The organism is Halobacillus sp. ABA4_118, from assembly GCF_056160205.1.
On record NZ_JBSWWS010000001.1, the window covers coordinates 3,127,822 to 3,240,979 of the forward strand.

Genomic DNA, 113,158 nt, shown 5'->3' on the forward strand with positions numbered 1-113,158 from the left:
GCTGCCGGACTCCCTCTTTATCAATTTCTTGGAGGGTGGACGGACCAATTGGAAACGGATTATACCGTCAGTGTCCATACACCAGAGGAAATGGCGGAGGACGCTGACGCCTATATCCAGCGAGGATTCCGCGTCTTGAAAGTGAAAGTTGGTAAAGACAGTATCCACCATGACATTGAACGCATACAAGCCATTCATCAAAGAATAGGAAAAAAAGCTGCCATACGACTTGACGCTAATCAAGCGTGGACAGCAAAAGAAGCTGTCTACGCGATCCGTGAGATGGAAAACAGGAAGCTTCCGATCGAACTGGTGGAGCAGCCGGTCAAAGCGGGAGACATTGATGGACTTAAGATGGTGACCGATGCAGTAAGTACGGTAATTATGGCTGATGAGAGTGTGTTTTCTCCAGAAGATGCGATACGTATTTTGAAAACAGGAAGCGCAGATATGATTAATATTAAATTGATGAAAAGCGGAGGGATTCACCAGGCCTTGAAAATCAATGCGGCTGCTGAAAGTTTCGGCGTCCCGTGCATGGTGGGGAGTATGATTGAAACGAAACTCGGCATTACCGCAGCGGCCCATTTTGCTGCCAGTCAGAAGAACGTAACGAAAGTAGATTTCGATGCTCCTCTCATGCTTACCGCAGACCCTGTTGAAGGAGGCGTGCATTACAATCAGGCGGTTATGACTCTACCAAAAACTCCGGGTCTCGGCGTTTCCAGGCTCTCTTTAAAGAATACCGGGATTTCATAAAAGGAGGAAGACCATGACAAAGAAACCAGCAATCGAAACAGTCTGGGTGGTGGCCGTTCCAGTAGCCACGGTCTGGACGGCACCAGACTCCCCGAGAGACTGTGATGAAGCAGGCCTGTCAGCGGTCAGTTCGATGTCCGAATGGCTGAACCAGCTCGATCATAAACAGAAACTTGCACTCTGCGATGACAATCTCGTTCAATCCCAGCTTTTATACGGCGAAGAAGTGATCGTCGATGACATGAAGGACGGGTGGGCACGGATTATTATTCCGCATCAGGCTTCGAAAAAAGATGCCCGGGGATATCCCGGCTACATACCTGAAAGGCAGCTCAGTGCTCTGGCGGATTCCAAATGGCAGGGAAATGGCATGCTCGTTGTCCATGATAAACAGACGATGCTTCTGGATGAAAAACGCCAGCCGTTCCTGGAGCTCAGTTATCTGACCTCTCTTCCGGTCATTCAAGAGGAGGGCGTGCTGATCAAGGTCCGTACCCCTCATGGAGAAGGCTATGTATCTGCAGAGGCTGTATCGGTTTACCCTTCTGGTGAAGCGGTCCCGAAAGGCAGTGGAGCAGCCATTATAGAATCAGCAGAAACCTTCCTTGATCTGCCTTATTTCTGGGGAGGGATGAGTGCATATGGGTTTGACTGCTCAGGTTTCGCTTATGCACTGCACAAAGCTCATGGCTACATCATTCCGCGTGACGCCACTGATCAAGTGACCAAAGGAGTGGAAGTACCGATCGATCAAAAGCAGCCTGGCGATCTGTTGTTTTTTGCCTATGATCAAGGTCAGGGGCGTGTCCACCATGTCGGGTTCTATTATGGAGACGGAAAAATGCTTCACTCTCCGAACATAGGGAAGAGCATTGAAATCATTGAGCTGAACGACACGATTTATGAAAAAGAACTGTGTGCGGTACGAAGATACTGGGAAGAAGCGGAGGAGGCAGGATGACGATGGAAAAAGTATTGGAAGTCAAACAATTGAAAAAGCACTTTGACATCGGCAGAAACAAATCGTTGAAAGCTGTGGACGGCATCAGCTTTGATGTATATGAAGGGGAGACGTTCGGCCTTGTCGGGGAGTCCGGGTGCGGCAAATCGACCACAGGCCGGACGATGATGAACCTGTATTCCGCCACAGATGGAGAGGTTCTATATAAAGGGAAAAGTGTTCATGATCGTAGTGAACAAGAGCAGTTCCACTTGAAAAGAGAGATGCAGATGATCTTTCAGGATCCTTATGCTTCTTTAAACCCAAGATCCACGGTCGCGGAAATCATTGCGGAACCCATGGAAATTCACAAGCTCTTCCGAACAAAGCGGGAGCGGATGGAACGGGTGTATGAACTGCTTGAAGAAGTCGGGTTGAACCGTGATCATGCCAATCGATATCCACACGAGTTCAGCGGCGGACAGCGGCAGCGGATCGGGATTGCCCGCGCTCTTGCTCTTGATCCATCCGTCATTATTGCAGACGAACCTATTTCTGCGCTCGACGTTTCTGTCCAGGCTCAGGTGGTCAACCTGTTGGAGAGGCTGCAGGAGGAGAAGGGGCTCACGTATTTGTTTATTGCCCACGACTTGTCTATGGTGCAGCATATATCGGACCGCATCGGGGTGATGTATTTAGGTCACCTCGTCGAGCTGACAACCAGTGATCAGCTTTATAAAAAAACCCTCCATCCTTATACAAAAGCGCTGTTGTCTGCGATTCCAATTCCTGACCCGGATTTGGAAGATGAGCGCGAACAAATGATTATTGAAGGGGAAATTCCCAGTCCGATCGATCCTCCAAGCGGGTGTGTGTTCCGGACAAGGTGCCCCGCAGCGATGGACCGTTGCGCAGAGGAAGTTCCAAAATGGCAGGAGGTTGAAAGTGGACACTATGCAGCCTGTCATTTGTATAACGAAGACGATCCGTCAGGGAAGGATTTACGGAGCCGATCAATCTCCCTTTCCTGATGCATTTCCTATTTTTTTTGAAACGATTGGCTGCTTGTTTCGTATAGACAGAAGAAGGAGGCAGCCTGATGAAAAAGTATTTGATTTTTATAAGTAGTTTTATCGTTCTCTATTTTCTCTATCAATATCTCACTGGTATAATTTTGACGATCCAATATGACCCTGGGACAGGCGGAGCTGGGAGTGGTCCATCCCATCTGTTGATCCTGGTCGTGGTGGCCACCGTATCCTATTTCCTGTCTTGTCTTCCAAAAAGAAAACAAGCATAAACTTACATAATAAAAGAGGCTGCCGGATTTCCGGCAGCCTCTTTTTGCAGGTGTGGCATTCATTCGATATGGACAATTTTTCCGATGATTTGATTAGCTACGTTTTCTCCACTGAGAACGACCATCGGGGAACCACCACCAGGATGGGTGCTGCCGCCACAGAACCATAAGCCTTTCAAGTCCTGGGATTTGTTGAACGGCCTCATAAAGGCCTGACTCCTGCTGTTGGAGGAAGGGCCGTAAAGCGAACCACGATAGGCTCCGAATGTCACTTCAATTTCCTCCGGTCCGATGACCTTTTCATATACAAGATGATCACTGATGGGGATGCCGGCCTTTTTCAGCTTTTCATAGATCAGCGCTTTGTAATGGTCCTTATTCTGCGGATGCCCGCCAACGGCTGGAGCATTGACGAGAATAAAACAATTATCCCCTTTAGGAGAAACATCAGGATCTGATTTTGCTGACGTACAGATATAAATCGTCGGATCGTCGGCATACCTTCCACGGGACAGCTGCCGGAACTCTTTTTTGTAATCACCCGAAAAGAGCAGATGATGGTGGTGCAGCTGGGGAAGATAGGTATCCAGTCCTGCCATGATCACAAAAGCGGAAATGGAAGGATCATAGGAAGCGAGCTTCCCGTCACTCATTTTTTTCCTTTCCTTCTGATCGATGAGGTCCGGGACTGCCTGGAGCAGATCGCCGTTTACGATGACATGATCGGCTTCAAAGAAATCGCCATCCCCTGTTTCAACGCCTACGGCACTTCCTTGATACGTATGGATTTTTGATACGGGGGTGCCGCTGTAGAGATGGACGCCGGCAGCTTCTGCTGCTTGAACGAAGGCTTCCGCAATTTTCGTATTGCCGCCTTTCACATAATACACCCCCTCATTCCATTCAAGGTGGGCAATCATACTGAATGTGGCCGGAGCTTGATAAGGATTGGATCCGATATACGTCGAGTACCGGTTCAAAGCCTGAATGATATCAGGATTGGTAAAGTACTGTCTGAAAAAATGATCCATCGATTGGAGCGGGCGTACCTTCATCATGCTCTTCATAAGGGCGGGAGACAGATAATCCTTCCATCCGTTGAATGTTCTGTGCAGAAAATGCTTCCGGGACATATGGTAGAGCCGCTCGATCTCCTTCAGAAACGGTTCATAAGCCTGGTACCCTTCAGGATCAAGCTGCTTCAGCTGTTTTTTCATAACATCCTGATCGGTGGAAAAATCAAAGGTCGTGCCATTCGGAAAGACATTTCTCGTATGAGTGTCAATCTTTTCAAAGTCGAGAAGATGGGGGGAGAGTCCAGCTTTCGACAGCACTCTTGTGAATACATCCGGCATTGTCATAGTATTGGGGCCAAAGTCGAAGTGATAGCCTTCTTCGTCTACGGCCATCATTTTGCCTCCAAAATGGCTGTTCTTTTCAAACAATTTCACATCTACGCCTTCACTGGCCAGGTGGACCGCAGCGGAAAGACCGCCGAGCCCACCCCCGATAATGACTGCTTTCATTGATACGACCTGCCTTTCCATTGATAAGTACGTCCTCGTTTATGTACAAGCATGGATGCCCACATCATCGCAATCAGCAGCACTCCTGCTACTGGCATGAGAAACGACAGCCACAAGGGGTGTCCTGTCCGTGCATCCACATACATTTTGAACGTAATCAGCAATACATAGGGAAGCAGCAGGTGAAAGGATCCCGTAAAGACACCGAAAATGGCGAGGCCCCCTGGGAGTATAAAAAGGATGGCATACAACACGGTTAGGAAAACGACCATCCATGTGGAACGTCCGATGCCGGTGTATAGATTCTTCTTAAATCCTGCCCACGTTTCTTTGTTCGACTCGTACATATACGACAGAGCGGATGATGTAATATTGGCAAGGATCATGCGGTAACCGTTCTTTTTCACTTCACGAGCGAGATGAACATCTTCTACAAGCGAATCCTTTACCGATTCATGACCTCCGACCGCCTGATAAGCCGACCGTTCAATCATAATAAAGATGCCGCAGGCTGCTGTAAACATCGGCTTTGTCGTGCGGTTGGCCATAAAAAGTGGAAGGTGAAGCAGCACGACCATATGCTGAAGCGGCACAAGCATATGGCTGAGAAAATGATGATTCGGGTAATAGGGAAATCCGCTGAGCATAGAAGCTTTTCTTTTGTTCATTGTTCCCAATGTTTGCTGTATCACGGATGGGGCGACACGGGCATCTGCATCCAGGAAAAACAGGTAGTCGCCCCCTGCTTTTTCTGAAAGCTGGTGGCAGGCATGAACTTTCCCGTTCCATCCATCCGGCAGCTCTTTCCCCTGCAGAATCGTAAACCGGGCATCCTCCGCTGTGAGAGAGAGCAGCTTTTCATAGGTACCATCCTCGGAATGGTCATCAAGAAGAAGCATCTCAAGATTTGGATAGGTGAGTGATGATAGCGAGTGGATCAAGCCCTCCACGTTATCCACTTCATTCCGGAGGGGGACGAGCAGGGAAACTTTTTGATCCGCCTCTTCGTGTTTACCTGCCCGCAAAGGATATAGGAATAAACTGTTAACCATTGTCCATACGTTCATGACGACTAAAAGAAGGACAAAGATAAAAAACCATAGCAATGACGGCAGCCTCCTTTCTGTTTATATAGGGCGGAACAGCTGATGGTCTTCCTGTAGGATTCGTGTCCGGAGTTCATCCAGCTGCTTCGTGGCGGCTGTTTCAAAGTAACGGGTCATAGATTTCCGGTTCAAATCGAAGTACCCCTCCTGTGGAAGAGGGTCCCCGATTGTTATGTAAGCATTCGGTTTTCGTTCATGCTCCAGGGCATAATAGATGGAAACAGGCACCACGTTGACGTGTGGAGCTTTTTGCACGATATAACTGATGCCGGAAAAAAACTCAAGCGGACGTTTTTCCAAAGGCTGTTCCGCCCCCTGGGGGAAAATCCATACCGTTTTTCCTTTAGATAACAGATCCGCACTATAGGAAAGGGATTCTATAAGATGCTTGTGGCTGCTGCTGTTGATGGAAAAGGCGCCAATGCTCCTGAAAAAGGGGAATTTCTGCAGCCCATCCTCATGCATCATACCGTATCCGTCGGAATGGACGACCTGGTCATTGAGATAAAAGATGAACAAAGGGTCCCACCATGCTGAGTGGTTGATAAGAAATAAGGTATTCTTTTTTGGAACGGTCTCCGGGGCATCCAACAGGATCCGGTTGAAATGTTTGTTCAGGAACATCCGGTTGAAACGGGTAAACCCCCACTCGATGATCGGACGTTTATGAGACGGCTTGAACATGTTTTTTCCTCCAAAAATAAAGAGCGTACCAGCCAGCGGTTAAGAGAGCGACAAGCGTGATAGCCAAATACAGCCCCCCGGTAAAGGCCATACAGATAAATAAGAACACCATCAGCCCGAACACCAAAGCCATTCGTTTCGGCCATGTTCCCTCATTCACCAGGTTATCCGGATTCCATATCAGGAATACGAGATGGAAGAAGGCGGCGGTGACAAACCAGCCGGCAAAGTTGCTGAAAGGAATGTCATAATAAAAGCCGGGTTCCTGCCAGATCCAGTATTCTTTTACTTTATAGGATACAGGATCGAGAATAAGATCGATCGTTACCGCACACAACGCTCCCGTCAAAAGAAACGTAAGGAAGCGGGGGAGGGATGGAAGGCCGCTGGAAATAACACGAGCGATTTCGTGGGAGCACCCGATGATCAAGAGCCAGGCAAACCCAATGGTGACAGGGGTGTCGGCGATCTTTATCCCAAAGTCCTGCGTGTAGTCATAGGTTCCGAACAGGAAGTTGTAGGCCACTCCTAAATGTTCGATATAAATACTGGCAGCTATAATGAACAGGCTGTAGAGGATGCCTGTTCTTTTCCCATACATATGTATAAAGTACAGCCCGGCGACAATACCGGCAGCGATTAAAAATACACTGTTGGCCCATTCGAGCCAGGGGGGCAGCCAGTCAAAGGTAACCAGGAATACGCCGCATATGTACCAGAAAATAAAAAAGCGGAAAATATAAGTGGACATGAACGCACCTCAATTTCTACGAAGAATATCAAATGTATAACAGGGTCGAGACCTCCTTTCATGATACCTCATCCATATAGAAAATAAACAATATTTTGTATTCAAATGGAATCCGGATACAGGGGTTCCTTTCATGCACAAAGAGCAGGCATGGGCCTGCTCTTTGTGTTTGTCTATTCTGTTACGTATGAGCCAGCTGCCCTTTTCGGATGTGCGGCCGGCGTTTCTGCATGAATGGAACGATCCAGTGATCCAGGCCGTAACGTCCGGCGTTGATACCGGCAGCAAGGATGAAAATCGTCAGGATGACCATCTGTGGATTGGTGTTGACTGTACCACTGAACAAGAAAGCAAAATTCATCAGGATGCCTCCAAAGGCTGCAGCTGTTGTAAATAATCCAAGGATAAGAGCGATGCCCGCAAGAATTTCCCCCCACATGACGAGCTGTGCGAATAATGGATGATTCGGAAGCGCGAACCCTTCAAGGAAAGCCGCCCACCATCCTTGTACGGCCGGGTGATCGCCTGCCGCCTGACTGATGGCTCCCTGGAGAAATCCCTGGACTTCAAAACCACCGGTCAGCTTACCAATACCAGCTTTCAGCCACGTCACACCGATATAAACCCGGATGACCGCTAACACAGCAGCCGCTATTTTATTGGTTCTCAGGAAATGATTCAACATGTTCCTCACTCCTTCGTTTATTATGTTCATTGTTTCACATGATTGCCGGCATCTTTGTTACAACTCCATTATATAATGAATCATGAGGATGGATGGTGTATTGCTCACTATTTCACAATATAGCCATAAACATAAGAACGAATGGTGAACAGTGAGGGGCAAAGGAAGGTTATCGGGAAAGAATCCCGAATAAAGAAGAGAGAATGTCTAAAAATAAACGAAGCATATGAAAGCGTTTTTTGTTAAAATGGGAGCAGAGAGAGGAGTGGGAAGATCATGGAAATGGTCATGAATGTAGTAAGTATTGTCGTTATGCTGGGATTGATCGGCCTCACGATTTTTGATCACGGTTAATACGTAGAAAAAAAAGCCCGGGAACCTGTCATACAGGTTCCCGGGCTTTTTTATTGTTAACGCACGCGTACGCAGATGAGCTGTTTATCTAGTTGAATTAAGCTAGGACGCGCTTGTATAGCGTGATGCAGTAGGTACCGCTGTCACCAAGCGCAGAGGTAATCGTAAATGAAGTCGGGCTGTTGACGCTGACAGAGTCAGTAACACCTGGAGCTGCCGCAAGAACCCCAGGTGGTACACCTACGACTGCCCCTGCTACAGGAGCGAGACTGGAAGCGGAGTTGAAGATCTGGAAGGTTCCGGAGACGTAGCTTCCTGCAGGAGCGCTCCACACTTCTTCAGCTGCAAGCAGGCCGTTGAAATTCCCACAAATTTTTTCCTGAACAATCTGCGCCTGCGGACAGCAGGCCGAATGTGATTGACACATAGTAATATTCTCCTTTGTTTTATTAAGCTAAAACACGTTTATATAACGTAATACAATACGTGCCGGTTACCCCGGCGAGGGTGGTTACCGTAAATAATGTCGGGTTGTTAACACTTTCGGAAACGGTGTTCCCCGGCAGGGCTGTCAAAACGACATCTCCGGCTGTGACAATGTTCCCTGTACTTGATGCTGAATTAAATACTTGGAACGTTGCAGAAACATAGCTGCCGGCTGGAGCCTCCCATAAAGTATCAGCGACCAGCAGTTCATTGATATTCCCACAGATTTCCTCCTGGACGATCTGTGCCTGGGGACAGCACGCGGACCCGGAATCCGAATAGACACCACACATATTCATTCCTCCTTGCAGTCTCAAATTTCACTTCTACACTATAGTAATAATCTATGTCATTTCGTAGAAACAGCTTGTGTATCCGTCTATGAAGACTTACCATATTGTAATTTGGGCCGCAGAAAAAATAGGCCGACACCTATTTGTCTTTCACTTCGATTATAAAAGTGAGAGGAGGTGAGAAATATGGCCGTAACCAACACACGCATGGATTCCCGGCTGCAGCTTGTATTAGCGGTTGGACAGGATGAAGAGGGAAACATGGTTTACAAGACGAAATCATTTAACAACATGAAAACCGAAGCAACGGATGAACAGCTTTACCAAACCGCAGCTGCGCTTGCACCGCTTCAACAGCACATCATGGAAGAAGTCGCCCGAGATAACCGCTCGATTCTTACTGAAGAATAATAACAAGGAGGTCAAACGATGAAAAAGCTCGAGCTTAAGTTTTTAAATGAAGAAAACAGGACAGTGACAATCAGTCTTGATGATCCAGTAGAACCAGTGGATCCGGCTTTGGTGAACGCTGCGATGGACGAAATCCTCGTGCAAGACTGTTTTACTTCAACTGGGGGAAGTTTTGTTTCCAAGAAAGAAGCCCGTATTGTGGAACGGAACGTATTTGATATTGCGTTGTAAATGAGGGAAGCCGCCCGGGAGATGCGGGCGGCTTTTTTATCAAAAGGAGGATGCTGCCCTTGGACACGTGGATATCCATCATGGCGGATGTCGGTTTTCCGGTTGCGGTGACCTTTTACCTGCTTCACCGGATCGAAGGAAAGCTGGATCAGTTGATTGAAACGATGCATCAGTGGCCGGAAAAGCTGATCGATCAAAAATAAAGAACATCCAGCCATGACAGGCTGGATGTTCTTTTTAATTGGTAAGCCCCCATTGATTGAAAGGATAGATGACCAGTTCTGTACGGCCGATGATCTCATCTTCTTCGATAAAGCCGAGACCGTTGCGGCTGTCTTTACTGATGGAGCGGTTATCTCCCATGACAAAGTATTTCCCGTCTGGAACATCCACAGGACCGTAGTCTCTCGTAGCGGAGGCCGCATCTTCACTCAAGTATTCCTGCGTCTGCTTTTCTCCATTAACATAAAGCTCGTGGTCCCGGATTTCGATGGTATCCCCCGGCTGACCGATGATTCGTTTCACATAACTTTTAACAGGACGTTCAATGATCACGATATCTCCACGCTCAGGTTCATCTATATAGTAGATAATTTTATTGAACATGACTCGTTCACCGTTTTGAAGAGTAGGATCCATACTGGCACCCTCTACGATAGACGTGGCGAAGAAGAACGTTCTTAGAATGAAGGCCAGTGTGATGGCGACGGCAATGGCTTTCAACCATTCCAGCCATTCATTTTTAGATTGTTCAGACAATCTCATCTTCCTTTCTCGATGAACAGAAATGATTTCGCTTTTATTTTACCATATTGGTTTAGAAATGAAAGGGAGATCGATTTCAATGTAATGGATATGTAACATAGGAAAGGGGGAATCTTCGTCAACCTATGTCGAATTGTAAATTGTTTTAGCATATATCTTTACAAATGGAATGAAAATTGAGATAATTTTTTTCGTGCAGGTTGGACAGGCGAACAAACATTCCTTTTGCTTACGTATTTGAAAGAGATAAAGACAAAAAGATAGGACTGGCAGGAGGTCGTCGCACGTGCAGGTCATGGATAAAGAGACGATGCTGGAAGAGATTGAGCACCTTCGAAAAAGAATGATGGAGGTCGCCAATGAAAAGGGATTCTCCAGTGTGGAATCGGTTCAAATCAGTCAACGGCTGGATACATTACTCAACGAGATTCAACAACAATCATAAAACTTACAGAGCTTACCGTTCTGTAAGTTTTTTTATGTAGCTGCCCTCAGCGATGATGTCATCTATACATAAAGAGCAGATCAGTTTTTTTCTGTTTGATTGGAACAGGAAAGAGGATCGATCAAAGGGCGGGGATCACATTCCTGAGCAGTCACAGCAATGGTGGCAGGGTGAATCACTTTGACCGACTGGCAGATATCAATCAGCAGTTCCAGGCAGAGGCAGTGTTTGATTTTCGTAATCATTTGTACCCTGCAGGTAAAATGGGTCACTTCACATTGGATACTCGTGCCTGGCGGGGCACAGAGGAGCAGTTTTTCAATTTGCGAAAAGGCACACACACAGACGCATCCATTAGGGAGTTTGACACCCAGACAGCCTTCTTTACATAAAGTAACTTCATGAAGGATGATTTTTTCACCAGACGGCAGAAGAACCGGGACTTCTTTTCTCTGTCCAATTTCCCTGCAGATAATGGAGTCAAGACCTGATTTCCTGCAGCACCCATCCGTTAAAAAGCAGGTGTAACATTCACAGTCGAGAGGCAGTTCTTCCTTTCCTTGGGGAAGGATGTAATTTAAATCCAGGCAGTATTTTCCTCTCAGTACCATATCCCCCGTACGGACAACTTCAAGGCTCTGAAGACCTTGAACAGTCCTGCTGAATGTTTTCCCTGTACCACTATTTACTTTTTCGCCATTAATAAAAATAAAAAGATCGCTTAAATCTCCCTGCTGAAGGGTGAGGACAATGGTTCCTGTAATCGGTTCAGTCAACAGCGACTGCCAAAGCAGTTGACGGGAATCATTCGTCAAGGTGAAGTTGCCGCAGACCTCATCCATAAGGATATCATCACGAAATGAAATGGTTAAACACTTCGTAAATTGAAGAGGTGCGGTCACCCAGTCATACACTTTTTCTGTTTGTATACAATGCTTATCCATAAGATCCCCCCTTTTAGAATAGTAGCCGGCACCTGTAAACATTCATGCTGGTCCCTCTTTTTTATCATTCGTAACAAACGCTCCTCCATCTTCTTCCTGCAGGGAACCATAACGGCTCATGGACAGATCGGTTTCACGGGTTCCGGATCTTCGCATCCGGTGATTCGCAGATTATCCAAAAAAGCAGCCGAGTTAAACACCCGGTCAATGACATCAGCCACTCTGATCTGAAGGGTGATCAGTTCACAGCTGTAGCAGGACAGGTCAAGCTCCGCGGTGTAGATGTCCGTAGTCACAGCGTTATACGTAACATCATTAGGTGTAGGGAAAGGTGGAAGAGGAGCCATGGAACTCCCATTCGGCATATTGGAAAAGGGCGCAGCATTCGTAACCGTTACAGGATTTCCATCCGGAAGCAGGGCAATATTTTCTGTACCGAGAGAAGTGAAGACATCCGCCCGGAAATAGTCGGCAAACTGTCCGACAAACTGTGGATTTTCCTCGGTACCGAATTTCCAGTCGAATGTCAGCTTGCCGGGGTCTTTCGGCAGAAGGAATTGAAGCCTGACGGTGACAACATCAAGAGACACCTGCCCGTCCGGGGAACCTAAAGGATCTCCGGCGGGCACGATGGGCCCGCCTGTGTTTTGGGAAACAAAAGTAGGAGCGGTTCCTGGAGACAGGCTGGCAAAACCACTGCTTAAAACGACAAATTCATTTCCATTCGTCGGAAAACCCTGGAGCGCCGTAGAGAAAATTTCACTTTGAACAGATGGACCCGTCACTGTAGCATTTACTAAACAGCACTTTGTCAAAGGAGTGACCAGTGCTTCAACAATTTCATCTATTGTGGCCATACCGGCACACTACCTTTCCTAAAAAGATTGAATTTTGGGGTAAATCGGAAAAGGCAGGAGTAAAAGGTATCCTGCCCCGCCATTCATAATCGATAATTCGCGCTGATGCAGTATTTTCCCCGGCATGCGTTTCCTGCTGCCGCTTCTGTATTACAAATGATCCGGACTTCATCAAAGGTCTGGACCGTCACTGATCGTGTGTTTCCGTTACTCCCAAGTGTTGCCAGGGGGATCGTAAAGGTATCCACCACCACTCCACCATTCGCTACATAAACAGTCAATGGATCGGCACACCCGGTATCATAAAAGACACTGATGGTACCGGCATCAATCGAAAAACTTGAGGTCCAGACCGTTTCTGCAAGGTCGAATGCCGGGTCTGCCGTATCAGTTAAACAATCGATCGTAAAGTTTCCGCAGAACTCATCCATAGCAAATTGACCACCGCGGTCGGGACAACAACAATTCGCCATTCGTTTTCCTCCTTGAATCGTTATAGTACAGCCTATGATAAAAAGAAGAAGCTGCATAGGTTTGTGTACTAGAGGAATGAAAGTTTTTAAAATCAGGCACTTCTAATAAAAAGACACATCCGTCATGGATGTGTCTTAAAACAATTTGGCCCAGGCCGTCGGTTTTCCTTCGTTTCTCTGATAAGGGGCTTGTTTCTGTAATCTTGTAAATAAAGGTTTGTTTTGAGAAACGTTGATCGCAATTAACCATGTGTAAAGGCTTTGATTCACAAAGACTTAGTGACGATGCAAACATCCAGCGTTAAGTCGCACGTGACCATCTACACATGATGCCTTTGCATCTGCAAGCTGTCACACGTGTTTTTGTTATTTCAAATATTTCTCAAGTCGATCGAGACCTTTTTTCAGTGTTTCCATGCTGTAAGCGTAGGAAAGTCGCATATATCCTTCTCCATAGCTGGAAAAAGCATCTCCCGGCACGAGGGCCAGGCCGGCTTCTTCCACCAGCTCGACGGCTTTATCTGTGGTCGATTTACCATCCAGGGGGAATTGGATAAACAAATAAAAGGCACCGTCCGGCTGAGCGAATGATAATCCCATTTGTTTGAGTCGATCTGCTGCATAATCGCGACGTTCCTTATAGGCATCACGCATGTTCTCCGCTTCCTGCTTCTGATTGGACAGTGCTTCCAGAGCAGCATATTGGCTGATCGAGGTGGCGCAGGACACGTTATATTGATGGACTTTCAATAGATGACGGGACAGCCATTCCGGTGCAAGCAGATAGCCGATCCGCCACCCCGTCATGCTGTGGGACTTGGATACTCCGTTCACGACGATGACGTTGTCGCGTACATCCGGAATAGAAGCAATGGATGTATGCGGCTGTTCGTAGACGAGCTCGCTGTAAATTTCATCAGCAATGAGGAAGATGTCGTTCTGCTTGATGACTTCAGCGATGTCCTCCAACTCTTCTTTTGTTAATGAAACACCGGTCGGGTTGGAAGGGTAGGGAAGAATGACCGCTTTAGTTTTTTCGGTGATATGTGACTGAATAATGCCGCCGGTGAGCTTGAATTCCTCAGCACTCGTATCTGCAAATACCGGTATACCGCCGGCGAGCCGGATCAATGGTTCATATCCCGGATATACAGGGCCGGGGAGGATAACTTCATCTCCAGGATGGAGGATGGTACGCAGGGAAAGATCCAGCGCTTCGGATGCTCCGACCGTTATAATGATTTCCTGTTCGGCGTCATAAGAAAGACCATAGGATGCGGCCGCATGATGCTGGACCGCCTGGCGGAGCTCAAGGAGACCGGCGTTATGTGTGTAGCTCGTCTGGTCTCTTTCAATCGCCTGGATACCCGCCCGCTTGACGGCATCAGGGGTAGGGAAGTCCGGCTGGCCGATGGTCAGGGAAACGACGTCCTCATAATGGCTGACCATATTAAAAAAGCGGCGGATGCCTGAAATTTCGATGTTTTTAACTGTTGGGTTGATCAAATGCTCCATTATAGCTCTCCTTTTTACATAAAGTTAACAAAATGTTCAAACAATTTAAGTGTATCATTTGTTGAATTTTGTTATAATTCAAACTAAGACAAGGAAAGGAAGTGTAGAATGAGGTCGATTCACCGTTTATCTTTTGAAGAACTTGTTGATCGTAACAAGCAGCAGCTGCTGCAAGACGAAGAAGCGATTGAAGAAATTGAAAGACAAATAGATGAAAAACATACAAATAAACTTCGTCCTGACCATGTTGTAAATTAATGACTGTACTAAAAAAAGCGGCCGCCTGCAAGGGGCTGCTTTTTACATTTTCATAGGAACGTGGGAGAATGTAAAGCATAAACCATAACTATTTTCAGGCAGGTGATCCATATGAACGATGTTGGTTTAGTGTTGGAAGGCGGGGGGATGCGGGGAGCATATACCGCAGGAGTCCTGGATTATTTTCTCGATCAGGGTCTGCATTTCCCCTATGTTGTCGGAGCTTCTGCCGGCGCGTGTAATGGCAGCTCCTATGTAGCGAGACAGCGGGGCAGGAATTACCGGGTCATTGTTGAATACGGGGATCATCCCGAATACATATCCTATAAGCGAATGCTGACGAAACGGCAGTTGTTTGGCATGGACTTTCTTTTCGACAAGCTTCCAAATGAACTGGTCCCTTTCGATTATGACTCATTTATGAAACAGACGACGAAGTTCGTCGTAGCGACAACAGACATGGATTCCGGCAGACCGGTCTTTTTTGATTCCTTCCATGACAGGGAAAGTCTTCTGAAAGTCATCCGGGCTTCCAGCTCGCTTCCGATGATTGCTCCCAGCATTGACTTCGGCGGATTTCAACTCATGGACGGCGGCATTGCCGATCCGATCCCATTGCAGCGTTCGATTGATGACGGTAATCAAAAGCATGTGATCGTCCTGACAAGAAATGACGGGTATACGAAAGAAAAATCCAAAGCGGGCTGGTACTTGAACCGGCGGTATAAAAAGTTTCCGAACTTCGCTAAAACGATGACAGACCGCCATTTAAACTACAATGCCCAGTTGGAACACGTAAGAAAATTGGAGGAGGAGGGCAGGGCTCTCGTCATCCGTCCCCGCCAGCCGCTGGTGGTCAGCCGGATTGAGAGGAACCGCGACCGGCTGCACAACCTCTATACGCAGGGCTATCAGGAAGCAGAGGATCTTGAAGGACAGCTGGCCGATTTTCTTCAGATGGATCACATAGAAATGAGCCGGACATGAGACCTGAGTATATAGCGTCTGAAATCAATGAAGCCTTGGCGGAACATAAGGATGACCGCCAACGGCAGCCGATGGAAAACTATATGAAAAACCACTTTCCATTCTATGGAATCCAAACGCCCGAAAGGAAAAAAATCCTGGCTCCTTTTGTGAGCGACAGTAAAACCTACCATGAGAAGGAACGATTCGGATTGGCGTTTCAACTTTTTCAGATGCCTGAGAGAGAATGTCACTATGCAGCCCTGGCTGTCTTGGAAAAAGGGAAAAAGGCGGTTTCTCCGGAGGCGCTGGAGTTTTACAGAGAGCTCCTTTTGATGAAACCGTGGTGGGATACTGTTGATATGATCGCTTCCCATTTGTGCGGCGAATATTTTAAGCTCTACCCGGAACAGCTGCGTCCATATACAGAACAATTCCGTGATTCGGACTTTATGTGGCTGCGTCGTGCCGCACTGCTTTTTCAACTGAAGTACAAAGGGGAGACAGACGAAGCCCTTTTATTTGAAACCATCCTCCGTTTAAGAGAGGAGAAGGAATTTTTCATCGAAAAAGCCATCGGATGGGCCCTCAGGGAATACAGCAAAACCGATCATGATGCTGTTATCGATTTTTTGTCGACGCACGAATGCCGTCCCCTCAGCCGCCGGGAGGGATTGAAGTGGCTGAAGAACAAGCAGCCTCACCTGCTGGACCGTCTCTAGGTTTATTCCTTAAAGCTTCTGTTCATAATGGAGAAGAGAACAAGGATAAAGGAGACGTACATGATGAATATGGGTGAATGGCTCGATCCTCACTTTTTGGAAGAACCGATCCAATGGCTGGATGAAGATATCCTTCAAATATTTGGTATGGAGCCGGAATACATCCAGTTTCTTCTGGTGTTTGCTTTTATGGGGGCTTTGATGTGGGTGGTAAAGCCGGTGGTCGAGTGGCTGATGCTGCGAAACTGGCTCATCTTTTTAAGTGGCGGGGCCTCTGTATTGATCGCTCTCGTTTTCCTGCAGATGGTGGACAGGTATGCCATGTCAGGAACAACATCCACCCTGCCGGAATACTACTGGTTCATCTGCCTTTCCGCTATCAGTGGATACGGTCTCACCCTCGCCGGGTGGCTGACGGTAAAACAGGCGTACCTCAGATTCACGAAGCGTAAAAGAAGGAAGGCTGCTTGAACTCTCTTTTAAAAAGAGAGTTTTTTTCTTCACCACTGGACGAGTCCTGCCGATACTATAGGAGGATGTTTAGAAGAAAGGGCGATGTTCATGAAACAGGACCAGGGAATTTTACTGGAGAGTGGTACCAATGAACTCGAAATCGTAGAGTTTGGAATTGGTGAAAACCGCTTCGGTATGAATGTGATAAAAGTGAAAGAGATTTTAAACCCGCAGCCAATGACAAAAGTGCCTCACTCCCACCCCTCTGTAGAGGGGATCATCGATATACGCGGTGAAGTCGTGCCCGTCGTCGATGTTGCGCATGCGCTGGGATTTCCAGCCTCTGATCGTCCGGAAAAGGATAAGTTTATTCTCTCGGAATTCAACCAGACGAAAATCGTTTTTCACGTCCATACGGTTACTCAGATTCACCGGATTTCATGGGAACAGATTGAAAAACCGAATCAAATGTATCAAAGCCTCGACACGCAGATCACCGGGGTCATCAAAAGAGAAGAGGATATGCTGCTTCTGCTTGATTTCGAAAAAGTGGTCGCTGATATCAACCCGGAAACGAGTATGAAAAAAGAACAGCTCCGGGAGCTGGGACAGCGGGAGCGTTCTTCGAAAAAGATTCTTATAGCTGAAGACTCTGCCATGCTCCGTGCGATGCTTCAGGAAACGTTGAGTGAAGCCGGGTATGATCAGACCGTCAGTTTTGAAAACGGCAGGGAGGCGTGGGATCATCTCGAAGGAATGATGGAAGAAGGAAAAACGATGACCGAGGAATACCAGCTGATCATTACAGATATCGAAATGCCTATGATGGACGGTCATCATTTTACGAAACTGTTGAAAGAGCATGAGCAGCTGCAGGTACTTCCTGTTGTCATATTTTCCTCCCTTATTACAGAAGATCTCCGACATAAAGGAGAACGAGTAGGGGCAGATGCCCAGGTTTCCAAACCGGAAATCGTGGAGCTGGTCAAAATCATCGATCAAAACATCTTGTAACATAAAGAAAAATCCGCTGGAATCAGCGGATTTTTCTTTATTTCTTCAGTCGTTCAAACAGTTCGTCATGCCAGGCATAGGCCTGTTTAGAAAGGGTTTCCGGTCCTTGTTTTGTAGGGGATGATTCTACAATCAGGCTTTTTTCATGATCGGATAGATGCTCATAAGAAGCTCTCATTTCTGTGGTATACTCCATATACTTTTTCAAGTGCCATAGAAAATCGTCCATTGGATTCATCGTCATAGTGATCCTCCTCCTCTGGTACTTTCATTCCTTCTTCCTGAAAGAACGAAACATCAAAAAGGAAGAGAATTACATTCATCTTCTTGGCCGCTGATTCCAAGGGGTTTCCGTCCTTTGGCCGAGCAGGGATGGCTGCGGAGTGGAATGAAAAGCGCGGGGAGAGCTCTTTTCCGGCTGCTTCCAGTTTAAATATTGGTATAAGGTCCGTTTCGCACGGGACAAAGACAGCTTCGGCTTAGGGTTGCGGTAGGACTGGTCGACCCGGCCAAGATGTTCCAGGTGCTGGAAGTCATCCTTTGCTGCTGGTACGTGAAAATAATACCCGCCAATTTCGATCAGAAGAGTGGAATGCTGCTGACTTAAACGAGGATGATCAGAATAATGAAGACCAACTTTCCTGGCCCGTTTCTCCTTCAGCAGGAGGTCGATGGTGTGCTTTTTTATGTCATATAAATGTTTCGGCTCAGGAGCCGTTTTTGCGTGGCGGTTTACGATGAATAATGATTCGGCAATTTCACGGTCGGATAGCTGCTTTCTGTTCATCTAAGATCTCCTTTCCATCCAAGTATAGCGTTCCCTCTATCGATTGACAACATTTTACATTGGTCACTTTTTATATTCTTTTAAATCTTTGATGATCTCGTTGATGCTGTCGGCACTTGTCCCACTGTAATTCTCTAATATGTCCCCGTCAGGACCGACAAGAAAAAAGCTCGTTCCGTGGGCCATCTGATCGGAATCTTCCATTTTCTTGACAGGGGATTGAAAGGATTTAATTGACCATTCTTTGACATCCTCATAGGAATAGCCCGTCAGGAAGTCCCAATTGTCGTAGTCTGGCTGATAGGCATCCGCAAAGCTTTTCAGCACATCCTTCGTATCATTCTCCGGATCCACACTCACAGATACGAGCCGGGCGTCCAGATTTTCCGATTCCAACTGCTGCTGGAGTCTGGACATATGTCCGGTCATTGGAGGGCAGACGGTTTCACAATTGGTGAAAATGAAATCAACGATCCAGTAGTCCCCTTCATAGGACTGGGGGAGGGTTCGTTCTTCTCCGTTCTGATTGACAGCGTGGAGGGGATTGACATCCTGCGATCCGCATCCTGTTATAAAGAGAACGGTACATAGTAGTCCAAACCAAAGTTTTGCATTCATGTTCCTGCCTCCATGTCTTTAGATGAGTCTAGTGTAACATTCAAGGGAGAAGAGAGGCGCCGGTTCTGTCATCTGTCACAAAACTGTACGAGTCAGGAACCCTTATGCTTGAGCTGGAAGACGGAATATTCCGGCCTGCAGAGAAAACGGTAAGGGAGTCTTGTCGTACCGATCCCGCGGCTTACATATAAGTCGAAGGTTTGTGTGATTGAATAATGTCCTTCCACATACTTATCGGCATAAGGCGGTGTAATCAGATGACCAATCAAAGGGAGCTGCACCTGACCGCCATGACTGTGACCAGAAAGCTGGATATCGACAGCTCTGTCTGTGAAGCGGTCGGCTACATCCGGCTCATGAACCATCAACAATGTGAAAAGCTCTTCATCCGCCCCGTATAAAGCTCTGGCAATGTCCGGTTTCCCGAGCATCACATCATCCAGTCCTGCCAGAGTGAAGGAAGCGTTCCCGTTTTTTATGGATCTATGCTCATTTTGGAGCAGTTGAAAACCGGAGGCATCCATCACCTGCTGAATTTTCTCGGTCCCATAACCGCCATGGTCATGGTTGCCGTAAATCCAATATTTCCCTTTGGAGGCGTGGAGTTTTTTGAGTACATCCACAAGCCTCGGTGAAAAAGGATACGTCTGCGGTTCATCCACCAGGTCACCCGTGAACAAAAGCAGATCAGGCTCTTCTTCATTGATTTTCCGGACAAGCTTCTCAAGTTGTTCCAAATCATAATGAAACCCGAGGTGGGTATCGGAAAACTGCAGTATTTTAAAGTTATGAAAGGCACGAGGTACCTTTGGATGCTCGATGACATACATTTGTCTGGAAAGCAGACGCGGCTCTATATACCAGGCATAAGAATAACCGAGCGCACCGATCCCCACAAATCCGGCTATTCCGGCGGTCATCCGCTTGATAAACTGGCGGCGTGTTAAGTTCATAGCGATTCTCCTCTGAAATTCTTTCGTCATTATATCACGAATTACTGTAAGAAGAAGTCGAATGATCGATTAAATTTCTAAAATGAACAGGAATTCATTTTCCTTTTGTGGAATGTAAGTTAAGAAGTCAAAAAGATGGAGGTACATGATGAAGGATCAAGTAATCATCGTTACTGGTGGGTCAAGCGGTATGGGGCTCCATATGGCGAAACGTTTCGTTTCCGAAGGAGCCCGTGTAGCTATTACTGGAAGGAACGAAGAACGTCTGGCGGCCGCTAAACAGGAAATAGCAGGCGGAGATGAGTCTGCTGTTCTGACCATTCAAATGGATGTCAGAGAAGTGGAGGATGTACAGCGGATGGTACAGGAAACCGTAGATGCATTCGGGACCATCGACCACCTCGTCAATAATGCGGCCGGTAACTTTATAGCTCCAGCTGAAGAACTTTCACCAAATGGCTGGAATTCGGTTATTAATATTGTCCTCAATGGTACATTCTACTGCAGTCAGGCCGTTGGCAAGTACTGGATTGAAAACCATATCAAAGGGTCGATCCTGAACATGGTGGCTACATATGCCTGGAATGCCGGGGCCGGCGTCATTCATTCTGCCTCAGCGAAAGCCGGCGTTCTCACGATGACCCGGACCCTTGCGGTGGAGTGGGGAAGTAAGTATGGAATCCGGGCCAACGCCATAGCTCCGGGACCGATTGAACGTACGGGAGGGGCCGATAAGTTATTTCAGTCCGAAAAGGCTGCGCAGCGTACGATTCAATCGGTGCCGCTCGGACGTGTCGGAACTCCAGAAGAAATTGCCGGACTGGCAAGGTTTATTCTTTCTGAGGAAGCGGCTTATATGAACGGAGAGTGTATCACCTTGGATGGTGGTCAGTGGTTGAATAAGTTTCCTTTTTAAACGTTTATCATCCCATTGTGTATAAATGCCGGGAGGAAACAGACCCAATCGGTTCTTCCATGAGCAGGCATGTCCTGTATGAATGAAGACAAACCTATAATCGGAAACTGCCGGGGGAAATTCCCGGCAGTTTTTTGTTTGTTTCAAAGGTTCTTATGCTTGATGGACTTGAACAGCAGGCCTTGTACTTAGACTCCCTCGCTTCTTTGATTCCTTGTTGACGAGGATCCAGCCGTTGATCGGCTATACAACATTCAAGACTTTCGTCATCTGAGGATGGTAAGCCATTCGATCAGTTTTTTATATAAGATGTCACTTTTGTATACCCCCGGTAAGTAATTATGAAAATATGAAACCTACATAGATTTTCAAACGTTTCTTTTGACTATCTATACCTATACCGGGTATATTAAGCTTATCAAAGGAGGCGGAGAACATGTGTGAGCACTCATTACCTGAGAACAGCGGGAAAGCCCCGGTGACGCCAAGAACCGACGATGAAAAGCAGGCCGTCGTAAACAGGCTGCGGAGAATTGAAGGTCAAGTCCGTGGTATCCAGAAAATGGTCGAGGATGACCGTTACTGCGTCGATATTCTCGTGCAGATTTCAGCGATCGATAAAGCCTTGAAACGTGTCGGCTATTCTCTTCTTGAGCGGCATACACACCACTGTGTGAAAGATGCTATTCAAAAGGGAGACGGAGACGAAGCCATTGATGAATTAATGAAAGTCGTCCAGCAATTCTCCAAATAAGGAGGGATCATGATATGTCAGATACAAAAGAAATACAATTTGGTGTAACAGGAATGACATGTTCCGCCTGTGCTTCCAGAATTGAAAACGTGTTAAATAAAATGGATGGCGTGGAACAGGCAGACGTCAATCTGGCCATGGAAAAAGCGTCTGTTTCCTACCGTAATGATGAAGTCGATGCCAATCAGATTAAAGAACGGGTGGAGAAACTCGGCTATGGTCTCCGCATGGAAAAGCTGGAACTTGATATTGAAGGGATGACATGCTCTGCCTGCTCCTCCCGCATCCAAAAAGTGCTGAGCCGGACGGATGGCGTCAATGAGGCAGCCATTAATCTGGCGACAGAAGCGGGAGTCGTGGAATATGACCCATCGGAAGTCACGGTCGATGATATCATTGCCCGCGTGAAAAAGCTCGGATACGGTGCCGTAGTGAAACGTGACCGGGAGGATCAGAAGGAAAAGAAAGAAGAGGAAATCCAACAGAAGAAACGCCGGTTATGGATTTCGGCTCTCCTTTCCCTTCCTCTGTTATATACGATGGCTGGTCATCTTCCTTTTGGTCTTGCTTTTTACGTGCCTGAACTGCTGATGAATCCGTGGTTTCAATTTCTTCTGGCAACTCCCGTCCAGTTTTACATCGGGGCGCCGTTTTACAAAGGGGCCTGGCGGGCGTTATCCAATAAGAGTGCCAACATGGATGTACTCGTTGCGCTGGGTACCTCGGCGGCTTATTTTTACAGTGTTGTAGAAATGATCCGCTGGATGAGCGCATCAGACGGGATGCCGGATCTTTATTTTGAAACGAGTGCCGTCCTCATTACGCTGATCCTCGTCGGGAAGTTGATTGAAGCCCTTGCTAAGGGAAGAACAACAGCCGCCCTTTCCCACCTGCTGAATCTGCAGGCGAAGGAAGCTGTCGTTTTTAGAGACGGAAAAGAAGAGAAAATTCCTGTTGAACAGGTTCAGGTGGGCGATGAGCTCATCGTTAAACCTGGAGAAAAAATACCCGTCGACGGGACGGTCCGCTCTGGGATGACTTCCATCGACGAATCGATGATTACCGGTGAATCGATTCCGGTCGAGAAAATGGAAGGAGAAGCGGTCATCGGATCCACCATCAATAAGCATGGTACAATCCGAATGACAGCGGAAAGGGTAGGGAAGGATACCGCTCTTTCCGGCATCGTGAAAATCGTCGAAGAGGCCCAGGGGTCCAAAGCTCCCATCCAGCGAACAGCGGATCGGATTTCCGGAATTTTCGTGCCGATTGTCGTCGGAATCGCCTTGATGACATTCTTAGTATGGATGATCTTTGTATCTCCAGGAGAATGGGGGCCTGCTCTGGAGGCTGCGATTGCTGTCCTTGTTATTGCCTGCCCTTGTGCCCTTGGTCTTGCTACGCCGACCTCGATCATGGTTGGGACCGGTAAGGGAGCAGAACACGGCATTTTATACAAAGGCGGAGAATATTTGGAGGGGACACATAACCTGACCACTATTCTGTTGGATAAAACGGGGACCATTACGAAAGGGAAACCGGAAGTCACGAACTTTGAATCGTTTGATGATCGTTTTGATCTGCTGCATCTCGCTGCTTCTGCGGAATCGGCATCTGAGCATCCGCTTGCGGAAGCGGTCGTTGACTATGCGGGAAAGCAGGAGACAGCGCTGGCAGAACCTGAGCGATTTGAAGCCGTTCCTGGCTATGGGGTCATTGCAGACATAGAGGGACACCACATTATGATCGGTACGAGAAAATTGATGGAACGGGAACAGCTGGATTATGAGGCATATGAATCGAAAATGGCAGATTTTGAGCAGGAAGGGAAAACAGCGATGTTCATTGCTGTCGACGCTGCACTTGCAGGTATTATGGCTGTGGCTGATACGGTGAAGGAATCCTCAAGGGAAGCTGTTGCCGATTTGAAGAAGCTTGGTCTGGATGTGTACATGGTCACAGGAGACAACCGCCGGACGGCTGAAGCGATTGCCAAGGAAGTAGGCATTCACGGCGTCTTTGCAGAAGTGCTTCCAGAAGAGAAAGCGGAAAAAGTGAAGGAACTGCAGCAGGAAGGTCATAAAGTAGCCATGGTCGGGGATGGAATCAACGATGCTCCTTCGCTTGCTGTGGCCGATATAGGGGTAGCGATCGGGACTGGGTCGGATGTTGCGATTGAAACCGCAGATATTACTCTAGTCGGAGGAGACCTTGCCCATCTCAGCCAGGCCGTTTCCCTCAGCAGGAAGACGATGCGCAACATCCGCCAGAATTTATTCTGGGCACTCGCCTACAACAGTGCAGGGATTCCGGTGGCGGCGCTCGGGCTGCTCGCGCCCTGGGTGGCTGGTGCGGCCATGGCCTTCAGCTCGGTCAGTGTTGTAACCAATGCTCTCAGACTGAAGCGGGTTAAATTGTAAAGGAGGAACGATAATGGAAACGATGCTCCAAGTAGAAGGAATGACATGTGACCACTGCAAGAAAGCGGTGGAAGGAGCTTTAGCCGGACTTTCCGGTGTGGAACAAGCCGATGTCAACCTGAAATCGGGAGAGGTCCGTGTTTCTCATAACGATACGGTCTCCAATGAAGCTTTGAAAGAAGCAGTCGAAGATCAAGGATACGATGTAGTCTAAATAAAAAACGCTGCGCATAAAGCGCAGCGTTCAGGCTTTAGAAAAAGCCGTGTTATCCAGTTAGAGTTGTCCGCCTGTCGTGTTGAGGGTGACACGTTCCGCTTATCGGTGGATGCTTGCCGCGGGCACGGCCTCAGCTAACTTGGTCAAGAAAACCCTTTTGACCAAGTGGATCTTCGGCTCGCGCTGTTCCCGCAGGCGTCACCACCGAACGCTCCTCGTGACGATGCCTGTGGGAAGACAGCTTTACCCTCGGATAAAAGAGAACGTTAAGCATCGCTCCTCCGCCGTTTCAAAAGAACAGGACAAGCTGCGTTACTGCGGCCTGCCTATCCATGACCAAGTATTGATGACCACTCCTTTGGAAAAAGCTTTCTCTAAAAGCTAAACGCTGCGCATAAAGCGCAGCGTTTTTTTATCCGATGATATAAAAGAAAATCGTGAAGAAGTGAAGGATCGATCCTCCGAGTACGAACAGGTGCCATACCATATGGTGGTAGGTGAAGCTTCTCCATACGTAAAAGATGGACCCGATGGAATAAAGGACGCCTCCTACGACGAGGTAGGTGATGCCGGCAGCTGGTAACTGGGCAGTCAAAGGCTCCCAGGCGAGAACGATGAGCCAGCCCATCAGCAGGTAGAAGACCGTGGACATAAAGACGTACTTTTTCACGAAAAATACTTTGAAAACGATCCCCAGAATGGCAATTCCCCACACGATTCCGAAAAGCGTCCAGCCGAGGGAACTTCTCAGTGGAACGAGGAGAATCGGTGTATACGTCCCGGCAATAAACAAATAGATGGCGGAATGGTCGAAAATCTCAAAGAGATCTTTGGCGCGGCCGGGAGGAAAACTATGGACGAGAGTCGAAGAAGTGTAGAGCAGGAGCATCGTTACTCCGTAAATCGTCACACTTGTAATGTGCCACGCATTGCCTCCGAGACTTGCGAAAACTATCAGCAGGACAAGCATAGCCACACTCAGGACGGCTCCAATTCCGTGAGTTACGGCATTTGCGATTTCTTCCTTTTTCGTAAATGTATGTGTCAGCATCGATTCAACCCCAATATTGTTCAGTTATATTCATTATAAGCGGTTAAGAAAAAATTATAAAGACCAAGTGTGTTTTACAGGTTTTGACAGCCTGTGAATCGGGGTATCAGATAATCGTCAACCTGGTCAGAGAGAGATTTGTCGGGAATTGCGGTTCGAGTTTTAGGATGATGTATGATAAACTGTTTATGGTCCAATGAACGTCTCTTTCTGCTCCTTCAATGTTTGTGAAAAAAAGAGGAGTGAAGTAGAACATGGTAAGTTTACAAAAAGAAACACTGCGTATTCCATTAGTATCTGAGCTGATGATTCCATCTGAGAAAGTGGCCCACGTACAAATCAGCAACCCGTTGGAGCATGCCCTGCTCGTATTAGTGAAATCCGGGTATTCCGCTGTTCCTGTACTGGACCCATCCTATACATTTCAAGGTGTGATCAGCAAAACGAGAATTTTAGAGGAAACGATTGGTATAGAAGAATTCGAGATGAACCGTCTTTCTGAAATTATGGTTAAGGAAGTCATGGATGATCAAGTCCCATGCCTCACCAAGGAGCAGACGATGATTGATGCGCTTCACAAACTGATCGATCATCCTTTTGTATGTGTAACAGACGACAAAGGCGAATTCGACGGTATTGTGACCCGTAGAACGATATTAAAACAATTCAGCAAACACTATCATGAAACGTTGAAGTATACCATGCTGGAGACAACATAATCTTCCATCTATGGTAAAATGGATGACATCCACCGGGTGTCATCTTTTTTTTATAACGAAAAAGGTGGAGATACATATGTCGAATACACAACAAAATAGAGGACTGGTCCTCGCTTCGATTATGCTGGCGATGTTTCTGGCGGCTATTGAAGCTACCATCGTTTCAACAGCCATGCCGAGTATCGCTGCAGACCTCGGCGGTTTCCGATGGTATTCATGGGTGTTCTCCGCTTATCTTTTGACGAATGCGGCCACCGTTCTGCTCTTCGGCCGTCTCTCTGATGTTTTTGGTCGGAAACCCGTGTTTATGACCGGCATCGGTCTGTTTCTAACCGGAGCGGTTTTATGTGCGCTTGCGCCTTCAATGGAAGTCCTGATTGGGGCAAGGCTGATACAGGGACTTGGTGCAGGGGCTTTGATGCCGATAGCAACCACCATCGTCGGAGATATCTATACAAAAGAAGAACGGGCCCGGATCCAAGGATGGCTGTCCAGTGTGTGGGGCATATCTGCAGTCGCAGGACCGCTGCTCGGCGGATTGTTCGTCGATGTGCTCAGCTGGCCTTATGTCTTCTGGATGAACCTGCCTCTCGGTATGCTGGCTCTGCTGGGCATTTTATTCTTCTTTAAGGAAGAGAAAACGAAAGAAAAACGGAGCGTAGACCTGCCCGGTTCCGTATGGGTGATGATTACGATCAGTTCCTTGATTGTCATTTTGGTTGAGGGCGGGACAAGCATCCCGTGGCTTTCGTGGGGGATGGCTGCACTGGGTGTGATTTCCACAGGAGGGGCCCTGGCTTTTATTATTCATGAAAGAAAGATGGAGGACCCGATGATGCCGCTCGACTTGTGGCAGATCCGGTCCATCCGTTACTCCAATGCCACGTCTCTGATTACAGGTATGATTTTGATCGGGGTGAGCAGTTACCTTCCGGCTTTTGTCCAGGGCGTGATGGAGCAGTCCGCTACAGTGGCAGGATTTACCCTTACAACAATGTCGATTGGCTGGCCGGCGGCATCAGCAGCTGCCGGACGGTTGTATTTGAAGATCGGTTTCAGACCTACAGCTCTCGCCGGCGGTGTTTCTCTTATAGTGGGAAGCATTCTCTTTTCCTTGCTTTCTCCTGAGAAAGGACCTTTATTCGCAGCAGCTGGTTCTTTGTTCATTGGAATCGGGATGGGATTGACGACCACTTCTTTTATTGTCTCCATTCAAAATAGTGTAACTTGGGAGAAAAGAGGGATCGCTACGGCTTCCAACATGTTTATGAGGACGATCGGAAGTGCGCTTGGAGCAGCCCTTCTCGGCGGTCTGCTGAACAGCCGCGTATCTGAGGCGATTGAGGAGGCCGGCATGGGCAGTAAATTGAGCATTAACGATACGAACGCCCTGCTCCGGGAAGAAACACGGCTGTCTTTAGGTGAAGAAGCTCTTGCCGTACTGCAGCATGGACTGACCTCGGGACTTCATATCGTATACATCAGTCTGGTCCTTTTAGCGGCCGTAAGTTTTCTACTGATTCTGCAAATTCCGAAAAAAGATTGATAACCCCGGACATCCTTTGATAAAGTAAAGGATGAAAGATACATAAAGGAGGAAGAAATGACTGATGAAACAAATGGATGCCAACGAGATTATTTCTTTTATCTCAAACAGTGAAAAATCTACACCTGTAAAGGTTTATCTTAAAGGTAACAATCTGGAAAGCCTTGAGTTTGGTGACCAGATCCAGGACTTCATTACTGGAAATACAGGTGTCATTTTCGGAGAATGGAAAGTCATTCAGCCACTTCTTGAACAGTATGAAAATGACATTGAGGATTATGTCCTTGAAAATGACCGCCGCAACTCTGCCATCCCGCTGCTTGACCTGAAGAAAGTCAATGCACGGATCGAGCCGGGTGCTGTGATCCGTGATCAAGTGGAAATCGGTGATGGAGCGGTGATCATGCTGGGAGCGATGATCAATATCGGATCCGTAGTCGGAGAAGGCACAATGATTGATATGAACGTCGTTCTCGGCGGCCGCGCGACGGTCGGTAAGAACTGCCACATCGGTGCAGGCGCCGTTCTCGCGGGAGTCATCGAGCCGCCTTCTGCCCAACCGGTTGTAGTAGAAGACGGCGTTGTCATTGGTGCCAATGCGGTCGTCCTTGAAGGTGTCACAGTTGGAGAAGGTGCCGTTGTAGCAGCTGGAGCGATTGTAACTGAAGATGTACCGGCAAACACACTCGTGGCGGGAACCCCGGCTAAAGTGATCAAGGAAATTGATGACCAGACAAAATCAAAAACAGAAATCAAACAGGAGCTGCGTAAGCTGGATAACTAATTCCACTTCATAAGCTTTATACAGGCGTAGTCCAAAGCGGGCTGCGCCTGTCTGATACCCTGCGGTCTGCAGGGTTTTTCTATAGAAGGAGTGAGTGTTTTGCAACTGGATCAACTGATAGACATCCGCAGGGAACTGCATCAAATCCCTGAATTGGGATTTGAAGAATTTAAAACACAGACCTATTTACTTTCCTATATTGATACACTGCCTCAGGAAAGGTTAACGGTAGAAACGTGGAGGACCGGTGTATTCGTCTATGTGAAAGGGACAGAAGGGAAGCGGACGATCGGGTACCGCGCAGATATCGACGGCCTGCCTTTGACAGAAACCACCGGTTATCCGTTTTCATCGATCCATGAAGGGCGTATGCATGCGTGTGGGCACGATTTTCATATGACCATTGCCCTCGGTGCATTGACCCGGCTGGCTGAACAGCCAGCAGAAGACGACATTGTATTTCTCTTCCAGCCGGCGGAAGAAGGCCCGGGCGGAGCCGAGCCGATGCTGGCCTCTGAGCCAATGAAACGAATGAAGCCGGATATTATTTTTGCGCTGCATGTAGCTCCTGACCTTCCTGTCGGGACAGTGACTTCGCGTCCGGGCCTGTTGTTTGCCAACACGAGTGAACTTTTCATCGATTTCAAGGGGGTAGGAGGGCATGCCGCCTTTCCTCACCTGACGCATGATATGGGTGTGGCGGCAAGTACGTTTGTTACACACATCCAGCAGATTGTGGCCCGCCGGATGGATCCGCTCGACAGTGCCGTCATTACCGTAGGGAAAATCGAGGCCGGCACTGTACAGAATATCATCGCAGAAACAGCAAGGCTTGAAGGAACGATCCGCACTCTTTCTCCAGCATCCATGAAGCTTGTGAAAGAAGAAATCGAAAAAATCGCGCGCGGGTTTGAAATTGCCCACGACTGCAGCATTTCCATAGATTACGGCTCCACTTATCATCAGGTGTATAACGACAAGGAGCAGGTGGAAGCTTTTCAAAAGGTGATGAATAATCTTTCCTATACGTTCAAAGAAGCCCCTATGGCCATGACAGGGGAAGATTTCGGATACATGTTGAAAGAGATTCCGGGTTTTATGTTCTGGCTTGGGGTGGACTCGGAGGCAGGTCTGCATCAATCTTCTTTAATGCCGAAAGAGGAAGCGCTGGTTGTAGGCGTTGACACTGTCGAACAAACGCTTCGTTCTTTGTAAGCAGGCGTATAGCTTCCCCGCTTATGTGAACACTAGAGAAAGGTGTTTAGAATACGTCAGTAATGGTAAAACATGTGTAGGAGAAGTTCACATAAGCAATGATCGAAAAAGAGGAGGGACGACTCCTCTTTTTCTATAGTGGAGGGGATCGGCTGAAATGGAATCGGTGTTGAAGTTATCTGCAGTAGCGGTTTTAATCATTTTGACAGCTTTCTTTGTAGCGAGTGAATTTGCAATCGTAAAAGTGAGAAAAACACGGATTGAGTCGGCTGCCTCCGATGGGGATAAACGGGCGGGCAACGCCTTGAAAGTGTTGAATGACCTGGATTACTATCTATCGGCGTGTCAGCTCGGAATCACGATCACAGCCCTCGGTTTAGGGTGGCTGGGCGAACCGACACTGGATGTCCTGCTCCGGCCTTTGTTTGATCGTTTTCCGCTTCCTGAAGGAGTTACCCACACGCTCTCCTTTGCGATTGCGTTTTTCGTCATCACATTTCTTCATGTCGTACTCGGGGAACTCGCTCCGAAGACAGTAGCCATCCAAAAAGCAGAAGCGCTCACGCTGGTCTTATCCAGGCCTTTAATGCTCTACAGCAAGGTCATGTACCCGCTGATCTGGCTGTTGAACGGCGCTGCCAATATCTTTGTACGGATGATGGGATTTCATACAGCGAATGAATCTGAAGAGGCTCATTCTGAAGAAGAACTGCGCCATATATTATCCCAAAGCTACCAAAAAGGCGAAATCAACCGTTCAGAATATACGTATGTCGACCGGATATTTGAATTTGATAACCGTACAGCCAAGGAGATTATGATCCCCCGGACAGAAATGGCTGTGATCAATGTCCATCAGCCGGTGTCCAACATCATACGTGAAGTGAAGCAGAATCGTTTTACCCGTTATCCTGTTATAGATGGGAATAAGGATGAAGTGATCGGAATCATCCATATGAAAGAGCTGCTGTTTGATGATGCAGAACATCATACATCCCTCCGGCCTTTCATGAGGCCTGTGATGAAAGTGTTCGAAAATGTGCCCATTCATGACCTGTTGGTGAAAATGCAGAAGGAGCACAACCATATGGCTGTTCTGATTGATGAGTATGGCGGGACGGCCGGTATCGTGACGGTCGAGGATATCCTGGAAGAGATCGTCGGGGAAATCAGGGATGAATTCGATGCAGAAGAGGAACGGGACATCAAACGCTTGAAAAACGGCCACTACCTCGTCGAGGGGAAAACAGCGGTTCAGGATATTAATGAGTACTTCCAGGTACATCTTCACCATGAGGACATTGATACAATATCCGGCTGGATTTATACGCAGGACTATGAGGCTGAAGAAGGGACAGTTGTCGTGAGCAGCGGCTATTCCTTTAAGGTTGTCGATATGGTGAAAGGGCAGATAAAAAAAGTGGAAATATGGAAAGTGGAAGAATGAGAAAACGCCCGGATCAAATCATCCGGGCGTTTTTCTGTTATTCTTCGTTTTTATGAACGTAGACTTGATGAGGGAACGGAATTTCAATGCCTGCAGCATCAAGCGCTTCTTTCATCGCTTTTCTCAAGTCGCGTTCCACGGCCCACTGTTCCATGTTTTCCGTCTTACCAAGAATACGGATGACGATATCGGAGGATCCGAGGCTTTGGACACCAAGAACGTCCGGACCTTCTTTGAAGCGTTCATCCTCTTGGAAGTCCTGAGCAACTTTCTGCAGGACAGCCATTGCTTCGTCAATGTTCTCATCATACCCGATGCCAATGTCCACAAGGGCACGCATGTTGCCGCGGGAGTGGTTGGCTACACCTGAAATGTTGCGGTTTGGAATGAAGTTCAACGTTCCATCAAAGCTCCGGATGCGGGTCGTGCGGATGCCTACTTCCTCGACAATTCCGTCATAACCGCCGGCGGTTACGTAATCATCCACTTCCACTTGACGTTCAAGCAGGATGAAAAAGCCGGTGACAATGTCTGACACAAGACCCTGGGCTCCGAAACCGATCGCAAGACCAACGATTCCTGCACCGGCAAGGAGAGGGCCGATTTCAATGCCGACAGCACTGAAGAGCATCATGACGAGGATGAAAATAAGAGCATAGGAAAAGAGGTTAACAGAAAGTTTCTGTAACGTTTTATTCCGTCCTTCGGAGAGTTTCCTCTGGGTACTTAAGCGGTTGATGGCCGATTCGATGGCTTTACGGCCAAGTGGTTTTGCAATAGCATAACCGATCAGGAGTACGAGCACTTTCAAGCCGACTTGAATGAGCAGTTCGACAAGCTCTGAGAGGTTAAATTGCATTCCTTCTTCAAATAAATTCATAGCTGCATGGAGCTCCTTTCTTTATGTCCTTGTACTGACCTCTCTAATAGAATAGCGGAACGTAAGGGATGATTTCAATGATTTGTCGAAAATACGCATAAAACTTCGCATATCCGCTTGCGTTTTTTACATTTCTTTCTATTTGCCAAGAGGCGTATAGGGACACCCTAATCTTGTGCATATAATGGAAAGACATAGGCAGGCGTGAGCTGTTCAGGCTGGACAAGATCCAAAAGCCGGGGAAGGGAACCCAGGAGCCATTTGCTGAGATCCTGCGGTAAAGCGGGAAAGGGCTTAACAGAAAATTTTAAAAATTATTTCAAATGGGTGGCAATTTATTTCGATACCCGATATATTTATAAATACGTTGACAGCGAAGGAGGTCATGATTTGGATACGTTCAAAAAGTTGAAACAGTTTTACTGGCCGTTTAAAAGTTATTTTTTATGGTCCATGTTCGCCCTGCTTTTTGTTACAGCTATTACCGTGGTTTATCCGATTGTCCTGCAGAAAACGATTGACGATGCCGTATCAGGGGAGCAGTACAGCTTAATTCCCTATTTATGTGCTGCTTTTATCGGACTTATGATTGTTAAAGGAATCGCTACATATTTCAACCAGTATTATGGAGATTATTTCGGCATACGTTCGGTTTACACACTCAGGGATGAAATTTACAAGAAACTGCAGCGTCTACCTTTCCGTTACTATGACAACGCGAAAACGGGGGATCTGATGTCCCGTTTGACAGCGGATGTGGAAGGCTTCCGGTTCTTTTTATCCTTTGGCTTTTCAGAACTGCTCCGGATTGTCCTGTTGATTGTGATCAGCTTGATTGTCATGTTTTACTATTCCGTTCCTCTGGCACTGGTCACGATGGCTGTAATGCCGTTTCTTGGGATAGTCGTCTACCGGTTCGACCGCCGTGTGCACCCGGCTTTTCGTAAAATCCGGAAATCATTCGGTAAATTGAATACAAGAGTACAGGAAAATATCAGTGGAATGAACACGGTAAAATCTCTTTCCAGAGAGGATTTTGAAATCGGTCGTTTCTCCAACCGCAGCAATGACTACAGGACGAAGTATATCGACACCTCCAACATATGGTCGCGTTATTTTCCGCTGATGGAGTTTATCGGAAACGTGTCGGTTGTGGCACTGCTGGCCTATGGCGGGTATCTTGTCATCAATGGCTCGCTCCAGCTTGGAGAGCTGGTGGCCTTTTTCAGCTTTGTATGGTATATCCTCGGTCCATTGATGAATCTGGGGTTTGTCATCAACCAGTTTTCACAGGCCAAAGCATCCGGCGAGCGGCTGCTTGAGATATTAGAAGCTCCGGAAGAGATTACCGAAAAGGAGGATGCCATCCATCAGGAACGACTGAAAGGCCATGTCACCTTCAAGGATGTCACACTGACGTATGTGGAGGATGATGACTCAGCACTAAAGGAGATCAGCTTTGATGCCCCACCTGGGAAAACGATCGGGTTAATCGGAGCTACAGGATCAGGAAAGACGAGTATCACCCAGCTGATCACCCGTTTTTATGAACCGGAAAAAGGGGAGGTGCTTGTCGACGGCCGGCCGGTTTCGGATTATGGATTGAGAACCCTCCGGAAGAATATAGGCTTCGTGCTCCAGGAATCGTTTTTATTCTCGACTTCGATCAAGGAAAATATCGCCTATGGTAATCCAGATGCGACTATGGATGATGTGATTGATGCAGCCAAAAGAGCCCAGGCCCACGAGTTTATCATGGAGTTATCCGATGGCTATGATACGCTCCTTGGAGAGAGGGGCATGGGATTATCCGGCGGACAGAAGCAGCGGATTGCGATTGCCCGCGCGATTCTTATTGACCCTGCTGTTCTCATTTTGGATGATGCGACCTCAGCTGTGGATATGGAAACCGAGTTCAACATCCAAAAAGCTCTACAGGAAGTCATGAAAGGCCGTACGACATTCATCATTGCCCACCGCATTTCCTCGTTGAAGCACGCCGATGAAATCATCGTTCTCGAAGATGGAAGCGTGAAAGAACGCGGGGTGCATGAAGAGCTGTTGAGCAATGGAGGACCGTATCAACGCATTTACGATATTCAATACCAGGACAAAGAAAAGATTCTAAATACAGCTTCCCATCGATGAAAGGAAGGAGGGACATTCTATGGCAGGAAAAAATAAACACTTAAACCGTTTCAAATATTCACAGGATCAGGCCATTGAGAAGCCTTTTAACTGGGCACAGATGTGGCGTCTGCTTACGTACATCAAGCCGTATACAAAAAAACTTCTGCCTGTATCCATTATTTCCATGCTGATTTCCACGCTCGTCCGGCTGATTGTACCGATTTTAATTGGTAAGGTGGCTATTGATACTGCGATTGCAGAAAGAGACAACGGTTTATTGATCCAGCTGGTGCTGGGAATTGCAGGCTTGTATGTTCTCAGCTACATCGCCAACGCCTTGAGGATTAAGTATGTCAACATTCTGGGGCAGAACGTGATTTATGATCTCCGACAGCATTTGTTTTCCCATGTCCAAAGGCTGTCGCACAAGTTTTTTGATTCAAGATCTGCCGGTTCCATTCTCGTGCGGATTATGAATGATATCAACTCGCTTCAGGAACTGTTTACAAACGGGATCATCAACCTTCTGATGGATATTGTTCTCTTAACTGGGATCATCGCTATTCTGCTGGCACTCGATCCGAAGCTTGCCCTGGCGATTCTCGTGATCATGCCGCTGATGTTCTATATTTCCACGAAGCTGCGCCGGAATATCCGACGCTCCTGGCAGCAGGTACGAATCCAGCAGTCCAGGCTGAATTCCCACTTGAATGAAAGTCTGCAGGGCATTCGGATTACCCAGTCCTTTACACAGGAGAAGGAAAATACCGAATACTTTGACGGGGTGAACACGGATAACTTTCTCGCATGGAAGGAAGCGACGAAAAAAAGCGCGATGTTTCGTCCGTTTGTCGAAATGAGCAATGCCATCGGTACAGTCATCCTCGTTTCATTTGGGGCCTGGTTGATTCTTCAGGGAGATATCCAGGTCGGAACGTTTGTATCGTTCGCCTTCTTCCTTGGGATGTTCTGGGAACCTATATCCAGACTGGGGATGATGTACAACCAGCTTCTTATGGCGATGGCAGCCTCTGAACGGATCTTTGAATTCCTGGATGAAGAACCAAATGTCGAGGAGAAGAAAAATGCCGTGGAACTGAAGGATATGAAAGGTCACATCGAATTCGACCACGTTCAGTTTGCCTACGATTCCAAGCGGATAGCTCTTCATGATATCAACCTTGAGATGAAACAAGGAGAAACGGTGGCCCTTGTTGGACATACGGGATCAGGGAAATCTACGATTGCCAACTTGATCAGCCGTTTTTACGACCCAACCAAAGGTGCCGTCAAAATCGATGGGGTGGATTTGAAGGATGCTTCCATTGATAGTATCAGACAGCAGATCAGTGTCGTTCTTCAGGACACGTTCATTTTTTCGGGAACGATTATGGAAAATATCCGCTTCGGGCGTCCGGGTGCTACGGATGAAGAGGTGAAAGAAGCGGCAGAAGTGGTAGGAGCGGATGGTTTTATCCAGCGCTTGAACAACGGCTACGAAACCGAAGTAGAGGAGCGGGGGAATATTCTTTCAGCCGGAGAACGGCAGCTTCTCTCCTTTGCCCGGGCCCTGCTTGCCAATCCGAGAATTCTCATTCTGGATGAAGCAACAGCGAGTATAGATACAGAAACCGAATTGAAGATTCAACAGGCTTTGAAGAAGCTCCTGAAAGGGAGAACAGCCATTATGATCGCCCACCGCTTATCAACGATACGTGAAGCCGACAACATTTTCGTGCTCGAGCATGGAAAGATTCTTGAGCAGGGATCTCATGATGAACTTATGGATCAGCACGGCGAATATTATGAACTTGTAAAAGCCCAGTTCCAAATGCTGGATGCCATATAATAAATCACCCTGTAGAAAAATTCTACAGGGTTTTTTCTTTTGAACAACGTTAGAAAAGAACGGAGGAGGGGAACAGGCAGATAGGTCGACAGGACGGATGGTGTGCGGTACGATAAGAATCGAAAAGACTTTGTGAAGTTTGTCACAAAACAGTCATCATCTTGAATACCACAACGGTGTTTTACGTTTTATACTAATCCCAGAACAGATTTTGAGATTATTCCTGGGTAGGAGGGAACGAATTAAGATGTTTGGATTCGAAACCGTCGAAGTGAGTCGTGCGCTCACTGCGATGACATTACTATTTCACGCCATTTTCGCAACACTGGGAGTCGGGGTCCCCGTCCTCGTGTCCATTGCGGAATTCATCGGAATCAAGCGGAAGGATCCGCATTACACTCTGCTCGCCAGGCGCTGGACGAGAGGGTATACCATTACGGTCGCTGTCGGAGTTGTGACAGGGACGGCGATCGGTCTGCAGCTGTCACTCATCTGGCCGAGCTTCATGAGGCTTGCGGGGAACGTGATTGCTCTGCCGTTATTCATGGAAACCTTCGCCTTCTTCTTTGAGGCGATTTTCCTAGGGATCTACTTATATACGTGGGACCGGTTCAAGAAGCCGATCTACCACTGGCTGTTATCCATTCCTGTGGTCATTGGAGGAACGATGTCCGCCTTCTTTATTACAACGGTGAATTCGTTTATGAACACGCCCCAGGGTTTTGAGCTGGAAGAGGGCCGTTTTACATCGGTGGATCCACTTGCTGCGATGTTCAATCCTGCGACACCGACGAAGGTCTTTCACGTCATATCTTCCTCTTATTTAACCGCTGCAGCGGTGCTTGCAGGGATTGCTGCTTTCATCATTTTGATAAAAAAAGGATCCCTCTATCACAAAAAAGCATTAAAACTTACAATGACTGCCACTTTTATCTTTGCTATGCTTACAGCGCTTGCCGGTGATTTATCGGCGAAGTTTCTGGCTGAGCATCAACCCGAGAAGCTCGCTGCCGGGGAATGGCACTTTGAATCCGAAGAAGGCGCTGACCTTGTTGTATTCGGTACGCTGAATGAGAACAATGAAGTCGAAAACGCGATCAGGATTCCCAATGCTTTAAGTTTCCTCGCTCACGGCGATTTTAATGCAGAAGTGGAAGGGCTCGAGGAAACACCTGAGAACGAGCGGCCTCCCTTATGGATCCACTATATGTTCGATCTGATGGTATCGATCGGCTTTTACACCCTGGGGATTTCCCTGCTCTTCCTTGTGCTCTGGAAATGGAAGAAAGGAAACCCGTTCCATCCTATTCTCTTGTGGGGAGTAGCAGCGGCTGGTCCTTTGACGATGCTCGCGATTGAGTTTGGCTGGATTTATGCCGAAGTCGGAAGACAGCCGTGGATTTTGAGAGGCTTTATGACTGTTGCGGAAGGTTCGACGACATCTCCGTACATCGGCTGGATGTTTGCGCTGTTTGCTGCCGTCTACCTTGTGCTCGGTGTTGGATGTCTGCTTACGTTACGCAAAATATTCAAAGGCAAGCCTGCCGAGCTTGAACTGGAGCACCGCTTTCCGAATACAGCCGCAGCCAGCAGGGAGGGACAGTCATGAGCTATGAAATCATCGGGATATCCGTCCTCTGGTTGTTCCTTTACGGATATTTGATCGTCGCATCTGTAGATTTTGGTGCTGGCTTTTTTGCCTATTATGCAAGAATGACGAAAAAGGATCACTTGATTAATCAGCTGATCTCCCGGTACCTCTCTCCGGTATGGGAAGTGACGAATGTTTTCTTCGTCTTTTTCTTCGTCGGTCTTGTCGGATTCTTCCCGGATATGGCGTATTATTTTGGGCAGTCCCTGTTGATTCCGGGAAGTATCGCGATTGTTCTCCTTGCTATACGGGGATCCTTTTATGCGTTTGAAAACTATGGATCCAAAGACAACTCCCTCTACATGTTCCTTTACGGAGCGACAGGGCTGCTCATTCCGGCCTCTTTATCCACCGCTCTGACGATTTCAGAGGGAGGCTTTATTGAAGAAACGGAAAATGGTGTGCAGCTTCTTTTCGGGGAACTGTTCTCAAGCCCTTATTCATGGAGTGTCGTTTTTCTCGCCATCGTTTCCGTTCTTTACATCAGCGCGATGTTTTTAACGTATTATGCCCATCGTGCAGGAGACCGCCCGGCACTTGAAATTGTCAGGAAGTATGCCCTGTTCTGGAGCTCTCCGACCATCATTGCCAGCCTCACGACATTTATTGCTTTGAGTCAGCAGAATCCAGAGCATTTTCAACGGGCGATTGACTTGTGGTGGGTGTTCGGAATTTCTGTAGGGTTCTTTATAACTGCATTGTTCCTCGTCTATACAGGAAGGTTTTACGGATGGGCCTTTATTGCCGTCATGCTTCAGTTCTTCGTAGCTTTCTTTGGGTATGGAGCGTCTCATCTACCGTATCTGCTTTATCCGTACGTGACGATTTCCAATGCGGTGACGAATGAATCGATGGCTGTGGCGCTTGTCATTGTCTTTATTGCAGGTCTTTTCCTGCTGATTCCATCGCTGATTCTCCTCATGCGCATGTTCTTGTTTGATGCAGATTATGTGAAGGGGAAAAAGTAGCAGAGCTCTTTCTCTACGCTTACGGAAGAAAAACACCTGCATCATGTAAGGTCACGGATCGCTTATTGGCGGATACCAGCCTGACCAAATAGATATCGATAAAAGGGAAGAACCTCTGTTTGACAGACGTTCTTCCCTTTTTGCTCTGCAAGACCATAGTGGTAAAGAACATGTCCCTTATGAATACCCCGCCTTTCCCCGGTCCCGTCTGAATGGTAGGAGCTTCTTTAGGCAGTGGAAGAACAAGTGGTTTCTACTTTTTTATGTGATGGACACAATTGTGTGATAGAATAAGCATAGATTTTTTACGTGATAGATGGGGGTCGGGAAAGATGAAGAAAGAATTTGCCGTCATTGGTCTTGGACGATTCGGGGGCAGTATATGCCGCGAATTAAGCCGTGAAGGAATGGAAGTGCTGGCGCTTGACCTTGATGAGGATAAAGTCAATGAATACAGGGATATCGCGTCTCATGCCGTCATTGCAGATTCGACGGATGAAAATGCCCTGAAAGAACTTGGATTCCGCAACATTGACCATGTCATTGTTGCCATAGGTGACAATATACAGGCCAGCATGCTGACTACTTTGATTCTAAAAGAAATGGGCATCAAAATGATTACGGTCAAAGCCCAGAATGATTACCACGAAAAGATCCTGAACAAAATCGGTGCCGATCAAGTCGTCCATCCGGAAAGAGATATGGGGAAAAGGATTGCTCATAATATCATTTCCAATAATATTCTGGATTACATCGAGCTTTCCGATGACCACAGCGTTGTCGAGGTGAAAGCCGGCAGTAAAATGGGCGGACAAACATTGGTGGACCTCGATATCCGTGCGGAATATGGGTGTAACGTCGTTGCCATTAAGCGGGAGAAGGATGTGATTGTCTCCCCGATGGCTACGGAGGAAATCAGGGAAAGTGATGTCCTGATCGTCATTGGTGCAGACAAAGATATCAGCCGCTTTGAAAAAAATCTTGTTGTTGAGGACTAAACCAGAAGCCCCGGTTCCTATATGGAATCCGGGGCCTTTATTATAAGTGTTTATAAATAATAATAAGGACATGCCGCTCATTGGTCTCATTCGGAGGCGAGATTCAATCAGCTTTTCCTTTTTAAACAGCAGCCCCCTCGTTTAACAGGACGCTCGACTTTATTTTTCGTCGTTTCAATAACGATTGGGGTTGGGGTTTGTTTCATGGTCCGGTTGACCTTAACCAGTCTTTTTCTTCTTTTTTCTTTCATAGCCACCTCTCCTTACACCTTGATACTGTAGTATAAGCACACTATGGAAAAAGGGAAGGGCGCTTAACGCTCCCCGATATGAAATGGGTGCTTTACATAGCGGCCGTCCCATATGGAGTAGCAGGCGGAGCGTGGAGAATGGAATTTGTAGGAGATGATCACCATTTTTACCGTGCTGTCCTGGTGACTTTGAAGATCATAAGAGGAGGGCACGGGTGCTGTTCCCGGATGGGTATGATAAACGGCCAGCACCTGCTGCCCTGATTGTTCAATGGCTTCAAGGGTGGAAGAAACGATGGTCTTACTGACAAAAAAACGGCGGGGGGAAGGGCGTTCGTTCACAAGCGGCCAGATTTGCTCAACCTTTTCACCGTGACCCGAGATCAGTCCGCAGGCTTCATTCGGCAGGCAGGTATACCCGTGATCGACCATTTGCTCATATAACCTCTGATCAATCCTCACCATTATCCGTTCCACTTCTGAAAGATGGAAAAGATCGAAGAAAATTCCCGTTTTTTAGCAGGGGTCTCCTTCTCCAATAATGGTTCTGACCGAGGAGAGACGATTTCCGGCTTATGCCTCTGCGTGATGTTAGCCTTTTCGATTGAGACAGGGGAGGTGCGTTTCATCCCCTTGGAGGCCTGTTGTTCAGGGAGAGTTGATTCCTCTGCTGGAATGGCCGCGATGGTATGAGCGATGGTTTGAACCAGTGCTTTTTTATTTTCAGGCTCTTTCTGAATTGTAGTTACCGCCGGCGGAGTGTGGGAACTCACGGTCTGGGCGGGTTCTTTATCGTTTTTTTTTGAAGTTGACTTTAAGATGGTATTTTTGACAGGTTCTATAAACGGGTGGCGGGACGACCGTTTCTGTCCTCTCCGGGTCGACTCTTGTGCGGCTGGATAGTTTTGCTGATACTGGCCCGGTTGTGGTGGATAGTAGGAGGCAGGGCTGGAATATGGATAAGGCTGCTGGGGAGGGTAATAGTCCTGTCTCTGGGCTGGATACATGGGCGAGGAATGCAGCATCGTCTTCAGTCTCCGATACTCTGAAACTTTAGGTCCTGCCTGCTCTTTCGCCGTCGTCTTCTGTTCGGTGTATTCCTGCATCTTCTGCGCTTTCATTTCCGCTTTTAACTGATCAATTTCACTTTTTAACCGGTCATTCTCAGATTGCTGCACTTGTTCCTGTTCACGATCGTCCTGCTGTTCAATAATCACATTCATTTTCTGAATTAAATCTTTCAATTGCAGGCGGTCAAGCTTTTCCTTGATGTCTTCCACATCATCTTTCAATAGATGAACATGCTCACTCAGTTGCTGAACTTGAGCTGTGAGCTGATTCGTTCGCAGCTCAAGCTGCTGGTTGAATTCTTCCATTTTGTTGATAACTCCTTCTAACAATAACTTATAATGAAGCGGATCTTTTCCCCTGTACCCATCCTCCACCGTCCAGTCACCATTTTCCAGAGATTGGACCATCTCCTTAAAAAGGTTGATGTTCCATTTTAGGAGCTCCACATGGTCCGGGCCTGTATGGCTGAACTGTCCCATCATTCATCACCCTTACCAGCACAGTATTATAGTATTGATTCGTTCCTGATCCGTGACACATCGCTGAGGTGTTTTTAAGACACCTGCCCACGGTTGTGAAACGGCTCTTTTTACATATCAGCCTATGCCCGCCTTTGGGATGTTATGTGTGGAACATTTCCTTTGGGCTGGACAGACACCATATGAGGTCTCCTGCATGTAATATAGGTGTTCGCACAAAATTGTAAAATCCCACCAAACATCAGCGAATGTACTAGACCCAAGCTTTTTTCCAGACATATGCTACGAATGAAAGAAAAATCTTATTCGGAGGTGTTTGCTAACCATGCAAGCAAAAAATCTTAATGGGGGCCAGGAGCTCCTATGTATCAACACAACAAAAGTTTATGACTGGGTAATCAATGAGGCTTCGTTTGATCTAACAATCGGAGACTTTGAGCTTCCCGTCGGTCCCTCAGGAGAACAGCTTGAGTGTGATGACATTGAAGAAGTCATCTGTACAGTAGAGCCGCGTGAAGACGATCCGATTGAAATCGTCGGACGCGTCGATCAGGAGCTTGTCGTTGACGGAACGCTGTTGACACTTCAGCTTGTGAACATTCGTAAATACTTTACGGTAACCATCGCTGTAGAATTGACAGCAGAAAATGGTGGAGCAGTTGTAGAAGTAGGAGAAGCTGACTTTGTCCGCTGTGAGCAGGTACTATTGTGTGCGCCGGAAGGAACAGACGTGGAGGTTACTTATACAGACCTTGACTGTTTTGTTTGTAACTTCACGTGTGAAGAAAATGGAACAGCTGGAGATTCCCTTGATGACATCACGGTATCCGTGCGTCTCTGCCAAAGCATCCAATCCACATATCCAGTAACGCTTGAGCTTATTGCTGAGTTCTGTGAGCCGCGTGATCTGCTTCCAATCCCACCTTGCCCGGCACCAACAATGCCGCCACAATGTCCGGTATTGTTCCCAACGGCTGACGATGGTGATAATGCGTAAACCAGCTGCATAAATACAAGAGAGGAATCCCTTCTTCTCTTGTATTTTTTTTGGAGGTGGCATGATATGGAACGGTTGTTGCAGTTGAAAAAACAGCAGGAGGCCCGCATCAAGGACATCCGTAAAAAAGTCACCGCATTGAAGGCAGGACAGCACAGGGCTGTTATCTGTTTTTTTACGTATTCCATCCACGTTTCCCATGATTCCGATCAGGAAAGTATGATGATCGCAAGTTTTCATATCCGTAACCTGGGTCACCAGGTGATGCATGACCCTTACATCTGCCTTAAGATGTCAGAGGATTCCCCATTTCAATTCTCAGGAAAATATATACATAAAGCTCAAGTCGCAAAAATGAAGGCAGCAGGTGCCTGGCTTCGGATGGATGAAGAACAGGCGAAGAACGAATTCTGGTTAAAACCCCTGGAGCAGAACATGATTGAACCTGGAGGGTCCCTGACCTTCGCAAATTTTCAGCTGAAATGGAAACCGGAGAAATCCTATGCTTCCATTATGCAGGGATTTGCGTATGGAAAAGGGTGGGAATCCGGTGTACCCTCCTTGAACCAGATGAGTGCAAGTGGTGTGAAAGGGGAGGGAGATTGATGGCGGAAGAAAATGTCCAGCAATTTATAAAGCATTGGCTTGTTGAAAAATTAAAACAGAAAAAGAGTGCCAAGCGGACAGATGACCATAGTTTTGTTTTTCTGGAGGAGGACTCCTTGAAGCTGCTTTTCCTATACCTGATGCAAAAACAGGAGCAGGGGGGAGAGCTGGAAAAGTCTCCTCTTGTCGATGAGGTGGAACAGTGGATGGGGGATGTACTGGTACAGCTCGAAGAGATTGAGGCCCTTTTAGATGAGGGGGAAGAATGAAAGAATCTTAAGAACGGGACGGAATCCCCGTTCTTTTTTTGTTTACTGAATGAGCGATAAGGAAATACAAAGGATAGACGAGAAATTCAGCAAGTTGAAAGGATGAAGCATATGTTTGAAAAACGTACAGGAGCATTACTGACACAGCAGTTGATCGACTGGGGTGTGGATCATGTATACGGCATGCCTGGTGATTCTATAAATGAATTGATTGATGATTTGAGAAAAAGGAAGGACGAGATCGAATTTCTTCAGGTCCGCCACGAAGAGACAGGTGCTCTGTCTGCAGCCGCATATGCGAAGCTTACCGGAAAACTTGGTGTGACGATGGGGATAGCCGGTCCGGGAGCCATCCATCTATTAAATGGACTTTATGATGCGAAGGCTGATGGTGCGCCTGTCCTTGCTATCGTGGGGCAGGTACACAGCGAGGAAATTGGAACCGGAGCATTTCAGGAAATTAATCTGGAGCGCATGTTTGATGATGTATCGGTTTTTAATCAACGTGCGGAAACGGAAGAACAGCTCCCGGATCTGCTGGACCAGGCAGTAAAGGAAGCTTATGCCAATAAAGGCGTGTCTGTATTGATTGTCCCGGATGATTTATTCGCTAAAAAGCAGAGCGATAACACGAGACGGACATCCGGTGAATTTTTCAAACCGGAAATTTTCCCTCGTCAGGAACATTTAAATGAGGCAAGGAAGTTGATTGAGAAGTCCGAAAAACCGTTGATTCTGGCAGGACAGGGGACGAAGTCTTCAGCCAGTGAACTGATTGCCTTCGCCGAAACCATTAAAGCGCCGATCATTATGAGCCTGCTCGGAAAAGGGATCATTCCCGATAATCATCCCTATTGTCTGGGCCAGCACGGTCAAATTGGTACCAAACCGGCGTACCATGCGATGAAGGAAACCGACCTTCTCATTTTAGTCGGCACCCAGTTTCCTTATCGTGACTTTCTCCCGGAACAAGTGAATGCGATTCAGATTGATCGGGAGCCCGCTCACCTTGGCAAGCATTATCCGATTACAACAGGTCTTGCCGGGGACAGCCGGGAAACACTGCAGGCGCTGACCGATGTGATGGAACCAGTGGAAGAACGCAGCTTTCTGTCTTACTACCAGGAAAAGATGAAGGATTGGCGTATTGCTGTACAGGAGGAAAAGAGAAGGGAAGAGGATCCTCTACATGCTCCACAAGTAATGTATGAATTGGAAAAACATTTGAAGCCGGGGGCAGTCGTTTCCGGAGATGTTGGGAACGTTACCGTATGGCTCACACGCTTCCTGCATCTCGTCAACCAGAAATTCCTCATTTCCGGCTGGCTTGGAACAATGGGGAGTGGACTCCCTGGTGCCATAGCAGCGCAGAAAGCTCATCCGGAGAAGCAGGTGGTCGGAGTATCCGGAGACGGAGGGTTCTCCATGGTCATGCATGATTTCGTCACCGCTGTTAAATACGACCTGCCGATTAAAATGGTTGTTCTGAATAACAGTAAAATCGGGATGATTAAGTATGAGCAGGAACAGATGGGACACTTGAATTATGCAACAAACCTTGGTGAAGTGGACTTTGCCAAATTTGCTGAAGCGTGCGGAGCAGAAGGCTACCGCATTGAATCCTATGAAGAACTTGGGACCAAAATGAAGCAGGCATTCCTCTCAGATAAACCGGTTCTGATTGATGTAGTCATTGAAGACCAGGCTCCGCTTCCAGGGAAAATCGATTACACATCGGCGGTGAATTATTCGAAGTATATCGTGAAGGAATTCTTTGAATCCGGAACGCTGGACCTTCCTGACCTCAAGAAATCCATTCAACGTTTATTATAATACCACATCAAAAAAGCCCGCTGTCGAGAGACAGCGGGCTTTTTCATTACACTTCCATAATGATTGGAAGAATCATCGGACGGCGTTTTGTTTTTTCAAACAGGAACGGCGCGATGGTATCTGTAATTTCATTTTTAATTTCAGACCATTGAGTCGTACGGCGCTCCATCACTTTTTCAACGTGGGAGCTGACGAGCTGCTGGGCTTCTTTTATCAAGTCCTCGGATTCTCTCATGTAGACAAATCCACGGGAAATGATGTCAGGACCGGAAGCAATCTTAAATTCCTTCATGTTGATACTGACTACAACGATGACAAGACCTTCTTCAGAAAGGATGCGTCGGTCCCGAAGAACGATATTACCAATATCACCGATTCCGCTTCCGTCTACATAAACAGACCCGGATGGGATCTTTCCTGCCACAGAGGCTTCTTCCTTGCCTAGGGCAAGCACATCACCGTTATCCATAACGAAGCAGTTCTCTTCCTGAACGTCGCAGTCCAGACTCAATTTCACATGTTCTTTCAGCATGCGGTATTCACCGTGAATCGGCATAAAGAACTTCGGCTGCATAAGGCGGAGCATGAGCTTCATTTCTTCCTGACTGCCGTGTCCGGATGTATGGATATCATTCAGTGGTCCGTGAATAACATCGGCACCTGCACGATACAGCTTGTTTATGGTACGGCTGACACTAATTGTGTTTCCAGGGATTGGGGAAGAAGAGAACACAACGGTGTCGCCTGGTTGAATTTGAATCTGACGGTGGGTGCCGTTGGCGATTCTTGACAGGGCGGCCATTGGTTCACCTTGGGATCCGGTACAAAGGATGACGACTTCGTTTGCCGGCAGACGATTGATCTGCTGGGCATCAATGAATGTATCCTTAGGGGCACGGATATATCCAAGTTCCTGACCGATACGGATGGAAGATTCCATACTGCGGCCGAATACGGCAACTTTACGGCCATGTTTAATAGCGGCTTCCACGACCTGTTGAAGGCGGTGGATGTTCGACGCGAAGGTCGCAAAAATTAAACGGCCGTCCATACGCGTGAAGATGTCATGGATGCTTTGTCCCACAACACGTTCTGATTTAGTGAAACCAGGAACCTCACTATTGGTACTGTCGGAAAGGAGGGCAAGAACGCCTTCTTTACCGATTTCAGCCATTTTAGCAAGGTTGGCCGGTTCACCTACAGGAGTGAAATCAAACTTGAAGTCACCCGTGTGAACGACGTTGCCTGGTGGTGTTTTTACAACAATTCCATAAGAATCAGGAATGCTGTGTGTCGTCCGGAAAAAGGATACGGACGTTTTGCGGAATTTAATCACGTCTTCTTCCTGAATCGTGTTTAATTTCGCACTGCGCAGCAGGCCGTGCTCATCCAGTTTATTACGGATTAAGCCGATGGCAAGCTTCCCTGCATAGATTGGAATATTGAGTTCACGCAGAAGGTAGGGAATACCACCGATGTGATCTTCGTGACCGTGCGTGATAAACAGACCTTTGATTTTATCTTGGTTCTGCACGAGATAAGTATAATCCGGAATGACATAGTCGATACCGAGCAGTTCGTCTTCCGGGAACTTAATCCCTGCATCAATGAGGATGATTTCGTCTTGGAATTGTACGCCGTATGTGTTTTTACCGATTTCACCGAGGCCTCCAAGGGCAAACACGGCGGTCTGGTCATTTTTCACAAATTTCATCGGTTAAAACTGCTCCAGCCTGAAATCTTCGGATTGCTGCTCATATGCCAGGTGATCCTCATCAAGCACCTGGATATATTCGATATTAAATCCTGCATTTTTTAATTTTTCACGTACTTGTCTTTCGGTTTCCGCTTCGAGGTACATGCTGTCTGTACGTTCGCGGACAGGAACTTCAGTATCAAGTCCCTGATACAATACTTTGAATATCATTACGTTATCGCTCCTAACTAGATATAATTTCCACATTCTTGTCCTCTCATCATCATAGCACGATTCCAGCGTGTATGGTAATGATTCTTGTATGCGCAGGTGGCCGTACACCTGAAACAATGATTTACGCGTATGTCTTCCGCTTCATAAAATTTTTCCAACGTTTTCTAAGCTTTCTTCTCAGACGCTTCATCATTTGCATCCATCCCCTTTATGTTGATGAAGAAAACGCCAAAAACGTTAAACCGCCCAATCCCTGTTATCTCTAGTATAATACGGTTTGTGAAAGAATGAAACATTTACATTTTATATTTTGTCATTATGGTGTGTTTTTCTTCTCAAACCTATCCACTCATGCTACAGTATAGCCAAAGAGCAGGACATGCTATGATAAGAGCGCAGAAATGAAAGAATTTGAATATGCAGGAGGAACGCTTATGGATAAGAAAATTGCCTTTTTTGATATTGATGGAACACTGCTTGACCACGATAAAAAGCTTCCGGAGAAGACGAAAAAAGCGGTTCAGGATCTGAAGGATCAAGGCGTTTACTGTGCCATTGCCACCGGACGTGCTCCTTTTATGTACAAAGAGCTGAGAGAAGAACTTGGAATCGATTCCTATATCAGCTTCAACGGTCAGTATGTTGTTTTTGAAGGGGAGGAAGTCTACACGAACCCCCTCTCAGGACCTGATCTTGAAAAGCTCCATGCTCATGCAGAATCGAATAATCATCCGATGGTGTTCATGAACCATGAGGAGATGAGGGCCTCCACTCCGGATCATGAAGATATTTCTTCCAGCCTCGGAACATTATACATTGATCATCCGGATGAAGATGCGTCTTTTTATAAAGGAAGAAACATTTATCAGTCCCTGATTTTTTGTGAAGGCGATGAAATTGAAGAGTACAGGGAAGCCTTTCCGGCCTTCGATTATATCCGCTGGCACCCGGTGTCCTGTGATGTGCTTCCCCGTGGAGGGTCAAAGGCAGAGGGGATCAAGAAACTCGTAGAAGCCGCCGGCCTTAAGATGGAGGACACTTTTGCCTTTGGTGATGGATTGAATGATATTGAAATGATCCGGGAGGTCGGCACCGGTGTAGCTATGGGGAATGCCGTGTCCGAAACGAAGGCTGTGAGCGATTTTGTTACGGTTGATGTTGGAGAGGATGGCCTGTCCCACGCGATATATGAACTTGGCTTATTAAAATAATGAAAAGAGCGCCGCTGAATGATCAGACGGCGCTCTTTTATTAACGATCGGCGGGTGTGGCGTTTTCCGGTTCTTTGAACGGCTGCTCCTGGTCGATGTGATCGTAGAACATCACTCCATGAAGGTGATCGATTTCGTGTTGGAAGACAATGGCTGCGTAATCCTTCAGCCGCAGTTTCACATCATTCCCTTCCAAATCTGTCGCTTTTACTGTGATTCTCCGGTACCTTGGGACATATCCGGGCACTTCACGGTCGACCGAAAGACAACCTTCTCCAGTGGATAGATACGTACGTTCCACTGAGTGGCTGACTATACGGGGATTGAACAGACCGTAACTGTATAGTTTATCTTTCATATCTGTAAAATGTACGGCCAGCATCCGTTTGTTCACATTGATCTGAGGTGCTGCAAGGCCGACACCGGGACGCAGGCCGTAGCGGCTGCACACCTGTTCATCCTGGCTGTTTTTTAAGTATTGAACCATTTCCTCCAATGTTTTCTTATCCTCTTCAGAAGGAGGGAGGGGTACTTCTTCCGTTACTGTCCTTAATGCGGGGTGACCCTCGCGGACAATATCGTCCATTGTGATCATGAAACAACATCCTTTCAAGCTTATATCTTCCTCTGTATTTCCATTGACAGGACAGGTGAATGAATTCGGTACTTTTCAATTCCTGCCAATTATTATACTATTGTAGATATGCTTAGTTTACAATAATGTGTCAGGGATTACGAGGGGGAAATGTTGTGCGATTACATACGATGATCGGAGCGCTTGCCGCAGCGGCCTTAGTTATGACAGGCTGTTCCAATCAAGCGCCGGAAGAACAAATTTACGAGCATTTGGAAGAAGCCGTTTCACAGGAAGAAACGTTCCGTGAACAGCAGGAGCCGATGGTTGAACTGGAAGAGCAGGAACAAAAGCTTTATGACGAGATCATTGCCTTGAATATGGATCAGTTTGATCAAATCAAAGAAAAATCAGAAGAAGCCGCCGGCATTGTGGAAGAGCGACGGAATAAGCTGGAGCTCGAAAAAGAAAGCATCGATGCAGCTAAAGCTGAATTTGATGAGATTAAATCTCCTGTAGAAGATCTAGGCGAGGAGAATCAGGAAGCTCAGGAAAAAGCGCAGGAGCTTATAGATGTTATGGAGAAACGGTACCGTACATATGAGGAGTTATACAGTGCCTATGATGAGGCACTCACGCTTGATGCGGAATTGTATGAAATGACGCAGAAGGAAGACCTGAAGGAAGAGGACTTGAAATCTCAAGTTGAGAAGATTAATGAAAGCTACAATACGGTTATAGAAAAGAACGAAGCGTTCAACCAGTATACAGATGAATACAATACATTGAAGAAAGAGCTTTATGAAATGATGGAACTCGATGTGACCTATGAAGAATCTGAAGAGGACACAACAGAGGAAGAAGCTTCTTAACAACAAAGGACCCGCTTACATACGCAAGCGGGTCTTTTGTTGTTTTTATGATGACGCTTCAACCCTCCCCGTTTTGACACCTGCCCATGGGCGAGGGGTGACCGGAGTCTTAAGTCCATCCATGCCGCGAAGAAGGGTGCTTTACGCACCGGATATGATTCACGCTGACTGGACTGCCCGGAAATGCCTGCCTATTAAAGCCTCCCATTTGATTATTAAGGAGAAAAAACATAAGATTAATACAGGCTTAAATTTTGGGTGATACAGTGTTAGTTTTTTTCACCGCAGGATCTGCCGGGTTTCGACTGCTGTGCAGCGGCTCTTTCCTCATCTGGATATTATCTGCATCGAAGTGATTGACGAATGATGACGAATTGAGCTAAACTACAAAGTGGATTGACATTGTACCATTGAATCTTAGTTAACAATTGTAACAGTTTTAGATATCTCCTCGTCATGATTAATCCATGGATGTGAGGGGTAAAACGTAAAGAGCAAATCGGTACAGTTTTTTTCATAATTGGGAAAGCTACTTACAGCATCCATTTTTAAAATACGAAAGGAAAGGGTGAATGACTTGAAACGAACTCTAGAGAACATTGAAAACCAGTTCGAAACGTTTCAAATCCTTAACGAAGAAGGCGAAATCGTAAATGACGATTTCATGCCTGACCTATCAGATGAAGATTTAAAAGAAATCATGCGCCGTATGGTATATACGCGTATTTTGGACCAGCGTTCTATTGCGCTTAACCGCCAGGGACGTCTAGGTTTCTACGCTCCAACAGCAGGGCAGGAAGCTTCACAGCTTGGAAGCCAGTTTGCATTGGAGAAAGAAGACTTTATCCTGCCGGGATACCGTGATGTACCACAGTTGATCTGGCACGGTCTTCCACTTCACCAGGCTTTCCTGTTCTCCCGTGGACATTTCAAAGGAAACCAAATGCCTGAGGGCGTGAACGCAGTAAGCCCGCAGATTATTATTGGTGCACAAATTACACAAACAGCCGGCGTTGGTCTTGGCTATAAAAAGCGCGGCCAAAACGCTGTAGCGATTACTTATACTGGTGACGGCGGTGCCTCCCAGGGTGACTTCTACGAAGGTATCAACTTTGCAGGTGCTTTCGGTGCCCAGGCGATCTTCGTTGTACAAAACAACCGTTTTGCGATCTCTGTACCTGTAGAGAAGCAGTCTGCGGCTCAGACCATTGCTCAAAAAGCAGTCGCTGCTGGTATCGAAGGAATCCAGGTTGATGGTATGGATGTTCTTGCTGTTTACGCGGCTACAAAAGAAGCTCGTGACCGCGCTGTAAACGGTGAAGGTCCTACATTGATCGAAACTCTTACTTACCGTTACGGCCCTCATACCATGGCTGGTGACGATCCTACACGCTACCGTACGGAAGATGAAGACAGCGAGTGGGAGAAGAAAGATCCAATCGTGCGTTTCCGTAAATTCCTCGAAGCTAAAGGTCTTTGGTCTGAAGAGGAAGAGAACGAACTGATCGAAAAAACAAAAGAAGAAATCAAAGCAGCGGTTAAAGAAGCTGACAACACTCCTAAGCAGTCGGTAGCCGATCTTATCGGTATCATGCACGAGGAACTTCCATCCAACCTACAGGAGCAGCTGGAAGAATATAAGGAAAAGGAGTCGAAGTAAATCATGGCACAAATGACAATGATTCAAGCCATCACAGACGCGATGCGCACAGAACTTAAAAATGATGAAAACGTGCTGATCTATGGTGAAGACGTTGGTCAAAACGGCGGAGTATTCCGTGCTACTGAAGGTCTTCAAAAAGAATTCGGCGAAGATCGTGTATTTGATACACCCCTGGCTGAATCCGGAATCGGCGGTATGTCCATCGGACTTGCACTAACCGGCTTCCGCCCGGTACCAGAAATTCAATTCTTCGGCTTCGTTTACGAAGTCATGGATGCGATCAGCGGCCAAATGGCTCGTTACCGCTACCGTTCCGGCGGTACACGTCCAATGCCGATCACGGTTCGTTCTCCGTTCGGCGGCGGTGTTCACACGCCTGAACTTCACGCGGACAGCCTTGAAGGTCTAATGGCACAGCAGCCTGGCCTGCGTGTAGTTATTCCATCCAACCCTTACGATGCCAAAGGTCTTTTGATCTCTTCCATCCGTAATAATGATCCAGTTATCTTCCTTGAGCATATGAAGCTCTACCGTTCTTTCCGTGAAGAAGTACCGGAAGAAGAGTACACGGTGGATCTGGATAAGGCAGCCGTTAAGCGCGAAGGTACAGATGTAACTCTTGTTGCTTATGGTGCAATGGTTCATTCTTCCCTTAAAGCGGCAGAAGAACTTGAGAAAAATGGAATCAGCGCTGAGGTTCTTGACCTTCGTACGGTTTCCCCTGTGGACTACGAAACAATCCTTGCATCTGTGAAGAAGACAAACCGTGCCGTTGTTGTGCAGGAAGCACAAAAGCAGGCCGGTATCGCTTCCAACATTGTAGCTGAAATCCAGGAAAAAGCGATTCTTCACCTTGAGGCCCCGGTTCTGCGTGTAGCTGCACCAGATACGGTATATGCATTTACTCAAGCGGAAGAAGTATGGCTTCCTAATCACAACACGATCGTTGAAAAAGTCAACGACGTTATGAACTTTTAATTATCTCTAATTACTAGGAGGGAATACCCGTGGCATTTGAATTTAAACTGCCTGATATCGGTGAAGGTATCCACGAAGGTGAAATTGCAAAGTGGTTCGTCAAACCAGGCGACGAAGTAAAAGAAGACGATGTACTCTGTGAAGTACAGAACGACAAAGCCGTTGTTGAAATTCCTTCCCAGGTGGATGGTACTGTAAAAGAGATCCATGTTGATGAAGGCGAAACAACAACCGTAGGTACTGTAATCATCACAATTGATGACGGTTCCGAGGACACTGGTTCTTCTGAAGCTCCTCAGGAAGAGAGCGCTGAGGAAGAAAAAGCAGAGGCTCCTAAAGAAGAAAGCAAAGAAGAAAAAACTGAACAGCCGGCTGCATCTTCTGCAGATGCAGATGTAGACGAAGACAAGCGCGTCATCGCTATGCCGTCTGTACGTAAGTTTGCCCGTGACAATGACGTTGAAATCCGTCAGGTCCAGGGTTCAGGCAAAAATGGCCGTGTTCTTAAGGAAGATATTGAAAGCTTCATGAACGGTGGACAAGCGGATACAGCTTCTTCTGAAGCTCCAGCTCAGGAAGAGAAGCAGGAAGAAGCCTCCAGCAAACCGGCAGCACCAGCTGCAGGCGAAGCTTATCCAGAAACCCGTGAGAAGATGAGTGGAATCCGTAAAGCGATCTCCAAAGCTATGGTGAACTCCAAGCATACAGCTCCTCACGTAACATTGATGGATGAAGTGGATGTTTCTGAACTTGTTGCACACCGTAAGAAGTTCAAGAGCGTTGCTGCAGAACAGGATATCAAGCTGACTTACCTTCCATATGTTGTGAAGTCCCTTGTTTCTACACTGAAGAAATTCCCTGTTCTAAATACGTCCATTGATGACAATACGGATGAAATTATTCAGAAACACTACTATAATATTGGTATTGCTGCAGATACAGAAAAAGGACTGATGGTTCCTGTCGTTAAAGATGCGGATCGTAAGTCTGTATTCTCTATCTCAAGTGAAATCAATGAACTGGCTGTTAAAGCCCGTGATGGTAAACTTTCTGGTGAAGAGATGAAAGGTGCTTCCACAACGATTACGAATATCGGCTCTGCCGGTGGTCAGTGGTTTACACCAGTTATCAACCACCCTGAAGTAGCTATTCTAGGAATCGGCCGTATCGCTGATAAGCCGATCGTACGCGATGGTGAAGTCGTAGTGGCTCCAGTTCTTGCTATTTCCCTAAGCTTTGACCACCGTATTATTGACGGTGCAACAGCTCAGCACGCAATGAACAACATCAAGCGTTTACTGAACGATCCACAACTAATTATGATGGAGGCGTAAAGTATGGTAGTAGGAGATTTCCCAATTGAACTAGACACATTAGTAGTAGGTGCGGGCCCAGGCGGTTATGTTGCTGCCATCCGCGCCGCCCAGACGGGTCAGAAAGTAACCATCGTTGATAAGGGCAACCTTGGCGGTGTCTGCTTGAACGTCGGCTGTGTACCTTCAAAAGCATTGATTCAGGCGGGTCACCGTTACGAGCATGCTAAAGGTGCCGACGACATGGGTATCCAATCTGAAAATACAACGGTTGACTTCTCCAAGGTCCAGGAATGGAAGAGCGGCGTTGTAAACAAACTTACCGGCGGTGTTGAAGGTCTTCTTAAAGGAAACAGTGTAGACATCGTAAAAGGTGAAGTATACTTTGTCGATAAAAACACGGTACGCGTTATGGATGAGAAAAACTCTCAAACCTATACGTTCAACAATGTGATTATCGCAACAGGATCCCGTCCAATTGAACTTCCAAACTTCAAGTTCTCTGACCGCGTGCTTGATTCTACAGGAGCTCTTTCCCTTCAGGAAAGTCCTAAGAAGCTTGTCGTAATCGGAGGAGGATACATCGGTACGGAGCTTGGTACAGCGTACGCAAACTTCGATACGGAAGTAACCATCCTTGAAGGTATGAAAGATATCCTTGGCGGATTCGAAAAACAAATGTCTTCCATTGTGAAGAAACGTCTGAAGAAAAAAGGCGTGGCCATTGAAACAAACGCGATGGCTCAAGGTGTGGAAGAAACAGAAAATGGCGTAACAGTTACGTATGAAGTGAAAGGCGAAACAAAAACCGTTGATGCTGATTACGTTCTTGTAACGGTTGGACGCCGTCCGAACACTGATGAAATCGGTCTTGAAGATCTTGGATTGAACATGACGGATAAAGGTCTGATTGAAATCGACAACCAGTGCCGCACAAACCTTGATAACGTGTATGCGATTGGTGATATCGTAGCTGGACCTCCGCTTGCTCACAAAGCTTCCTACGAAGCGAAAGTGGCTGCTGAAGCTATTGCAGGCGAGAAAACAGAAATTGATTACCACGGCATCCCTGCTGTAGTATTCTCTGATCCAGAACTTGCTTCTGTTGGTTATACTGAGCAGGAAGCTAAAGACGCAGGATATGAAGTGAAAGCTTCTAAATTCCCGTTTGCAGCTAATGGTCGTGCCCTTTCTCTTAACGACAGTGACGGTTTCCTTAAACTCGTTACGCGTAAAGATGATGATCTTGTTATCGGTGCTCAAATTGCCGGTCCAAATGCCAGTGACATGATTGCTGAGCTTGGTCTTGCCATTGAAGCGGGAATGACTGCTGAAGACTTGGCTCTTACCATCCACGCTCACCCTACACTTGGTGAGATTACGATGGAAGCTGCTGAAGTTGCTATCGGTCAGCCGATTCACATCACGAAGTAATGATAAAGTAAAAACTGCCGGACAAAAAGTCCGGCAGTTTTTTTATGTTTCCACATAAAACGGGGGATCAGCGCCCCTGAATTAAAAAGAAGCAGTCCGCCCGGGAGCGGGTGCTTCTTTTTGTTTGGAGGTATGTTGTTTATGTTCCTGAGAGCACGAGTGCTTCCTCCAGGGTGGATGAAATTCGATGTTCGGTTTCAATACCGGAAAGCCGGGTAATCGTACGGCCTTCCTTTTTGACAACGAGCATAGGGAGAGAAGCCCCTTCAATATCTTCGACTTTGTGGGAGTCTGTGGTCGTTTGTTTGAATTGCAGGCGGTTTTGGTCCTGATGCTCTAATTTCCAATTCAGAAGGGCGCTCATGTAGTTTTCAGCCTTTTCCTCCTGATCTGGATTCGTGTAGAGGTATAAATCATAATCATCAGGAGATGTAGAAAGGACCTGGACTTCTTCAGACTGACCGATACAGCCCATTAATAGGAGAAGGACGGTGAAGATCATAAGTTTGTTTGTTTGCATGCAGCTTCTCTCCCTTATCTGAGTTCATGTTCAGTTTAACAGATGAAGAAGATGGATCCCGGGTTGTTATGGATTTGTCACAGGAATGAAAGCCTGGTGTTTTATAATGAAAAGAGATGTTAAAGAGGGGAGGTTATCATGGAGAGTAGGATTGGATATAAAAATGCCCGGGTATTTTACCCGGGCGTTTTTATTGAGCTTATCGTTTTTTCTTAAGGTCGACTTTCTTCGCTTCTTCCTGGAACGTTTTCAACAGGGAGAAACAGATGAGAATTAAAATGAATGTGAACGGGAAGGCTGCGATAATGGCAGCTGTTTGAAGGGCTCCCAATCCACCCTGCCACAGCAGCACAGCAGCAGCTCCTGCCTGAATGATTCCCCAAGTGAATTTCACCTGGTTTTTAGGATTCAGGCTTCCATTTGTCGTCTGCATACCAAGAACGAAGGTTGCAGAGTCGGCAGATGTGATAAAGAATGTGCTGATTAACAGCAGTCCGATGACACTCATAACAGCTCCGAGCGGAATGTGCTCGAGCATGGAGAATAGAGCAACTTCTGTACCAAGTTCATTAACGTCAGAGATGATATCTATACCGTCAAAGTATTCAAGAGAAATTGCTGTTCCGCCGAATACGGAGAACCAAAGGGCACCGAAGATCGTTGGAACGAGCAGGACACCAAGAATGAACTCACGGATGGTACGGCCGCGGGATACACGGGCAATGAATGTACCTACGAATGGTGCCCATGAAATCCACCATGCCCAGTAGAAGATCGTCCAGCCCTGAACCCAGGAATTATCCTCAGCAAAAGGCGTCAGACGGAAACTCATATAAGGAAGGTCACGGACATAAGAACCGAATGTCGTCGTGAAGTAATCCATAATAAAGTTCGTAGGACCTGCAAACAGTAGGAAAACCATTAATGTAATCGCTAGTACGATGTTTGTATTACTCAGGTATTTAATCCCCTTGTTCAATCCTGTCATAGCAGAAACCATGAACAATACGGTAACAGCACAAATGATGATCAGCTGCAGTGTAAACGTATCCTCAAGTCCATCGATGACAAATGCAAGACCACTTGAAATCTGCAGGGCACCAAGTCCGAGTGATGTAGCGACACCAAAGATTGTGGCAAATACAGCGATAAAGTCCACGATTGTACCGATTGGACCTTTTACTCTCTTCTCGCCTAATACCGGTGTAAGAGCCGCACTGATAACACCAGGGGCATCTTTTCTGAACTTAAAGTAGGCAAGGGCAAGAGCAAGTACAGCATAAATGGCCCAAGGGTGGAGTCCCCAGTGGAAGAAGGAATATTTCATGGCAGCCTGGGCTGCTTCTTCACTCATAGCCTCCTGTCCTGGAAGTGGCGGCGTGTGGAAGTGGGAAAGTGGCTCCGCAGCTCCCCAGAATACAAGGCCGATCCCCATACCTGCACTAAACAGCATCGCAAACCATGTAATGTATGGATATTCCGGCTCGTCGTCAGGCTTACCAAGCTTCAGCTTTCCGAATTTAGAAAAGACGAGGAAGATGGCAAAGATTAAGAAGCCTGTAGCAGATAATAGATAAAACCATCCGAATTTATCGGTTAGAAATCCCTGAATTGTAGATGTAACGTTGCTTAAGTTCCACGTGGGAAGGGTGGATTCAGGAATAACACCCCATCCAATGAATAATAGTGCAGCGACAACAGAGATATAAAACACTTTCGTCACTTGATTCATGAAGAAAATCCCTCCTATTAAGTATTATGTTTGATTCCCCTCATAAAAATCAGGTCTAAAAGTAGCACCTTTTCACGACATGCATCTGTTTTTCTGACAAATTTTGCAATTCTTCCAGAATATCGTGAAAACAAAGCATTTCGTAGATTAAAATGGTTTGAGGGGGTAAGTGATGCCTGTACCCGGTCTGTTTCACGACATGTTCTTCTTTCCATTTCCAAAATGCTTCATCCAATTGATGCACCATATTGAATTGTTTCTCCCTGATCGAATGAGCCGGGTCAAGCAGTACATTGACATATTCATCCGTCAGTTCGAGAAGCAGATTTTTTTCGCTTTCCGTAAAATCAGAGGCTTTTGTCTGGACATACTGCAGGTTCCCCAAATGATAGGCAATCTGCTGAAAAGCGGCAAGCTTTCGCTGTGAAAGCTGAAAAGAAACCATCTCTTCGTCGGTATGACGATGGTACTTCCACTCCTCACGCTGATACCGTGACAGCTGGTTCGTTGTTTCCAGATGGGCAGTGAGTTGTCGGTATGACCGCTGAATCCCACGGGATTTCTCTTTAGAATCTGCCGTTACATTCTCGATTATACGCCTTAAGAGCAGACCAGCTTGATTATACAGACCATTGATGTTTTTGTAAATCGTGGGGGAATAGTTGGGTGGAAGCAGGAAAAAATTCACAAATGTCGATATGATGATCCCAATGGATGTAGTACCCAATCTTGTGAAAAACGAAACAAAATACTGGTCCTGAAAATCGGGAATCATAGCTGTAGCTGTGATCGTGGCCACCAAAATCCCATCATCAAGCTTTAATTTGTGGCAGACGGCAATCGTAGCCATGGCGACCAGTGCGAATGTCAGCGCACCTTTACCGAATAATCCATAAAAGGCAGTTGCAAGTAAAGCCCCGATTGCTGATGCAGGAAACCGGACCGCTGCCTTCTTAATGGAATCTGCTGCCGTATGCTCGATGGTCACTATAGCTGTAATAACAGCAAAGATGATCGGCAAATTAAAAAAACCGCATATTAATGCAGTCAAAAAGACAGAGATTCCCGTTTTCAACGTCCGGCTTCCTAAAATCTTAAATTTCTTCAATGTATGAAGCATAACCATCACCCATATGTCGTGTCTTCTGACCACGGTTCCTTATTATATAATAAATTACCCAAAAACGATAGAAAAAATGTCGGATAATCTATTATAATGATAAAAGTGGAAATACATAACAGTGGAGGGTCAAAAATGAAACGATGGTTTAGTGTGTTCCTGCTTATGCTTGTATTCCTGGCTGCCTGTGGCGGCAACGAGGGAACATCAGGGGCAGAAGAAGATCAGACAGCGTCAGATGAACCGGCTGCTGAGCAGCAGGAAAAGGACAGTACGGAGTCGTCAGAAAACCCTGAAGAAGGGGAAAAGGAAGAAGAAGAAACGCAGCAAGCGTCAGATGAGGAAGAGGCTGCGCAGGAAGCTTTCGTGCAGAAAGAGGCTCAATATGAAATGACAGACACCTGGTCTTTCCAGCCGATTGCAGATGCTGATCCGAAGGTGGCTTTATTAACGATTGATGATATACCTGATGAACATGCCATGGAGATGGCTGAAACTTTGAAAGAGAAAGGTGCCCCCGCCATTTTCTTTGTAAATGGACACTTTTTAGACACTCCGGATGAAGAACTGGCAGAAAAGAGAAAGCAGTGGGTGAAGGACATTCATGACATGGGCTTCCCAATCGGAAACCATACTTATTCCCATAAGGATCTTAAAACCATGTCCGAGGAGGAACAGCGGGAGGAAATCCTGACAGTAAGTGACCAGATTGAAGAAATTACCGGGGAACGGCCGGTGTTTTACCGTTCGCCGTTTGGCTCGAATACAGACTATGTCAAGCAGCTCGTAAAGGAAGAGGGCATGCTGCTGATGAACTGGACGTATGGCTATGATTGGGAACAGGAATACCAAAATGCGTCATCGCTCGCTGATATAATGGTTAATACACCATTGCTGGCCAACGGCGCAAACTTGCTGATGCACGACCGTGACTGGACGAATAAAGCTCTCGGGGATATCGTAGATGGATTGAGGGATAAAGGATATACCCTGCTTGATCCAGCGCTTATTCAAACCCCTTAAATAATGACCATCACTTAAAAAAAGGAAGCCGCCCGGCTTCCTTTTTCTTTTATTCTTTTTTGAAGAACAGGATCATATAATGGTAGGTGGGCGACTTATTAGTATGACATATATTTTAAAAAGTTATACTAAAAGGGTTGATTTTCACAATAAGCCATATTAAAATAAAACTACATTGAAAACGATTACAAAAATGAAGGGGTGGATATGAATGGGAACAATCGTATGTCAAGACTGTCAAAAGGTGATTGAGCATTACGAAAACGAGAAGGTTTCTACTTTATACAGCACATGCCCGACATGCACGGATACCGAAAAATAAACCTGAAAAAAGCCGGACGCTGTGATGCGTCCGGCTTTTTTCAGGTTTACTTGAAGGCTTTCTGCTCACGGATGACTCGGATTGTTTCTAAGGTATCATCAACGGGTCCCTGGACAGGGAGTCCTGCCTCCACGTTTTCATAAATGTAATCAATGTTATCGGCGGTAATGATTTCTCCAGGGATGAAAATAGGGATTCCCGGGGGATAGACCATCACAAACTCGGCACTGATTCTGCCTGCTGCCTTTTTCAAAGGAACCGTCTCGGTGGTGGAGTAGAACGCCTCTCTTGGAGAGAGCGCAAGAACAGGGATGTCAGGAACTTTTACAGAAACGGGTGTTACTTCGGCCTCGGTCCGGCACAGATCTGTTAAATGATGCAGCGCTTGTACAAGTTTTTCGACTTCCTGCAGGCTGTCGCCTGAAGTGATGATACAAAGAATATTGTAAAGGTCGGAAAGTTCCACCTCAATGCTGTAATTCTCCCTTAACCACACTTCAACATCGTAACCGGTCATGCCGAGATTTTTCACTGAAATAATCAGTTTGGTCGGGTCATAGTCGATCGTTGCGCTGGACGATAAAATATCAGCACCTGGACAGAAAATGGCTGGAATTTGATTGAGCTTTTCACGTGCGCGATCGGCCAGCAGAATAGCATTTTCCATCAGTTGATGTCCATGAATGGCAAGATGACGCCTTGCTGTATCCAGGGAGGCCAGCAGAATATAGGAGGTCGATGTCGTATGAAGCATCGACAATACAGCCTGTACACGCTCATGAGACACAAGCCCTTCTCTTACATTCAAAACAGAGCTCTGCGTTAAGGACCCGCCCAGCTTGTGGACGCTGGTGGAAGCCATATCCGCTCCGGCCTCCATAGCGGACATAGGCAGACGCTCATGGAAGTGTATATGCACACCGTGAGCCTCATCGACGAGGACGGGTATATCGAAGCTGTGGGCAATATCCACAATTCCTTTTAAATCAGCCGACACACCAAAATACGTCGGATTGATAACGAGCAGGCCCTTAGCATCCGGATGTGCCTCACAGGCCTTCTTCACGGCGTCTGTCGTAATGCCGTGGGAAATGCCAAATCGTTCATCCAGTTCCGGATGGATAAAAACAGGCTTGGCCCCGGAAAAAATGATGGCAGTGGTTACCGACTTGTGCACGTTTCTTGGAACAATGATTTTGTCGCCCGGCTGGCATACACTAAGTATCATCGTCATAATGGCTCCTGAGGTCCCTTGAACAGAAAAGAACGTGTAGTCGGCTCCAAAAGCCTCTGCTGCAAGCTCCTGTGCCTCTTTGATCATGCCTTGTGGATGATGGAGATCATCCAATGGCTGTATGTTAATTAAATCAATCGATAATGCATTTTCACCGATAAAGGAACGGAATTCCTCGTCCATTCCACGTCCGCCTTTATGACCGGGGATGTGAAATTGTACGGGATTGCGCTCCCGGTGTTTTTTCAACCCTGTAAACAGGGGGGTTTCATGTTGATTCATGTATGGGAACACCTCTTTATAATAGCAAAGCAAATGAATTATAGCAGAGTCCAGAACCTTGCGCCAGTCTTTTATGTCTCCTTTTTCCAATCGTGCTAAACTAGAAGTATGGAGGTGGAGCAAATGAAATGGAATACACGAGTGACGGAACTTTTGGACATTACATACCCGGTCATACAGGGAGGGCTGGCCTATCTGGCCTATTCGAACCTGGCCGCCGCTGTTTCGAATGCCGGCGGGCTTGGTCAGCTGACAGCTATGAGCATGGAGGGACCCGCACACTTGAAAAAAGAAATTAAGCTGGTCCGGGAAAAAACCAACCGGCCGTTCGGGGTCAATTTTGCGATCGGCCAGCACGGGCGCCCTTTTGAAAAAATGGTGCAGACAGCCGTGGATGAGCAGGTGCCCGTGGTTTCTGTTACTGGAGGGAATCCACAAGGTGTTTTGGAAGCGCTTAAAGGTACCGGCATTAAAACGCTCGTCCTTGTTGCTGCGCGGAGGCAGGCGGTAAAAGCTCAGGAGCTTGGGGCGGATGCTGTGATGGTGGTCGGTCATGAAGGGGGAGGCCACCTCGGGCGTGATGATGTGGGGACGCTCGTCCTTACTCCACAGGTCGTCGATGCCGTCGATATTCCGGTTATTGCTTCCGGGGGAATTGGAGACGGCCGGGGTTTAATGGCTGCGTTGTCCCTTGGTGCGGAAGGAGTGGAAATGGGAACACGTTTTATTGCTACAAAAGAGTGCACCCATGCGCACCCCGCCTACCAGGACGCCCTGATTAAAGCAGATGAAACGTCAACGACCGTCATTAAAAGAAGTTTAAAAGCTCCGGCCCGGGCCTTGAAAAATGACTGGACAACTCGTATTTTAGAATTGGAGCAGGAAAATGCCGGCTATGACGGTCTCCGCTCCTATATCAGCGGGGATGCGAATAAAACATTCATATACAAAGGACAGGCCGGTCAAGGCTTTGGATGGGCCGGACAGATTGCCTCCCGCATCCATGATGTCCCAACGGTCGAAGAACTCTTTGACCGGGTGATCAAGGAAGCGGAGGATATCCGCACCCGCTGGTCCTGATGAAGGAGGAAAAAAGATGAGTTATACTTATCCAATTGATGAAATCCACTGGTCAAAGGAAGAGATCATCGATGTTGTGAATTTCTACAGTATCGTTGAACAAGCGTATGAGCAGGGAGTGAAGCGGGACGACCTGCTGCTGGCTTATACACGGTTTAAACAGATTGTGCCATCGAAGAGTGAAGAAAAAACACTCTGCGGGCAGTTTGAAAAAGATTCCGGATATTCCTGTTACCGTACCGTGAAGCAGGCGCGCAGTCTCTCAGAGGGTGACCGATTGAAAATGTAAAGAAAAAAGAGACACACGTCAGACGTGTGTCTCTTACTTTTCTTCCAGTTGTTTCGTAAAACGATACAAAGGCTCCAGCGTCTGGAATGTCTCCCGGCAGAATTCAATGAATGCCTCAGGATCCTTCAATCGGTCATCTCCACGCTGAAGCTGACGTCCACAAAGGATCTCGGCTTTCTTGACGGTTTTCAACCGTTCCGTCATTTTGGAGAATGTCTCGTCGTCCACATCGCTGTGAGGGGCCGCTTCGGGCTTCGTATGATCGACAGACCACACAAAATCCTCTGGAATGTGCGAAAGGATATCCTCTTTATTTTCTTCCAGCTTGGAAGCGAAGTCTACTTTGATTGGACTTTCATAAATGACGGCAAACCATACAAATACGTGGGTTTCCCACAAGCCGATCTGGAAGTGGGGAAGTTTTTTATAGCCGCGTTTACTGGAGGCAAGAGCGGCCCACGTATCGTTTGGCGGATTGGTTTTGCGACGGGCATGCCTGGCGACGTGGACAAACATTTCATCGCCTGTCATAGCTGTAACATCCGCTGAAAGTTCCTGTGCTGCCGCTTCAAGTTTAGGGGAGATCCTTTCCCGCAGAGCTTCCATTCGATTTTCCAGTCCGGGAATGGAAAATACGTCAAAGTCTTCTTGTTTAAAACCTGTAAAAGTCGTCAAACTATCATCTCCTACCATTTCTTCCATAATAGTTTAACACAATTCGACAAAGTTACTAAGGGATGTGTTTGACTGGTTTGAAGGCGTGAAAAATGGGTTACATATAAGTAATCTAAATGAAACTTCTGTCGTTAAAGCCACATATATATAAGGTAAGGATTTAAAAGGGAGGGATTGCAATGAAACATGTAATGGAAGCGTTGCGTAAGAGAGAAGCTGAAGAGAAGCTCCCGGTAATCCGTATGGAGATTGATTATGAACTGGTCACCCTGCATGATGCCATGATTGCAGGAGACGCCGAGCAGATGTCAAAGACAAAAAGGCGTCTGACTGAACTTCGTAAACAATTGATTGAATGGTCGATCTAGAACCAGGCAGCGATAGAGTTGCCTGTTTTTTTTGTGTTCCTTCCCTGTAAAGGGGTGAATCCTGTACCGCGGGCCTCCCTCTACCAATGGCAGGAAGCGTGAAAGATTTGTGATGGAAGGGGATCAAGCATGCATTTGTTGCCTGCATTTGGTACGATTAAAGGTGAGACTGATAAAAGGGGTACGATGCTATGGATCAACAGACAAAGAATGAAGTGTTCGATCAAGCTAAAGCATGGATACTGGAAGCGGGCGAGCGGATCAAATCAAAGATTGATGCCCCCCGATCCATTGAAACAAAATCCAATCCGAATGACCTTGTAACAGAAATGGATCAGCAGACGGAACAATTTTTCGCAGAGAAAATTAAAAATGCCTACCCGGATCATTATCTGCTTGGAGAAGAAGGTTTTGGGGATGAACTGGAAGACATCGGAGGGACCGTCTGGATTGTGGACCCTATTGACGGCACGATGAACTTCGTCCACCAAAAACGCAATTTCGCTATATCCATCGGCATTTACGTAGATGGTATAGGGGAAATCGGCTTTATTTATAACGTCATGGAAGGGACTCTTTACACAGCGAAACGAGGGGAAGGGGCATGGAAAAACGATGTGCAGCTTCCACAGCTCAGCAAAGACCGTCCGTTAAAGCAGTCGATTCTCGCTTTGAATACAACCTGGCTCATTCCTGAAAACCCATTTATAGAACATAAAGGGGTGGAGGAGCTTGTGAAGACGCTTAGAAGCACGCGTTCTTACGGGTCTGCCGCTCTTGAACTTGCATTCGTGGCTGAAGGTATTCTCGATGGATATTTAACGATGACGCTGATGCCGTGGGATTATGCAGCAGGTAGTATCCTCGTCCGCGAAGTAGGTGGAATCGTTACCCGTGCAGACAAAGAAGAACTGGATTTATTAAATAAAACAACCGTGCTTGCCTGCCGGTCCAACATTCATGATGAAATCATCAATGATTATGTACAACTGAAAAGATAGAACAAAAGCGACCTTGGGAAAAGGTCGCTTGTTTTGTGTGCGGATGAATTAATCGGCATGAACTTCATCCCGTCTTCTTTTGCGGCGGAGACCGACGCTCATGAGAGCAAAGCCGGAGAAGAAGAGGAGTCCGGCCAGCCAGAACAAATTCTGGCCGATGGCGAATCCGACAAAAACGAAACTTAAAATGACAAGAACAGCAAGCATTGCATTGTTCACCATAATTTTTGAATCACCTCTATTCGATACCAGTATATCGGATTTGAACACGGATGAAAATGGTTTCACGGGTAGCAACCCAGTCTCTTTTCTAGTAATATAGAGAAAAGGACAGGATCTCTTGAGGAGGAACATCATGCAGGATACATCGACACTTCCAGTACCGACGGATTTATGGCCGGTGGCCGACTTTTTCTTCCGCGGGCTTGGAAGCGAAGTGAACTTAAATGATGAAAGCGAAGTAACGATGTTGTTTCGCTCATTTATGCTGTTATACTTAACGACTGTCATTTTAACGGTCATTACCTTCAAACTGGGATTTGCAAAGAAGCTCCCTTTGCTGAAGACCATTGTTGTTTATGCCGTCCTTATTATCGGTACATTCGTGTTGACGTTGATTCTGGGACTGAATCTGCCCGTACCAGAAAGTCTGCTTGCAGCCGCATTAATTCTTGGTATATACAGGGTGAGACTGCACAGGGAGCGTTCGGCCAGGCATCAGGGAGAATCGTAAAACGGGAAAAACCCGGCTTCATTCATAAGCCGGGTTTTTTATCGTTAACTTAAATGTTTTTCTCTTTTACGCTCGCGGTGGAATTTGAAATCACCGGTGGCCAGTCTTTTTTTCGTATTTTCAGCTATCCGCTCATGACATGGCTGACACATATACGTGTTGATCCTCCGGTTTCTTAACCGTTTCGCCTGAAGACAGTAGCTGTCTATTTCTTCAATATGATCACAAATTACGCATTGGACACGCATATACTCACCTCTATTTACTTAGTACGGTTGCCTCTAGTGTAACACATGTGAAAATTTAGAAATAGATGGAGTTTCCACGTTTTAACGGAACTGGGTTTGGGAACTGTTATTATAGAAGTCATGGAAAGGATGATAATAGTGAGAAAACGCTGGATGGTTACAGCAGCAGGCGCCGTGGCCGGCGGGGTGGTTGCCTATTTTCTTAAAGACGGTGACAACAGACAGAAAGTGAAGGACAAGGCAGGTTCCCTTCAAAGCCGCCTGAAAAAAGGTGACGATATGCCGATCGAAGAAGCGGGCAAACCGGAAACCGCTGACTTAGAAAACTCTAAAATGGTAAATGAGGGATCCCAGTTCGGAGTTCAGTACTATAATGAACTGACGGAAAAAGAAAGAGAAATTTTGGAAAAAAGTAACAGCTAAATCCTTTTTAGGATTTAGCTGTTTTTCTGTACTAATCCGAATGCGATTGTTCCTTCTCTATTTGATCCAGCTGCTTCTGTTCTTTTTCCGGAATGGAGTCCTGGCTGCCATTGGACTCCGGTTCTTCATTTATAGGACCTTCAGGCATGTACCGGGCAATAATCTGACTGAGTTCATCGGTCAAGGCCCCGATTGGGTGTCCTTGAGAGGCTTTGTCCCCGATCCCCCTGAGGCGTTCGACGACATCAGCATCCGCAAATACGGCGGCCTGCTTTCCGTAAGGATCATTTTTCAGCGCTTCAGCAACTGAATATTTAATAACACCAACTCTGGCCCGGTCGAGGTCTTTGTCTACATCAATGCCGACCGCTACATAATCACCGAGGACGACAGCAGTCGCATCATGGACATCCGGAACTTGTACAGCCAGCCCGGCTAAATGCTCGGCTGCTTCTTCACTTGTCAGTGTCTTTTTCTCAATGGGATCGGAATCAGATACGTATTTGTACTTTGGATCGCTCTGCTTTTCTTCCAGGAGGGATTGTTCATTATCACCCTGCTGACAGGCACTCAGAAGTAGGAAAACAGCTATCAATAGGAACTTGTTCAAAGGAAACCACCACTTTTTTTTACTTATAGTCTGTGTCTGAGGAGAGATAATATACAAAAAGGACAGCTGCAGGCAGCCGTCCTTCGTCTTTACTGAAAGATGATTTTCTTTATTCCTTTGACAGGAGTTTCGCGGTTGGATCCATCACCGAAGTATAGGTGAACAGGGCCCTCCGTCTGTAAAGGTTTTCCGTTTTCAGCAAATAAAAGCAGGGCATCTTTTAAATCATCGGCATGGATGATTTCTTCTCCCTGATCAGAAACGAGCGCCGCTTTTTTCGAATCCGCGGAAGGCTCACTGGTTTGCAGGAAAGGGAGAAGGGGCATTAGGAAAGTGCCGTTCATAATTCTCTGTTTTTCGTACCGGTTGATGCTTTTATTTACAGGTGGATTCAGTTTCTGCTGGTAAACTTCTCTGTCGAAGCGGAGGGATTTCCGTTTCATTTCATCTTCCTCCTCAGGGGAGGTTTCCGGGGATCCCCCTTCAAATGCTTCAGTAAATGTTAATTTGCGGTCATCAAAAATCCATACGGTGGGGTCTAAAGTAATCGGGAATTTTACTTTTCCAGTTAGTTGAACAATCATGGCTGAAGCCACCTTTCAAAATAGTAAGAATCATCCATCCAAAATCATAGCAGATAATGAATTCGATTTCATTAAAGGAGGCTCTTTTCTTTGATTAAAGATATTTCCGAACAAGTATTAAATGAGTGGCTTGAAAATGTCCGTCCCTACGCCTACGATGGCCAGGTGGCCGATTATATCCCTGCACTGGGAAGACAGAATCCTGAAGACCTGGCCGTTGCCATCCATTACCAGGACGGGGACACGGTAGAAGCGGGACGGACAGAAGTCCGGTTTACGCTTCAAAGCATATCAAAAGTCATCTCCCTGGCCCTGGCGCTAATGGACAATGGGGAGGAGTATGTGTTCGACAGAGTGGGAATGGAGCCGACTGGAGATCCGTTCCACTCCATTTACAGACTGGAGCAGATCCCCTCCAAGCCGTTGAATCCGATGATCAATGCCGGAGCGCTTGCTGTGACCAATATGATTCACGGGGCGACACCTGATGAAAAAGTAGGCCGTCTATTGAGCTTTGTTCATGATTTAACCGATGATCACAGCATCCGCTACAACGAAGAAGTGGCAAGTTCAGAATTCGAAACGGCCTTTTTGAACCGTTCTCTGTTGTTTTATATGAAACAGCACCAAATCGTGACCGGCAGTGTAGAGGAAACGCTCGATGCTTATACAAAACAATGTGCGATTGAAGTCAACGTCTGTCAGCTTGCACGGATCGGGGCTCTGCTTGCCAATGAAGGGCGGGACATTTCTTCGGGACGCCGGATCATTCCGAAACATCTTGCCCGTATCTGTAAAACTTTTATGGTCACATGCGGGATGTACGATGCTTCCGGGTCCTTTGCCATTAAAGTTGGAATTCCTGCCAAAAGCGGTGTCTCCGGATCGGTGCTGGCTTCTCTGAATAATTTCGGAGGAATAGCTGTCTATGGTCCAAGCCTGGATGAAAAAGGAAACAGCGTCATAGGTTTGAAGCTTCTGGAAACATTGTCCAATCGATATGACCTCTCCATCTTCTAGGCGGCGTCCATTCCAATGTTGCAATTTTCACGCCGAAACGATAATATAGTGAGAAGAAAGACTTGTGTAATGGAGGGGATTTCAATGTTGTCTGATGTGGCTGTGGATCATCGAGAAAAAGCCTATGCCCTTCTGAAAGCTGACGCTGATAAAATATTAAGACTGATTAAAGTCCAAATGGATAATCTCACAATGCCCCAGTGTCCACTATATGAAGAAGTTTTAGATACACAGATGTTTGGATTATCCCGTGAAATACATTTCGCAGTTCGCTTGAATTTAATCAGCGAAGTAGAAGGTAAAGATTTACTGGATAACTTGGAAAAGCAGCTGAACGTTCTGCACGAAGCTGCCCAGAAGTCATAACATAAAGCTCAAATTGCGACAGATCCTGTTGTAGTTTGGGCTTTTTTTATGTCTTCTCTTAAATGGAACGGAAGCTTCTAGTCAGGTTAAATGTAAAATTGTCAGATTTGAAGGAATTTTGCCACAGTATAGAGAATCTAGGTAAGCGGAGAAAAAGATTTTACGTACATAGAGGGAGTGGGAAAATGACAGAGACAAAGAAGATCAGTAAAGTACTTGTAGCGAACCGTGGAGAGATCGCCATCCGTGTATTCAGAGCGTGTACAGAGCTTAATATCCGTACAGTAGCGGTGTATTCCCAGGAAGACACCGGTTCCTATCACCGTTATAAAGCTGATGAGGCTTACCTTGTCGGGGCAGGAAAAAAGCCGATTGATGCGTACCTTGATATTGAAGGCATGATCGATATTGCCAAAAGTGTCGGCGTGGATGCCATTCATCCGGGCTATGGTTTTCTATCTGAAAATATTCAGTTTGCCAGACGTTGTGAAGAAGAAGGGATCGTTTTCATCGGTCCGACCAGTACCCATTTAAATATGTTCGGGGATAAGGTGAAAGCAAGGGATCAGGCTGTTCAGGCAGGCATACCGGTGATCCCGGGCAGTGATGGACCAGTGACTGGATTGAAGGAAATTCACGATTTCGGAGCCAGGCATGGTTTCCCCCTTATGATTAAAGCGGCTATGGGCGGTGGCGGCCGGGGAATGAGGGTGGTCCGAAGTGCTGAAACACTGGACGAGTCGTATGACCGTGCCCGTTCGGAAGCGAGAGCAGCTTTTGGAAGTGATGAAGTCTACGTTGAAAAGCTGATTGAGGAACCCAAGCATATCGAGGTGCAGATCATCGGAGACCGCGAAGGAAATATCGTTCATTTATATGAACGGGACTGCTCGGTGCAGAGACGTCATCAGAAAGTCGTAGAAATTGCTCCGAGTGTGAACTTGAGTGACCAGCTCAGGGAAGAGATTTGTCAGGCAGCTGTCAAGTTAATGGAAAACGTTTCTTATATCAACGCCGGAACAGTTGAGTTTTTAGTGACAGATGAAGAGTTCTTCTTTATTGAAGTGAATCCGCGTGTCCAGGTTGAGCATACCATTACGGAGATGATCACAGGAGTGGATATCGTCCAGACTCAGATCATGGTGGCGGAAGGCCGCAGTCTGCACAGCAGCCCTATAGGAATTCCGAAGCAGGAAGAGATCCGCACCCATGGTTTTGCTATCCAATCAAGGGTTACAACAGAAGACCCGCTCAATAATTTCATGCCCGATACCGGAAAAATTATGGCTTACCGTTCAGGTGGAGGTTTCGGTGTGCGTCTTGATGCGGGCAATGGATTTCAGGGAGCGGTTATTTCCCCGTATTATGACTCCCTGCTCGTGAAGCTGTCTACGTGGGCGCTGAGCTTTGATCAGGCGGCCCATAAAATGCTGCGGAACCTGAAGGAATTCAGAATCCGCGGGATTAAAACGAACATCCCTTTTCTGGAAAATGTTGTGCAGCACAAGCAGTTTCTATCAGGAGAGTATAATACGACGTTCATCGACAGGTCTCCGGAACTTTTTGTATTTCCTAAGCGGAAAGACCGTGGGACGAAGATGCTCACGTATATCGCGGACAGGACAATTAATGGATTTGAAGGGTATGGAAACAGGAAGAAGCCGGTGTTCCCTAAGCCGCGCATCCCTGTGATCAATCATTCTGAACGGATGCCCGGCGGGACGAAACAGATTCTTGATGAGCAGGGACCAGAAGGCCTCGCCGCATGGTTGAAAAGTCAAAAGCAAGTACTTCTGACCGACACCACCTTCCGTGACGCGCATCAATCTCTGCTGGCTACTCGTGTCCGTACAAAAGATCTGGAAAATATTGCGGAACCGACGGCACGTCTGCTGCCGGATTTGTTTTCGCTTGAGATGTGGGGAGGCGCAACTTTTGATGTATCCTACCGATTTTTGAATGAAGACCCGTGGGAAAGACTGTTGAAGCTGAGAGCCAAAGCCCCGAACGTGCTGTTCCAAATGCTTCTCCGCTCATCCAATGCAGTAGGTTATAAAAATTATCCGGATAACCTGATCCGTGAGTTCGTGGATAAGAGTGCATCCGCGGGGATTGATGTCTTCCGGATTTTCGATTCCCTGAACTGGGTGGAAGGGATGAAGCTGACAATCAATGCGGTTCGGGAATCCGGTAAAGTGGCAGAAGCGGCCATGTGCTATACCGGTGACATCCTTGATACAGGAAGACAAAAATATGACCTGGCCTATTATAAAAAGCTGGCGGAGGAACTGGAAGAGGCTGGTGCCCACATCCTCGGAATTAAGGACATGGCGGGGCTGTTAAAACCGGAAGCCGCCTATCAGCTGATTTCCACACTGAAGGAAACCGTAGATATTCCGATTCATCTTCATACACATGACACCAGCGGCAATGGACTGCTCACCTACAGTAAAGCTGTTGATGCAGGCGTGGATGTCGTTGATGTTGCTGCAGGTTCAATGGCCGGCCTTACTTCACAGCCGAGTGCCAACAGCCTCTACTACGCACTGGAGGGGCATGAGCGTAAGCCTGAGCTGAATATCGAATCTTACGAGAAGCTTGGCCATTACTGGGAAGACACTAGAAAATATTATCAGGATTTTGAGAGTGGCATGAATGCTCCACATACTGAGGTGTATGAACACGAAATGCCGGGAGGGCAGTACAGCAACCTTCAACAGCAGGCAAAAGCTGTCGGTCTTGGTGAGCGCTGGGACGAAGTGAAGAGCATGTACCGCCGGGTGAATGATATGTTCGGCGACATTGTTAAAGTCACACCATCCTCCAAAATCGTAGGAGACATGGCTCTTTATATGGTACAGAATGAATTGAATGAAGATGACACTTATGAAAAAGGGGAGTCCCTTGATTTTCCGGACAGCGTCATTGAATTTTTCCAAGGATACCTCGGTCAGCCTTATGGAGGGTTTCCGGCTGAATTACAGCGGATCATTTTGAAAGGAAGAGAACCTATCCAAGTACGTCCGGGCGAACTACTGGAGCCGGTCGACTTCAATAATTTAAAGGAAACACTCTTCCACTCTCTGGACAGACAGGTGACAAGCTTTGATATGATCAGCTATGCGTTGTATCCGAAGGTATTTATGGATCATCAAAAATTCAGAGACCAGTATGGAGATATGTCTATGCTCGATACGCCGTCCTTCCTTTATGGAATGAGACTCGGGGAGGAGATCGAAGTCGAAATCGAGCAGGGGAAAACCTTGATCGTAAAACTTGTTTCGGTAGGTGAACCTCAGGTCGACGGAACGAGGACGGTATACTTTGAGCTCAATGGCCAGCCCCGGGAGGTCGTCATCAAAGACGAAAATGTAAAAGCGGCTGTCCAGGAGCGTCCAAAAGCAGATAAAACAAATCAGAAGCATATCGGTGCGACAATGCCCGGCACGGTGATTAAAGTTTTATCCAGTAAAGGGGAAAAGGTGAACAAAGGCGACCATTTGATGATCACGGAAGCTATGAAAATGGAAACCACCGTTCAGGCTCCTTTTGATGGAGTGATCAAAGACATCTTCGTCAATAATCATGCAGCCCTTCATGTAGGCGACCTTTTGATTGAGTTTGAATAAGAAGGATTCAACGGATAACCGGCGGCTGGATAAGCAATAAATCCCGGTACCCTGCCTGTGTGTTCTTAAAGAGCACACAGGCAGGTTTTTTTATAGTGCAGGAATTTCCCTTTATATTTGAGCGGAAGCATGTAGGAACATTCAGTTATCAGGGCAGACTGATAGAAAAGGACATTTTTGTCATAGAACGTTCACTCCTGATGGTCCATGTTCCCGATACGGTCATGTAAAATAGACGGAGCGGAATTTACAACCGTATGACAGATTGAATGCAACTTCATGTACAACAGGCTGGCAGGCAGACGAAATTTCAGCTGAACATTTCAATGAACGTCGTCAACACTCCGGAAAGGGAGTGGAAATAAGCGGGCGTGGTAGATACTAAGAGGGAGGAGGACAGGTTTCACAAATTTGTCACAAATTCATAAAATTATCCGGTTTAAATAGATAGAAAAAACATTACATGATACAATTATTTTGATGTTTCTTGTCACTGGGATACGTGCAAGGACGGAAACATCTCCTGTTTCGTCATGAACTTGTTACAATGATGAATCAGGGGAAGTAGAAGGAGGAAGATAAACGATGGACAATCCAAGAACAGTCGAATCTGCTTCTACAGAAATGATCCAAACAAAAACCCAGGAAACTACTTTGTTAGCTGATATAAAAAGTTTAATCAAAGTTGGTATTATTAACTCTAATTTGATTACCGCGTTTACAGGGTTCTGGCTGGCCTTATATTTTACAGGCACTCCATTCACAGACCAGTGGGTCACTTTCCTGTTAACGATGCTTGGTACCGCTCTGGTGATAGCGGGTGGCTGTGTTATTAACAACTGGTATGATCGGGACATCGATCCGATCATGTCGAGAACTCAAACGCGTCCCACCGTTACAGGCTCCATATCACTGCCTGTAATTAAAAATATGGGAATCGCTCTCTCCATACTGGGGTTTGTTGTTCTGCTTTTCACTACATGGCAGGCAGCATTATGGGGGGCGTTCGGATGGTTTGTCTACGTCGTCCTTTATACGATGTGGTCAAAACGCCGATACACGATCAACACGGTGATCGGAAGTTTTTCCGGCGCTGTCCCGCCGCTGATCGGCTGGGCTGCGGTGGATCCGGGCCTTCAGCTTGAAGCCCTGATTCTATTTCTGATTATGTTCATCTGGCAGACGCCTCACTTCCTGGCGCTTGCCATGAAGAAAAAAGAAGAATATAAAGCTGCGGGTATTCCGATGCTGCCTGTTGTACACGGGTTTAAGATGACAAAGCGTCAGATCGTCGTCTACGTCGCATGTCTCCTGCCCCTGCCGGTATATCTGGCATCTCTGGGTCCTGTTTTTCTTGTCACAGCTTTCCTTTTATCCTTTGGCTGGCTGGCCCTGGGTATAGCCGGTTTCTTTATGAAGAATGATGATAAATGGGCCACATGGATGTTTGTTTATTCTTTGAATTATATGACCATCCTGTTTTTTATGATGGTAATCGTGACACTGCCTTTCCCATTTTAATGAACTGACCCCCGCTCCGGGGGTCGGTTATTAAATAAATCATGCATGACAAAAGAAAGAGAGGTATTTCAGATGAGAGGTTGGATGGGAAAATTCCGTTCGTTAATACTCTTTGGTGCACTGACACTGATTCTTACCGGTTGTGGTATTGAAAATGTTAGCGCTTTAAAACCAAAGGGCTACGGATCGGAATTATTATTTGATCTAATGATGATCAGCATTGCAATTATGATTTTTGTCTTTGTTATCGTCATGGCAATCTATGCTTTCGTTCTATTCCGATTCCGGGAGAAAAAAGGACAGGAAGACAGGATTCCAAAGCAGACGGAAGGAAACAAGGCGTTGGAAGTGATCTGGACAGTCATTCCAATTATTCTCCTGCTTGTACTTGCAATCCCTACGGTTCAGGCAACGTTTGATCTTGCGGATCAATCTTCCCAGGATGATGAAGGGACACTGACGATCGATGTAACAGGGAATCAGTATTGGTGGCAGTTTACATACGCCGACCAGGAAATTTCAACGAGCCAGGAACTCTATATACCTACAAATGAAAGGGTATACTTAAACATGAAATCCAGCGATGTGATCCATTCATTCTGGGTTCCTGCTATTTCTGGTAAGATGGACACCAACCCTGGTGAAAACACGAACACGATGTACTTAGAAGCTTATGAAGAAGGGGTTTATGAAGGGTTCTGTGCAGAATTGTGCGGTCCTTCCCATTCATTGATGTACTTTAAAGTCGTAGCGGTCAGTCCTGACCAATATGACCAGTGGGTGGAGGATATGAAAAATGTGGATCCTGAAGCCGAACCTGAAACCGCTTCAGCTCAGGAAGGGCAGGAATTGTTCAACAACAACTGTATGAGCTGCCATGCCATCGGCGGAGGTTCTGCGGGGGTAGGCCCCAACCTGGCCAACTTTGGAAACCGTTCCAAAATCGCCGGTATTCTTGAGCCTACAAAAGAAAACCTGAAAGACTGGATCGTGCACCCTGATGAAATTAAGCCGGGCAACCAAATGCCTGCAGAGCTCGTGACAGAGGAAGAGGCTGATAAGATCGCTGACTATCTGCTGGAGCTGCAGCATTCGGATGTCGGTCAGGACGTTCCTGTCATTGAAGCAAGCGAATAAGTTTTGAGAAAGAGGTTGAAAAGGGAGGTTAAAGCGTGAGTACTGCAACAGCACAAAAGCGTGGGCTCGGCGCTGCGATTTGGGATTACTTAACTACGGTTGACCACAAAAAAATAGCCCACTTATATTTGGTAGCCGGCGGATTGTTTTTCTTAATCGGCGGACTTGAAGCCATGTTAATTCGTATTCAGCTGATGAAACCGGATAACAATTTCATCTCAGCTGGACTCTATAATGAAATGATTACGATGCATGGAACAACAATGATCTTTCTGGCAGCTATGCCGCTTATATTTGCTCTAATGAATGCGGTCGTCCCTCTGCAGATAGGGGCAAGGGACGTTGCCTTTCCATTCCTGAACTCACTCGGCTTCTGGCTGTTTTTGTTCGGGGGTCTTCTGTTAAATGTTTCCTGGTTTACAGGAGGGGCGCCGGATGCGGGATGGACCAACTATGCACCGCTCTCAACATCCTCCCCGGGACACGGCGTGGACTACTATGTCATGGGGCTGCAGATCTCAGGGGCAGGGACGTTAATCGGGGGGATTAACTTCCTTGTAACCATCGTCAATATGAGAGCGCCCGGGATGACTTATATGCGTATGCCGCTGTTCACATGGTCTACGTTCGTAACCAGCACATTGATTTTATTTGCTTTCCCGGCTTTGACGGTCGGTTTGTTCCTCATGATGTTTGACCGGATGTTCGGATCTGCATTCTTTGATGTCGGTCTCGGTGGTAACGTTATTATCTGGGAACACCTTTTCTGGATTTTCGGACACCCGGAAGTATACATTTTAATTCTTCCGTTATTCGGAGCATTCAGTGATATTTTCTCCAACTTTTCCAAGAAACGCCTGTTCGGTTATTCCGCTATGGTATTTGCGACAGTCCTGATCGGGTTCCTTGGATTCATGGTATGGGCTCACCATATGTTTACGGTCGGGATGGGACCGATTGCCAACTCCATCTTTGCTGTAGCAACGATGGCCATTGCCGTACCTACAGGAATTAAAATCTTTAACTGGCTGTTTACGATGTGGGGCGGTCAGATTAAAATGACCTCCGCCATGCTCTGGTCCATCGCTTTTATCCCGTCATTTACAATTGGAGGAATGACAGGGGTTATGCTTGCGGCCGCAGCAGCGGACTATCAGTATCACGATACGTATTTCGTTGTTGGACACTTCCACTACGTTATCGTCGGAGGGGTCGTCTTCGGTATATTTGCATCCCTTCACTACTGGTGGCCGAAAATGTTTGGTAAAGTTCTGAACGAGAAACTTGGAAAATTGGCATTCTGGCCGTTCTTCATCGGTTTCCATCTGACGTTCTTTATCCAGCACTTCCTTGGTCTTATGGGAATGCCGCGTCGTTACTGGGTCTTCCTGGAGGGACAGGGTCTCGATGCAGGAAACTTAATCAGTACGATTGGTGCATTCCTGATGGCTATTGGTACAGTCATCTTCCTGATTAACGTTGTGTACACGTCTGTAAAAGAGAAAAAGGTCAGCGGTGATCCTTGGAACGGCCGTACGCTCGAATGGTCCATTCCGTCACCACCGCCGCACTACAACTTCGTTCAAACACCACTTGTACGTGGTCTTGATCCGCTATGGGTGGAAAAAATGGATGGAAAAGAAGGCATGACACCGGCAGAACCGCTGGGGGATATTCATATGCCTAACGCTTCAATTCTTCCATTTACGATTTCTCTCGGGCTGTTCATCGCAGGATTTGGATTCATCTACCAGGTTGATGATCCAGCATGGCTTATCGCCGTCTTTGCAGGTATGGGAATCACGCTTGGTTCTATGCTGATCCGCTCACTGAAAGACGATCTCGGCCATCATATTCATAAAGAAGAACTGGAAGAAGATATTAAGAAAGGGGTGGGCAGATAATGAGTCATGAAGACGTTCTAAATCCGAAGCATATGCCCCATGATCCAGAAAAGGCCACCCTTGAAGGAAAAAATAAATTTCTGGGCTTTTGGTTCTTTCTTGGAGGAGAAACGGTGCTTTTCGCGAGTCTTTTCGGTACCTATCTCGCTCTGAATGGATCCACACAGGGGGAGAATACACCTGACCACCTGTTCGGCCTGGAACTTGTGTTCATCATGACGATGCTTCTCCTTACAAGCTCATTGACCAGCGTTTATGCGATGTACCATATGAAAAACCATAATTTCAGCAAGATGCAGACGTGGCTTGCCATTACGGTCTTTCTCGGTCTCGCGTTTCTTGGATGTGAGATTTATGAGTTCTACCATTACATCCATGAGTATGGATTCACGTTCCGTTCTTCAGCGTTTGGATCCGCATTCTATACGCTTGTTGGTTTCCACGGCGGACACGTATTGTTCGGACTCAGCTGGATTACGGCTCTTCTTCTCCGGAACCGGAAGAGAGGACTGAACCTGTACAACGCTCCGAAGTATTATATCGCCAGCCTATACTGGCACTTCATTGACGTCGTATGGGTGTTCATCTTCACCGTTGTATACCTTATGGGAAAGGTGGGTTAACGGATGGCTGATCAAACACAATCCAAACCGATGCACAAAGTGGAATATGAGAAGCAGCAGCATAAAGAGGAAATGAAGCACCAGGTCCTGACCTTTGCTTTAATGATCCTGTTTACGCTGATTGCCTTTGGTATGGTCGTCATGGAAGTGAATTCCTATTTCATTATTCCTACGCTGATCATCCTTGCTATCGTGCAGGTCGCTTTCCAGCTTTACTATTTCATGCATATGAAAAACAAAGGGCATGATATGGTTGCATTAATGATGTACGGGGGAGCAGCTGTCGCTCTTCTGACGATTATCACCTTTACTTCGATCATCTGGTGGTAATCACTAAAAATCAGATAGGTGAAAAGCAAAAAGACCGGATATCCGGTCTTTTTGCGTCTATCAACAGTTATGGCTAAATTATGAACAATCGTAAAATTCTGCCTGGAAGGCTCGTTTTTTATAGTTAAATTAGGTAAAATGAAAACGTATAAGTCTACAATCTGAGGTGAGACACCAATGTGGTTGGAACTACAAATATTCGGGTTTCGGGCGTTATGGAGTCCTTTTTACTTTCTGTTTGTCCTCGGACTGGCTCTGGTCTATTTCTACATCACAGGCCCCGGCAGGAAAAAGGGGGAGGAGAGGCCCAATCCAGCCCGGCAGTTTATGTTTTATACAGGCCTTGTGCTCTTGTATATCGTAAAAGGATCTCCTGTTGATTTACTGGGGCACATCATGTTTACGGCCCATATGACGCAGATGGCTTTGTATTACCTTTTGTTTCCGATCCTTATCATCCGTGGGATTCCCGCGTGGATATGGGAATGGCTGTTCAAACAGAACGTTGTACGTCCAGTGATGAAGCTGTTAACGAAGCCGCTCCTATCTTTGATTTTGTTTAATGGGTTGTTTTCGCTTTACCATATGCCGGTTATTTTTGACTACGCCAAATCCAGTGAAACCGCCCATGCGGTGATTACTACGGTCATTTTGATTACTGCCTTTTGTATGTGGATTTCCATATTTCCACCTCTCGAAAGTATGGATGCTCTTAGTCCCATTATGAAAATCGGGTTCATATTTGCGAATGGGGTACTGATTACACCTGCGTGTGGATTGATTATTTTTGCAGGGTCCCCGCTGTATGCGACCTATTCAGAAGCAGGCGCCTGGCTGCAGGCCATGAGTCTGTGCGTACCCGTTAACGTGCTGTCGGACTTATCTGCAAGCTTAAGCGGTCCGGCTTATTTCACTCCGATGCCGCTTATTGAAGATCAGCAGCTGGGTGGCATCATTATGAAGGTGACACAGGAAATCATATTCGGTTCCGTCATCGCCTATATTTTCTTCAGCTGGTTCAACCGTGAGCGTGATACCATTGATCCGCTTCCTGGTGAGCTGTCGTCGGAAACATAGAGAGATTTGATTGAGGAGAGGTGAAGGTATGCCTTTGCTGCCGACGTTGAGTACATTTTTCATCGTTTTGAGCGCTGTTTTAGTTGCAGTCGGCTGGGTGTTGATCGTAAAGGAAAGAAGGGAGCCGCACAGGAAAGTGATGATAGCGGCCGCTGTCAGTGCCCTGACATTTTTCATTATTTACGTAAGCCGGACCATTGTTGTAGGAAACACAAGCTTTGGCGGTCCGGACGACATTAAAATTTTTTATACCATCTTTTTAATTTTCCACATCTTCCTGGCAACGGTGGGGGCGGTTTTTGGAATTGTTACACTCGTCCTTGCTTTTAAACGGAAGATCAGCAGGCACCGGCGTGTGGGGCCCGTGACAAGCGTGATCTGGTTCTGTACAGCGGTTACCGGAGTAGCCGTCTACCTGCTCTTATATATCATCTATGATGGTGGAACGACCACAAGTATGATCAAGGCTATACTTGGAGGGTGAGGAAACAACGGACCGTACGTACGGTCCGTTGTTTTTATTTTGAAAGAAGTGTTTTTATTGTTTAAACCACGGGGATAAAAGGAATAGGAGAACCGATGGACATAATCTGCCTACATAATGAAAGGGATGGATAAAAGTGGAAATCAATACAGGAAGGCTGCGGATTTTTCCGATCACCCTTGATCTGGCTCAAACCTTAATGAAGAATTCATTGGCTTTTTATTATCAATACCAGCTCCCCTGGAACAAAAACTGGCCTCATGACGGCTTGAAAGCTATGCTGCCTATTTATACGGAACGATTGGAGGAGCGTGCAGAAGAAATGGGGTTTGGTCCCTGGGTGATGATGGATGCCGCAGGGGAACATGTCGTTGGAGATATCGGCTTTAAAGGGAGCCCTGATGAGGATGGGAACATCGAAATCGGCTATCATGTCGTTGCCTCGGAGAGGAATGCAGGCTATGCTTCCGAAGCCGTCGGCGAGTTGTGCCGTTGGGCATTCACCCAGCCGGGGGTGGAAGGCATTGAGGCTCAGTGTGATAAAGGAAATATTCCGTCACAAAAAGTTTTGATCAATAATGGTTTTTCTCATACAGGAAGAAGCCAGGACATTCTGGTCTTCAAGAAGGAAAAAGCGAGAAATGACCATAAACAGAATTCATATAAGGCTAAATAAAGCAGCAAAAAACCTGAAGCACAGCTTCAGGTTTTTTGTTTGTATAAAAAGTACCCCCGTAAGGAAGTGTTCTGTTTGGTTTCTCGCGGCTGCCTTTGGAGAGGGTGTGATCTACATACAGATGTCATTGATGTTAAAGTTTATAGTTCCATTTGATAATGCCGGCTTCTTTGGCTGAGTTAAAGGCAATAACCACGAGCGGTCCAAGGATGAATCCAAGCAGACCGATCAGCTGCAGCCCAAGATACATAGCAATCAATGTAGCCAGCGGAGATAACCCGATGTGTCGTCCCATCACCTTTGGCTCTACAGTCCTTCGTATGGCAAGCAGGATTACAGCCAGGACACCCAGCTGTGTTCCCATGGCAATATCCCCGACAATGAACATGTACACGGACCATGGACCGAGAATAACTATGGAACCAATTATCGGGACAAAATCAATCGCCCATATAATCAGCGACATGATGACGGCCACCTCCGGCGTAATCCAGAGCAGTCCAATAAGGGAGACGACAAAAATAATGATACTTACAAGAAACTGTGCCTTTAAAAAGCCAAAAACGACATACCCGAGACGGGCGTTCATGAACTTCACTTTTTCAGATGTGGCTTCAGTAAAAGAGTCATGCATCTTTTCACGCAGACGCGGAAGTTCAAGCATGAACAGAAACAACGCAATCAAGTAAACGAGGAAGCTGACAAGCAGTTCCGGGATTTTTGCTGCTGCAGCTGCAATGTTGCCCAGCTGCAGCCTTTCTGAAATGGCCGTAGTGGTCCGGTCGACGGTGTTGTATATTTCATTGGTCACTTTATCGACGAATTCCTTCGGCATATTTTGAGTGAAGCTGGCCATGTGTTTTTCCCAGTCTAACAGCACATTGTTTATTTGATTAATGTATAACGGTGCGTTATCTGCCAGCTGGACCACCTGCGTGACAGCTCTTGTGACAGCAAAAGCTCCAAGCAGTCCGAGTAGAATGAGAAACAGCAGAAAGACAATCGTCACCGACATTTTTCTGTTGATCCGGAACCGGAACTGCATCAGACGTACGGCTGGGTTTAAAAACAGGGCCGTCACAAACGCAAGGATCAAGGGAATGGACACAGGCAGGATGAAGTAACCTGCCACGATGAGCAGGATGGAAAGTATAAGTAGAATCCATTGTTTTTTTGAAAGATAGCGTAACAATTTATGTAATTTTCTCCTTTCCCCATTAAAATCAAGTGATTTTCTTATCCGGGGGATTCCGGTTTTAAAAAAAGCCGCTCACCATACAATGATGTGCGACTAAAGAAATCACTTATTGGGTGAACCTCAGCGGCGGTCCGGGTCGTTTGAAAGCTCTTCCACTTTTTGCAGGACTTCGTCGTTTTCGTTTTCCTGTGCCCATTTTTTCAGCTTGTCCAGGACAACGTGCTCCGGTACCTGGCTGTGGTATTTTTTCGCAGGTTCAGCTACTTTGGCAATCAGTGCTTTGGCTTTTTGGATCATGTCATCTGAGAAACCTTCCTGATGCCCGTATTCTACACCGTGAGGGTAGTAATGACGGCCGAGCAGCGGCTTCATCAGACGGATCACCGCATCTCCTTTATCAACGTCTCCTTCAAGGGCAAACCCTTGAATCCGGACGTAGTGGGTAATGTTTTTCTCAGGAGCCATTAGTTTGTAATCATATGTAACACGTTCATAATCCCAGGAACCGCCCAGGATAAATCCGTTTTTCTCCATGATTTCAGTCAATGGTTTGTAATCGACCACAAGACCTTCAAGACCAGTGCCTTCTAATTTCATTACTTTCCACCTCACCTATTTGGTATGTATCTTCCTTCATTTTAGTATGAAATGACCCAGGTTGCAATTCCTGGCAGAAACACCAGGGCGTGTCAGCAGTTTCCTCATCATTATACTATAAATAGACAGAGGCTGCATGTAATAAATTCGGTCGATCGGGGACACTAAACAGTGATCATGATCAATGAGGAGGATCTTTGTATGAAAACTGTAAAAGATATCATGACGAAGGATGTTTCCGTTTGTCAGACGAGTGACCAACTAAGTGATGCAGCCAAGCTGATGAAAGACAAAAACGTCGGGGCTGTTCCTGTCTGCGACGATCAAGGCAATGTGATGGGTATGGTCACAGACCGTGACTTGGTTATCCGCGGCTATGCGGATAAAAAACCGGATTCAACACCAATTCAGCAGGTGATGAGTGACCGGATGTACAACTGCGCACCGGATTGTTCCCTGGAAGAAGCGAGCCGTATCATGGCTCAACACCAGGTCCGCCGCCTGCCTGTTGTTGAAAACGGACGTCTGGCCGGAATCATCTCCCTTGGTGACCTGTCCACAGATGAGATGTCTGATCATGCAGCAGGTGTGGCGCTGCAGGATATTTCAGAACGGCCTGAACTTCATTAATAATGGAAAGCCTGCCTGCCGCAGGCTTTTTTTATTTCATCCATGAAGGGGATTTTCCGTTTAGATGAACGCCTGCCTCCATGATGCATAGGCTATACTGTTAGTTTTTAAGTGTGAGGTGGGATGAGGATGAGTACAGGGGAACTGCATCCATCTGTCCAGCAGTTCAAAGCATTTGTCGATCAACACCCCGGCGTCAAAAATCAATTGAGAAAAGATCATAAGCTTATTCAAAGCTATTATGAAAAGTTTATGATCCTCGGTGAGGATGACCCTTTTTGGGAAAGTCTGCCTGAGGCGGAGAAGAAAATTGATACGACAAAGAAGATGGATTGGCTGAAACAACTGGGTGTCCTTATGGAAGATTTGAACTGGGAAGAGGTCTCGAAGCAGATAGAGGAATTGAATGGAGCGATCGGGCAGTTTCAGCAGTTTATGACGGATGTAAGAAAAACACGCCAAAAAGATGAGCAGGAATTTGAATATCCGTATTATTAATTTCTTGCAGGTGGAAAGTTTCTCTCATTTCCATCTGCTTTTCTATTTGATAAGATAGAGAGGGAGGTGGACATACAGTATGTTAGCAACAATGGAAATTGTCGATCTTTTGGACCGTTCAGAAACGATTGGCCAGATGGTTCTACATTCTGAAACGATGCAGCAATATCAGGAGGCAAAATTTGCTCTTGAACAAGATAAAGAGGCGCAGAGACTCATTAAAAGCTTTGCAGATATGAAAGATCATTATGAGGATGTGCAGCGATTTGGACGCTACCACCCTGATTATAACTCCATCATGAAGCAGGTCCGCACCGTAAAACGCGAGATGGACATGCATGAAACGGTGGCCCGGTTCAAGCGGGCAGAACGGAATATCCAAAAACTGCTCGATGAAATCAGTGAGAGTGTTGCCTTCAGTGTGAGTCAGCAGATCAAAGTGCCTAAGAACGGCATGGCCCTGACAGACACAGGCTGCAGCGGCGGCTGTGGCAGTGGGGGAAGCTGCGGGTGTGCTTCCTGATTACGGGTTCGTAAAACGGATGCAGTCGTCACAGAAATTGCCGCAGCAGAACATTTTTCTCTGCGGGACGAGAAACCGCACACGGTAAACATAAAACGTCTGAGTCCTGCGTACATAATTCATCGCAAGGCTCAGGCGTTTTCCTTTCATCGCTTTCGCCGCACACCATTTTAATTGTTCTTCCATCTCCTTTTGTGAGGTGTTCTCTTTTGGATACACATAGACAAAAGGAAGACCTGTAAACGATTTGAACTCTGCTTTTAATAGGAGATCGGATTCATTCAGCAGCTTTTCAAACAGCTGCACGGCTCTTTCGTGGTCAGTCCACATCCAGGACACTCCTTTCTGAAATTGTCTGATTTCATTGCCCCCGTCCTGAGGATTTGGTACACTTACGTTAGAAATCAACGTTCCACAGGGAGTCGAGGGATGGTATGAACAAAACAAACCGGCAAGGTCTTATCGTATATTTTCAGCATATGAAAAATATTAGACAGATAAAAAAACACGGTCACTTGATCTACGCCTCCAAAAAGATGAAGTATGCGTTACTTTATGTGAATCAAGAGGATGTTGAATTCAAGATGGAAAAACTGGAGCGGTTACCTTTCGTTTCCCGTGTTGTCCCTTCGCATAAACCGGAAGTGCGCACGGATTATGAAAATTCCAAGCCTGATAAAGCGAAGCAGTATGATTATAAAATGGGAATATGATTCCACAAAAAAAGCGCCCTCCGGGGCGCTTTTTTCAGCTTAATGGAGCAATGTACCGGTTCATCCGTAAAATCCCGATCAAATGCTGATAATATAATTCCGTTTCCGGAAACAGGGAGGAAGGTTTGATGGTAAACTCATGAACTTCCTTATCCGCCTGCTTCACCATCTTTTGAAAGAGCTCGAACCGCTGATTCGGAATCTCATGCGGATTAGGGATTCCTTCACGACATATGTAAATCGGCTGGAATTTCCCGTTTGCCGTCGGGTTCATGACCAATGCGAGGGAAGCGGAAGGTCTTCCTTCTTTCTCGCAGTAAAAGGCGATGGCATGCTGAATGCGATCAGGCATCCGCTCCCCCATTTCAATCAGTTCATAAATATCGGCGTAGCCTTCGCCGAGTTCAATAAATTTTTGTATCATGAGCATGTACGTCCTTTCTCGTATCCATTAAACTAAACGTAGCATGTTTTTTTCTAAATGTGAACGATAAATATACTAGAAGCAGCAGGTGGGTTGCCCTATGAAGTTCTTTGTTAGGATGGCCTCCATCATTTTGATCGGCGGCATGTTGGTCTTATTATACCCATGGAGCGGGTTAGAGAAGAAGGGGGAAGAGCCAGAGGAGTCAGGAGAGGTGGGCGTCCATGTGGAAAGGAGCACGCTCCACATTTCTTATACGTTTCACAACCTGGCGCCGGGCATTTACAAAGTTGAATTACCGGTGAAGGCCGGGGAGCTGTCCTGTTCTTATGAAAACGGCCGTTCCTGCTGGATGGACCATCAGCAGTTGAACTACGAGGGCGGGGCCCCTGTGACTGTTCACTATCAACAGCCTTTTGAAGAGGGTTTTGTCGATCAGTCATGGCTTTTGAAACTCCACAAGGATGGTGAATACCAGGATATTCCTTTCACCTTGACTGTAAAGGACTTCTCAAAGGAAGCTTTGATATGGACGGCTCCTGTGAAGCTGGAGAGCAGCATCGCTATGGAACATGTCCATTATTACCGCTTCCAGGTGGCGGAAGAGCCCTTTCCTTTATTCGCTGCTGATCAAACACAGCAGGATGTATGGGACGTTGAACATAATACGGTCATCTATGAAAAGGATGAGCCCCTTACCTATGAACAAAAAGCAGACCTCCGTCGGGCGCTGGAAGGGCAGATCGGGAGGATTGTTGAGCTGGACCGCAGCCATTCAAGTATTGCGGAATCTCTCGTGACACGGAAAGACAGAGAGGTGGAGAAGCTTGAAGGAGAAATTCTCACTGCCCACCTTCAATCATTGGCTGACGGATTATCTGATTTTCACAAACAGGTTATCCAGGACGTGTATCGTTCTGACCCTCCATTGACAAAAGCTGGAGAACAGATAAAGTCAGGCTTGTCGACGCAGGAGCTCCAGTCCTGGAAAGAAGTGCTCCTATCTGAAGATCAGGTGGAGAATGTTCCGGTTTTCCTTGACGACACGCTTTCGGAAATAACAGAAGGGACGACTCATTACTTCCAAAGAGCAGGAGTCAATAAGGATGTTCCCTTCTTTTTCACCGTGGATCAGGCTCTCCAATTCCAACGAGCCCGTCTGGAGGGCAGGGCGGTCCGGTACAAGCAGGCCTGGTACTATCCACTGGCTTCCATTTTAAAAGCATCCGGTTTTTCATGGAGCACCCTTGAAAACGGAAAGGGGTATCGAATACAGACAGATGATAACCATTTTCGTTTTTTCGTGGATCAGGATTCCTTTATCGTGAATGAAGAGGGCTTCGGCACGGGAGAGGAAGTAGTCAAGTCCCTGGGAGGGGTTGTGTACATGAAAGAGGAAGAGCTGGAGAACCTCCTCGATATCCAGGTGGTAAAGGATGAAGGCATGATTACTTTCCAAAAAAAATAGGGCTGTCCATAAAGGACAGCCCCGCTTTTTTGTATCATGCGAAATGAAACAAAAAAGTAAAGGGAGAGGAGAAACCGGAGGAAGAGCTTATGGGGATGTAAGCCTTCTCCGTTTTCAGAAGCAGTATCATCCGCTTCAAAAACTAGTATGGACGGAGGTCTTTTCTTTTATTCACGATGGGTGAAATTTTTTCTTGCTCCGTCATCACAGGGTTGGACTTCCCTGGTTGTTCGGATTTGTGGTAGGATTATGGGGAATGCTGACAAGTGAGGTGTACTGGATGCGAGTGATTGCAGGCGATTTTAAGGGAAGACCGTTGAAGTCTGTCCCTACACATAAAACACGTCCAACGACAGATAAAGTGAAAGAAGCTGTGTTCCACGGGATCGGCCCTTTTTTTGATGGAGGCAGGGCTCTCGATCTTTTTGCTGGAAGCGGAGGTCTCGGAATCGAAGCACTCAGCCGGGGTGTAGGTTCCTGTGTATTTGTTGACCAGCAGCATCAGGCGGTCAAAACCGTATATGAAAACATTGAACTGCTGAAGCTGGAGGACCGCACCGAGGTTTTCCGTACGGATGCGTACCGGGCCATGAAAGCAGCGGGGAAACGCGGGCTTCAGTTTGACTACATCTTCCTGGATCCTCCTTATAAGAAGTTTTCCTATGAGGAGCTGATGGAAGCGCTTTTAGAACATGATCTTGCTGCTGAAGGAGCGAGAATTATCTGCGAGCATGATGCTTCGGAAAAAATCCCCGAGCAGGTGGGTCCGTTTAAACGGGTGAAAACCGATCATTATGGCAGTAATATCGGTGTATCTATTTTTGAATGAGGAGTGAAACGTATGACACGGCTGGCAATCTGCCCGGGAAGTTTTGATCCCGTTACATATGGACATCTGGATATCATCCGCAGGGGAGCGAAAGTATTTGACCACGTCATTGTGGCGGTGTTTAATAACCAGAGTAAATCCCCGCTGTTTGATGTGCATGAAAGAACAGCCCTTTTAAAAGAAGTGACTAAAGATCTTGATAACGTTTCTGTGGATGCATGCAATGGTCTTTTAATGGATTACGCAGAAGAAAAGGGCGCCCAGGCTATTATCCGTGGATTAAGAGCGGTTAGTGACTTTGAATATGAAATGCAGATTACGTCCATGAACAGAAAACTGAACGATGATATTGAGACGTTTTTTGTTATGACGAATAATCAGTATTCTTTCCTGAGTTCAAGCATTGTGAAGGAAGTAGCGAAATACCGGGCCAACATCGGTGATCTTGTGCCACCACCCGTGGAAAAAGCACTTTCTGAAAAATTTTAATCAAAAGGTATAATAAATATACGGATAAAGGCTGTCGAGCTGATGCTCGGCAGCCTTTCTATTTAATGATTTTTTACTGCCTGGGTCCGCCAGCGGATGATAATCATCAGCAGGATGGCACTCAATGTCAGCGGTGGTCCGTACTGTTGGAAAAATGCAAGGATGGAAAACGGATCAGAACGGGCAGGGTTCCAGCTTGGAATGGTCGATGTCTGAAAAGGCTGATACAAAACGTACATCAGGTACGTCAGACAGGCAGCAATGACGGCGTGCGCGCACCTGGCGAGAGCGTAGGGAAGGAAACGTATATCCGTCTCTGCCAGAATGCTTGCAATCTGGGCTTGTATAGAAAAGCCGTGAAATCCGAGGATGAAACTGACAGCCGCCAGCTGAGCCGGGAGTGATTCATGGGACTGAGTGACAGCACCGATCCCTGTCGTCAGTTCAAGCATCCCTGCAGTTAAAGGGACATGAAACCCTTCCGGGAGTGCGGTGAGGGCCAGGAAATGGGTGAACAGGTGGATGAGCCCCGTCTGCTTCAATAATTCGGTCAGTACGGAAAACAGCATGATGAAGCCGCCCACCATCAGCAGGGTATCCACAGATTTGGTCACTGCATCCCCCAGCAGTTTTCCGAGCGTCCGGCCGTCCCTTAATCTGGAGTGGTGCATCGTCCAGAAGGCCTCTTTGAGAGAAGAGGAGGTGTGATCCCTCCTTTGTGTCCGGTCCTTTCTTTTATAAAACCTCATCAGGATACCAATGATAAAGTTGCCGCCGTAATGGGCTGCAGCAATTAAAATTCCGAGTCCTGCATCGTGGAAAAAGCCGACCGCTACGGCCCCGAAAATAAATAGAGGGCTGGAGGCGTTCGTGAAAGCTACGAGCCTTTCCGCCTCGGTTCTTGTGACCTGTCCGTTTTTGTAGAGGTCAGTTGTCCACCTGGCTCCTGCTGGATATCCGCTGGCCATTCCCATGACCCACACAAACCCTCCGCAGCCGGGGACATTGAACAGCGGACGCATGATCCGCTCACTGACAGCACCGAGGCCGTGGACGACACCGAACCCGATCAAAAGCTCAGCGGTGATGAAAAAAGGAAGAAGGGATGGGAAAACGACTTCCCACCAAAGATCAAGGCCTCTCAAGCTCGCGGTTAAAACGGGAGTAGGGAATAAAATTAAAGATGCAGCCAGTCCGACTGCAAATACAGCGAAAGTGATGGTTTTTATCACAGGTAAGGCCCCCTCCTTTCCGCCCGCAGTTTCCTGTACTTATGATTGTGGAAATAGTAAAATGGTGATAGATTTCGACAAAGTTACCACTTGTCCCTATATCATTTGTACGCTCATAAGGGAATGGTTTATTCCATAAAATAAACCACATGATGAAGGGGGAGTATCCGTGAATAGACCTGTTATCGGCCTTGCGCTTGGTTCAGGGGGAGCGCGTGGGTTCGCTCACCTGGGTGTTATTAAAGTCCTTCATGATCATGATATTCCTGTGGATATGGTGGCAGGCAGCAGTATGGGAGCTCTCGTCGGCTCTTTTTTTGCTGCCGGACAGAGCATTGATGATATGTATAAACTGGCCTTAACCTTTAAACGTAAATATTACCTTGATTTTACTGTGCCTAAGATGGGCTTTGTACAGGGGCGCAGGATTAAAGAATATATCCGGCTGTTTACGTTTGGTAACAATATCGAGGATTTTAAAATCCCTCTTTCGATTGTAGCTACAGATCTGTATGCCGGAGAAAAAAAGATATTCACGACAGGACCTGCTTGTGATGCTGTCCGGGCAAGTATCGCTATACCGGGAATCTTTGTGCCTGAGAAAATCAATAACCGACTGTATGTAGACGGTGGTGTGATTGACCGTGTTCCTGTTTCTGTTGCCAAACAGATGGGTGCTGATTTCATTATTGCCGTGGATTGTGCCCATTTTGATTCCGACCCCAACATTCATTCTATTTATGATGTGATCACCCAAAGTATCGATATTATGCAGGATGAACTCGTCAACGCCATCGGGGTGTCCTCTGATGCAGATGTGATGATCAAGCCTGATGTAGCGGCCTACAGTTCACGAGCGTTTACGAACCTTGAGGAAATCGTGAAGGCAGGTGAAAAGGCGGCGGAGGATCGGATAGAGGAAATCAAGAGAAAGCTTGCGGCGTGGAAGGAGTTAAATGATTATGAGAGCGAATAGAAAACTGGTTATTACAGGGATTATCGTTATTTTAGTGACGGTCCTGTTAACCTCATGGCGTCTGCCTTATTACATATACAAACCAGGGACTGCGGATGCACTGGACGACATTGTAGAAGTGGCGGGAGGCTACCCGAGTGAAGGGGACATGCACCTCGTAACGGTCCGGGGTGGACAAGCGACGCCGGTTCTCTGGCTGCTTGCCCAGTTTCAGCCATTTCATCAAATTTACCCGATCGAAGACATCCGTCCGGAAGGGGTAAGTGAAGAAGAGTATTACCATGCACAGCTGCAGATGATGGAATCCTCTCAAGAGGCATCTAAAGTGGTCGCTTACCAGGCGGCAGACAGGGATATTGAAATCAATTACGAAGGTGTTTTCGTGATGAGTGTAATTGAAGGGATGCCGGCGGAGGAAGTACTGGAGACCGGAGATCAAATTACAAAAGTGGATGGCAATGACATTCAGGAGACGAGTGACCTTATTGACTATGTGAATGGTAAAGAAGCTGGATCAAAGGTTACCTTGACGCTCATCCGTGAAGAAAAAACCTTGGAGCGTGACATCGAACTGGCTCCTTTTCCTGATACGCCGGAAAAAGTAGGAGTAGGGATTTCGCTTGTAACCGACAGGACGGTCAAAGTAGATCCTGAAGTAAATGTGAAAAGCGGGGAAATCGGCGGGCCGAGCGCTGGATTGATGTTCTCGCTTGAAATCTATGATCAATTGACAGAACAGGATATTACTCAAGGACTTGAGATCGCTGGAACAGGGGAAATCAATTACGAAGGAATCGTCGGACGCATCGGAGGCATTGATAAGAAAGTCGTGGCAGCCTCAGAACATGGAGCCGATGTTTTCTTTGCCCCTAATGAAGAAGGAAGAGAAGGATCGAACTATGAAACCGCCAAAGCGGCAGCAGAAGAAATCGATACAGAAATGGAAATCGTCCCTGTCGACACTTTCCAGGATGCTCTGGAATATTTAGAAAAACGGAATGCTGATCAAAGCTGACTGTCATAAAAAGCCGTGCCCTGGAAGGGGCACGGCTTTTTTTAAGGGTGAGATGGCAGAATGACAGGCGCCTCAAATTCTCTATTCAGCCGGTTTACCCGCACAGCGGCTGGGAAGAGGCTGTAATAGGCAGCGGCCGCACGTGCTTCAAGGTCAAGAAGCGGATGCTGCATCGCCTGTGGCTGGGTGATGAACGGAATGCGTGTTTCTTTTTTCGCCCATTTCAAATATTTTCTTCCGGACTCGTTCATACCAAGGATGCGGGCATAGGGAGGGGGCGTCTCTCTTAAGCCCCTTCGTGCGTCCTCTTTGTCTGTCCCGACGAGCACATGGGTCATTGTCCGCTGAAGTCTCGTCCACGTATAGCGTTTCGTTTTGACACGGTTCATGAAGTCCTCGAAGGTGACTGCTTTTTTCATCGCTCGTTTTAAGCGGTATTCAAGCCCCTCATCTACGCCGTGGAAACAGCGGAGTGTGTCTTCATCCATCGTCAGGATCTTATATTGGAGCAGGTGGAAATAAGCTTCCCACTCATGCCAGCAGCCGTACATCTGTTTATAATCATCCAGAAGGGACGGGACGGACGACGGCAGGGTCTCTTCCGTTTCCTTGGTCAAAGTTCCGGCCTTAAGCATCTGCCTCCGGATGCTTGTAGCGCTTGCAATCGGACCGGTGATGTTTTCATCATGATAATGGCTGTTCTTCCTGTGAATGGTTAAAGGAGTGACAGAAGGAGCATGGGACAGGATCTGTTTGACATAGCTGTAGCCCAGGATGTTATTGGGCTGGGAAAGATCGACCGCTCCTGAAGGGAACTGGATGGACTCATAGGCCAGGCGGGAGGATTCAGGGAAAGAATGTCCTTCGTTCAGGTGACTTTTCAAGGATGCGTTAAATTCATCCTGGTGGTCATTCATATGGCTGTATGCGTCCATGAAGGCACCGATATCCCCGCTTTCACTTCCGAAACATATCGCGTCGACCCCGGCTTCTGCGAGTGTCTGAACAGCTCCCTGGCTGAAATAGTCGCTGTGCTGGACGGCATAAAGGAACGGCAGTTCAAGAACAAGATCCGCCCCGTTTTTCAAGGCTGTTTCCGCCCGGTGCCATTTATCCATTATGGCTGGTTCTCCGCGCTGCAGAAAATGACCGCTCATAATGGCGATCATCACATCCGCCCCGGAGTGCTCCCTGGATTGCTCCAAATGATAGTAATGCCCGTTATGAAACGGGTTGTACTCGACAACAACCCCGCATGATCTCATAAAAAGCCTCCTTTAGCTGATTTCCGCTGTTGAACATGTGTTTGGTTTATTTTATCATGGAATAGGGGAAAATTCGCTTGTTTCCCTGTAAATATGTTATCTTTATTAAACAACACAGCTGAAAGGAAATGCTGTAAAGAAAAAATATTGACAAATCAGCGAAATCCTTTTACAATAACTCTTGTTGCCATGAGGTGATAACTATGAAATTTCCTCTACAAAAACTCAAACAGACGGGTGATGATCCGTTTTACTTTGAGGAACATGTAGATATTCGCGAATTAGAGCAGATGAACAATGACATTCGCAGGATTTCCCCTGTTCATGTCAAAGGTCAAGCAATCACACGAGGAAATGATATAACGGTAACTTTTTCGATTGATGGAGAAATGGTGTTGCCTTGTGCCCGGACGTTAGTAGATGTGACTTACCCATTTCACATTGATGCTCTGGAGGCATTCAATCTGTCACCTTACCATACAGAAGAAGATGACTCTGAAGTTCATCCCGTGAATGGAGAAGTGCTTGACTTAACGCCTTATATCAAGGAAAATGTACAACTGGAGATTCCGACACGCGTATTTTCCGAAGATGATGAGGCTCATGAAGCAGCCCCTGATGAAGGGAAAGGCTGGCAGGTGGTTACAGAGGAACCAGAGGAAAAGAAAGTGGATCCTCGAATGGCTAAACTGCAATCATTATTGAATGACAAAGAGAACGAATAAGACTATCTTCATGGTTCTCAGATTCTTACTTAAAGGAGGTGTACAACATGGCAGTACCTAAGCGCAGAACGTCTAAGAAAGTCAAGAACCAACGCCGTACGCACAAGAAACTTCACGCACCAGGAATGGTGAAATGTGATAACTGCGGCGAGTTCTCAAAACCACACCATGTTTGCAAATCTTGTGGACAATATAATGGAAAACAAGTGGTGAACAACTAATTCACCAGGAAAGCCTGACTTCGGTCAGGCTTTTTTTTATGGCCGTATAGGATTCGGTGTCATGATCTGGTACATTGAAGGAAGAAAGGGAAGGGAGAGGTGTGCATGAGCCACGTTATCGTCAAACGCCGGGAAGGAATGGCTGAAGTGATCCTGAACAGACCGGAAAAACTGAACGCCCTATCTTCAGAAATGGCCTCAGAACTGAAATGGCAGCTGGAAGAACTGAGGGAAAAAGAGGATGTAAGTTTTGTCGTTCTTACAGGAGCTGGAAACAAAGCGTTCTGTGCTGGTGGGGATTTGACGGAGTTCCACGGTCATTTATCGATGGGGGAGGCATATGAAAAGCTGAATCGGATCAAAGAGGTTGTCTATGATCTTCTGACGTTTCCCACCCCGGTCGCAGCTCTTTTGAACGGACAGGCAAGAGGGGGCGGTTGTGAGCTGGCGACGGCCTGTGATTTTCGTTATGGGTCGGAAACGGCGTCCTTTGGATTCGTCCAGGGCAATCTTGGACTTGTGCCTGGTTTCGGGGGTGGGGAGCTGCTTTATGAAAGGATCCACCCAACACGGGCCGCCCACTGGTTAATGGACGCAGAGATGTACACAGCAGAAGAGGCCCTCCGGATCGGATGGCTTCATAAAGTGTGGACGGAAAAAGAAGTGGAAGACCGTATGTTCCAGGGGTTTATGAACAAAACGCCCAGACAGATGAGGATTTTGAAAGGGCAGTATTTAAAGTGCATGGATACAGGGAATCTTCTGGACCGTATGGAGGCTGAAGTGCTGCAGTGTTCCAGACTCTGGGAATCTGCGGAGCATAAAAGAGCCGTAAAAAAATTCTTGCAGACAAGAAAAAGATGAAAGGTTACGATTCTATCAATCATCCCTCCTGCATAACTATAAGCAAACGATAGAGGAGGGATGTTTATGGATGCCCCTAGGCAGGACGCGTGGAAAGATGATGAGGACCTTCTGCTCGCGACAACGGTCTTAAAGTACATCCGGGAAGGGAAAACGCAGCTGGAAGCTTTCCAGGAGGTCGCGGCTCATCTGCACCGTACTCCGGCAGCCTGTGGCTTTCGCTGGAATGCCACAGTGAGAAAGCAGTACCATAAGGAAATTCAAGAGGCGAAAAACAGCCGTAAAGCCACTCGCACTCTCTACACCCCCCCGGCCACTGCGGAAGAAACCCCCATGTCTCTGGATGCGGCGATCTCATTTTTGAAAGAAATGAAATCAAGACAGCATGAGGAAGAAGGAAAGGCGAGTCTCGAAGATCAACTGAAACAGCTGAATGAAGACAATGAAAAGTTAAGGCAGGAGCTTAAACAGTGGGAAGCTGCCTGGAATGAAATGGATAAGCTCGTCCACTGGGTCAAGAAGCAGCGAACAAGTGAAAGTGGTGTGTGATTCATACGGCCTGTGAGATTGGTTTTATTATCTGTTATCCCATCTATCCTCAAAAAAAGGCCCCTACAGCAGAGTGTAGCGGCCTCATTCTCCTTCATCAGTATTCTCTTTCCTCCACGCCGGAAGGCATCCAGATGAGCGGATTTTCTCCTAAATCTCTTTCCATATCATACTGAGCTTTTTGGAAGCCCGTCTTTTCCCAAAATCCGTGGGAATTGATTCTTGGGTTGGTTTTTATTGGGAGCTCAAAACTCTTAGCGAATTCTACCAATGACCGGCCGAAGCCCTGACCCCTGTAATCAGGAAGAACTTCCAGCTTCCACAGTTCAAGGTAATCCTGAGCGGGATCAAAATAGTGATCGTATTTCGCTCTGACTCTGTACAGGCTCATCCGCGCAACTAAAGCGCTTCCATAGTAAATGCCGTAAAAAGGTGATTCGCTGTCGTTTTCCACAATGTTGCTTTCCAGATCTTCGAGCATTGCAAGTTCCTGATTGCCGTATTCTTTAAAGCGCTTGAATTCTTCCAGTGTTTTGTAATTGACTAATAAAGGTTCTACTTTTGTTTTTGTCATCATGAAAGAAACCCCTTTCAATTATCTATATATACACTCATTATACTATAAAAATATTCAGAAAGAAATGAATAATTACCAACGGGACAGGAATCGACTGCAATTGTGAAAAAGTTTCTGCTACAATGAGAACTTAGATAAGGATGAACGGGGGAGAGGGGATGAGAATAGGGGTTATCGGCGGGGGTGCTGTCGGGTTATTAGCCGGAGCTTATCTCGGAAGGACACATGATGTACATATGGTGGTAAGAAACGAGGAACAAAAAGATATCCTCTGCCGCGAAGGTATCTGGTGCGATGCACTGTCTTCAGCTGTTTTTGTAGAAGCTCATGTATATCCGCGGATGCCCCGGGACATGGACGTCTGGCTTGTCAGTGTGAAGCAGTATGATCTTAAAGGGGTTCTATCTCTGCCTCTTCCGGAAAACGGCAAGTATCTTTTTCTCCAGAATGGTATGAGCCACCTGGACCAGCTTCAAAGCCTCAATCTGGATACGTTTGCTGCCGTGGTGGAACATGGAGCGCTCAAAGTTTCCTCCAATGAAGTGGCCCATACAGGGAAAGGGCGCATAAAAGCGGCTCCATTCACAGGTTCACTTCCTGATATGGAAGAGCTGGCAGACTCTCTCCATCAAGAGGATTTTCCTTTTCTTGTCCATGCTGACGCGGTGGAAATGCTCTCAGAAAAGCTGGTGGTCAACGCAGTAATCAATCCACTGACTGCGTTATTCAAGCAGAAGAACCGTGCGGTCAAAGATAATCCTTATATCCGTTCACTCGGGTACCGGCTTTGTGAGGAAGCCTGCCGTACGCTTGGTCTGGATGTCCAGCACCAGTGGGACCGGGTGCTTTCTATTGCGGAACAGACCGGTGGAAACCAGTCATCAATGTGGAAGGATCTCCAAGAGGGACGTCGAACAGAAATAAAAGCTATTTCCGGATTTATTCTCGACCGTTCCCGTGAAGATCTTCCTGTTCATCAGTTTATCCTGGAAGCGGTGCACGCCATGGAATATGAAAAGGGGGTGATCGTTGATGAGTGACTGGCTTGCCTATAGTATCGGTGCTGTCCTTACCCTTCCTCTTCCATTCCTGGTTGTCTTTTATTTCTTCGCAAGGAAATGGAGTAAGCATAAGTGGAAAGCCATCCACCGGACGGCCGGCTTCACGGCTCCTGTGTTTGTTCTGGCTGTCCATGTTCTGCTGATTGTTCTGTTTGACCGCAGTTTTTTTCCTTTCATTCTAATCTTTCTTCTCCTTCTGCTGGGGCTGTCCATCATTACCCAGTACAAATTAAAGGAAGAGGTCCGGCTGTTCCGGGCTGTCCGTGGTTTTTGGAGAGTGAGTTTCCTTTTGTTCGGCCTGTTTTACATCGGACTGTCGACCTTCGGATTGATCTTCCGGTTGTTTTTCAGCTGATTCCTCCGCACGTGTAGTCCTGCACAGAACCGGGAATATTAAAGCAGCAGACTGCTCTCTATCAGGAGCAGTTTTTTTATGACTCTTTACTTTTCACCTACAGGGAATGAGGACAGGGGAAATAAGAAATGTTCATCTTATAAACAGATAAGGTGAACTCTTGGCTGGTTTTTTGTACAATACAATAGGATACATACTGTAAAGTGTAATTCTGCCTACAAAGGAGCCTTAATATGCGTATTGATTCTATGAACATGGAGCCGAAACAGACGCTGTTTCGTGATTATAAATATAGCTATGAAAAAATTGCCGACCGTTTTTCCTATTCTCCTTACGACGAAAATGTCTGGGCCGACCGCCTGGAGGATTTGAAAACCAAGACGTACCAGAGAGAAGCCCTCTCAGGAGTATTGAAGACAATGAACGAAAAGTGGGAGGTCCCTAGAGAAACGCTGGAAAATATAGAACGGCTGAAAGATGAAGAGAGTGTTGTTGTTATAGCGGGTCAGCAGGCGGGTCTGCTTACGGGCCCTTTGTATTCGGTTCATAAAATCATTTCAGTCCTGCAGCTGGCCGGACAGAAAGAAAAGGAACTGGGCCGGCCGGTCATTCCCGTTTTCTGGATTGCCGGGGAGGATCATGACTTTGATGAAATCAATCACATCATGATGAAGCAGGAAGGACGGATGGAGAAGAAAACGATCGGCCATGAACCTGAAGTGAAATCCTCCGTTTCCGAACTGCAGATGGACCAGACAGAAGCGGATGCGTGGCTTGAAGGTGTGTTCCGTATGCTGCCGGAAACCGAGAACACGAACCACTTCTACCAGCTGGTACAGGATCATCTGCACCAGTCCGACAGCTATACCGATTTTTTCGCCCGGTTAATCTATCAGTTGTTCCCGCATGAGGGTCTTGTGTTGATCGATGCCCATGACCCAGAGGTGAGGAGACTGGAGACTCCCTATTTCACAACCATGATTCGTCAAAACAGGGAAATGGCCGGAGGTGTTTTTTCTGTTCTTCAGAAAAACCGTCAGGAAGGCTATGAAACGTTGCTGGACAGTGAAATGCAGGATGCCCACCTCTTTTACCATGATCGCGGCGATCGTATTCTTCTCGTCCGTGACGAGGAGGGAAGATTCAGAGGGAAAAATAACGAAGTGGTTTTGTCTAAAGAAGAACTTCTTCATATTGCTGAGGAATCGCCTGAAAAACTGAGTAACAATGTAGTCACACGACCATTGATGCAGGAATCCTTGTTCCCGGTCCTGGCTTTCATCGGCGGTCCTGGTGAAATCAATTACTGGTCAGCGCTGAAGCCGGCATTCGATGCCGCTGGTCTCTGTATGCCGCCTGTCCTGCCGCGGTTATCCTTTACGCTGGTAGACAGGAAAACGGATCGTAGTCTTCGTCACTTCCAGCTTTCAGTTGAAGATGTAGTGAAGAATGGCGCGGCGGAGAAGAAGATGAACTGGATCAGTGCTGTGAGCACACCGCCGGTGAAGCGGCTGAGTGAGCAGGTGAAGGATGAAATAGCCCGAATCCATGCTCCTCTCCGTGAAAAAGCCGCAGAACTTGGGGGAGACCTCGGCCAGCTTGCCGATAAAAACCTTGCCTATCTGCAGGAGACGGTGGCTTTCCTTGAAAAGCGGATGCTCCACTCGCTGGAGGATACGTATCGCAGAGAGCTCGACCAGTTTGATGATATCGATATCACCCTGCATCCGGCTGGTGGTCTCCAGGAACGCATGTGGAACATTCTCCCCTGGGTGAATGGATACGGCTTGTCTTTGTTCCAGGAGATGAACAGACACCATCTGAGCTTTGAACACGACCATTATGTCGTTTACTTGTAGGACGTGTCCCCACCTTCTCCCACCTGTACAAAAACGTGTGATTCCTTTGAAAATCCTGCCTTCACAGGCAGGATTTTTTTTGTGGGGGGAGAATCATAAAAAAGTAAGTGGAGAAAAGTGGGGCGATGTGGTAAGGTGAAAATAGAAGGTGGGGGACCTCTATGTTCATGGGAGAATTTCAACACAACATTGATACGAAAGGGAGAATCATCATCCCTTCGAAATTCCGTCCCGGCCTGGGCGATTGTTTTGTCCTGACGAGAGGATTAGATCAATGCTTATTTGCCTATCCTATGAACGAGTGGAGACTGCTGGAAGAGAAACTGAAAAAACTTCCCCTTACTAAAAAAGATGCCCGTGCTTTCACCCGTTTTTTCTTTTCGGGAGCTGTAGAGTGCGAAGTGGACAAGCAGGGACGTATCAATATCCCCGCCCCTCTGCGTAAGTACGCTTCCCTGGAAAAAGAATGTGTGGTCATCGGCGTTTCCAACCGTATCGAGTTTTGGAGTCACGATGAGTGGGAAAGTTACTTTGATGCATCAGAAGAATCCTTCTCTGAAATTGCTGAAAACATGCTGGATTTTGATATTTGATATTTGACATTTGACAGACTAGAAACGAGTGAAATTTATGTTTGAACATTACAGTGTACTAAAAAATGAAACCATTGAATCTTTGAATGTGGACCCGGAAGGCATCTATGTCGACTGCACCCTTGGTGGCGGAGGGCATTCGGAAGTCATCGCCTCTGCCTTGACAGGAAAGGGAAGACTCATTTGTTTCGATCAGGATGAAACAGCCCTGCAGGCAGCAGAAGAGCGTCTGAAACCTTATGAGGAGCACATTACGTTTGTCCGTGCCAATTTCCGCCAGTTAAAGGAAGAGCTTCTTGAACTCGGTCTTTCAGAAGTTGACGGAATTATTTACGATCTGGGAGTGAGCAGCCCTCAGCTGGATGTCGAAGAACGCGGCTTCAGCTACCATCAGGATGCTCCACTGGATATGCGCATGAACCAGAATAGTGACTTAAGCGCCTGGCATGTCATCAATGAATGGGCGTATGAAGATCTTGTGCGCATTTTCTTTAAATACGGAGAAGAAAAGTTTTCAAAGCAGATCGCCCGTAAAATTGAAGCTGCGAGGGAAACCGGCCCGATTGAAACGACAGGCCAGCTGGTTGAATTAGTGAAGGAAGGAATACCTGCACCGGCAAGAAGAAAAGGTGGACATCCGGCCAAACGGATATTCCAGGCTGTGCGGATTGCTGTTAATGATGAGCTGGGTGCTTTTCAGGACAGCCTTCAGCAGGCAGCTGAAATGGTCAGCGTCGGCGGCCGGGTAGCCGTCATCACGTTCCATTCCCTTGAGGACCGGTTATGTAAGCAGGCCTTCAAAAAATGGAGCTCGAACCCACCACTTCCAAAAAATATTCCAATGATTCCAGAGGACAAACAGCCACCTTTCCGTTTAGTCAGTCGAAAGCCTATAGTAGCGGAAGAGCGCGAATTGGAGGAAAACCGCCGTTCCCGTTCAGCGAAATTGAGGATTGCCGAGAAAGTCAAACCTTGGAATAAAGAATTCGAATTTAATGAAGGGTGGAAACAAACATGAGTGCTGAAAAGATTAGAAAACAGCAGCCTTTACAGCAGCCTGACAGACAGAAACAGGTCAAGGTAAAGGTACATAAAAAGAAATGGTTAAGTACCGGCGAAAAATTTTTGTATTCCATAACCACCTCTGTAGTACTGGCGGCTTCTGTTTTTTTAATCCATACCTCAGCAGAAACGGATGCCATCAACCGTGATATCCGCAGTTTGGAGCAGGACATATCCAAACAGGAATCCCAGAATGAAAATCTGGCCTACCAGGTGAAGGAATTAAGCAACCCGGACCGAATCCTGACGATAGCCAAGGAGAACGGGTTGAACATTCAGAATGCCCAGGTGAAACAGGCCGGCAAAATCAGTCAAGAATAAACGCTGGTGATCATCTATGATGAACAATAAAAAAAACCTTAGTTCCTTAATATTAATCGCCGTGTTTTCCTTGTTCTTCCTCGTCATCGTGGGGCGCTTCCTCTATATAGAAACCGCCGCCACCATCGAAGGGGTGGATTTGTCCGAGTATGCAGAGGACATCCGTACAAGCTCCTATGAAATCGATGCCGCCCGGGGGAAAATCTACGATAAGAACGGAATGGTCCTTGCTTATGACCGCCCGACCTACAGGCTTTATGCTGTTGTAGATCCCTCCTATTCCAAAAACCTTCCTGAGCCCCAGCATGTCGACGATATCGACGAAACCGCTTCGGGGCTTGCGCCTTTATTAGGGATGGAAGCGAGTGAGATTGCGGACAAGCTGAGATCCGCTCAGGAAGACGGCCGTTTTCAGGTAGAGTTCGGGACGAATTCCAGTTCTCTCACTCAAGAGGAAATGGAAGAGATCAAAGACCTTGAACTGAATGGCATCTCCTTTAAGGAAGAATCCAAACGTTATTACCCGAACGGTGTGTTTGCCTCCCACTTAATCGGTTTTGCCCGCACCCAGGAAGGCAGCATTTCCGGTGTGACCGGCATCGAGAAGCAGATGGAGGATTACCTTCAGGAGGAAAAAGGGAAAATCAGTTATGAACGGGATAAATACGGGACGAAGCTGCTGAATCCGAATGAAATTATGACCGAACCAGAGGATGGCAGCGATGTGTATTTAACGATCGACCAAAAAATCCAGACATTCCTCGAGGACGCGATGTCCCAGGTGGATGAACAGTACAACCCAGAGAAAATCATGGCTGCTGTGATGGACCCTGAAACAGGAGAGGTTCTTGCCATGAGTAACCGCCCAAGCTACAATCCGAATGATATCGGTGACGTGGATAACTGGTACAACGACTTGATTTCCTATCCGTTTGAACCCGGTTCCACGATGAAGATCTTTACATGGGCAAGTGCCATGGAAGAGGGCGTCTATAACGGGAATGAACTCTTTGAATCCGGAACCTATAAAGTGACGGAAAGCTCCCCATCCATTGGCGATCATAACAATGGACAGGGGTGGGATGATATTTCATATGACGAAGGTTTCCGCAGATCTTCCAACGTGGCTTCCTCGAAGCTTGCCTATGAGGTGCTGGGACCGACGAAGCTGAGGGAATATCTATCCGATTTCAACCTCGATCAGAAGACGGGGATTGATCTGCCGAATGAAACGACTGGGAAATTTGTGTATGAGCGTCCCATTGAGCAGATTACGACCTCCTTCGGCCAAGGCTCTACATTTACGCCGATCCAGCTCATGACGGGGGCTACAGCCATTGCCAACGATGGGGAAATGATGCGTCCATACATGCTTTCCAAAATTACTTCCAGTGACACAGGAGAGGTGATCGAGGAAGGGAAGCCGGAGAAGATTGGTGAGCCGGTTTCTGCTTCGACAGCCGAGCAGATGCGTGAATTGATGGGCACGGTGATTACCTCAGAAGATGGAACGGGCCAATCCTTTAAGCTGGACGATTATTCCCTTGCAGGCAAGACAGGAACCGCCCAGATCAGTAAGCCCGGGGAAGGGTATCTGACCGGCCGGAACAATTATGTCTTTTCCTTCCTGGGAATGGCTCCTGCAGAAGATCCCGAGCTGTTGATGTATGTAGCTGTCCAGCAGCCGGAACTTGAGGTGACAGAGCTCGGATCTGAGCCTGTTTCCTATATCGTTCGGACCGTGATGGAAAACAGCCTGCATTATTTGAACATTCAGCCTGATAAAGATGCAGAAGAGTCTTTGGAACCTGTCACGATTCCAGACGTATCTGGAAAGTCCGTTCAGGAAGCTGAGGACACGCTTCAAGCTTCTTTCCCTCATGTGGAAGTGATTGGTGACGGAAACACCGTTGAAGCTGTTCTCCCCTCATCAGGAGAGCAGGTCGTGGAAAACCAGCGGGTGTTTATTGTAACCGATGAGCCGAAGATGCCGGATTTGACAGGATATTCGCTCCGCGATGTCCAGCGTCTGGCAAAGCATTTCAACTTGAAAATGGAAATTATGGGCAGTGGTTATGTAGAAACACAAAGCATTGCTGCTGGTTCTGAAATCAAAGATGATGGTTATTTAGTCGTTGAACTGGCTGTGCCGGAACAGCCGTAACCCCTTGTCCAGGCAGTGTTCTAATCGTTTTTCGATTGCATATAGTGATACAAGCTGACTCTACGACTTGTTAAAGGAGTTATGGAGATGAGACGAGTATCACAGGTAATCGTAAAGAAACGATTAGTCACTGTCTTTTTTGTGGGCATGTTTATTTTCATGGTCATTGCCGGAAGGCTCGGGTATGTGCAGTTCTTCTTGAGCGACTTTCTCATTGCGAAGGCTGAAGAGTCCTGGAGCAGGGATATTACCTTCGAGCCCGAGCGGGGGAAGATTCTTGATACGAATGGAGAGGTGCTGGTAGGAAATCAGTCAGCGCCGACAGTCATGGTTGTACCGAGGCAGATTAAAGAACCCGAACAGACAGCGAAGAACCTTTCGAAGATTTTGGATATGAGTGTGGAGAAAGCCTACACACACGTAACGAAGCTGATCTCCATCGAAAAAATTCACCCGGAGGGACGGAAGATTTCAGAGGAGCAGGCGGCGGCGATTCAATCGTTGAATATGCCGGGTGTCTATATTGCTGAGGATTCAGAGCGGTACTACCCGCACGGCTCTTTTTTATCCCATGTGCTGGGTTTCAGTGGCATCGATAACCAGGGTCTTCTGGGACTTGAAGCGTATTATGATGACGAGTTGAAAGGCGAAAAAGGAGCCTTATCCTTTTTCTCTGATGCCAAGGGAAAACGGATGCCGGATATGGCGGATGTGTATGAGCCTCCTATTGACGGGAAAGACCTCAAGCTTACAGTGGACTATCAAGTGCAGTCCATTATCGAACGGGAACTGGATATCGCCCAGGCCAAATATAACCCTGACGGAGCGGTAGCGCTTGCTGTCGATCCGGATACGGGCAAAGTGGTAGGGATGGCGTCCAGGCCGAACTTTGATCCGGCGGATTATCAAAAAGTGGAACCCGAGGTGTACAACCGCAACCTTCCTGTGTGGAGTACATATGAGCCGGGATCGACCTTTAAGATTATAACCCTGGCTGCAGCACTTGAAGAGGGACTTGTGGATCTTGAAGAGGAACACTTCCATGATTCCGGTGCTGTAAAAGTGGACGGGGCGACCCTGCACTGCTGGAAAAGCGGGGGGCATGGAGATCAGACGTTTTTAGAAGTGGTCCAGAACTCCTGTAACCCTGGTTTTGTGGAACTTGGAGAACGCCTTGGCAAAGAAAAGCTGTTCGACTATATCGACTTATTCGGCTTCGGCTCGAAGACAGGGATTGACCTGGAAGGAGAAGGCAGTGGTATTTTATTCAAACGGGAGAATGTGGGCCCTGTCGAACAGGCGACCACTGCTTTTGGACAGGGAGTATCTGTCACACCGATCCAGCAGGTCATGGCTGTAGCCGCCGCTGTGAATGGAGGCTATTATTATGAGCCATACATCCAGGAGGCCTGGCTTGATCCAATATCAGGAGAAGTGCTGGAAGAAAATGAGCCGGTGATGAAAGAACAAGTCATATCAGAAGAAACCTCTGCCCAGATCCGTCATGCGCTGGAAAGTGTTGTCGCACAGGGGACCGGCCGGGGCGCCTATGTAGAAGGGTACCGTGTCGGTGGGAAAACAGGTACAGCGCAGAAAGTCGGACCGGACGGGAAGTATATGGAGAATAACCACATCGTTTCCTTTATCGGTTTTGCCCCTGCGGATGATCCGGAGCTCGTTGTTTATCTTGCCATTGACAACCCGAAAAACACCGTTCAGTTCGGCGGCGTCGTAGCAGCACCGATTGTTGGAAACATCATGGGGGATAGTCTGCGGGCCATGGGGGTGGAACCACGCAAGGATGGTTTGGAAAAAGAATACGCCTGGCCGGAAGAGCCCCTCGTGGAAGTGCCGGAAATTACAGGGATGGACAAGGAAGATTTGAGCCGGATGCTGATGAATTTAGAGGTAGAGGTCAGCGGTGAGGGGACGAAGGTCGTAACTCAGGCACCAGAAGCAGGAGTAAAGGTTCCTACAGGGTCTACCGTCCGTGTTTTTCTTGGGGATTGATGTTTTTTCGTCATTCATTAAATCTGTAAACGGGTGAGGGTGACAGTGTTGAAATTAGAAAAGGTACTCCGCTTTGTCCCTTTTTACCAAAGTTCACGGTCGTTGAAGCACGTCAGTATTACCGGTCTCAGTATGGATTCACGCGCAACCTCACCTGGAGACATGTTTATTTGCATGCGTGGGGTGAACATGGATGGTCACCGCTTTGCGGCTGACGCCGTCAAGCGGGGGGCGGCAGCTGTGGTAGCTGAAGAGCCGCTGCCTTTGAATGTTCCAGTTATTCTTGTTAATGATACAACCAGGGCGGCTGCTATGACAGCCGCCGCTTTTTATCGCAACCCTTCAGAAGGTCTCCATGTGACAGGAATTACAGGAACCAATGGCAAGACGAGCATCAGTTATCTGCTTTATGATATATTCCAGAGGATGGAGAAGAAGACAGGGTTAATTGGAACGATTGAAGTGGATATTGCCGGAAAGCGGCGGCCTGTGAAAAATACGACGCCTGATACCTTAACCCTCCATCAATATTTCAGCGATATGAAAACAGCCGGTGTGGAGCATGCGGTGATGGAAGTGTCATCTCATGCGCTCGATCAGGGGCGGGTGTACGGATGTGATTTCGATGTGGCGGTATTTACAAACCTGACGAGGGACCATCTGGATTATCATGACCATTTTGATGATTATCTTCGTGCGAAGTCCCTATTGTTCGCACAATTAGGGAATGGGTATAATAAACAACGGGAGCGTTTTGCCGTTATAAATATTGACTCCCCTGCAGCCCCGAAGTTTATCCGTTCTACTTCGCAGGGACTGCTGACCTATGGCGTAAAGGGCAGGGCTGATGTTCAAGCCCGGGACTGCCGCCTGACGGAAAAAGGGACTTTTTTTCAAATGGAGACCCCGATTGGGAAGATTGAGATTGAAAGCCCTTTGATGGGGGAATTCAGCATTTATAATATGCTGGCTGCAGCTGCTGCTGCGATCCTGTCCGGCGCGCCACTTGAGACGATTCAGCAGTCTTTTCTTCATACCAAAGGGGTGAAGGGGCGTTTTGAATCGATTCGGGAAGGGCAGCCTTTTGGAGTGGTCGTCGATTATGCCCATACCCCTGATTCTCTTGAGAATGTGCTGAAAACGGCAGCAGCTGTCACTACAGGGAAGATCATCCTCATAGTCGGATGCGGCGGGGACAGGGACAGAAGCAAGCGGTCCGTGATGGGGGAAATCAGTGTCCAGCATGCAGATCACGTGATTTTCACAACAGATAACCCCCGCTCGGAAGACCCCGGTCAGATTTTTGCAGATATCACCGCAGATCTGCATGGGAATTACCAAATTGTCGAAGACCGCAGGGAGGCGCTCGAAAAGGCCGTTCGTTCTGCTTGTGACGGGGATATGATCCTCATAGCAGGAAAAGGCCATGAGACGTATCAGGAGATTAAAGGGGTTAGTCATCCCTTTGATGATAGTGAAACGGTAAGAGAGATAATAAGAGAAATGAAGGAGCATTCATAATGATTTTTGACGTTCAGGAGCTTACACATCTATTTCCAACCTTTAAAGGAGCCGGCAAAGATAAAATCGCTGTCTCCTCCATCATGACCGATACAAGAAAGGCGGCTCCGCAGAGTTTGTTCGTCCCCATCGTAGGGGAGAGCTTTAATGCCCATGCCTTTGCCGGTGAAGCCATTAAACAAGGAGCGGTGGCTGCCTTGTGGCAGGAAGACCAGCCGCTTCCCGCTTTGATCCCTACCGATTTTCCGATCTTTTATGTAACGGATACGACCAAGGCGCTCCAGGATCTCGCCTCCTGGTACTTAGAAAAAGTTGATCCGATTGTCATAGGCGTCACAGGCTCCAATGGAAAGACGACAACAAAGGATATGACTGCCGCTGTGCTCGGAGCGAAATTCAACACCCATAAAACAGCGGGAAACTTTAACAATCATATCGGTCTTCCTTTGACGGTCCTGGCTATGCAGCCGGACACTGAAGCCGTCGTATTGGAGATGGGCATGGACAGAGCGGGTGAGATTTCCGTATTGTCCCACATCGCACGGCCGGACCATGCGATCATTACAAACATCGGCGAGTCCCATATCGAAAATTTAGGTACCAGAGAAGCGATTGCCGCCGCCAAGCTTGAAATTACAGATGGACTGGCGGAGGGTGGCTGCCTGATTATCGACGCCGATGAGCCGCTGCTTGATCATGTGAAAACAAGAGCAGGTACAATCGGCTGCGGTTTCGGGCCGTCGTCTGACTATAAAGCTGAAATTACAGCTATGACGGACGATGCTTCTTCATTCCAGCTGATGGAAGAAGCGTATGAACTGCCAATGACAGGCCGCCACAATGTGAAAAATGCTTCGTTTGTCATCGCCCTTGCCAAACGCCTTGGATTGACAAAAGAGGAGATCCAGCAAGGGTTTCAGCAGATGCAGATGTCTGGCATGCGTTTTGAAAAGCATCAGGGCCATAAAGGATCCCTCATTATAAATGATGCCTATAACGCCTCCCCGACATCAATGAAGGCAATGATTGAAGTCGTCCGACAGTTGACATCCAAAAGAAAAAAGGTGTTAATATTAGGGGATATGTATGAGCTCGGAGAGAAATCAGAGGAGCTGCACGCCGGTGTAGCCGAAGCGGTAGATGAAAAGATTGACGCTGTCTTTACAATCGGCGTCCATTCTGAGAAAATTTCAGAGGCTGCTTCCTCCCGTTATCCGGACATGGAAGTCAAACATTTCAAAGAAAAGCAACAAGCAGGTCATCATATCCGCCCGTTATTAACAGCGGATACCGTCGTACTCATGAAAGCATCACGTGGAATGAAATTGGAAGACATGCTGCCAGACCTTGTGGAGTGATCGACAGGCGATGATGTTGCAAAAGGAGGAAAACAAACGATGAATGAATACATACTACTGTTAACAATGGTCCTTTCATTCGCCATCACTGTAGTCATTTCGCCGATGATCATTCCATTTTTAAGACGTTTGAAATTCGGTCAAAGTATTCGAGACGAGGGACCCCAGTCCCACCAGAAAAAATCCGGCACCCCGACGATGGGTGGTGTCATGATCATTGTATCTGTCGTGATCACAACATTGATCTCATCCTATTGGTTTAACCCGGACACGGGGAACATCCAGTTGTTCCTTGTGTTATTTGTTTTAGTCGGCTACGGCCTTCTGGGCTTTTTAGATGATTATATTAAAGTAGCCCTGAAAAGGAACCTTGGATTAACATCCAAACAAAAGATGCTCGGGCAGATTGTCATTGCTCTTGTCGTTTACATGATTCTGCGGCAGTCCGATTTCCCGACGTATATCAGTATTCCCGGTACATCCATTGATTTTGACTTGGGCTGGGGGTACGCCCTGCTGATTTTATTTATGCTCGTAGGAGCATCCAATGCGGTCAACTTAACCGATGGCCTGGACGGTCTTCTGGCCGGAACTGCGGCGATTGCCTTCGGTGCATTCGGAATACTTGCATGGACAGGCCAGCTGAATGTAGAAGTCACCATTTTTTCCCTGGCTATTGTCGGTGCCCTTCTCGGGTTCCTTGTATTTAATGCCCACCCTGCCAAAGTATTTATGGGGGATACCGGTTCCCTTGCTCTCGGCGGGGCGATCGCAATCATAGCTATCCTGACAAAAATGGAATTGATCTTAGTCGTGATCGGCGGAGTTTTCGTCCTGGAAACCCTCTCGGTCATCATCCAGGTCATATCCTTTAAAACAACTGGGAAACGCGTGTTTAAAATGAGTCCCCTTCACCACCATTATGAACTGAAAGGCTGGTCGGAGTGGCGTGTCGTAACGACGTTCTGGGCGGTCGGACTGATTTTTGCCGTGCTTGGTATTTATATTGAGGTGATGTTTGGATGAAGAAGCTAAGCGGATTTCCTTATACCCATGTTCTTGTTCTCGGTCTTGCTAAGAGCGGGACCGCAGCGGCACAGCTGCTGCTTGACAGTGGAGTAAGGGTGAGAATCAACGACTTCAAAGCAGATCCGGACAGTCCGGAAGTGCACTATTTAAAAGAGAGCGGTGCGGAAGTCATTACAGGCGGGCATCCATTATCTGTACTGGATGACATCGATTATGTTATTAAAAACCCGGGGATTCCTTATGAAAATCCGGTTGTGGCAGAAGCGGTCAACCGCCATCTTCCTGTCGTCACGGAAGTGGAATTGACAGGCTGGCTGCATGAAGGACCGATGATTGCTGTTACAGGTTCCAATGGAAAAACGACGACGACAACGCTGATCCACGAAATGATTCAAGCGGATCGGAAACCTGTTTCCCTTGCCGGAAACATCGGTCACGTCTCCTGTGAGGTAGCCAGAAACACGTCTGAAGCTGAAACGATGGTCACGGAACTGTCTTCCTTTCAGCTACTTGGCACCCAGACCTTCCGTCCGGATATTGCTGTCTGGCTGAATCTCTACGAAGCCCATCTGGATTACCATCATACGCTGGCCAATTATCATAGAGCTAAAGCGCGGATTACTAAAAATCAGACAGAGGAGGACGTACTGGTCTACAATGCGGATGACGAAGCCATTGCATCCTTTCTGTCTGAAGTGACCGCAGAGCTTGTTCCTTTTTCTTTGAAAGAGCAGGGGAAAGGGGCCTGGGCGGACGAGACTTCCATCTACTTTGAAAATGAAGCCATTATGAAGAAGGCGGATATCGTTCTCGTAGGGGAGCAGAACCTGCAGAACATTCTCGCGGCTGTGGCAGCCGTGAAAGCCAACGGAATAAGCAGTGAAGCGATTGTAGAGGTCCTCTCGACCTTTGCTGGAGTTCCCCACCGGCTGCAGTATGTGACGAAAAAGAACGGCCGTTTATTCTACAATGATTCAAAAGCTACGAATCTTCTGGCCACCTCATACGCTCTACGGTCCTTCGAAAAGCCTGTCATCCTTTTGGCCGGCGGTCTGGACAGGGGAACGAGCTTTGACGGCCTGATTCCTTACTTAGCTGGAGTGAAATCCATGGTTGTCTTTGGTGAAACCGCAGACCTTCTTGCCGGAACCGCGGAGAAGGGTGGCATTTCTGATGTCGTGAAGGTCGATACGATGCAGGAGGCCGTCAAGGAAGCGTATCAGCGTTCTGCTGAGGAAGATGTTATTCTTTTAAGCCCTGCATGTGCCAGCTGGGATCAATATAAAACGTTTGAAGAAAGAGGCCACATGTTTATCGAAGCTGTGCATACCCTTTAATAAGGGCTTATGTGACAAGCTTAAGCCCTGTTTTCCATTTCCGATGGGAGGTAGGGCTTTTTTTATGGAAACGACAAAAAAGCCGGATATATGGTTGATCACCGCTATTCTCGGCATTTTAATCATGGGAATTGTAATGGTATACAGTTCCTCCAGCATCTGGTCGGAGTACAAGTTTGATGACCCGTGGTTCTTCGCTAAGCGTCAGATTCTCTTTGCCGCTGCAGGTCTGATTGCCATGGTCGTTCTCTCCAGAATTCCTTACTATGTCTGGCACGCGCATTCGAAAAAGATTATGATCATCTGCCTGCTTTTTCTTGCCGCTGTTCTGATTCCCGGTGTTGGAATGGTGAGAGGTGGGGCAAGGAGCTGGATTGGTGTGGGGATGTTCAGTATCCAGCCGTCAGAGTTTATGAAGCTGGGGTTGATTCTTTATCTTTCCCGCTTTCTTTCTGAGCGGCAGAAGAAGATGAATTCGTTCCAGGAGGGATTCCTCCCTGCCCTGGCTCTGATCCTTTTTCCTTTTGCCCTGATTATGCTGCAGCCCGATTTAGGGACAGGCGTCGTCATGGTGGGGACATGTCTCGTGATGCTGTTTACTTCCGGCGCGCGGATCAGCCATTTTATGTGGATTGCAGCTGCTGGAATGGCAGGCATGATCGGTTTAATTGCTTCAGCTCCCTACAGGATCAAAAGAATTACAGCTTTCCTCCATCCATGGGAGGACCCGCTTGGGGCAGGTTTTCAAATCATCCAGTCGCTGTATGCGATCGGTCCCGGCGGACTGCTCGGTCTTGGTCTTGGAAACAGCATGCAGAAATTCTTTTATCTGCCTGAGCCGCAGACTGATTTCATTTTTGCCGTGCTTGCTGAAGAACTGGGATTCCTGGGTGGTTTTTTTATCCTTTCGCTCTTTTTTATTGTGCTTTGGAGAGGCATACGGACAAGCCTGCTCGCTCCTGATTTGTTCGGGTCGCTGCTTGCTCTTGGAATCGTCGGTATGGTCAGTATTCAGGTGATGATTAACGTGAGTGTTGTCACAGGTTTGATTCCTGTGACGGGGATCACTTTACCGCTTGTCAGCTACGGGGGATCTTCCCTCACTTTGACACTGGCTTCTCTTGGACTCCTGCTCAGTGTGAGCCGCTATTCCACCCGGTAAAACCGCTGCCCTTTACGGCAGTGGTTTTTCCATTTTTACAGGGAGGCAAAGTCCAGAAAAAATTGGCAGGAGGAATAAGGTTTGTCCGGGGAAATACCGGGGTAATTATGTGGGCGGTGCGTTTCTTTGCGGGAAGGAAAGAAGACCCTTTCGACATAACAATCAAGAAAGGTACGGCTTCTGCACAAAAATGTTAGGAATCTAGTAAAACTCACTCAATCTCCCCCCCTCATTTTGTGATATAATGGGAACCAATTAGGTGTATTTGGAAATCCGAGACACCTTTGCGAGGACTATCATTCTTTCAAACAGCTAGATGGACAGCAGAAGGGTGTCTAGCCAGAAGGAGAAATGCCCGTTATGGAAGAAAGAAAAGTAGTTTCCATAGAAGACCGTATACCAAAACTGAAACAGACGAGGCGTAAAAAAGCCAACCGCCGATTAATCTTATACTTAACGATTTTATTTTTTCTGATTGCTGCCGTTGTTTACCTGCAGTCTCCACTCAGTAATGTCCGGAATGTCACCGTAGAAGGCGAATACCATGTGTCTGCAGAGGAAATACAGACCCTTTCAGGAATCACGACCGAAACGAATTACTGGAGAATGGATCCGGAAGAACTAAAGGCAAAGGTTGAATCTCACGAAGAGATTACCTTTGCATCGATCGACCGTTCTTTTCCAAACGATGTAACAATTGAAGTGGAAGAAGCGGAACGGATCGGATACGTGCAGAGCAATGGTCAGTATTATGTCATCATGGAAGACGGTTCGAGGCTCGATGAGGAAACAGCTCTTCCTGGTGGAGACGCTCCGGTTTTAGCAGGATTTGATAAAGAGATGTACTTGAAGGAAATGTCCGGGGAATTGAAAGAACTGCCTTCGAGTGTAGCGGACTTGATTTCAGAAGTTCACTGGGAACCGGAGGACGGAAACCCTTATAAAATCCGCCTGTATATGAATGATGGATACCAGGTGGAAGCTTCCATACGGACATTTTCGGAAAAAATGCCCGCTTATCCTTCCATTGCCGCCCAGCTGGAAGAAGGGGCGGAGGGTATCATCCATATCGATGTAGGGGCTTATTTCGAAGAATTCAGCACAGCTGAAGATAATGAAGAGAACCCCGGAGTGGAAGAAGATGCTGGTTCAGAGACAGAAAGTGATGCGCCGTCTGAAGAAGGTGGAGAGCAGCCCGCAGAGCCGGAGCAGGAAAACACAGCCGCTGATACAGAAGGGGCACAGGATCCGGTCGTAGACGAACCGTTGAGGCGGGAATAAGGTGCTGCCGGGCTGGATGGTGTGTCTTTTCCAGCCCTTCCCAAAACCTTTTCCCCCGTCCGGAAATTACTAGTGGAAAACATAAAAAAATAAGCGTATGTAAGAGGAAATTAACGAAAGTCTGTGGAAAACAACTAATGTACTGGTTTTTTATACGATATCAAGGGATATGACCCATGCAATATATCATTTCATTTACGTTTATATTGCAATGATTGTATTTTTTACATGAATTCGATATGCTTTGAACTACTCATATGGCTTGTAACAGGAGGTGCGTCACTGGTGAATCAAAATGAAATACTAGTAAGTTTAGATATAGGCACAAGTCGAATTAAAGTTATTATTGGTGAAATTATGAATGACAGCCTCAACATCATCGGGGTTGGTACAGCAAAATCAAATGGAATGAAAAAAGGGGCGATCGTGGATATCGATCAAACCGTTCATTCGATTCGATCAGCCGTCGAACAGGCGGAGCGGATGGTGGACATGAAAATCGACCGTGTCGTCGTAGGCGTCAACGGCAACCATATACAGCTGCAGCCGTGTCACGGAGTCGTGGCGGTTTCCAGTGAAACGAGGGAAATCGGAAATGAGGATATTACACGGGTCATTGATGCGGCTCAGGTTCTGTCTATTCCGCCGGAACGGGAAATTATCGATGTGATTCCGCGCCAGTTCATTGTGGATGGTCAGGATGAAATTACCGACCCGCGCGGTATGATTGGTGTCCGTCTTGAAATGGAAGGTATGATTATCACCTGCGCTAAAACCGTTTTACATAATACACTCAAATGTGTGGAACGAGCAGGGCTGGAAGTACTCGATGTATGTCTGCAGCCACTTGCCTCCGGGACCGTTTCCCTCTCCAGCGACGAGACGAATCTCGGCGTAGCTCTAATTGATGTAGGAGGCG

General features: G+C 47.0%; 124 protein-coding genes (2 of these 124 running past the window's edge). 84 read left to right on the top strand and 40 right to left on the bottom strand.

What is annotated here, in order from left to right; genetic code table 11:
• From ACXAGL_RS15975 to ACXAGL_RS15990, 4 genes are all read left to right on the top strand, one after another.
• Positions 1-759, top strand: the 3' portion of a protein-coding gene (locus ACXAGL_RS15975; RefSeq protein ID WP_474968327.1) for a dipeptide epimerase. Its footprint begins 339 nt before the window's first position; 759 of the gene's 1,098 nt are visible here — the last part of the coding sequence; its start codon lies beyond the left edge, outside the window; the stop codon is at positions 757-759.
• A 13-nt stretch (positions 760-772) separates the two neighbouring features.
• Entirely contained in the window at positions 773-1,720 is a 948-nt protein-coding gene (locus tag ACXAGL_RS15980) for a C40 family peptidase (protein WP_474971559.1), read from the top strand.
• The gene (locus ACXAGL_RS15985; RefSeq protein ID WP_474991789.1) at positions 1,717-2,730 is read left to right on the top strand and encodes an ABC transporter ATP-binding protein; all 1,014 of its coding nucleotides are present in this window, start codon (positions 1,717-1,719) and stop codon (positions 2,728-2,730) included. Before ACXAGL_RS15980 ends, ACXAGL_RS15985 begins: the two co-directional genes overlap by 4 nt.
• A 68-nt stretch (positions 2,731-2,798) precedes the next feature.
• The gene (locus ACXAGL_RS15990; RefSeq protein WP_474971557.1) at positions 2,799-2,999 is read left to right on the top strand and encodes a hypothetical protein; all 201 of its coding nucleotides are present in this window, start codon (positions 2,799-2,801) and stop codon (positions 2,997-2,999) included.
• Between the two features lie 59 nt (positions 3,000-3,058).
• Here the strand turns inward: ACXAGL_RS15990 and ACXAGL_RS15995 are convergent, their stop codons facing one another.
• From ACXAGL_RS15995 to ACXAGL_RS16025, 7 genes are all read right to left on the bottom strand, one after another.
• Entirely contained in the window at positions 3,059-4,525 is a 1,467-nt protein-coding gene (locus ACXAGL_RS15995; protein ID WP_474991791.1) for a phytoene desaturase family protein, read from the bottom strand.
• On the bottom strand, positions 4,522-5,631 hold the full coding sequence (locus ACXAGL_RS16000; protein ID WP_474991793.1) for a glycosyltransferase family 2 protein: 1,110 nt from the start codon (positions 5,629-5,631) through the stop codon (positions 4,522-4,524). The genes ACXAGL_RS15995 and ACXAGL_RS16000 overlap by 4 nt, the downstream gene beginning before the upstream one ends.
• Positions 5,632-5,652: 21 nt before the next feature.
• Positions 5,653-6,315, bottom strand: coding sequence for a lysophospholipid acyltransferase family protein (locus tag ACXAGL_RS16005; protein ID WP_474991794.1), 663 nt, complete (start codon positions 6,313-6,315; stop codon positions 5,653-5,655).
• On the bottom strand, positions 6,296-7,066 hold the full coding sequence (locus ACXAGL_RS16010) for a carotenoid biosynthesis protein (protein WP_474968334.1): 771 nt from the start codon (positions 7,064-7,066) through the stop codon (positions 6,296-6,298). The genes ACXAGL_RS16005 and ACXAGL_RS16010 overlap by 20 nt, the downstream gene beginning before the upstream one ends.
• 181 nt (positions 7,067-7,247) lie before the next feature.
• Entirely contained in the window at positions 7,248-7,751 is a 504-nt protein-coding gene (locus tag ACXAGL_RS16015) for a DoxX family protein (protein WP_474991796.1), read from the bottom strand.
• 451 nt (positions 7,752-8,202) lie between these two features.
• Entirely contained in the window at positions 8,203-8,532 is a 330-nt protein-coding gene (locus ACXAGL_RS16020; RefSeq protein ID WP_160835413.1) for an S-Ena type endospore appendage, read from the bottom strand.
• Between the two features lie 22 nt (positions 8,533-8,554).
• A complete protein-coding gene (locus ACXAGL_RS16025; RefSeq protein WP_474991798.1) occupies positions 8,555-8,884 on the bottom strand; it encodes an S-Ena type endospore appendage in 330 nt (109 codons plus the stop codon).
• Between the two features lie 186 nt (positions 8,885-9,070).
• On the opposite strand from ACXAGL_RS16025, the gene ACXAGL_RS16030 reads away from it, so the two are divergent.
• The 3 genes from ACXAGL_RS16030 to ACXAGL_RS16040 are packed head-to-tail and all read left to right on the top strand — an operon-like array spanning position 9,071 to position 9,729.
• Positions 9,071-9,295 carry a DUF1659 domain-containing protein gene (locus ACXAGL_RS16030; protein WP_474971552.1) on the top strand — a complete coding sequence of 75 codons (225 nt, stop codon included), beginning with the start codon at positions 9,071-9,073 and terminating at the stop codon, positions 9,293-9,295.
• Positions 9,296-9,313: 18 nt separating this feature from the next.
• Positions 9,314-9,526, top strand: coding sequence for a DUF2922 domain-containing protein (locus ACXAGL_RS16035; protein WP_474991800.1), 213 nt, complete (start codon positions 9,314-9,316; stop codon positions 9,524-9,526).
• 59 nt (positions 9,527-9,585) lie between these two features.
• The gene (locus ACXAGL_RS16040; protein WP_474971551.1) at positions 9,586-9,729 is read left to right on the top strand and encodes a YvrJ family protein; all 144 of its coding nucleotides are present in this window, start codon (positions 9,586-9,588) and stop codon (positions 9,727-9,729) included.
• 34 nt (positions 9,730-9,763) lie between these two features.
• Here the strand turns inward: ACXAGL_RS16040 and lepB are convergent, their stop codons facing one another.
• Positions 9,764-10,291 carry a signal peptidase I gene (gene lepB, locus ACXAGL_RS16045; protein WP_474968340.1) on the bottom strand — a complete coding sequence of 176 codons (528 nt, stop codon included), beginning with the start codon at positions 10,289-10,291 and terminating at the stop codon, positions 9,764-9,766.
• Positions 10,292-10,586: 295 nt separating this feature from the next.
• Between lepB and ACXAGL_RS16050 the strand changes: the two genes are divergently transcribed.
• A complete protein-coding gene (locus tag ACXAGL_RS16050) occupies positions 10,587-10,736 on the top strand; it encodes a Spo0E family sporulation regulatory protein-aspartic acid phosphatase (protein ID WP_474970380.1) in 150 nt (49 codons plus the stop codon).
• A gap of 80 nt (positions 10,737-10,816) precedes the next feature.
• Here ACXAGL_RS16050 and ACXAGL_RS16055 read toward each other — a convergent pair whose 3' ends face one another.
• The 4 genes from ACXAGL_RS16055 to ACXAGL_RS16070 all read right to left on the bottom strand — a co-directional run bounded on the left by ACXAGL_RS16055 (position 10,817) and on the right by ACXAGL_RS16070 (position 14,525).
• Positions 10,817-11,680, bottom strand: a complete 864-nt coding sequence (locus ACXAGL_RS16055; RefSeq protein ID WP_474968341.1) for a BMQ_0737 family morphogenetic spore coat protein — start codon at positions 11,678-11,680, stop codon at positions 10,817-10,819.
• Positions 11,681-11,796: 116 nt separating this feature from the next.
• On the bottom strand, positions 11,797-12,537 hold the full coding sequence (locus ACXAGL_RS16060) for a choice-of-anchor L domain-containing protein (RefSeq protein ID WP_474991802.1): 741 nt from the start codon (positions 12,535-12,537) through the stop codon (positions 11,797-11,799).
• Between the two features lie 83 nt (positions 12,538-12,620).
• Positions 12,621-13,010: a DUF3992 domain-containing protein gene (locus ACXAGL_RS16065; RefSeq protein ID WP_474991804.1), complete on the bottom strand. Its 390-nt coding sequence runs from the start codon at positions 13,008-13,010 to the stop codon at positions 12,621-12,623.
• Between the two features lie 366 nt (positions 13,011-13,376).
• Positions 13,377-14,525 carry an aminotransferase A gene (locus ACXAGL_RS16070; protein WP_474968344.1) on the bottom strand — a complete coding sequence of 383 codons (1,149 nt, stop codon included), beginning with the start codon at positions 14,523-14,525 and terminating at the stop codon, positions 13,377-13,379.
• A 108-nt stretch (positions 14,526-14,633) separates the two neighbouring features.
• On the opposite strand from ACXAGL_RS16070, the gene ACXAGL_RS16075 reads away from it, so the two are divergent.
• From ACXAGL_RS16075 to ACXAGL_RS16095, 5 genes are all read left to right on the top strand, one after another.
• Positions 14,634-14,783 carry an FbpB family small basic protein gene (locus ACXAGL_RS16075; protein WP_474968345.1) on the top strand — a complete coding sequence of 50 codons (150 nt, stop codon included), beginning with the start codon at positions 14,634-14,636 and terminating at the stop codon, positions 14,781-14,783.
• A gap of 111 nt (positions 14,784-14,894) precedes the next feature.
• Complete coding sequence (locus ACXAGL_RS16080) at positions 14,895-15,770, top strand: patatin-like phospholipase family protein (RefSeq protein ID WP_474991806.1); 876 nt, start codon at positions 14,895-14,897, stop codon at positions 15,768-15,770.
• Complete coding sequence (locus tag ACXAGL_RS16085) at positions 15,767-16,471, top strand: DNA alkylation repair protein (protein ID WP_474991807.1); 705 nt, start codon at positions 15,767-15,769, stop codon at positions 16,469-16,471. Before ACXAGL_RS16080 ends, ACXAGL_RS16085 begins: the two co-directional genes overlap by 4 nt.
• Positions 16,472-16,534: 63 nt before the next feature.
• Complete coding sequence (locus ACXAGL_RS16090; RefSeq protein ID WP_474968348.1) at positions 16,535-16,942, top strand: hypothetical protein; 408 nt, start codon at positions 16,535-16,537, stop codon at positions 16,940-16,942.
• 90 nt (positions 16,943-17,032) lie between these two features.
• Positions 17,033-17,938: a chemotaxis protein gene (locus ACXAGL_RS16095; protein WP_474992394.1), complete on the top strand. Its 906-nt coding sequence runs from the start codon at positions 17,033-17,035 to the stop codon at positions 17,936-17,938.
• A gap of 37 nt (positions 17,939-17,975) precedes the next feature.
• Here the strand turns inward: ACXAGL_RS16095 and ACXAGL_RS16100 are convergent, their stop codons facing one another.
• The 4 genes from ACXAGL_RS16100 to ACXAGL_RS16115 form a co-directional block, all read right to left on the bottom strand.
• Positions 17,976-18,182, bottom strand: a complete 207-nt coding sequence (locus ACXAGL_RS16100; RefSeq protein WP_035531270.1) for a hypothetical protein — start codon at positions 18,180-18,182, stop codon at positions 17,976-17,978.
• A 75-nt stretch (positions 18,183-18,257) separates the two neighbouring features.
• Positions 18,258-18,725, bottom strand: coding sequence for a YkyB family protein (locus ACXAGL_RS16105; RefSeq protein ID WP_474968349.1), 468 nt, complete (start codon positions 18,723-18,725; stop codon positions 18,258-18,260).
• A gap of 63 nt (positions 18,726-18,788) precedes the next feature.
• Positions 18,789-19,343, bottom strand: coding sequence for an SCO family protein (locus ACXAGL_RS16110; RefSeq protein ID WP_474971547.1), 555 nt, complete (start codon positions 19,341-19,343; stop codon positions 18,789-18,791).
• Positions 19,344-19,435: 92 nt separating this feature from the next.
• Complete coding sequence (locus ACXAGL_RS16115; RefSeq protein WP_474991809.1) at positions 19,436-20,296, bottom strand: metallophosphoesterase; 861 nt, start codon at positions 20,294-20,296, stop codon at positions 19,436-19,438.
• Positions 20,297-20,444: 148 nt separating this feature from the next.
• Here ACXAGL_RS16115 and fadH point away from each other — a divergent pair, with 148 nt between their 5' ends.
• The 4 genes from fadH to copZ all read left to right on the top strand — a co-directional run bounded on the left by fadH (position 20,445) and on the right by copZ (position 24,600).
• A complete protein-coding gene (gene fadH / locus ACXAGL_RS16120) occupies positions 20,445-21,212 on the top strand; it encodes a 2,4-dienoyl-CoA reductase (RefSeq protein WP_474968352.1) in 768 nt (255 codons plus the stop codon).
• Between the two features lie 436 nt (positions 21,213-21,648).
• Positions 21,649-21,966, top strand: coding sequence for a metal-sensing transcriptional repressor (locus ACXAGL_RS16125; RefSeq protein ID WP_474968353.1), 318 nt, complete (start codon positions 21,649-21,651; stop codon positions 21,964-21,966).
• 14 nt (positions 21,967-21,980) lie between these two features.
• Complete coding sequence (locus ACXAGL_RS16130) at positions 21,981-24,386, top strand: heavy metal translocating P-type ATPase (RefSeq protein WP_474968354.1); 2,406 nt, start codon at positions 21,981-21,983, stop codon at positions 24,384-24,386.
• Positions 24,387-24,399: 13 nt separating this feature from the next.
• On the top strand, positions 24,400-24,600 hold the full coding sequence (gene copZ, locus ACXAGL_RS16135; protein ID WP_474968355.1) for a copper chaperone CopZ: 201 nt from the start codon (positions 24,400-24,402) through the stop codon (positions 24,598-24,600).
• A gap of 415 nt (positions 24,601-25,015) precedes the next feature.
• Here copZ and trhA read toward each other — a convergent pair whose 3' ends face one another.
• A complete protein-coding gene (gene trhA / locus ACXAGL_RS16140) occupies positions 25,016-25,654 on the bottom strand; it encodes a PAQR family membrane homeostasis protein TrhA (RefSeq protein ID WP_474968356.1) in 639 nt (212 codons plus the stop codon).
• A gap of 254 nt (positions 25,655-25,908) precedes the next feature.
• Between trhA and cbpB the strand changes: the two genes are divergently transcribed.
• The 5 genes from cbpB to ACXAGL_RS16165 all read left to right on the top strand — a co-directional run bounded on the left by cbpB (position 25,909) and on the right by ACXAGL_RS16165 (position 31,365).
• Positions 25,909-26,373, top strand: a complete 465-nt coding sequence (gene cbpB, locus ACXAGL_RS16145) for a cyclic-di-AMP-binding protein CbpB (RefSeq protein ID WP_027954032.1) — start codon at positions 25,909-25,911, stop codon at positions 26,371-26,373.
• A 76-nt stretch (positions 26,374-26,449) separates the two neighbouring features.
• Positions 26,450-27,919, top strand: a complete 1,470-nt coding sequence (locus ACXAGL_RS16150) for an MDR family MFS transporter (protein ID WP_474991810.1) — start codon at positions 26,450-26,452, stop codon at positions 27,917-27,919.
• A gap of 64 nt (positions 27,920-27,983) precedes the next feature.
• Positions 27,984-28,703 carry a 2,3,4,5-tetrahydropyridine-2,6-dicarboxylate N-acetyltransferase gene (gene dapD, locus ACXAGL_RS16155; protein ID WP_474968358.1) on the top strand — a complete coding sequence of 240 codons (720 nt, stop codon included), beginning with the start codon at positions 27,984-27,986 and terminating at the stop codon, positions 28,701-28,703.
• Positions 28,704-28,802: 99 nt separating this feature from the next.
• The gene (locus tag ACXAGL_RS16160) at positions 28,803-29,918 is read left to right on the top strand and encodes an N-acetyldiaminopimelate deacetylase (RefSeq protein ID WP_474971540.1); all 1,116 of its coding nucleotides are present in this window, start codon (positions 28,803-28,805) and stop codon (positions 29,916-29,918) included.
• A 157-nt stretch (positions 29,919-30,075) separates the two neighbouring features.
• Positions 30,076-31,365: a hemolysin family protein gene (locus ACXAGL_RS16165; protein ID WP_474968360.1), complete on the top strand. Its 1,290-nt coding sequence runs from the start codon at positions 30,076-30,078 to the stop codon at positions 31,363-31,365.
• 37 nt (positions 31,366-31,402) lie between these two features.
• On the opposite strand, the gene ACXAGL_RS16170 is transcribed toward ACXAGL_RS16165, so the two are convergent.
• On the bottom strand, positions 31,403-32,245 hold the full coding sequence (locus ACXAGL_RS16170; protein WP_474968361.1) for a mechanosensitive ion channel family protein: 843 nt from the start codon (positions 32,243-32,245) through the stop codon (positions 31,403-31,405).
• Positions 32,246-32,635: 390 nt separating this feature from the next.
• On the opposite strand from ACXAGL_RS16170, the gene ACXAGL_RS16175 reads away from it, so the two are divergent.
• From ACXAGL_RS16175 to ACXAGL_RS16195, 5 genes are all read left to right on the top strand, one after another.
• Positions 32,636-34,393, top strand: coding sequence for an ABC transporter ATP-binding protein (locus ACXAGL_RS16175; RefSeq protein WP_474991812.1), 1,758 nt, complete (start codon positions 32,636-32,638; stop codon positions 34,391-34,393).
• 19 nt (positions 34,394-34,412) lie between these two features.
• Positions 34,413-36,224 carry an ABC transporter ATP-binding protein gene (locus ACXAGL_RS16180; RefSeq protein ID WP_474968363.1) on the top strand — a complete coding sequence of 604 codons (1,812 nt, stop codon included), beginning with the start codon at positions 34,413-34,415 and terminating at the stop codon, positions 36,222-36,224.
• A gap of 247 nt (positions 36,225-36,471) precedes the next feature.
• Positions 36,472-37,833 carry a cytochrome ubiquinol oxidase subunit I gene (locus ACXAGL_RS16185; RefSeq protein ID WP_474968364.1) on the top strand — a complete coding sequence of 454 codons (1,362 nt, stop codon included), beginning with the start codon at positions 36,472-36,474 and terminating at the stop codon, positions 37,831-37,833.
• Positions 37,830-38,843, top strand: a complete 1,014-nt coding sequence (locus ACXAGL_RS16190; protein ID WP_474968365.1) for a cytochrome d ubiquinol oxidase subunit II — start codon at positions 37,830-37,832, stop codon at positions 38,841-38,843. Before ACXAGL_RS16185 ends, ACXAGL_RS16190 begins: the two co-directional genes overlap by 4 nt.
• Before the next feature lie 332 nt (positions 38,844-39,175).
• Complete coding sequence (locus ACXAGL_RS16195; protein WP_160835446.1) at positions 39,176-39,841, top strand: potassium channel family protein; 666 nt, start codon at positions 39,176-39,178, stop codon at positions 39,839-39,841.
• Positions 39,842-39,948: 107 nt separating this feature from the next.
• Here the strand turns inward: ACXAGL_RS16195 and ACXAGL_RS16200 are convergent, their stop codons facing one another.
• The 3 genes from ACXAGL_RS16200 to ACXAGL_RS16210 form a co-directional block, all read right to left on the bottom strand.
• Positions 39,949-40,092, bottom strand: a complete 144-nt coding sequence (locus tag ACXAGL_RS16200; protein WP_156896443.1) for a hypothetical protein — start codon at positions 40,090-40,092, stop codon at positions 39,949-39,951.
• A gap of 63 nt (positions 40,093-40,155) precedes the next feature.
• On the bottom strand, positions 40,156-40,557 hold the full coding sequence (locus ACXAGL_RS16205; RefSeq protein WP_474968366.1) for a M67 family metallopeptidase: 402 nt from the start codon (positions 40,555-40,557) through the stop codon (positions 40,156-40,158).
• Positions 40,557-41,642 carry a hypothetical protein gene (locus ACXAGL_RS16210; RefSeq protein ID WP_474991814.1) on the bottom strand — a complete coding sequence of 362 codons (1,086 nt, stop codon included), beginning with the start codon at positions 41,640-41,642 and terminating at the stop codon, positions 40,557-40,559. Before ACXAGL_RS16210 ends, ACXAGL_RS16205 begins: the two co-directional genes overlap by 1 nt.
• Before the next feature lie 325 nt (positions 41,643-41,967).
• Here ACXAGL_RS16210 and ACXAGL_RS16215 point away from each other — a divergent pair, with 325 nt between their 5' ends.
• From ACXAGL_RS16215 to ACXAGL_RS16230, 4 genes are all read left to right on the top strand, one after another.
• The gene (locus tag ACXAGL_RS16215; RefSeq protein ID WP_474971536.1) at positions 41,968-42,639 is read left to right on the top strand and encodes a BMQ_0737 family morphogenetic spore coat protein; all 672 of its coding nucleotides are present in this window, start codon (positions 41,968-41,970) and stop codon (positions 42,637-42,639) included.
• Positions 42,640-42,705: 66 nt separating this feature from the next.
• Entirely contained in the window at positions 42,706-43,245 is a 540-nt protein-coding gene (locus tag ACXAGL_RS16220; protein ID WP_474968369.1) for a hypothetical protein, read from the top strand.
• Complete coding sequence (locus tag ACXAGL_RS16225; protein ID WP_474971535.1) at positions 43,245-43,514, top strand: hypothetical protein; 270 nt, start codon at positions 43,245-43,247, stop codon at positions 43,512-43,514. Before ACXAGL_RS16220 ends, ACXAGL_RS16225 begins: the two co-directional genes overlap by 1 nt.
• Before the next feature lie 111 nt (positions 43,515-43,625).
• A complete protein-coding gene (locus tag ACXAGL_RS16230; protein ID WP_474968371.1) occupies positions 43,626-45,347 on the top strand; it encodes a pyruvate oxidase in 1,722 nt (573 codons plus the stop codon).
• Between the two features lie 46 nt (positions 45,348-45,393).
• Here ACXAGL_RS16230 and rnjA read toward each other — a convergent pair whose 3' ends face one another.
• Positions 45,394-47,061, bottom strand: coding sequence for a ribonuclease J1 (gene rnjA / locus ACXAGL_RS16235; protein WP_027954048.1), 1,668 nt, complete (start codon positions 47,059-47,061; stop codon positions 45,394-45,396).
• Positions 47,062-47,064: 3 nt separating this feature from the next.
• Positions 47,065-47,274 (bottom strand): DNA-dependent RNA polymerase subunit epsilon, encoded by a 210-nt coding sequence (locus ACXAGL_RS16240; protein WP_474968372.1) that lies wholly within the window; start codon positions 47,272-47,274, stop codon positions 47,065-47,067.
• Between the two features lie 437 nt (positions 47,275-47,711).
• On the opposite strand from ACXAGL_RS16240, the gene ACXAGL_RS16245 reads away from it, so the two are divergent.
• Positions 47,712-48,488 (top strand): Cof-type HAD-IIB family hydrolase, encoded by a 777-nt coding sequence (locus ACXAGL_RS16245; protein ID WP_474971533.1) that lies wholly within the window; start codon positions 47,712-47,714, stop codon positions 48,486-48,488.
• A 40-nt stretch (positions 48,489-48,528) separates the two neighbouring features.
• Here the strand turns inward: ACXAGL_RS16245 and def are convergent, their stop codons facing one another.
• Positions 48,529-49,083, bottom strand: a complete 555-nt coding sequence (gene def / locus ACXAGL_RS16250; RefSeq protein WP_027954051.1) for a peptide deformylase — start codon at positions 49,081-49,083, stop codon at positions 48,529-48,531.
• 155 nt (positions 49,084-49,238) lie between these two features.
• Between def and ACXAGL_RS16255 the strand changes: the two genes are divergently transcribed.
• The 5 genes from ACXAGL_RS16255 to lpdA all read left to right on the top strand — a co-directional run bounded on the left by ACXAGL_RS16255 (position 49,239) and on the right by lpdA (position 55,322).
• The gene (locus tag ACXAGL_RS16255) at positions 49,239-49,934 is read left to right on the top strand and encodes a YkyA family protein (protein ID WP_474971532.1); all 696 of its coding nucleotides are present in this window, start codon (positions 49,239-49,241) and stop codon (positions 49,932-49,934) included.
• A gap of 577 nt (positions 49,935-50,511) precedes the next feature.
• Positions 50,512-51,594 carry a pyruvate dehydrogenase (acetyl-transferring) E1 component subunit alpha gene (pdhA, locus tag ACXAGL_RS16260; RefSeq protein ID WP_474968376.1) on the top strand — a complete coding sequence of 361 codons (1,083 nt, stop codon included), beginning with the start codon at positions 50,512-50,514 and terminating at the stop codon, positions 51,592-51,594.
• A 3-nt stretch (positions 51,595-51,597) separates the two neighbouring features.
• Complete coding sequence (locus ACXAGL_RS16265) at positions 51,598-52,575, top strand: alpha-ketoacid dehydrogenase subunit beta (RefSeq protein ID WP_027954054.1); 978 nt, start codon at positions 51,598-51,600, stop codon at positions 52,573-52,575.
• 29 nt (positions 52,576-52,604) lie between these two features.
• Positions 52,605-53,909 carry a dihydrolipoamide acetyltransferase family protein gene (locus tag ACXAGL_RS16270; protein WP_474968377.1) on the top strand — a complete coding sequence of 435 codons (1,305 nt, stop codon included), beginning with the start codon at positions 52,605-52,607 and terminating at the stop codon, positions 53,907-53,909.
• 3 nt (positions 53,910-53,912) lie between these two features.
• Positions 53,913-55,322 (top strand): dihydrolipoyl dehydrogenase, encoded by a 1,410-nt coding sequence (gene lpdA / locus ACXAGL_RS16275; protein ID WP_474991816.1) that lies wholly within the window; start codon positions 53,913-53,915, stop codon positions 55,320-55,322.
• 139 nt (positions 55,323-55,461) lie between these two features.
• Here lpdA and ACXAGL_RS16280 read toward each other — a convergent pair whose 3' ends face one another.
• From ACXAGL_RS16280 to ACXAGL_RS16290, 3 genes are all read right to left on the bottom strand, one after another.
• Positions 55,462-55,842, bottom strand: a complete 381-nt coding sequence (locus ACXAGL_RS16280; protein WP_474968379.1) for a hypothetical protein — start codon at positions 55,840-55,842, stop codon at positions 55,462-55,464.
• 199 nt (positions 55,843-56,041) lie between these two features.
• Positions 56,042-57,574 (bottom strand): glycine betaine uptake BCCT transporter, encoded by a 1,533-nt coding sequence (locus ACXAGL_RS16285; protein WP_474968380.1) that lies wholly within the window; start codon positions 57,572-57,574, stop codon positions 56,042-56,044.
• Positions 57,575-57,629: 55 nt separating this feature from the next.
• Positions 57,630-58,649, bottom strand: a complete 1,020-nt coding sequence (locus ACXAGL_RS16290; protein WP_474991818.1) for an FUSC family protein — start codon at positions 58,647-58,649, stop codon at positions 57,630-57,632.
• A 180-nt stretch (positions 58,650-58,829) separates the two neighbouring features.
• Here ACXAGL_RS16290 and ACXAGL_RS16295 point away from each other — a divergent pair, with 180 nt between their 5' ends.
• Both ACXAGL_RS16295 and ACXAGL_RS16300 read left to right on the top strand, forming a co-directional pair.
• On the top strand, positions 58,830-59,717 hold the full coding sequence (locus tag ACXAGL_RS16295) for a polysaccharide deacetylase family protein (protein ID WP_474991819.1): 888 nt from the start codon (positions 58,830-58,832) through the stop codon (positions 59,715-59,717).
• Positions 59,718-59,928: 211 nt separating this feature from the next.
• Complete coding sequence (locus ACXAGL_RS16300; RefSeq protein WP_084162990.1) at positions 59,929-60,039, top strand: GapA-binding peptide SR1P; 111 nt, start codon at positions 59,929-59,931, stop codon at positions 60,037-60,039.
• A 46-nt stretch (positions 60,040-60,085) separates the two neighbouring features.
• Here the strand turns inward: ACXAGL_RS16300 and ACXAGL_RS16305 are convergent, their stop codons facing one another.
• Positions 60,086-61,555, bottom strand: a complete 1,470-nt coding sequence (locus ACXAGL_RS16305) for an aminotransferase class I/II-fold pyridoxal phosphate-dependent enzyme (protein WP_474968382.1) — start codon at positions 61,553-61,555, stop codon at positions 60,086-60,088.
• A 108-nt stretch (positions 61,556-61,663) separates the two neighbouring features.
• On the opposite strand from ACXAGL_RS16305, the gene ACXAGL_RS16310 reads away from it, so the two are divergent.
• The gene (locus ACXAGL_RS16310; RefSeq protein WP_474968383.1) at positions 61,664-62,635 is read left to right on the top strand and encodes an NAD(P)H-dependent flavin oxidoreductase; all 972 of its coding nucleotides are present in this window, start codon (positions 61,664-61,666) and stop codon (positions 62,633-62,635) included.
• A gap of 16 nt (positions 62,636-62,651) precedes the next feature.
• Positions 62,652-62,924, top strand: coding sequence for a UPF0223 family protein (locus ACXAGL_RS16315; protein WP_474968384.1), 273 nt, complete (start codon positions 62,652-62,654; stop codon positions 62,922-62,924).
• A gap of 33 nt (positions 62,925-62,957) precedes the next feature.
• Here ACXAGL_RS16315 and ACXAGL_RS16320 read toward each other — a convergent pair whose 3' ends face one another.
• Complete coding sequence (locus ACXAGL_RS16320) at positions 62,958-63,599, bottom strand: YktB family protein (RefSeq protein ID WP_474968385.1); 642 nt, start codon at positions 63,597-63,599, stop codon at positions 62,958-62,960.
• 179 nt (positions 63,600-63,778) lie between these two features.
• Here ACXAGL_RS16320 and ACXAGL_RS16325 point away from each other — a divergent pair, with 179 nt between their 5' ends.
• Together ACXAGL_RS16325 and ACXAGL_RS16330 are read left to right on the top strand one after the other, a co-directional pair.
• The gene (locus ACXAGL_RS16325) at positions 63,779-63,967 is read left to right on the top strand and encodes a hypothetical protein (protein ID WP_474968386.1); all 189 of its coding nucleotides are present in this window, start codon (positions 63,779-63,781) and stop codon (positions 63,965-63,967) included.
• Between the two features lie 191 nt (positions 63,968-64,158).
• Positions 64,159-64,968, top strand: coding sequence for an inositol monophosphatase family protein (locus tag ACXAGL_RS16330; protein ID WP_474968387.1), 810 nt, complete (start codon positions 64,159-64,161; stop codon positions 64,966-64,968).
• A 48-nt stretch (positions 64,969-65,016) separates the two neighbouring features.
• Here the strand turns inward: ACXAGL_RS16330 and ACXAGL_RS16335 are convergent, their stop codons facing one another.
• Positions 65,017-65,190, bottom strand: coding sequence for a DUF5325 family protein (locus ACXAGL_RS16335; RefSeq protein ID WP_474968388.1), 174 nt, complete (start codon positions 65,188-65,190; stop codon positions 65,017-65,019).
• 133 nt (positions 65,191-65,323) lie between these two features.
• Here ACXAGL_RS16335 and ACXAGL_RS16340 point away from each other — a divergent pair, with 133 nt between their 5' ends.
• Complete coding sequence (locus tag ACXAGL_RS16340) at positions 65,324-65,701, top strand: YlaH-like family protein (RefSeq protein WP_474968389.1); 378 nt, start codon at positions 65,324-65,326, stop codon at positions 65,699-65,701.
• A 44-nt stretch (positions 65,702-65,745) separates the two neighbouring features.
• On the opposite strand, the gene ACXAGL_RS16345 is transcribed toward ACXAGL_RS16340, so the two are convergent.
• Positions 65,746-65,949 (bottom strand): YlaI family protein, encoded by a 204-nt coding sequence (locus ACXAGL_RS16345; protein WP_474991821.1) that lies wholly within the window; start codon positions 65,947-65,949, stop codon positions 65,746-65,748.
• Positions 65,950-66,078: 129 nt separating this feature from the next.
• Here ACXAGL_RS16345 and ACXAGL_RS16350 point away from each other — a divergent pair, with 129 nt between their 5' ends.
• Positions 66,079-66,372, top strand: a complete 294-nt coding sequence (locus tag ACXAGL_RS16350; protein ID WP_474991823.1) for a hypothetical protein — start codon at positions 66,079-66,081, stop codon at positions 66,370-66,372.
• Positions 66,373-66,403: 31 nt separating this feature from the next.
• Here ACXAGL_RS16350 and ACXAGL_RS16355 read toward each other — a convergent pair whose 3' ends face one another.
• Positions 66,404-66,982 carry a YhcN/YlaJ family sporulation lipoprotein gene (locus tag ACXAGL_RS16355; RefSeq protein WP_474971526.1) on the bottom strand — a complete coding sequence of 193 codons (579 nt, stop codon included), beginning with the start codon at positions 66,980-66,982 and terminating at the stop codon, positions 66,404-66,406.
• An 89-nt stretch (positions 66,983-67,071) separates the two neighbouring features.
• Positions 67,072-67,566: a hypothetical protein gene (locus ACXAGL_RS16360; protein ID WP_474968392.1), complete on the bottom strand. Its 495-nt coding sequence runs from the start codon at positions 67,564-67,566 to the stop codon at positions 67,072-67,074.
• A 90-nt stretch (positions 67,567-67,656) separates the two neighbouring features.
• Here ACXAGL_RS16360 and glsA point away from each other — a divergent pair, with 90 nt between their 5' ends.
• From glsA to ACXAGL_RS16415, 11 genes are all read left to right on the top strand, one after another.
• The gene (glsA, locus tag ACXAGL_RS16365) at positions 67,657-68,586 is read left to right on the top strand and encodes a glutaminase A (RefSeq protein WP_474991825.1); all 930 of its coding nucleotides are present in this window, start codon (positions 67,657-67,659) and stop codon (positions 68,584-68,586) included.
• Positions 68,587-68,670: 84 nt separating this feature from the next.
• On the top strand, positions 68,671-68,952 hold the full coding sequence (locus ACXAGL_RS16370) for an Fpa/YlaN family protein (RefSeq protein ID WP_027954072.1): 282 nt from the start codon (positions 68,671-68,673) through the stop codon (positions 68,950-68,952).
• Positions 68,953-69,137: 185 nt separating this feature from the next.
• Positions 69,138-72,581 carry a pyruvate carboxylase gene (gene pyc, locus ACXAGL_RS16375; RefSeq protein ID WP_474991827.1) on the top strand — a complete coding sequence of 1,148 codons (3,444 nt, stop codon included), beginning with the start codon at positions 69,138-69,140 and terminating at the stop codon, positions 72,579-72,581.
• A gap of 585 nt (positions 72,582-73,166) precedes the next feature.
• Entirely contained in the window at positions 73,167-74,102 is a 936-nt protein-coding gene (gene cyoE / locus ACXAGL_RS16380) for a heme o synthase (RefSeq protein WP_474991828.1), read from the top strand.
• A gap of 72 nt (positions 74,103-74,174) precedes the next feature.
• Complete coding sequence (gene coxB / locus ACXAGL_RS16385) at positions 74,175-75,239, top strand: cytochrome c oxidase subunit II (protein WP_474971521.1); 1,065 nt, start codon at positions 74,175-74,177, stop codon at positions 75,237-75,239.
• Between the two features lie 35 nt (positions 75,240-75,274).
• Positions 75,275-77,143 (top strand): cytochrome c oxidase subunit I, encoded by a 1,869-nt coding sequence (ctaD, locus tag ACXAGL_RS16390; protein ID WP_474968397.1) that lies wholly within the window; start codon positions 75,275-75,277, stop codon positions 77,141-77,143.
• Positions 77,143-77,766, top strand: a complete 624-nt coding sequence (locus tag ACXAGL_RS16395) for a cytochrome (ubi)quinol oxidase subunit III (protein WP_474968398.1) — start codon at positions 77,143-77,145, stop codon at positions 77,764-77,766. The genes ctaD and ACXAGL_RS16395 overlap by 1 nt, the downstream gene beginning before the upstream one ends.
• A gap of 3 nt (positions 77,767-77,769) precedes the next feature.
• On the top strand, positions 77,770-78,096 hold the full coding sequence (ctaF, locus tag ACXAGL_RS16400) for a cytochrome c oxidase subunit IVB (RefSeq protein ID WP_027954078.1): 327 nt from the start codon (positions 77,770-77,772) through the stop codon (positions 78,094-78,096).
• A 177-nt stretch (positions 78,097-78,273) separates the two neighbouring features.
• The gene (ctaG, locus tag ACXAGL_RS16405) at positions 78,274-79,173 is read left to right on the top strand and encodes a cytochrome c oxidase assembly factor CtaG (RefSeq protein ID WP_474968399.1); all 900 of its coding nucleotides are present in this window, start codon (positions 78,274-78,276) and stop codon (positions 79,171-79,173) included.
• A 28-nt stretch (positions 79,174-79,201) separates the two neighbouring features.
• Positions 79,202-79,657, top strand: coding sequence for a DUF420 domain-containing protein (locus ACXAGL_RS16410; protein WP_474968400.1), 456 nt, complete (start codon positions 79,202-79,204; stop codon positions 79,655-79,657).
• 136 nt (positions 79,658-79,793) lie between these two features.
• Positions 79,794-80,333, top strand: coding sequence for a GNAT family N-acetyltransferase (locus ACXAGL_RS16415; RefSeq protein ID WP_474971520.1), 540 nt, complete (start codon positions 79,794-79,796; stop codon positions 80,331-80,333).
• Positions 80,334-80,466: 133 nt separating this feature from the next.
• Here the strand turns inward: ACXAGL_RS16415 and ytvI are convergent, their stop codons facing one another.
• On the bottom strand, positions 80,467-81,525 hold the full coding sequence (ytvI, locus tag ACXAGL_RS16420; RefSeq protein WP_474968402.1) for a sporulation integral membrane protein YtvI: 1,059 nt from the start codon (positions 81,523-81,525) through the stop codon (positions 80,467-80,469).
• A 126-nt stretch (positions 81,526-81,651) separates the two neighbouring features.
• Positions 81,652-82,128 carry a YugN family protein gene (locus ACXAGL_RS16425; protein ID WP_474968403.1) on the bottom strand — a complete coding sequence of 159 codons (477 nt, stop codon included), beginning with the start codon at positions 82,126-82,128 and terminating at the stop codon, positions 81,652-81,654.
• 201 nt (positions 82,129-82,329) lie between these two features.
• On the opposite strand from ACXAGL_RS16425, the gene ACXAGL_RS16430 reads away from it, so the two are divergent.
• The 3 genes from ACXAGL_RS16430 to ACXAGL_RS16440 all read left to right on the top strand — a co-directional run bounded on the left by ACXAGL_RS16430 (position 82,330) and on the right by ACXAGL_RS16440 (position 83,779).
• Entirely contained in the window at positions 82,330-82,758 is a 429-nt protein-coding gene (locus ACXAGL_RS16430; RefSeq protein WP_027954084.1) for a CBS domain-containing protein, read from the top strand.
• Between the two features lie 129 nt (positions 82,759-82,887).
• Positions 82,888-83,256, top strand: coding sequence for a spore coat protein YlbD (gene ylbD / locus ACXAGL_RS16435; RefSeq protein ID WP_474968404.1), 369 nt, complete (start codon positions 82,888-82,890; stop codon positions 83,254-83,256).
• A gap of 79 nt (positions 83,257-83,335) precedes the next feature.
• Positions 83,336-83,779, top strand: a complete 444-nt coding sequence (locus ACXAGL_RS16440) for a YlbF/YmcA family competence regulator (protein ID WP_474971519.1) — start codon at positions 83,336-83,338, stop codon at positions 83,777-83,779.
• Here the strand turns inward: ACXAGL_RS16440 and ACXAGL_RS16445 are convergent, their stop codons facing one another.
• Positions 83,780-84,109, bottom strand: coding sequence for a hypothetical protein (locus ACXAGL_RS16445; RefSeq protein ID WP_474968406.1), 330 nt, complete (start codon positions 84,107-84,109; stop codon positions 83,780-83,782).
• Between the two features lie 104 nt (positions 84,110-84,213).
• Here ACXAGL_RS16445 and ACXAGL_RS16450 point away from each other — a divergent pair, with 104 nt between their 5' ends.
• Entirely contained in the window at positions 84,214-84,492 is a 279-nt protein-coding gene (locus tag ACXAGL_RS16450) for a YlbG family protein (protein ID WP_027954088.1), read from the top strand.
• Between the two features lie 34 nt (positions 84,493-84,526).
• On the opposite strand, the gene ACXAGL_RS16455 is transcribed toward ACXAGL_RS16450, so the two are convergent.
• Positions 84,527-84,916: a DUF7147 family protein gene (locus ACXAGL_RS16455; RefSeq protein ID WP_474968407.1), complete on the bottom strand. Its 390-nt coding sequence runs from the start codon at positions 84,914-84,916 to the stop codon at positions 84,527-84,529.
• 100 nt (positions 84,917-85,016) lie between these two features.
• On the opposite strand from ACXAGL_RS16455, the gene ACXAGL_RS16460 reads away from it, so the two are divergent.
• The 3 genes from ACXAGL_RS16460 (at position 85,017) to coaD (ending at position 87,702) form a co-directional block, all read left to right on the top strand.
• Entirely contained in the window at positions 85,017-86,384 is a 1,368-nt protein-coding gene (locus ACXAGL_RS16460; RefSeq protein ID WP_474991830.1) for a hypothetical protein, read from the top strand.
• Positions 86,385-86,640: 256 nt separating this feature from the next.
• Positions 86,641-87,213 (top strand): 16S rRNA (guanine(966)-N(2))-methyltransferase RsmD, encoded by a 573-nt coding sequence (gene rsmD, locus ACXAGL_RS16465; RefSeq protein WP_474968409.1) that lies wholly within the window; start codon positions 86,641-86,643, stop codon positions 87,211-87,213.
• A gap of 12 nt (positions 87,214-87,225) precedes the next feature.
• On the top strand, positions 87,226-87,702 hold the full coding sequence (gene coaD / locus ACXAGL_RS16470; protein WP_474968410.1) for a pantetheine-phosphate adenylyltransferase: 477 nt from the start codon (positions 87,226-87,228) through the stop codon (positions 87,700-87,702).
• 62 nt (positions 87,703-87,764) lie between these two features.
• Here the strand turns inward: coaD and ylbJ are convergent, their stop codons facing one another.
• Complete coding sequence (gene ylbJ, locus ACXAGL_RS16475; protein WP_474968411.1) at positions 87,765-88,934, bottom strand: sporulation integral membrane protein YlbJ; 1,170 nt, start codon at positions 88,932-88,934, stop codon at positions 87,765-87,767.
• Between the two features lie 169 nt (positions 88,935-89,103).
• Here ylbJ and ACXAGL_RS16480 point away from each other — a divergent pair, with 169 nt between their 5' ends.
• Both ACXAGL_RS16480 and ACXAGL_RS16485 read left to right on the top strand, forming a co-directional pair.
• The gene (locus ACXAGL_RS16480) at positions 89,104-89,910 is read left to right on the top strand and encodes a patatin-like phospholipase family protein (protein WP_474968412.1); all 807 of its coding nucleotides are present in this window, start codon (positions 89,104-89,106) and stop codon (positions 89,908-89,910) included.
• Complete coding sequence (locus ACXAGL_RS16485; RefSeq protein WP_474991831.1) at positions 89,897-90,925, top strand: SepM family pheromone-processing serine protease; 1,029 nt, start codon at positions 89,897-89,899, stop codon at positions 90,923-90,925. The genes ACXAGL_RS16480 and ACXAGL_RS16485 overlap by 14 nt, the downstream gene beginning before the upstream one ends.
• A gap of 41 nt (positions 90,926-90,966) precedes the next feature.
• Here the strand turns inward: ACXAGL_RS16485 and ACXAGL_RS16490 are convergent, their stop codons facing one another.
• Positions 90,967-92,190, bottom strand: coding sequence for a nucleotidyltransferase (locus ACXAGL_RS16490; RefSeq protein ID WP_474971515.1), 1,224 nt, complete (start codon positions 92,188-92,190; stop codon positions 90,967-90,969).
• Between the two features lie 203 nt (positions 92,191-92,393).
• Here ACXAGL_RS16490 and ACXAGL_RS16495 point away from each other — a divergent pair, with 203 nt between their 5' ends.
• The 4 genes from ACXAGL_RS16495 (at position 92,394) to ACXAGL_RS16510 (ending at position 94,549) form a co-directional block, all read left to right on the top strand.
• Positions 92,394-92,915 (top strand): YceD family protein, encoded by a 522-nt coding sequence (locus ACXAGL_RS16495; RefSeq protein ID WP_027954098.1) that lies wholly within the window; start codon positions 92,394-92,396, stop codon positions 92,913-92,915.
• A 47-nt stretch (positions 92,916-92,962) separates the two neighbouring features.
• The gene (rpmF, locus tag ACXAGL_RS16500) at positions 92,963-93,136 is read left to right on the top strand and encodes a 50S ribosomal protein L32 (RefSeq protein WP_027954099.1); all 174 of its coding nucleotides are present in this window, start codon (positions 92,963-92,965) and stop codon (positions 93,134-93,136) included.
• 105 nt (positions 93,137-93,241) lie between these two features.
• The gene (locus ACXAGL_RS16505) at positions 93,242-94,000 is read left to right on the top strand and encodes an enoyl-CoA hydratase/isomerase family protein (protein ID WP_474991833.1); all 759 of its coding nucleotides are present in this window, start codon (positions 93,242-93,244) and stop codon (positions 93,998-94,000) included.
• Positions 94,001-94,066: 66 nt separating this feature from the next.
• Complete coding sequence (locus tag ACXAGL_RS16510; protein ID WP_027954101.1) at positions 94,067-94,549, top strand: RsfA family transcriptional regulator; 483 nt, start codon at positions 94,067-94,069, stop codon at positions 94,547-94,549.
• Positions 94,550-94,646: 97 nt separating this feature from the next.
• Here the strand turns inward: ACXAGL_RS16510 and ACXAGL_RS16515 are convergent, their stop codons facing one another.
• Entirely contained in the window at positions 94,647-95,123 is a 477-nt protein-coding gene (locus ACXAGL_RS16515; protein WP_474970383.1) for an N-acetyltransferase, read from the bottom strand.
• Positions 95,124-95,284: 161 nt separating this feature from the next.
• Between ACXAGL_RS16515 and ACXAGL_RS16520 the strand changes: the two genes are divergently transcribed.
• The 15 genes from ACXAGL_RS16520 to ftsA all read left to right on the top strand — a co-directional run.
• On the top strand, positions 95,285-96,166 hold the full coding sequence (locus tag ACXAGL_RS16520) for a 2-dehydropantoate 2-reductase (protein ID WP_474968416.1): 882 nt from the start codon (positions 95,285-95,287) through the stop codon (positions 96,164-96,166).
• Positions 96,159-96,542, top strand: coding sequence for a DUF3397 domain-containing protein (locus tag ACXAGL_RS16525; RefSeq protein WP_474968417.1), 384 nt, complete (start codon positions 96,159-96,161; stop codon positions 96,540-96,542). The genes ACXAGL_RS16520 and ACXAGL_RS16525 overlap by 8 nt, the downstream gene beginning before the upstream one ends.
• A 233-nt stretch (positions 96,543-96,775) precedes the next feature.
• Positions 96,776-98,401: a bacillithiol biosynthesis cysteine-adding enzyme BshC gene (gene bshC / locus ACXAGL_RS16530; protein WP_474991834.1), complete on the top strand. Its 1,626-nt coding sequence runs from the start codon at positions 96,776-96,778 to the stop codon at positions 98,399-98,401.
• A 161-nt stretch (positions 98,402-98,562) separates the two neighbouring features.
• Positions 98,563-98,994, top strand: a complete 432-nt coding sequence (gene mraZ, locus ACXAGL_RS16535) for a division/cell wall cluster transcriptional repressor MraZ (protein ID WP_027954105.1) — start codon at positions 98,563-98,565, stop codon at positions 98,992-98,994.
• Between the two features lie 37 nt (positions 98,995-99,031).
• Entirely contained in the window at positions 99,032-100,012 is a 981-nt protein-coding gene (rsmH, locus tag ACXAGL_RS16540) for a 16S rRNA (cytosine(1402)-N(4))-methyltransferase RsmH (protein ID WP_474970384.1), read from the top strand.
• Positions 100,009-100,377, top strand: coding sequence for a cell division protein FtsL (ftsL, locus tag ACXAGL_RS16545; protein WP_027954107.1), 369 nt, complete (start codon positions 100,009-100,011; stop codon positions 100,375-100,377). The genes rsmH and ftsL overlap by 4 nt, the downstream gene beginning before the upstream one ends.
• Positions 100,378-100,393: 16 nt before the next feature.
• The gene (locus ACXAGL_RS16550) at positions 100,394-102,541 is read left to right on the top strand and encodes a penicillin-binding protein (RefSeq protein ID WP_474971512.1); all 2,148 of its coding nucleotides are present in this window, start codon (positions 100,394-100,396) and stop codon (positions 102,539-102,541) included.
• A gap of 87 nt (positions 102,542-102,628) precedes the next feature.
• On the top strand, positions 102,629-104,551 hold the full coding sequence (locus ACXAGL_RS16555) for a stage V sporulation protein D (RefSeq protein WP_474971511.1): 1,923 nt from the start codon (positions 102,629-102,631) through the stop codon (positions 104,549-104,551).
• Between the two features lie 45 nt (positions 104,552-104,596).
• On the top strand, positions 104,597-106,072 hold the full coding sequence (locus tag ACXAGL_RS16560) for a UDP-N-acetylmuramoyl-L-alanyl-D-glutamate--2,6-diaminopimelate ligase (RefSeq protein ID WP_474991836.1): 1,476 nt from the start codon (positions 104,597-104,599) through the stop codon (positions 106,070-106,072).
• The gene (locus ACXAGL_RS16565) at positions 106,072-107,430 is read left to right on the top strand and encodes a UDP-N-acetylmuramoyl-tripeptide--D-alanyl-D-alanine ligase (protein WP_474991838.1); all 1,359 of its coding nucleotides are present in this window, start codon (positions 106,072-106,074) and stop codon (positions 107,428-107,430) included. The genes ACXAGL_RS16560 and ACXAGL_RS16565 overlap by 1 nt, the downstream gene beginning before the upstream one ends.
• 39 nt (positions 107,431-107,469) lie before the next feature.
• Positions 107,470-108,456, top strand: coding sequence for a phospho-N-acetylmuramoyl-pentapeptide-transferase (gene mraY, locus ACXAGL_RS16570; RefSeq protein WP_474968422.1), 987 nt, complete (start codon positions 107,470-107,472; stop codon positions 108,454-108,456).
• Entirely contained in the window at positions 108,453-109,796 is a 1,344-nt protein-coding gene (gene murD, locus ACXAGL_RS16575; protein ID WP_474991840.1) for a UDP-N-acetylmuramoyl-L-alanine--D-glutamate ligase, read from the top strand. Before mraY ends, murD begins: the two co-directional genes overlap by 4 nt.
• 64 nt (positions 109,797-109,860) lie before the next feature.
• Positions 109,861-110,958: a stage V sporulation protein E gene (gene spoVE / locus ACXAGL_RS16580; RefSeq protein WP_474968424.1), complete on the top strand. Its 1,098-nt coding sequence runs from the start codon at positions 109,861-109,863 to the stop codon at positions 110,956-110,958.
• Between the two features lie 360 nt (positions 110,959-111,318).
• Complete coding sequence (locus ACXAGL_RS16585) at positions 111,319-112,239, top strand: cell division protein FtsQ/DivIB (RefSeq protein ID WP_474991842.1); 921 nt, start codon at positions 111,319-111,321, stop codon at positions 112,237-112,239.
• A 285-nt stretch (positions 112,240-112,524) separates the two neighbouring features.
• A protein-coding gene (ftsA, locus tag ACXAGL_RS16590; RefSeq protein ID WP_027954115.1) for a cell division protein FtsA crosses the window boundary here: on the top strand, positions 112,525-113,158 show its beginning. The gene runs 662 nt beyond the window's last position; only the first 634 of its 1,296 coding nucleotides appear in the window; the start codon lies at positions 112,525-112,527; the stop codon falls past the right edge of the window.

Coding starts and splice junctions, on each gene's coding strand:
- ACXAGL_RS15980 (WP_474971559.1), top strand. CDS start 773: ATGACAAAGAAACCAGCAATCGAAACAGTCTGGGTGGTGGCCGTTCCA.
- ACXAGL_RS15985 (WP_474991789.1), top strand. CDS start 1,717: ATGACGATGGAAAAAGTATTGGAAGTCAAACAATTGAAAAAGCACTTT.
- ACXAGL_RS15990 (WP_474971557.1), top strand. CDS start 2,799: ATGAAAAAGTATTTGATTTTTATAAGTAGTTTTATCGTTCTCTATTTT.
- ACXAGL_RS15995 (WP_474991791.1), bottom strand. CDS start 4,525: ATGAAAGCAGTCATTATCGGGGGTGGGCTCGGCGGTCTTTCCGCTGCG.
- ACXAGL_RS16005 (WP_474991794.1), bottom strand. CDS start 6,315: ATGTTCAAGCCGTCTCATAAACGTCCGATCATCGAGTGGGGGTTTACC.
- ACXAGL_RS16010 (WP_474968334.1), bottom strand. CDS start 7,066: ATGTCCACTTATATTTTCCGCTTTTTTATTTTCTGGTACATATGCGGC.
- ACXAGL_RS16015 (WP_474991796.1), bottom strand. CDS start 7,751: ATGTTGAATCATTTCCTGAGAACCAATAAAATAGCGGCTGCTGTGTTA.
- ACXAGL_RS16020 (WP_160835413.1), bottom strand. CDS start 8,532: ATGTGTCAATCACATTCGGCCTGCTGTCCGCAGGCGCAGATTGTTCAG.
- ACXAGL_RS16025 (WP_474991798.1), bottom strand. CDS start 8,884: ATGTGTGGTGTCTATTCGGATTCCGGGTCCGCGTGCTGTCCCCAGGCA.
- ACXAGL_RS16030 (WP_474971552.1), top strand. CDS start 9,071: ATGGCCGTAACCAACACACGCATGGATTCCCGGCTGCAGCTTGTATTA.
- ACXAGL_RS16035 (WP_474991800.1), top strand. CDS start 9,314: ATGAAAAAGCTCGAGCTTAAGTTTTTAAATGAAGAAAACAGGACAGTG.
- lepB (WP_474968340.1), bottom strand. CDS start 10,291: ATGAGATTGTCTGAACAATCTAAAAATGAATGGCTGGAATGGTTGAAA.
- ACXAGL_RS16050 (WP_474970380.1), top strand. CDS start 10,587: ATGGATAAAGAGACGATGCTGGAAGAGATTGAGCACCTTCGAAAAAGA.
- ACXAGL_RS16055 (WP_474968341.1), bottom strand. CDS start 11,680: ATGGATAAGCATTGTATACAAACAGAAAAAGTGTATGACTGGGTGACC.
- ACXAGL_RS16060 (WP_474991802.1), bottom strand. CDS start 12,537: ATGGCCACAATAGATGAAATTGTTGAAGCACTGGTCACTCCTTTGACA.
- ACXAGL_RS16065 (WP_474991804.1), bottom strand. CDS start 13,010: ATGGCGAATTGTTGTTGTCCCGACCGCGGTGGTCAATTTGCTATGGAT.
- ACXAGL_RS16070 (WP_474968344.1), bottom strand. CDS start 14,525: ATGGAGCATTTGATCAACCCAACAGTTAAAAACATCGAAATTTCAGGC.
- ACXAGL_RS16075 (WP_474968345.1), top strand. CDS start 14,634: ATGAGGTCGATTCACCGTTTATCTTTTGAAGAACTTGTTGATCGTAAC.
- ACXAGL_RS16080 (WP_474991806.1), top strand. CDS start 14,895: ATGAACGATGTTGGTTTAGTGTTGGAAGGCGGGGGGATGCGGGGAGCA.
- ACXAGL_RS16085 (WP_474991807.1), top strand. CDS start 15,767: ATGAGACCTGAGTATATAGCGTCTGAAATCAATGAAGCCTTGGCGGAA.
- ACXAGL_RS16090 (WP_474968348.1), top strand. CDS start 16,535: ATGAATATGGGTGAATGGCTCGATCCTCACTTTTTGGAAGAACCGATC.
- ACXAGL_RS16095 (WP_474992394.1), top strand. CDS start 17,033: ATGAAACAGGACCAGGGAATTTTACTGGAGAGTGGTACCAATGAACTC.
- ACXAGL_RS16100 (WP_035531270.1), bottom strand. CDS start 18,182: ATGACGATGAATCCAATGGACGATTTTCTATGGCACTTGAAAAAGTAT.
- ACXAGL_RS16105 (WP_474968349.1), bottom strand. CDS start 18,725: ATGAACAGAAAGCAGCTATCCGACCGTGAAATTGCCGAATCATTATTC.
- ACXAGL_RS16110 (WP_474971547.1), bottom strand. CDS start 19,343: ATGAATGCAAAACTTTGGTTTGGACTACTATGTACCGTTCTCTTTATA.
- ACXAGL_RS16115 (WP_474991809.1), bottom strand. CDS start 20,296: ATGAACTTAACACGCCGCCAGTTTATCAAGCGGATGACCGCCGGAATA.
- fadH (WP_474968352.1), top strand. CDS start 20,445: ATGAAGGATCAAGTAATCATCGTTACTGGTGGGTCAAGCGGTATGGGG.
- ACXAGL_RS16125 (WP_474968353.1), top strand. CDS start 21,649: ATGTGTGAGCACTCATTACCTGAGAACAGCGGGAAAGCCCCGGTGACG.
- ACXAGL_RS16130 (WP_474968354.1), top strand. CDS start 21,981: ATGTCAGATACAAAAGAAATACAATTTGGTGTAACAGGAATGACATGT.
- copZ (WP_474968355.1), top strand. CDS start 24,400: ATGGAAACGATGCTCCAAGTAGAAGGAATGACATGTGACCACTGCAAG.
- trhA (WP_474968356.1), bottom strand. CDS start 25,654: ATGCTGACACATACATTTACGAAAAAGGAAGAAATCGCAAATGCCGTA.
- cbpB (WP_027954032.1), top strand. CDS start 25,909: ATGGTAAGTTTACAAAAAGAAACACTGCGTATTCCATTAGTATCTGAG.
- ACXAGL_RS16150 (WP_474991810.1), top strand. CDS start 26,450: ATGTCGAATACACAACAAAATAGAGGACTGGTCCTCGCTTCGATTATG.
- dapD (WP_474968358.1), top strand. CDS start 27,984: ATGAAACAAATGGATGCCAACGAGATTATTTCTTTTATCTCAAACAGT.
- ACXAGL_RS16165 (WP_474968360.1), top strand. CDS start 30,076: ATGGAATCGGTGTTGAAGTTATCTGCAGTAGCGGTTTTAATCATTTTG.
- ACXAGL_RS16170 (WP_474968361.1), bottom strand. CDS start 32,245: ATGAATTTATTTGAAGAAGGAATGCAATTTAACCTCTCAGAGCTTGTC.
- ACXAGL_RS16180 (WP_474968363.1), top strand. CDS start 34,413: ATGGCAGGAAAAAATAAACACTTAAACCGTTTCAAATATTCACAGGAT.
- ACXAGL_RS16185 (WP_474968364.1), top strand. CDS start 36,472: ATGTTTGGATTCGAAACCGTCGAAGTGAGTCGTGCGCTCACTGCGATG.
- ACXAGL_RS16190 (WP_474968365.1), top strand. CDS start 37,830: ATGAGCTATGAAATCATCGGGATATCCGTCCTCTGGTTGTTCCTTTAC.
- ACXAGL_RS16195 (WP_160835446.1), top strand. CDS start 39,176: ATGAAGAAAGAATTTGCCGTCATTGGTCTTGGACGATTCGGGGGCAGT.
- ACXAGL_RS16200 (WP_156896443.1), bottom strand. CDS start 40,092: ATGAAAGAAAAAAGAAGAAAAAGACTGGTTAAGGTCAACCGGACCATG.
- ACXAGL_RS16205 (WP_474968366.1), bottom strand. CDS start 40,557: ATGGTGAGGATTGATCAGAGGTTATATGAGCAAATGGTCGATCACGGG.
- ACXAGL_RS16210 (WP_474991814.1), bottom strand. CDS start 41,642: ATGGGACAGTTCAGCCATACAGGCCCGGACCATGTGGAGCTCCTAAAA.
- ACXAGL_RS16215 (WP_474971536.1), top strand. CDS start 41,968: ATGCAAGCAAAAAATCTTAATGGGGGCCAGGAGCTCCTATGTATCAAC.
- ACXAGL_RS16220 (WP_474968369.1), top strand. CDS start 42,706: ATGGAACGGTTGTTGCAGTTGAAAAAACAGCAGGAGGCCCGCATCAAG.
- ACXAGL_RS16225 (WP_474971535.1), top strand. CDS start 43,245: ATGGCGGAAGAAAATGTCCAGCAATTTATAAAGCATTGGCTTGTTGAA.
- ACXAGL_RS16230 (WP_474968371.1), top strand. CDS start 43,626: ATGTTTGAAAAACGTACAGGAGCATTACTGACACAGCAGTTGATCGAC.
- rnjA (WP_027954048.1), bottom strand. CDS start 47,061: ATGAAATTTGTGAAAAATGACCAGACCGCCGTGTTTGCCCTTGGAGGC.
- ACXAGL_RS16240 (WP_474968372.1), bottom strand. CDS start 47,274: ATGATATTCAAAGTATTGTATCAGGGACTTGATACTGAAGTTCCTGTC.
- ACXAGL_RS16245 (WP_474971533.1), top strand. CDS start 47,712: ATGGATAAGAAAATTGCCTTTTTTGATATTGATGGAACACTGCTTGAC.
- def (WP_027954051.1), bottom strand. CDS start 49,083: ATGATCACAATGGACGATATTGTCCGCGAGGGTCACCCCGCATTAAGG.
- ACXAGL_RS16265 (WP_027954054.1), top strand. CDS start 51,598: ATGGCACAAATGACAATGATTCAAGCCATCACAGACGCGATGCGCACA.
- lpdA (WP_474991816.1), top strand. CDS start 53,913: ATGGTAGTAGGAGATTTCCCAATTGAACTAGACACATTAGTAGTAGGT.
- ACXAGL_RS16280 (WP_474968379.1), bottom strand. CDS start 55,842: ATGCAAACAAACAAACTTATGATCTTCACCGTCCTTCTCCTATTAATG.
- ACXAGL_RS16285 (WP_474968380.1), bottom strand. CDS start 57,574: ATGAATCAAGTGACGAAAGTGTTTTATATCTCTGTTGTCGCTGCACTA.
- ACXAGL_RS16295 (WP_474991819.1), top strand. CDS start 58,830: ATGAAACGATGGTTTAGTGTGTTCCTGCTTATGCTTGTATTCCTGGCT.
- ACXAGL_RS16300 (WP_084162990.1), top strand. CDS start 59,929: ATGGGAACAATCGTATGTCAAGACTGTCAAAAGGTGATTGAGCATTAC.
- ACXAGL_RS16305 (WP_474968382.1), bottom strand. CDS start 61,555: ATGAATCAACATGAAACCCCCCTGTTTACAGGGTTGAAAAAACACCGG.
- ACXAGL_RS16310 (WP_474968383.1), top strand. CDS start 61,664: ATGGAGGTGGAGCAAATGAAATGGAATACACGAGTGACGGAACTTTTG.
- ACXAGL_RS16315 (WP_474968384.1), top strand. CDS start 62,652: ATGAGTTATACTTATCCAATTGATGAAATCCACTGGTCAAAGGAAGAG.
- ACXAGL_RS16325 (WP_474968386.1), top strand. CDS start 63,779: ATGAAACATGTAATGGAAGCGTTGCGTAAGAGAGAAGCTGAAGAGAAG.
- ACXAGL_RS16330 (WP_474968387.1), top strand. CDS start 64,159: ATGGATCAACAGACAAAGAATGAAGTGTTCGATCAAGCTAAAGCATGG.
- ACXAGL_RS16335 (WP_474968388.1), bottom strand. CDS start 65,190: ATGGTGAACAATGCAATGCTTGCTGTTCTTGTCATTTTAAGTTTCGTT.
- ACXAGL_RS16340 (WP_474968389.1), top strand. CDS start 65,324: ATGCAGGATACATCGACACTTCCAGTACCGACGGATTTATGGCCGGTG.
- ACXAGL_RS16345 (WP_474991821.1), bottom strand. CDS start 65,949: ATGCGTGTCCAATGCGTAATTTGTGATCATATTGAAGAAATAGACAGC.
- ACXAGL_RS16350 (WP_474991823.1), top strand. CDS start 66,079: ATGATAATAGTGAGAAAACGCTGGATGGTTACAGCAGCAGGCGCCGTG.
- ACXAGL_RS16360 (WP_474968392.1), bottom strand. CDS start 67,566: ATGATTGTTCAACTAACTGGAAAAGTAAAATTCCCGATTACTTTAGAC.
- ACXAGL_RS16370 (WP_027954072.1), top strand. CDS start 68,671: ATGTTGTCTGATGTGGCTGTGGATCATCGAGAAAAAGCCTATGCCCTT.
- pyc (WP_474991827.1), top strand. CDS start 69,138: ATGACAGAGACAAAGAAGATCAGTAAAGTACTTGTAGCGAACCGTGGA.
- cyoE (WP_474991828.1), top strand. CDS start 73,167: ATGGACAATCCAAGAACAGTCGAATCTGCTTCTACAGAAATGATCCAA.
- coxB (WP_474971521.1), top strand. CDS start 74,175: ATGAGAGGTTGGATGGGAAAATTCCGTTCGTTAATACTCTTTGGTGCA.
- ACXAGL_RS16395 (WP_474968398.1), top strand. CDS start 77,143: ATGAGTCATGAAGACGTTCTAAATCCGAAGCATATGCCCCATGATCCA.
- ctaF (WP_027954078.1), top strand. CDS start 77,770: ATGGCTGATCAAACACAATCCAAACCGATGCACAAAGTGGAATATGAG.
- ctaG (WP_474968399.1), top strand. CDS start 78,274: ATGTGGTTGGAACTACAAATATTCGGGTTTCGGGCGTTATGGAGTCCT.
- ACXAGL_RS16410 (WP_474968400.1), top strand. CDS start 79,202: ATGCCTTTGCTGCCGACGTTGAGTACATTTTTCATCGTTTTGAGCGCT.
- ACXAGL_RS16425 (WP_474968403.1), bottom strand. CDS start 82,128: ATGAAATTAGAAGGCACTGGTCTTGAAGGTCTTGTGGTCGATTACAAA.
- ACXAGL_RS16430 (WP_027954084.1), top strand. CDS start 82,330: ATGAAAACTGTAAAAGATATCATGACGAAGGATGTTTCCGTTTGTCAG.
- ylbD (WP_474968404.1), top strand. CDS start 82,888: ATGAGTACAGGGGAACTGCATCCATCTGTCCAGCAGTTCAAAGCATTT.
- ACXAGL_RS16440 (WP_474971519.1), top strand. CDS start 83,336: ATGTTAGCAACAATGGAAATTGTCGATCTTTTGGACCGTTCAGAAACG.
- ACXAGL_RS16445 (WP_474968406.1), bottom strand. CDS start 84,109: ATGTGGACTGACCACGAAAGAGCCGTGCAGCTGTTTGAAAAGCTGCTG.
- ACXAGL_RS16450 (WP_027954088.1), top strand. CDS start 84,214: ATGAACAAAACAAACCGGCAAGGTCTTATCGTATATTTTCAGCATATG.
- ACXAGL_RS16455 (WP_474968407.1), bottom strand. CDS start 84,916: ATGATACAAAAATTTATTGAACTCGGCGAAGGCTACGCCGATATTTAT.
- ACXAGL_RS16460 (WP_474991830.1), top strand. CDS start 85,017: ATGAAGTTCTTTGTTAGGATGGCCTCCATCATTTTGATCGGCGGCATG.
- rsmD (WP_474968409.1), top strand. CDS start 86,641: ATGCTGACAAGTGAGGTGTACTGGATGCGAGTGATTGCAGGCGATTTT.
- coaD (WP_474968410.1), top strand. CDS start 87,226: ATGACACGGCTGGCAATCTGCCCGGGAAGTTTTGATCCCGTTACATAT.
- ACXAGL_RS16485 (WP_474991831.1), top strand. CDS start 89,897: ATGAGAGCGAATAGAAAACTGGTTATTACAGGGATTATCGTTATTTTA.
- ACXAGL_RS16490 (WP_474971515.1), bottom strand. CDS start 92,190: ATGAGATCATGCGGGGTTGTTGTCGAGTACAACCCGTTTCATAACGGG.
- ACXAGL_RS16495 (WP_027954098.1), top strand. CDS start 92,394: ATGAAATTTCCTCTACAAAAACTCAAACAGACGGGTGATGATCCGTTT.
- rpmF (WP_027954099.1), top strand. CDS start 92,963: ATGGCAGTACCTAAGCGCAGAACGTCTAAGAAAGTCAAGAACCAACGC.
- ACXAGL_RS16505 (WP_474991833.1), top strand. CDS start 93,242: ATGAGCCACGTTATCGTCAAACGCCGGGAAGGAATGGCTGAAGTGATC.
- ACXAGL_RS16510 (WP_027954101.1), top strand. CDS start 94,067: ATGGATGCCCCTAGGCAGGACGCGTGGAAAGATGATGAGGACCTTCTG.
- ACXAGL_RS16515 (WP_474970383.1), bottom strand. CDS start 95,123: ATGACAAAAACAAAAGTAGAACCTTTATTAGTCAATTACAAAACACTG.
- ACXAGL_RS16520 (WP_474968416.1), top strand. CDS start 95,285: ATGAGAATAGGGGTTATCGGCGGGGGTGCTGTCGGGTTATTAGCCGGA.
- ACXAGL_RS16525 (WP_474968417.1), top strand. CDS start 96,159: ATGAGTGACTGGCTTGCCTATAGTATCGGTGCTGTCCTTACCCTTCCT.
- bshC (WP_474991834.1), top strand. CDS start 96,776: ATGCGTATTGATTCTATGAACATGGAGCCGAAACAGACGCTGTTTCGT.
- mraZ (WP_027954105.1), top strand. CDS start 98,563: ATGTTCATGGGAGAATTTCAACACAACATTGATACGAAAGGGAGAATC.
- rsmH (WP_474970384.1), top strand. CDS start 99,032: ATGTTTGAACATTACAGTGTACTAAAAAATGAAACCATTGAATCTTTG.
- ftsL (WP_027954107.1), top strand. CDS start 100,009: ATGAGTGCTGAAAAGATTAGAAAACAGCAGCCTTTACAGCAGCCTGAC.
- ACXAGL_RS16550 (WP_474971512.1), top strand. CDS start 100,394: ATGATGAACAATAAAAAAAACCTTAGTTCCTTAATATTAATCGCCGTG.
- ACXAGL_RS16555 (WP_474971511.1), top strand. CDS start 102,629: ATGAGACGAGTATCACAGGTAATCGTAAAGAAACGATTAGTCACTGTC.
- ACXAGL_RS16565 (WP_474991838.1), top strand. CDS start 106,072: ATGATTTTTGACGTTCAGGAGCTTACACATCTATTTCCAACCTTTAAA.
- mraY (WP_474968422.1), top strand. CDS start 107,470: ATGAATGAATACATACTACTGTTAACAATGGTCCTTTCATTCGCCATC.
- murD (WP_474991840.1), top strand. CDS start 108,453: ATGAAGAAGCTAAGCGGATTTCCTTATACCCATGTTCTTGTTCTCGGT.
- spoVE (WP_474968424.1), top strand. CDS start 109,861: ATGGAAACGACAAAAAAGCCGGATATATGGTTGATCACCGCTATTCTC.
- ACXAGL_RS16585 (WP_474991842.1), top strand. CDS start 111,319: ATGGAAGAAAGAAAAGTAGTTTCCATAGAAGACCGTATACCAAAACTG.